General features: G+C 70.2%; 116 protein-coding genes and 1 riboswitch (2 of these 117 only partly in view). Of the genes, 49 read left to right on the top strand and 67 right to left on the bottom strand.

All coding sequences use genetic code 11. The annotated features are described in order from the left end of the window. Together B0I29_RS28995 and nadE are read right to left on the bottom strand one after the other, a co-directional pair. On the bottom strand, positions 1-891 hold the 5' portion of the coding sequence (locus B0I29_RS28995) for a TDT family transporter (protein ID WP_111652278.1). The gene continues 219 nt to the left of window position 1, outside the view; 891 of the gene's 1110 nt are visible here — the first part of the coding sequence; it begins with the start codon at positions 889-891; its stop codon lies off the left edge, out of view. 121 nt (positions 892-1012) lie between these two features. Beyond that, complete coding sequence (gene nadE / locus B0I29_RS28990; protein WP_111652277.1) at positions 1013-1837, bottom strand: ammonia-dependent NAD(+) synthetase; 825 nt, start codon at positions 1835-1837, stop codon at positions 1013-1015. Between the two features lie 66 nt (positions 1838-1903). Between nadE and B0I29_RS28985 the strand changes: the two genes are divergently transcribed. Both B0I29_RS28985 and B0I29_RS28980 read left to right on the top strand, forming a co-directional pair. Further along, positions 1904-2842, top strand: a complete 939-nt coding sequence (locus B0I29_RS28985; protein ID WP_111652276.1) for a LysR family transcriptional regulator — start codon at positions 1904-1906, stop codon at positions 2840-2842. A 45-nt stretch (positions 2843-2887) separates the two neighbouring features. After that, on the top strand, positions 2888-3547 hold the full coding sequence (locus B0I29_RS28980; RefSeq protein ID WP_111652275.1) for a DivIVA domain-containing protein: 660 nt from the start codon (positions 2888-2890) through the stop codon (positions 3545-3547). Here B0I29_RS28980 and B0I29_RS28975 read toward each other — a convergent pair. Beyond that, positions 3541-4449: an AraC family transcriptional regulator gene (locus B0I29_RS28975; protein WP_111652274.1), complete on the bottom strand. Its 909-nt coding sequence runs from the start codon at positions 4447-4449 to the stop codon at positions 3541-3543. The two genes, B0I29_RS28980 and B0I29_RS28975, sit on opposite strands and share 7 nt — an antisense overlap. A gap of 74 nt (positions 4450-4523) precedes the next feature. Here B0I29_RS28975 and B0I29_RS28970 point away from each other — a divergent pair, with 74 nt between their 5' ends. Then, positions 4524-5510, top strand: coding sequence for an NADP-dependent oxidoreductase (locus B0I29_RS28970; protein WP_111652401.1), 987 nt, complete (start codon positions 4524-4526; stop codon positions 5508-5510). A 245-nt stretch (positions 5511-5755) separates the two neighbouring features. Further along, a complete protein-coding gene (locus B0I29_RS28965) occupies positions 5756-6580 on the top strand; it encodes a glycosyltransferase family 2 protein (RefSeq protein WP_111652273.1) in 825 nt (274 codons plus the stop codon). Between the two features lie 142 nt (positions 6581-6722). On the opposite strand, the gene B0I29_RS28960 is transcribed toward B0I29_RS28965, so the two are convergent. Both B0I29_RS28960 and B0I29_RS28955 read right to left on the bottom strand, forming a co-directional pair. After that, positions 6723-8309 (bottom strand): acyl-CoA synthetase, encoded by a 1587-nt coding sequence (locus B0I29_RS28960; RefSeq protein ID WP_111652272.1) that lies wholly within the window; start codon positions 8307-8309, stop codon positions 6723-6725. Continuing rightward, positions 8309-11299 carry a type II toxin-antitoxin system Rv0910 family toxin gene (locus tag B0I29_RS28955; RefSeq protein WP_111652271.1) on the bottom strand — a complete coding sequence of 997 codons (2991 nt, stop codon included), beginning with the start codon at positions 11297-11299 and terminating at the stop codon, positions 8309-8311. The genes B0I29_RS28960 and B0I29_RS28955 overlap by 1 nt, the downstream gene beginning before the upstream one ends. A 123-nt stretch (positions 11300-11422) precedes the next feature. On the opposite strand from B0I29_RS28955, the gene B0I29_RS28950 reads away from it, so the two are divergent. The 4 genes from B0I29_RS28950 to B0I29_RS28935 are packed head-to-tail and all read left to right on the top strand — an operon-like array spanning position 11423 to position 16070. Then, positions 11423-12058, top strand: a complete 636-nt coding sequence (locus B0I29_RS28950) for a TetR/AcrR family transcriptional regulator (protein WP_111652270.1) — start codon at positions 11423-11425, stop codon at positions 12056-12058. Then, positions 12055-13200 carry an acyl-CoA dehydrogenase family protein gene (locus B0I29_RS28945; RefSeq protein ID WP_220091424.1) on the top strand — a complete coding sequence of 382 codons (1146 nt, stop codon included), beginning with the start codon at positions 12055-12057 and terminating at the stop codon, positions 13198-13200. The genes B0I29_RS28950 and B0I29_RS28945 overlap by 4 nt, the downstream gene beginning before the upstream one ends. Before the next feature lie 37 nt (positions 13201-13237). After that, a complete protein-coding gene (locus B0I29_RS28940) occupies positions 13238-14047 on the top strand; it encodes an SAM-dependent methyltransferase (RefSeq protein ID WP_111652268.1) in 810 nt (269 codons plus the stop codon). Further along, positions 14016-16070, top strand: a complete 2055-nt coding sequence (locus tag B0I29_RS28935) for a putative bifunctional diguanylate cyclase/phosphodiesterase (protein WP_111652267.1) — start codon at positions 14016-14018, stop codon at positions 16068-16070. Before B0I29_RS28940 ends, B0I29_RS28935 begins: the two co-directional genes overlap by 32 nt. Here B0I29_RS28935 and B0I29_RS28930 read toward each other — a convergent pair. The 6 genes from B0I29_RS28930 to mgrA form a co-directional block, all read right to left on the bottom strand. Next, positions 16035-16451 (bottom strand): MarR family winged helix-turn-helix transcriptional regulator, encoded by a 417-nt coding sequence (locus B0I29_RS28930; RefSeq protein WP_111652266.1) that lies wholly within the window; start codon positions 16449-16451, stop codon positions 16035-16037. The genes B0I29_RS28935 and B0I29_RS28930 overlap by 36 nt on opposite strands. A 97-nt stretch (positions 16452-16548) precedes the next feature. Next, positions 16549-17190 (bottom strand): nucleotidyl transferase AbiEii/AbiGii toxin family protein, encoded by a 642-nt coding sequence (locus B0I29_RS28925; protein WP_111652265.1) that lies wholly within the window; start codon positions 17188-17190, stop codon positions 16549-16551. Next, positions 17187-17528, bottom strand: coding sequence for a hypothetical protein (locus B0I29_RS28920; protein WP_111652264.1), 342 nt, complete (start codon positions 17526-17528; stop codon positions 17187-17189). Before B0I29_RS28920 ends, B0I29_RS28925 begins: the two co-directional genes overlap by 4 nt. A 96-nt stretch (positions 17529-17624) precedes the next feature. Continuing rightward, complete coding sequence (locus B0I29_RS28915) at positions 17625-18374, bottom strand: nucleotidyltransferase domain-containing protein (RefSeq protein WP_111652263.1); 750 nt, start codon at positions 18372-18374, stop codon at positions 17625-17627. 1128 nt (positions 18375-19502) lie between these two features. After that, positions 19503-20162 carry a nucleotidyltransferase domain-containing protein gene (locus B0I29_RS28910; protein WP_111652262.1) on the bottom strand — a complete coding sequence of 220 codons (660 nt, stop codon included), beginning with the start codon at positions 20160-20162 and terminating at the stop codon, positions 19503-19505. Beyond that, positions 20162-21157, bottom strand: coding sequence for an L-glyceraldehyde 3-phosphate reductase (gene mgrA, locus B0I29_RS28905; RefSeq protein ID WP_111652261.1), 996 nt, complete (start codon positions 21155-21157; stop codon positions 20162-20164). Before mgrA ends, B0I29_RS28910 begins: the two co-directional genes overlap by 1 nt. 60 nt (positions 21158-21217) lie before the next feature. Then, positions 21218-21310: riboswitch (glycine riboswitch) on the top strand. Positions 21311-21389: 79 nt separating this feature from the next. Here mgrA and gcvP point away from each other — a divergent pair. Further along, positions 21390-24203: an aminomethyl-transferring glycine dehydrogenase gene (gcvP, locus tag B0I29_RS28900; RefSeq protein ID WP_111652260.1), complete on the top strand. Its 2814-nt coding sequence runs from the start codon at positions 21390-21392 to the stop codon at positions 24201-24203. A 100-nt stretch (positions 24204-24303) separates the two neighbouring features. Here the strand turns inward: gcvP and B0I29_RS28895 are convergent, their stop codons facing one another. Beyond that, positions 24304-24504: a DUF5999 family protein gene (locus B0I29_RS28895; protein ID WP_111652259.1), complete on the bottom strand. Its 201-nt coding sequence runs from the start codon at positions 24502-24504 to the stop codon at positions 24304-24306. A 122-nt stretch (positions 24505-24626) separates the two neighbouring features. On the opposite strand from B0I29_RS28895, the gene B0I29_RS28890 reads away from it, so the two are divergent. The 5 genes from B0I29_RS28890 to B0I29_RS28870 all read left to right on the top strand — a co-directional run bounded on the left by B0I29_RS28890 (position 24627) and on the right by B0I29_RS28870 (position 28915). Beyond that, a complete protein-coding gene (locus tag B0I29_RS28890) occupies positions 24627-25829 on the top strand; it encodes a chorismate-binding protein (RefSeq protein WP_111652258.1) in 1203 nt (400 codons plus the stop codon). 165 nt (positions 25830-25994) lie between these two features. Beyond that, positions 25995-26567: a sigma-70 family RNA polymerase sigma factor gene (locus B0I29_RS28885; RefSeq protein WP_111652257.1), complete on the top strand. Its 573-nt coding sequence runs from the start codon at positions 25995-25997 to the stop codon at positions 26565-26567. 21 nt (positions 26568-26588) lie between these two features. Continuing rightward, on the top strand, positions 26589-27080 hold the full coding sequence (def, locus tag B0I29_RS28880) for a peptide deformylase (protein ID WP_111652256.1): 492 nt from the start codon (positions 26589-26591) through the stop codon (positions 27078-27080). After that, positions 27073-27708 (top strand): class I SAM-dependent methyltransferase, encoded by a 636-nt coding sequence (locus B0I29_RS28875; RefSeq protein ID WP_111652255.1) that lies wholly within the window; start codon positions 27073-27075, stop codon positions 27706-27708. The genes def and B0I29_RS28875 overlap by 8 nt, the downstream gene beginning before the upstream one ends. A gap of 103 nt (positions 27709-27811) precedes the next feature. After that, positions 27812-28915, top strand: a complete 1104-nt coding sequence (locus tag B0I29_RS28870) for a hypothetical protein (protein WP_146616914.1) — start codon at positions 27812-27814, stop codon at positions 28913-28915. Positions 28916-28963: 48 nt separating this feature from the next. Here the strand turns inward: B0I29_RS28870 and B0I29_RS28865 are convergent, their stop codons facing one another. Genes B0I29_RS28865 through B0I29_RS28855 form a run of 3 tightly spaced genes read right to left on the bottom strand, consistent with a single transcriptional unit; the run spans position 28964 to position 31494 of the window. After that, complete coding sequence (locus B0I29_RS28865) at positions 28964-29950, bottom strand: MerR family transcriptional regulator (protein ID WP_111652253.1); 987 nt, start codon at positions 29948-29950, stop codon at positions 28964-28966. Continuing rightward, a complete protein-coding gene (locus B0I29_RS28860; protein ID WP_111652252.1) occupies positions 29944-30582 on the bottom strand; it encodes a HEAT repeat domain-containing protein in 639 nt (212 codons plus the stop codon). Before B0I29_RS28860 ends, B0I29_RS28865 begins: the two co-directional genes overlap by 7 nt. A 48-nt stretch (positions 30583-30630) precedes the next feature. After that, the gene (locus B0I29_RS28855; protein WP_111652251.1) at positions 30631-31494 is read right to left on the bottom strand and encodes an aldo/keto reductase family oxidoreductase; all 864 of its coding nucleotides are present in this window, start codon (positions 31492-31494) and stop codon (positions 30631-30633) included. A gap of 102 nt (positions 31495-31596) precedes the next feature. Here B0I29_RS28855 and B0I29_RS28850 point away from each other — a divergent pair, with 102 nt between their 5' ends. After that, positions 31597-32418, top strand: coding sequence for a helix-turn-helix domain-containing protein (locus B0I29_RS28850; RefSeq protein ID WP_220091420.1), 822 nt, complete (start codon positions 31597-31599; stop codon positions 32416-32418). Here the strand turns inward: B0I29_RS28850 and B0I29_RS47540 are convergent. Continuing rightward, complete coding sequence (locus tag B0I29_RS47540) at positions 32404-33891, bottom strand: ATP-binding cassette domain-containing protein (RefSeq protein ID WP_111652249.1); 1488 nt, start codon at positions 33889-33891, stop codon at positions 32404-32406. The genes B0I29_RS28850 and B0I29_RS47540 overlap by 15 nt on opposite strands. Before the next feature lie 140 nt (positions 33892-34031). On the opposite strand from B0I29_RS47540, the gene B0I29_RS28840 reads away from it, so the two are divergent. The 5 genes from B0I29_RS28840 (at position 34032) to B0I29_RS28820 (ending at position 38191) form a co-directional block, all read left to right on the top strand. Beyond that, a complete protein-coding gene (locus tag B0I29_RS28840; protein ID WP_111652248.1) occupies positions 34032-34268 on the top strand; it encodes a hypothetical protein in 237 nt (78 codons plus the stop codon). Positions 34269-34290: 22 nt separating this feature from the next. Beyond that, positions 34291-36273 (top strand): hypothetical protein, encoded by a 1983-nt coding sequence (locus tag B0I29_RS28835; protein ID WP_111652247.1) that lies wholly within the window; start codon positions 34291-34293, stop codon positions 36271-36273. 67 nt (positions 36274-36340) lie between these two features. Then, entirely contained in the window at positions 36341-37507 is a 1167-nt protein-coding gene (locus B0I29_RS28830) for an NAD(P)/FAD-dependent oxidoreductase (RefSeq protein WP_111652246.1), read from the top strand. After that, positions 37497-37655, top strand: a complete 159-nt coding sequence (locus B0I29_RS28825) for a hypothetical protein (protein WP_220091419.1) — start codon at positions 37497-37499, stop codon at positions 37653-37655. Before B0I29_RS28830 ends, B0I29_RS28825 begins: the two co-directional genes overlap by 11 nt. Next, entirely contained in the window at positions 37652-38191 is a 540-nt protein-coding gene (locus B0I29_RS28820; RefSeq protein ID WP_111652245.1) for a GrpB family protein, read from the top strand. Before B0I29_RS28825 ends, B0I29_RS28820 begins: the two co-directional genes overlap by 4 nt. Positions 38192-38303: 112 nt before the next feature. Here the strand turns inward: B0I29_RS28820 and B0I29_RS28815 are convergent, their stop codons facing one another. From B0I29_RS28815 to B0I29_RS28805, 3 genes are read right to left on the bottom strand one after another with little or no spacing between them, the layout of a single operon-like run. Further along, a complete protein-coding gene (locus tag B0I29_RS28815) occupies positions 38304-39440 on the bottom strand; it encodes a type III PLP-dependent enzyme domain-containing protein (RefSeq protein ID WP_111652244.1) in 1137 nt (378 codons plus the stop codon). Continuing rightward, positions 39433-40980 (bottom strand): IucA/IucC family protein, encoded by a 1548-nt coding sequence (locus B0I29_RS47535; RefSeq protein ID WP_281270915.1) that lies wholly within the window; start codon positions 40978-40980, stop codon positions 39433-39435. The genes B0I29_RS28815 and B0I29_RS47535 overlap by 8 nt, the downstream gene beginning before the upstream one ends. 25 nt (positions 40981-41005) lie before the next feature. Then, entirely contained in the window at positions 41006-42382 is a 1377-nt protein-coding gene (locus tag B0I29_RS28805) for an IucA/IucC family protein (protein WP_111652242.1), read from the bottom strand. Between the two features lie 149 nt (positions 42383-42531). On the opposite strand from B0I29_RS28805, the gene B0I29_RS28800 reads away from it, so the two are divergent. The 3 genes from B0I29_RS28800 to B0I29_RS28790 are packed head-to-tail and all read left to right on the top strand — an operon-like array spanning position 42532 to position 45853. Then, a complete protein-coding gene (locus B0I29_RS28800) occupies positions 42532-44202 on the top strand; it encodes an FAD-binding dehydrogenase (RefSeq protein WP_111652241.1) in 1671 nt (556 codons plus the stop codon). A gap of 56 nt (positions 44203-44258) precedes the next feature. Then, a complete protein-coding gene (locus tag B0I29_RS28795) occupies positions 44259-45140 on the top strand; it encodes a hypothetical protein (protein WP_111652240.1) in 882 nt (293 codons plus the stop codon). Further along, complete coding sequence (locus B0I29_RS28790; RefSeq protein WP_111652239.1) at positions 45137-45853, top strand: hypothetical protein; 717 nt, start codon at positions 45137-45139, stop codon at positions 45851-45853. Before B0I29_RS28795 ends, B0I29_RS28790 begins: the two co-directional genes overlap by 4 nt. Before the next feature lie 179 nt (positions 45854-46032). Here B0I29_RS28790 and B0I29_RS28785 read toward each other — a convergent pair whose 3' ends face one another. The 4 genes from B0I29_RS28785 to B0I29_RS28770 form a co-directional block, all read right to left on the bottom strand. Continuing rightward, entirely contained in the window at positions 46033-46656 is a 624-nt protein-coding gene (locus tag B0I29_RS28785) for a CGNR zinc finger domain-containing protein (RefSeq protein WP_146616913.1), read from the bottom strand. Positions 46657-46728: 72 nt separating this feature from the next. Continuing rightward, entirely contained in the window at positions 46729-47697 is a 969-nt protein-coding gene (locus B0I29_RS28780; protein WP_111652237.1) for an NAD-dependent epimerase/dehydratase family protein, read from the bottom strand. Between the two features lie 81 nt (positions 47698-47778). Continuing rightward, positions 47779-48261: a heme-degrading domain-containing protein gene (locus B0I29_RS28775; RefSeq protein WP_111652236.1), complete on the bottom strand. Its 483-nt coding sequence runs from the start codon at positions 48259-48261 to the stop codon at positions 47779-47781. Beyond that, on the bottom strand, positions 48258-49022 hold the full coding sequence (locus B0I29_RS28770; protein WP_111652235.1) for a sulfite exporter TauE/SafE family protein: 765 nt from the start codon (positions 49020-49022) through the stop codon (positions 48258-48260). Before B0I29_RS28770 ends, B0I29_RS28775 begins: the two co-directional genes overlap by 4 nt. A 117-nt stretch (positions 49023-49139) precedes the next feature. On the opposite strand from B0I29_RS28770, the gene B0I29_RS28765 reads away from it, so the two are divergent. Continuing rightward, positions 49140-49916: an endonuclease/exonuclease/phosphatase family protein gene (locus tag B0I29_RS28765; protein WP_111652234.1), complete on the top strand. Its 777-nt coding sequence runs from the start codon at positions 49140-49142 to the stop codon at positions 49914-49916. Here the strand turns inward: B0I29_RS28765 and B0I29_RS28760 are convergent. After that, on the bottom strand, positions 49880-50395 hold the full coding sequence (locus B0I29_RS28760; protein ID WP_111652233.1) for a GNAT family N-acetyltransferase: 516 nt from the start codon (positions 50393-50395) through the stop codon (positions 49880-49882). The two genes, B0I29_RS28765 and B0I29_RS28760, sit on opposite strands and share 37 nt — an antisense overlap. Before the next feature lie 65 nt (positions 50396-50460). Here B0I29_RS28760 and B0I29_RS28755 point away from each other — a divergent pair, with 65 nt between their 5' ends. Together B0I29_RS28755 and B0I29_RS28750 are read left to right on the top strand one after the other, a co-directional pair. Beyond that, a complete protein-coding gene (locus B0I29_RS28755; RefSeq protein WP_111652232.1) occupies positions 50461-50895 on the top strand; it encodes a MarR family winged helix-turn-helix transcriptional regulator in 435 nt (144 codons plus the stop codon). Beyond that, entirely contained in the window at positions 50892-51311 is a 420-nt protein-coding gene (locus B0I29_RS28750) for an organic hydroperoxide resistance protein (RefSeq protein WP_111652231.1), read from the top strand. The genes B0I29_RS28755 and B0I29_RS28750 overlap by 4 nt, the downstream gene beginning before the upstream one ends. An 89-nt stretch (positions 51312-51400) precedes the next feature. Here B0I29_RS28750 and B0I29_RS28745 read toward each other — a convergent pair whose 3' ends face one another. From B0I29_RS28745 to B0I29_RS28720, 6 genes are all read right to left on the bottom strand, one after another. Beyond that, on the bottom strand, positions 51401-51814 hold the full coding sequence (locus tag B0I29_RS28745) for a protease complex subunit PrcB family protein (protein ID WP_146616912.1): 414 nt from the start codon (positions 51812-51814) through the stop codon (positions 51401-51403). Positions 51815-52447: 633 nt separating this feature from the next. Further along, positions 52448-52804 (bottom strand): GntR family transcriptional regulator, encoded by a 357-nt coding sequence (locus B0I29_RS28740; protein ID WP_111652229.1) that lies wholly within the window; start codon positions 52802-52804, stop codon positions 52448-52450. Further along, on the bottom strand, positions 52804-54177 hold the full coding sequence (locus tag B0I29_RS28735) for an MFS transporter (protein ID WP_111652228.1): 1374 nt from the start codon (positions 54175-54177) through the stop codon (positions 52804-52806). The genes B0I29_RS28740 and B0I29_RS28735 overlap by 1 nt, the downstream gene beginning before the upstream one ends. A 69-nt stretch (positions 54178-54246) precedes the next feature. Beyond that, the gene (locus tag B0I29_RS28730; protein ID WP_111652227.1) at positions 54247-54687 is read right to left on the bottom strand and encodes a hypothetical protein; all 441 of its coding nucleotides are present in this window, start codon (positions 54685-54687) and stop codon (positions 54247-54249) included. After that, positions 54684-56444, bottom strand: a complete 1761-nt coding sequence (locus B0I29_RS28725) for a dynamin family protein (protein ID WP_111652226.1) — start codon at positions 56442-56444, stop codon at positions 54684-54686. The genes B0I29_RS28730 and B0I29_RS28725 overlap by 4 nt, the downstream gene beginning before the upstream one ends. Continuing rightward, positions 56432-57853 (bottom strand): dynamin family protein, encoded by a 1422-nt coding sequence (locus tag B0I29_RS28720; RefSeq protein ID WP_221403097.1) that lies wholly within the window; start codon positions 57851-57853, stop codon positions 56432-56434. Before B0I29_RS28720 ends, B0I29_RS28725 begins: the two co-directional genes overlap by 13 nt. A 265-nt stretch (positions 57854-58118) precedes the next feature. Here B0I29_RS28720 and B0I29_RS28715 point away from each other — a divergent pair, with 265 nt between their 5' ends. Both B0I29_RS28715 and B0I29_RS28710 read left to right on the top strand, forming a co-directional pair. Beyond that, positions 58119-61307 (top strand): helix-turn-helix transcriptional regulator, encoded by a 3189-nt coding sequence (locus tag B0I29_RS28715; RefSeq protein ID WP_111652224.1) that lies wholly within the window; start codon positions 58119-58121, stop codon positions 61305-61307. Further along, entirely contained in the window at positions 61304-61840 is a 537-nt protein-coding gene (locus B0I29_RS28710) for a LuxR family transcriptional regulator (protein WP_111652223.1), read from the top strand. The genes B0I29_RS28715 and B0I29_RS28710 overlap by 4 nt, the downstream gene beginning before the upstream one ends. Position 61841: 1 nt before the next feature. On the opposite strand, the gene B0I29_RS28705 is transcribed toward B0I29_RS28710, so the two are convergent. Next, positions 61842-62063, bottom strand: coding sequence for a hypothetical protein (locus B0I29_RS28705; RefSeq protein ID WP_181558014.1), 222 nt, complete (start codon positions 62061-62063; stop codon positions 61842-61844). Positions 62064-62223: 160 nt separating this feature from the next. Here B0I29_RS28705 and B0I29_RS28700 point away from each other — a divergent pair, with 160 nt between their 5' ends. Together B0I29_RS28700 and B0I29_RS28695 are read left to right on the top strand one after the other, a co-directional pair. Continuing rightward, the gene (locus tag B0I29_RS28700; protein ID WP_111652221.1) at positions 62224-63087 is read left to right on the top strand and encodes a bifunctional helix-turn-helix transcriptional regulator/GNAT family N-acetyltransferase; all 864 of its coding nucleotides are present in this window, start codon (positions 62224-62226) and stop codon (positions 63085-63087) included. A 136-nt stretch (positions 63088-63223) separates the two neighbouring features. Then, complete coding sequence (locus tag B0I29_RS28695; protein ID WP_181558013.1) at positions 63224-64171, top strand: DUF3500 domain-containing protein; 948 nt, start codon at positions 63224-63226, stop codon at positions 64169-64171. On the opposite strand, the gene B0I29_RS28690 is transcribed toward B0I29_RS28695, so the two are convergent. The 6 genes from B0I29_RS28690 to B0I29_RS28665 all read right to left on the bottom strand — a co-directional run bounded on the left by B0I29_RS28690 (position 64156) and on the right by B0I29_RS28665 (position 68396). After that, positions 64156-64941, bottom strand: a complete 786-nt coding sequence (locus B0I29_RS28690) for a lysophospholipid acyltransferase family protein (protein ID WP_111652219.1) — start codon at positions 64939-64941, stop codon at positions 64156-64158. The two genes, B0I29_RS28695 and B0I29_RS28690, sit on opposite strands and share 16 nt — an antisense overlap. 7 nt (positions 64942-64948) lie before the next feature. Further along, complete coding sequence (locus B0I29_RS28685; RefSeq protein WP_111652218.1) at positions 64949-65200, bottom strand: hypothetical protein; 252 nt, start codon at positions 65198-65200, stop codon at positions 64949-64951. Positions 65201-65282: 82 nt separating this feature from the next. Further along, on the bottom strand, positions 65283-65945 hold the full coding sequence (locus B0I29_RS28680) for a hypothetical protein (RefSeq protein WP_111652217.1): 663 nt from the start codon (positions 65943-65945) through the stop codon (positions 65283-65285). Positions 65946-66031: 86 nt separating this feature from the next. Then, entirely contained in the window at positions 66032-66754 is a 723-nt protein-coding gene (locus B0I29_RS28675) for a VOC family protein (RefSeq protein ID WP_111652216.1), read from the bottom strand. Beyond that, on the bottom strand, positions 66751-67497 hold the full coding sequence (locus B0I29_RS28670) for a metallophosphoesterase family protein (protein ID WP_111652215.1): 747 nt from the start codon (positions 67495-67497) through the stop codon (positions 66751-66753). The genes B0I29_RS28675 and B0I29_RS28670 overlap by 4 nt, the downstream gene beginning before the upstream one ends. A gap of 152 nt (positions 67498-67649) precedes the next feature. Next, positions 67650-68396, bottom strand: coding sequence for a metallophosphoesterase (locus tag B0I29_RS28665; protein WP_281270917.1), 747 nt, complete (start codon positions 68394-68396; stop codon positions 67650-67652). 186 nt (positions 68397-68582) lie between these two features. Here B0I29_RS28665 and B0I29_RS28660 point away from each other — a divergent pair, with 186 nt between their 5' ends. Then, on the top strand, positions 68583-68852 hold the full coding sequence (locus tag B0I29_RS28660) for a hypothetical protein (RefSeq protein WP_111652214.1): 270 nt from the start codon (positions 68583-68585) through the stop codon (positions 68850-68852). Positions 68853-68886: 34 nt separating this feature from the next. On the opposite strand, the gene B0I29_RS47530 is transcribed toward B0I29_RS28660, so the two are convergent. The 3 genes from B0I29_RS47530 to B0I29_RS28645 all read right to left on the bottom strand — a co-directional run bounded on the left by B0I29_RS47530 (position 68887) and on the right by B0I29_RS28645 (position 72200). After that, entirely contained in the window at positions 68887-70668 is a 1782-nt protein-coding gene (locus B0I29_RS47530; RefSeq protein ID WP_111652213.1) for a dynamin family protein, read from the bottom strand. Continuing rightward, the gene (locus B0I29_RS28650) at positions 70661-71893 is read right to left on the bottom strand and encodes a hypothetical protein (RefSeq protein WP_111652212.1); all 1233 of its coding nucleotides are present in this window, start codon (positions 71891-71893) and stop codon (positions 70661-70663) included. The genes B0I29_RS47530 and B0I29_RS28650 overlap by 8 nt, the downstream gene beginning before the upstream one ends. 112 nt (positions 71894-72005) lie before the next feature. Next, positions 72006-72200 (bottom strand): hypothetical protein, encoded by a 195-nt coding sequence (locus tag B0I29_RS28645; RefSeq protein ID WP_111652211.1) that lies wholly within the window; start codon positions 72198-72200, stop codon positions 72006-72008. Between the two features lie 841 nt (positions 72201-73041). Here B0I29_RS28645 and B0I29_RS28640 point away from each other — a divergent pair. Continuing rightward, a complete protein-coding gene (locus B0I29_RS28640; protein ID WP_181558012.1) occupies positions 73042-73998 on the top strand; it encodes a tyrosine-type recombinase/integrase in 957 nt (318 codons plus the stop codon). 38 nt (positions 73999-74036) lie between these two features. Continuing rightward, positions 74037-74189, top strand: coding sequence for a hypothetical protein (locus B0I29_RS45950; RefSeq protein ID WP_181558011.1), 153 nt, complete (start codon positions 74037-74039; stop codon positions 74187-74189). A gap of 91 nt (positions 74190-74280) precedes the next feature. Here the strand turns inward: B0I29_RS45950 and B0I29_RS28635 are convergent, their stop codons facing one another. Continuing rightward, positions 74281-74637: a hypothetical protein gene (locus tag B0I29_RS28635; RefSeq protein ID WP_111652209.1), complete on the bottom strand. Its 357-nt coding sequence runs from the start codon at positions 74635-74637 to the stop codon at positions 74281-74283. Between the two features lie 74 nt (positions 74638-74711). Here B0I29_RS28635 and B0I29_RS28630 point away from each other — a divergent pair, with 74 nt between their 5' ends. Both B0I29_RS28630 and B0I29_RS28625 read left to right on the top strand, forming a co-directional pair. Next, positions 74712-75131, top strand: coding sequence for a hypothetical protein (locus B0I29_RS28630; protein WP_181558010.1), 420 nt, complete (start codon positions 74712-74714; stop codon positions 75129-75131). Next, the gene (locus tag B0I29_RS28625) at positions 75128-75694 is read left to right on the top strand and encodes an RBBP9/YdeN family alpha/beta hydrolase (RefSeq protein ID WP_181558009.1); all 567 of its coding nucleotides are present in this window, start codon (positions 75128-75130) and stop codon (positions 75692-75694) included. The genes B0I29_RS28630 and B0I29_RS28625 overlap by 4 nt, the downstream gene beginning before the upstream one ends. Here the strand turns inward: B0I29_RS28625 and B0I29_RS28620 are convergent. The 3 genes from B0I29_RS28620 to B0I29_RS28610 all read right to left on the bottom strand — a co-directional run bounded on the left by B0I29_RS28620 (position 75647) and on the right by B0I29_RS28610 (position 79228). Beyond that, the gene (locus B0I29_RS28620; protein ID WP_245972795.1) at positions 75647-76606 is read right to left on the bottom strand and encodes a DUF3626 domain-containing protein; all 960 of its coding nucleotides are present in this window, start codon (positions 76604-76606) and stop codon (positions 75647-75649) included. The two genes, B0I29_RS28625 and B0I29_RS28620, sit on opposite strands and share 48 nt — an antisense overlap. Further along, the gene (locus tag B0I29_RS28615; RefSeq protein ID WP_111652207.1) at positions 76603-77439 is read right to left on the bottom strand and encodes an undecaprenyl-diphosphate phosphatase; all 837 of its coding nucleotides are present in this window, start codon (positions 77437-77439) and stop codon (positions 76603-76605) included. The genes B0I29_RS28620 and B0I29_RS28615 overlap by 4 nt, the downstream gene beginning before the upstream one ends. A 175-nt stretch (positions 77440-77614) precedes the next feature. Beyond that, on the bottom strand, positions 77615-79228 hold the full coding sequence (locus B0I29_RS28610; protein ID WP_111652206.1) for an ABC-F family ATP-binding cassette domain-containing protein: 1614 nt from the start codon (positions 79226-79228) through the stop codon (positions 77615-77617). A gap of 256 nt (positions 79229-79484) precedes the next feature. Between B0I29_RS28610 and B0I29_RS45945 the strand changes: the two genes are divergently transcribed. Genes B0I29_RS45945 through B0I29_RS28595 form a run of 3 tightly spaced genes read left to right on the top strand, consistent with a single transcriptional unit; the run spans position 79485 to position 82274 of the window. Further along, entirely contained in the window at positions 79485-80639 is a 1155-nt protein-coding gene (locus B0I29_RS45945) for a hypothetical protein (RefSeq protein ID WP_181558008.1), read from the top strand. Positions 80640-80652: 13 nt separating this feature from the next. After that, a complete protein-coding gene (locus B0I29_RS28600; RefSeq protein ID WP_111652205.1) occupies positions 80653-81015 on the top strand; it encodes a PadR family transcriptional regulator in 363 nt (120 codons plus the stop codon). Then, positions 81012-82274, top strand: a complete 1263-nt coding sequence (locus tag B0I29_RS28595) for a hypothetical protein (protein WP_111652204.1) — start codon at positions 81012-81014, stop codon at positions 82272-82274. Before B0I29_RS28600 ends, B0I29_RS28595 begins: the two co-directional genes overlap by 4 nt. Positions 82275-82346: 72 nt before the next feature. On the opposite strand, the gene B0I29_RS28590 is transcribed toward B0I29_RS28595, so the two are convergent. The 5 genes from B0I29_RS28590 to B0I29_RS28570 form a co-directional block, all read right to left on the bottom strand. Next, a complete protein-coding gene (locus B0I29_RS28590) occupies positions 82347-83387 on the bottom strand; it encodes a sigma-70 family RNA polymerase sigma factor (RefSeq protein WP_260330108.1) in 1041 nt (346 codons plus the stop codon). A gap of 167 nt (positions 83388-83554) precedes the next feature. Further along, positions 83555-84166: a response regulator transcription factor gene (locus tag B0I29_RS28585; RefSeq protein WP_111652203.1), complete on the bottom strand. Its 612-nt coding sequence runs from the start codon at positions 84164-84166 to the stop codon at positions 83555-83557. 127 nt (positions 84167-84293) lie between these two features. Beyond that, positions 84294-85508: a sensor histidine kinase gene (locus B0I29_RS28580; protein WP_111652202.1), complete on the bottom strand. Its 1215-nt coding sequence runs from the start codon at positions 85506-85508 to the stop codon at positions 84294-84296. Between the two features lie 22 nt (positions 85509-85530). Then, positions 85531-86316 carry an ABC transporter permease gene (locus B0I29_RS28575; RefSeq protein ID WP_111652201.1) on the bottom strand — a complete coding sequence of 262 codons (786 nt, stop codon included), beginning with the start codon at positions 86314-86316 and terminating at the stop codon, positions 85531-85533. Beyond that, positions 86313-87230: an ABC transporter ATP-binding protein gene (locus B0I29_RS28570; protein ID WP_111652200.1), complete on the bottom strand. Its 918-nt coding sequence runs from the start codon at positions 87228-87230 to the stop codon at positions 86313-86315. Before B0I29_RS28570 ends, B0I29_RS28575 begins: the two co-directional genes overlap by 4 nt. A 59-nt stretch (positions 87231-87289) precedes the next feature. Here B0I29_RS28570 and B0I29_RS46945 point away from each other — a divergent pair, with 59 nt between their 5' ends. Then, positions 87290-87517 (top strand): CGNR zinc finger domain-containing protein, encoded by a 228-nt coding sequence (locus B0I29_RS46945; protein ID WP_245972794.1) that lies wholly within the window; start codon positions 87290-87292, stop codon positions 87515-87517. Next, positions 87514-88056 carry a 2'-5' RNA ligase family protein gene (locus B0I29_RS28560; RefSeq protein WP_221403098.1) on the top strand — a complete coding sequence of 181 codons (543 nt, stop codon included), beginning with the start codon at positions 87514-87516 and terminating at the stop codon, positions 88054-88056. The genes B0I29_RS46945 and B0I29_RS28560 overlap by 4 nt, the downstream gene beginning before the upstream one ends. Here B0I29_RS28560 and B0I29_RS28555 read toward each other — a convergent pair. Together B0I29_RS28555 and B0I29_RS28550 are read right to left on the bottom strand one after the other, a co-directional pair. Next, positions 87955-88743 (bottom strand): SGNH/GDSL hydrolase family protein, encoded by a 789-nt coding sequence (locus B0I29_RS28555; protein ID WP_181558007.1) that lies wholly within the window; start codon positions 88741-88743, stop codon positions 87955-87957. The two genes, B0I29_RS28560 and B0I29_RS28555, sit on opposite strands and share 102 nt — an antisense overlap. Positions 88744-88926: 183 nt before the next feature. Continuing rightward, positions 88927-89631, bottom strand: coding sequence for a Clp protease N-terminal domain-containing protein (locus B0I29_RS28550; RefSeq protein ID WP_111652395.1), 705 nt, complete (start codon positions 89629-89631; stop codon positions 88927-88929). Between the two features lie 79 nt (positions 89632-89710). Between B0I29_RS28550 and B0I29_RS45315 the strand changes: the two genes are divergently transcribed. Then, entirely contained in the window at positions 89711-90079 is a 369-nt protein-coding gene (locus tag B0I29_RS45315) for a VOC family protein (protein WP_146616909.1), read from the top strand. On the opposite strand, the gene B0I29_RS28540 is transcribed toward B0I29_RS45315, so the two are convergent. From B0I29_RS28540 to B0I29_RS28515, 6 genes are read right to left on the bottom strand one after another with little or no spacing between them, the layout of a single operon-like run. Then, entirely contained in the window at positions 90076-90429 is a 354-nt protein-coding gene (locus B0I29_RS28540; RefSeq protein ID WP_111652394.1) for a DUF6204 family protein, read from the bottom strand. The genes B0I29_RS45315 and B0I29_RS28540 overlap by 4 nt on opposite strands. 32 nt (positions 90430-90461) lie before the next feature. Then, positions 90462-91277 (bottom strand): sugar nucleotide-binding protein, encoded by an 816-nt coding sequence (locus B0I29_RS28535; protein WP_111652197.1) that lies wholly within the window; start codon positions 91275-91277, stop codon positions 90462-90464. A 9-nt stretch (positions 91278-91286) separates the two neighbouring features. Next, complete coding sequence (locus tag B0I29_RS28530) at positions 91287-91967, bottom strand: hypothetical protein (protein ID WP_111652196.1); 681 nt, start codon at positions 91965-91967, stop codon at positions 91287-91289. Next, positions 91964-92875 carry an ATP-binding cassette domain-containing protein gene (locus B0I29_RS28525; RefSeq protein ID WP_111652195.1) on the bottom strand — a complete coding sequence of 304 codons (912 nt, stop codon included), beginning with the start codon at positions 92873-92875 and terminating at the stop codon, positions 91964-91966. The genes B0I29_RS28530 and B0I29_RS28525 overlap by 4 nt, the downstream gene beginning before the upstream one ends. Next, the gene (locus B0I29_RS28520) at positions 92872-93252 is read right to left on the bottom strand and encodes a GntR family transcriptional regulator (protein ID WP_111652194.1); all 381 of its coding nucleotides are present in this window, start codon (positions 93250-93252) and stop codon (positions 92872-92874) included. Before B0I29_RS28520 ends, B0I29_RS28525 begins: the two co-directional genes overlap by 4 nt. A 23-nt stretch (positions 93253-93275) precedes the next feature. Continuing rightward, on the bottom strand, positions 93276-94079 hold the full coding sequence (locus tag B0I29_RS28515; RefSeq protein ID WP_111652193.1) for a dihydrodipicolinate synthase family protein: 804 nt from the start codon (positions 94077-94079) through the stop codon (positions 93276-93278). A gap of 71 nt (positions 94080-94150) precedes the next feature. On the opposite strand from B0I29_RS28515, the gene B0I29_RS28510 reads away from it, so the two are divergent. Continuing rightward, positions 94151-95203, top strand: a complete 1053-nt coding sequence (locus B0I29_RS28510) for a LysR substrate-binding domain-containing protein (RefSeq protein ID WP_111652192.1) — start codon at positions 94151-94153, stop codon at positions 95201-95203. Positions 95204-95622: 419 nt separating this feature from the next. Here the strand turns inward: B0I29_RS28510 and B0I29_RS28505 are convergent, their stop codons facing one another. The 3 genes from B0I29_RS28505 to B0I29_RS28495 form a co-directional block, all read right to left on the bottom strand. Then, entirely contained in the window at positions 95623-96618 is a 996-nt protein-coding gene (locus B0I29_RS28505) for a hypothetical protein (RefSeq protein WP_111652191.1), read from the bottom strand. 113 nt (positions 96619-96731) lie between these two features. Next, entirely contained in the window at positions 96732-97499 is a 768-nt protein-coding gene (locus tag B0I29_RS28500) for a phosphotransferase (RefSeq protein WP_111652190.1), read from the bottom strand. A gap of 153 nt (positions 97500-97652) precedes the next feature. Next, the gene (locus tag B0I29_RS28495) at positions 97653-98372 is read right to left on the bottom strand and encodes an AAA family ATPase (RefSeq protein ID WP_111652189.1); all 720 of its coding nucleotides are present in this window, start codon (positions 98370-98372) and stop codon (positions 97653-97655) included. Positions 98373-98398: 26 nt separating this feature from the next. Here B0I29_RS28495 and B0I29_RS28490 point away from each other — a divergent pair, with 26 nt between their 5' ends. Both B0I29_RS28490 and B0I29_RS45940 read left to right on the top strand, forming a co-directional pair. Next, complete coding sequence (locus tag B0I29_RS28490; RefSeq protein ID WP_111652188.1) at positions 98399-98632, top strand: hypothetical protein; 234 nt, start codon at positions 98399-98401, stop codon at positions 98630-98632. Between the two features lie 31 nt (positions 98633-98663). Then, positions 98664-98816: a hypothetical protein gene (locus B0I29_RS45940; RefSeq protein ID WP_181558006.1), complete on the top strand. Its 153-nt coding sequence runs from the start codon at positions 98664-98666 to the stop codon at positions 98814-98816. Between the two features lie 158 nt (positions 98817-98974). Here the strand turns inward: B0I29_RS45940 and B0I29_RS28485 are convergent, their stop codons facing one another. Both B0I29_RS28485 and B0I29_RS28480 read right to left on the bottom strand, forming a co-directional pair. After that, complete coding sequence (locus tag B0I29_RS28485; RefSeq protein WP_111652187.1) at positions 98975-99652, bottom strand: response regulator; 678 nt, start codon at positions 99650-99652, stop codon at positions 98975-98977. Then, positions 99649-100797, bottom strand: a complete 1149-nt coding sequence (locus B0I29_RS28480; RefSeq protein WP_111652186.1) for a sensor histidine kinase — start codon at positions 100795-100797, stop codon at positions 99649-99651. Before B0I29_RS28480 ends, B0I29_RS28485 begins: the two co-directional genes overlap by 4 nt. Positions 100798-100930: 133 nt before the next feature. On the opposite strand from B0I29_RS28480, the gene B0I29_RS28475 reads away from it, so the two are divergent. Then, positions 100931-101626 carry a hypothetical protein gene (locus B0I29_RS28475; protein WP_220091417.1) on the top strand — a complete coding sequence of 232 codons (696 nt, stop codon included), beginning with the start codon at positions 100931-100933 and terminating at the stop codon, positions 101624-101626. 30 nt (positions 101627-101656) lie between these two features. Here the strand turns inward: B0I29_RS28475 and B0I29_RS28470 are convergent, their stop codons facing one another. Next, a complete protein-coding gene (locus tag B0I29_RS28470; protein ID WP_111652393.1) occupies positions 101657-102313 on the bottom strand; it encodes a class I SAM-dependent methyltransferase in 657 nt (218 codons plus the stop codon). A gap of 159 nt (positions 102314-102472) precedes the next feature. Continuing rightward, positions 102473-103633 (bottom strand): DUF808 domain-containing protein, encoded by a 1161-nt coding sequence (locus tag B0I29_RS28465; protein WP_111652184.1) that lies wholly within the window; start codon positions 103631-103633, stop codon positions 102473-102475. A 147-nt stretch (positions 103634-103780) separates the two neighbouring features. Here B0I29_RS28465 and B0I29_RS28460 point away from each other — a divergent pair, with 147 nt between their 5' ends. Continuing rightward, complete coding sequence (locus tag B0I29_RS28460) at positions 103781-104524, top strand: maleylpyruvate isomerase family mycothiol-dependent enzyme (protein ID WP_111652183.1); 744 nt, start codon at positions 103781-103783, stop codon at positions 104522-104524. 290 nt (positions 104525-104814) lie between these two features. Here the strand turns inward: B0I29_RS28460 and B0I29_RS28455 are convergent, their stop codons facing one another. From B0I29_RS28455 to B0I29_RS28445, 3 genes are all read right to left on the bottom strand, one after another. Then, entirely contained in the window at positions 104815-105528 is a 714-nt protein-coding gene (locus B0I29_RS28455; RefSeq protein ID WP_245972793.1) for a phosphotransferase, read from the bottom strand. After that, on the bottom strand, positions 105422-105838 hold the full coding sequence (locus B0I29_RS46940) for a hypothetical protein (protein WP_245972792.1): 417 nt from the start codon (positions 105836-105838) through the stop codon (positions 105422-105424). Before B0I29_RS46940 ends, B0I29_RS28455 begins: the two co-directional genes overlap by 107 nt. A 317-nt stretch (positions 105839-106155) precedes the next feature. Then, positions 106156-106701 (bottom strand): helix-turn-helix domain-containing protein, encoded by a 546-nt coding sequence (locus tag B0I29_RS28445; RefSeq protein WP_245972791.1) that lies wholly within the window; start codon positions 106699-106701, stop codon positions 106156-106158. Between the two features lie 96 nt (positions 106702-106797). Here B0I29_RS28445 and B0I29_RS28440 point away from each other — a divergent pair, with 96 nt between their 5' ends. The 3 genes from B0I29_RS28440 to B0I29_RS28430 form a co-directional block, all read left to right on the top strand. Continuing rightward, entirely contained in the window at positions 106798-108051 is a 1254-nt protein-coding gene (locus B0I29_RS28440) for a serine aminopeptidase domain-containing protein (protein ID WP_220091416.1), read from the top strand. A 417-nt stretch (positions 108052-108468) separates the two neighbouring features. Continuing rightward, complete coding sequence (locus tag B0I29_RS28435; RefSeq protein WP_111652180.1) at positions 108469-109467, top strand: tyrosine-type recombinase/integrase; 999 nt, start codon at positions 108469-108471, stop codon at positions 109465-109467. A 210-nt stretch (positions 109468-109677) separates the two neighbouring features. Further along, positions 109678-111480, top strand: the 5' portion of a protein-coding gene (locus B0I29_RS28430; protein WP_111652179.1) for an NACHT domain-containing protein. 963 nt of this gene lie beyond the right edge of the window; only the first 1803 of its 2766 coding nucleotides appear in the window; its start codon is at positions 109678-109680; its stop codon lies off the right edge, out of view.

The following is a 111480-nucleotide window of genomic DNA, read 5'->3' as shown; positions in this document are numbered from 1 at the left end:
CGCCAGGCTCGCCCACAGGCAGGCAAAACCCCAGAGCGGCACACCCAGGACGATCCCGAGCGCTTCAAACCCCTGTTGGTACGCGTGCGGAAGCGCCGTCCCCGCGACCCCTCCGAGCAGGTTCGCGGCGGTGATGGCCTGGCCGATCGGCCCGAGGACGATCCAGAGCGTCGGCACCATCCGGGCCGGGCCGACCGCGTGCAGGGCGAGCCGCTGCCAGATCATCGTGATCGTGATGAGGGCGGCGATCAGGCTGAGGCCGAACATCGCGTAACAGCTGAGCAGCAGGGTCAGCCGCGTCTGCCCGGCCGGGGCGTGCGGGACCAGCAGCGCCCCGGTGGCCGCCGAGACCATCGGCGCCACCACCGGCATGAGCCAGCCACCGAAGGCCGCGTCCTGAGTCTTCGGGCCTGCGGCGGCGTGGCGGGTGAATCGCAGGTAGGGCACGGCCACCGCGGCGAACAGTCCGGCCGCGGTGCCGGCGAACCACAGCGTCCAGGCGATCGCGAGCGCGGCCGCCGGTCCGATGACGGCCGGGCCGAGCTGCAGCGTGCCGGCGCCGACGGTCAGCAGGGCCATCGGCGGGGCGCCGTAGAAGTGCGCCATCACCGGGTCGGCGCGGTGATCCAGAACGGTCCGCCAGCGCCGGGCGGCGGCCGTGAGCAGGACCGCCAGCAGGGCCGCGGCGAGTAGCCAGACCACGGTGGCGGCCGGTCGCAGCCAGGTCCCGCCGACCGGCAGCGACACCGCGGCGGTGGCGACGATGCCGGTACCCATGACAGCCGCGAACCAGTTGGGCGTGATCGCCGGCTTCGAGGACGGCGTTGCGGGGATGACCGCGCGGCGCGTTGCCGGCGTCGGCCGGAGCAGGGGTTCGGCGTAAGGGCTCACGACTACACGATCGCGGAGACCCGGCCCGTCCGGTAGCAGGCATGATGTTGTGGAGTCACAAGCTGAGGTTGTATCCCCGTACCAAATCCGGTTGTGACCCGAAGCGCGGCGCGAGCCGCGATCAGCGCCACCAGTCGTCGAGCGGGGTGACCGGGACGGTTCGCTTGTGGCGGGTCGCGAGGAACAGGCCCTCGACCCGCTCCGACACCGCTGCCGTGACCTCCCTGCCCTCCAGATAATCGTCGATCTCGGTGTAGGTCAGGCCGAGCGCCTCCTCGTCCGGCAGTGCCGGCCGGTCGTCCTCCAGATCGGCTGTCGGTACCTTCCGCCAGCAGCTCTCCGGCGCACCCAGCTCCCGCAGCAACGCCGCGCCCTGCCGTTTGGTCAGCCCGGTCAGCGGGGTCACGTCGACGCCGCCGTCGCCGTATTTCGTGAAGAAGCCGGTCACCGCCTCGGCCGCGTGGTCGGTGCCGACGACGAGGGCGTTGAGTTCGCCGGCGAGGGCGTACCACAGCAGCATCCGCTCGCGGGCCTTGATGTTGCCGCGGACGAAGTCGCGCAGCGAGTAGAGGTCCAGGCCTGTCGCGGCGGCGGTGGCGGAGGCGTCGGCGCCGGGTTTCACGTTGACCGCGACCGACCTGTCCGGGGTGATGAAGCCCAGTGACACCTGGGCATCGTCCTCATCGGCCTGGACGCCGTACGGCAGCCGGACCGCCACGAACGTCGCCTCGCGACCGTCCGCGCGCAGTTCCTCGCACGCGAGCTGGCACAGCTTGCCGGCCAGGGTGCTGTCCTGGCCGCCACTGATGCCCAGCACGTAACCGGTGGCCGGAGTGGACCGCAGGTAGTCCTTCAGGAAATCGACCCGGGCGCGGACCTCCGACGCGGGGTCGATGGTCGCCTTCACGCCGAGTTCGGCGATGATCTGCTCACGACGGTTAGCCACCTGACGAACTCTAGGGGATCCGCAGGTCGCCGAAGCTCGCGCTGGTGACCCGTACCCTCGGGGGTTGTGACCCTGAGCCCCCGGATGCCGGACCTCGCCGCCCTGGAGATGCTGCTCGCGGTGGCCCGGACCGGGAGTCTCAGCGCTGCCGCCCGCGAGGTCGGCCTCAGCCAGCAGGCGGTCTCGGCGCGGCTCGCCGCGCTGGAGGCGCGCACCGGCGTGCGGCTCGCCACCCGGACCCCGCGCGGCGCCGAGCTCACCCCGCAGGGCGCTGTGGTCGTCGAGTGGGCGGACCGGTTACTGCAGCTGGCGGCCGAGGTGGACGCCGGGCTGGCGGCGCTGCGCGAGGACAGCCGGAGCACGCTGCGGGTCAGCGCCAGCCTCACCGTCGCCGAGCATCTGCTGCCGGGCTGGCTCGTGGGGCTTCACGCTGATGCGGCGCGGCGTGGGCAGACGCCGATCCGGGTGGTGCTGACCGCCACGAACAGCGACCACGTCATCGAGCAGGTCTTGGAGAACACCGCTGACCTGGGTTTCATCGAGGGGCCGAAGGTGCCGCGCGGCCTGCGCAGCCGGGTGGTCGGCCACGACGAGCTGGTGCTGGTCGCGCCGCCGGGGCATCCGTGGGCCCGGCGCCGGGAGCCGGTGACCGCGTCCGAGCTGGCGGCGGCCGCCATGGTCACCCGCGAGCCGGGATCGGGAACCCGGGATTATCTCACCGCCGCGCTGCGCGAGGCGCTGGGCGGCGACGTACGCCAGGCGGCCCCCGTCCTCGAACTGTCCACCGCGGCCGCCGTCCGGGCCGCGGTGCTCGCCGGCGCGGCCCCGGCCGTCGTCAGCCGGCTGGCAGCCGGTGACGATCTCCGATCCGGGCGGCTGCGCCACGTGCCGATCACGGGACTGCGCCTGGAACGCGACCTTCGTGCCATCTGGGCCGGTCCGCGGGTCCCACCTGCCGGTGCTCTGCGGGCACTGCTGACCCACATCAGTGCTTCGAGCGCGTAGGCTGGGCTGCGCCTTGCCGAACCGATGCCCCGCCTGAGGAGCAGGATGCCACTCACCCCTGCCGACATACAGAACATGGCCTTCAAATCGCCGCCGACCGGTCGGCGCGGTTACGGCGAGGAAGAGGTCGACGCCTTCCTCGACGAGGTCGAACAAGAGCTGTCGCGCCTCATCGAGGAGAACAGCTCGTTGCGCGGCCGGGTCACCACCCGCCCCGACCGTCCCGATAGGCCTGACGAGGACCTCGCCCAGCTGCGCGGCATGCTGGCCCAGCTCGCCGCCGAGCGGGACCGGGCCGAGCAGTACGCCGGTGACCTGCAGGCGGAGCTGGAACGGGCACGTGCCTCCGGCCCCGCGGGGGGAGCCGGAGGAGGCGACGATCGGAACCTGCGCGTGCTCATGATGGCGCAGCGCACCGCCGACGATCACCTGCGCGAGGCGCGGACCGAGGCCGACGGCCTGGTCGCCGAGGCGCAGGCCCGTGCCGACCAGTTCGTCGCCGAGGCCCGTGTCTCCGCGGAGAACCTCGAGTCGGCCGCGCAGCGTGACCACGGTGCCGCGCTGTCCAACATCGTGGTCGAGCGGGCCGCGCTGGAGCAGGAGATCGGCCAGCTGGGTCAGCTGGCGTCGACATATCTGGCGGCCCTGCGTGACCACGTGGACCGCCAGCTGCGCGACGCGGACGCGCCCAGCGACTATCAGTGACGCTCGGCTGAGGGTCGTGCCCGGCGATATCGCCCGGGCGCGACCCCGAACCGCCGTTTGAAGGCGGCGGCGAAGGCGAACTCCGAGCCGTAACCGACCCGCTCGGCGATGTGCCGTAACGGCTGGTCGCCGCGGCGCAGCAGCCCGGCCGCCGTGGTCATCCGCCACCAGGTCAGATAACCCAGCGGCGGCAGCCCGAGCAACGCCGTGAACCGGCGGGCGAACGGCGCCCGTGACAGACCCGCCTCCGCGGCGAGGGCCGCCACCGTCCAGTCCCGCGCCGGGTCGCGGTGCATGGCCCGCAGCGCCGTACCGGTCACCGGGTCCCGCAGCGCCGCCGACCAGCCGGTCGGATGCTCGCCGTGGTCGCGGTGCAGCCAGGTGCGCAGGACCTGCACCAGCATCGTGTCGAGCAGGGCCGGGACCAGCGCGTCGCTGCCCAGTCCCGGCGTGCTCAGCTCGGCGGCGAGCTGCGCCACCGTGCCACCCAGACCGGGCTGCGCCGGCAGATGGATCACCTCGGGCAGGCTGCTGATCAGCGGATGGACCAGGTCCGGCTCGAGTTCGTACGCCCCACACAGCGTGATCGTCTCCTCTCCGCCGGGCGGTGGCCCGATGATCGGACCGCCCGGATCGCAGGCCGGCGTGACCGGCAGGGTGCCCGGCGCATCGGCGAGCACGTGCCCCTCGCCGTGCGGCCGGAACACCACGTCGCCGGTGGTCAGATGCAGCGGCTCGGCGTCGTCACGCAGCATCCAGCACTCACCGTGCAGCACGACGTGGAAGCCCGCCGAGCCGGGAACCGGAGCGAACGCCTGCGCCCACGGCCGGTCCCACCCCATCCGTGCGCTGCGCACCCGCCCGGTTCGCATCGACGCTAGCGCGTCGCTGAGCACGTCCATAAGAAGACTTTGGCATATGAATCAGAGACCAAAGAACATTCCCCGTCCTGCGCGGCTTGCTTACGGTGGTTGCCATGCGGGCTTGGCGATTGCAGGGGTACGGGGAATCGAGGCTGATCACCATCGATGAGATGGACCGGCCTTCACCGGGTCCCGGCGAGGTTCAGCTGCGGGTGGCGGGCACGTCGTTCAACCCGTCCGAGGTGGGGTTGCGGCGTGGCCTGCTCCGATCGGTCGTCGAGGTCGGCCTTCCTTACACGATGGGCTGGGACGTCGCGGGAACCGTCTCCGAGCTGGGGCCGGGCGTCCACGGCTGGGCCGTCGGTGACCGGGTGATCGGGCGTCTCGACGGCGGCGCCGCGGCGGACTATGCGGTGGCGCCGGCGTCCGCGCTGGTCCGGGCGCCGGCGACGATCCCGCTGGCACACGCGGCGGCATTGCCGATCGCCGGGCTGACCGCATGGCAGGCGGTGTTCGAGCACGGCCGGGTGCGTGCCAGCGCAGTTGGAACGGGCGCGGCGGGTGCCCGGCAGCGGGTCCTGGTCAACGGTGCCGGGGCGATCGGCCGGCTGGCGATCCAGCTGGCGCGGCATGCCGGGGCCGAGGTGTTCGCCGTGGCGTCGTCGCGCAGCGCCGAGGCGGCGGTGGCGGCCGGCGCTGATCTGACGCTGCCGGAGCTGCCGGAGAGTGTCGACGTGCTGCTGCATTTCGTGCCGCAGCCATTGGACCCGGCCCTGGCCGCTCTGGTCCGGCCGGGCGGAGTGGTGGTGTCGGCGACCGTTCCCAGAGCCATGGCCGGCGCCGGGATCGGGGCGAGCGCTGCGGCCGGCAGCGAGACCTGGGCGGGCGCTGCGGCCGGCAGCGAGACCTGGGCAGGCGCTGATGTCCACTTCGTGATGCGTGACGATCCCGGCCAGCTGTCCGAACTGGTGTCTCTGGTCGACGCCGGCGTGGTCACTGTCGACATCGCCGCGGTGCGGCCGCTGATCGAGCTGGGGGAGGTGCATGCCGAAGCGGAGACGGGTGACCTGCCGGCCGGCAAGACGATCCTGGTGCCGTGAGCCGGCTGCGGGCACGGTGGTCCTGGTGGCGTGAGCTGGCTGCGGGCACGACGGGTCTGGTCCCTTGAGCTGGCCGCCGGCACGACGGTCCTCTGGTCGCCGGCACTGCGGAACCGGTCCTCTGAGCTGGGTGGGCACTGTTCGTGTCCGGAGAGCGAGCTGTTAACCGGGTGGACGTTGACCGGGGAACGCGGCCCGGAGATCCTCATCACAACTTCCGGCGGGGTTGTTTCGAGGAGTGGGTCATGGCTCGGATCACCGTTGTCGTTCCCGCGTTTGACGAGCAGGGCGTGATCGGCCCCTGTCTGGACGCGTTGCACGCTCAGACCGAACCGGCTGACGAGATCATCGTCGTGGACAACAACTCGGCGGACGGCACCGTGGCGGAGGCTCGGCTGCGCGGTGTCCTCGTGCTGCACGAGGTGCGGCAGGGCGTCCAGCACGCCCGCAACACCGGTTTCGACGCCGCCACCGGCGACCTGATCGTGCGGATCGACGCCGACACCCGGCTGCCACCGGACTATCTGGCCCAGGTACGGGCGTTCTTCGCCGATCCGGCGGTGGACGCGGCGACCGGCCCGGTGCGGTACTACGACTCGGCGATGCCCGGCGTGGTGGCCCGAGGCGACGCGATGCTGCGCGGCCTGTGCAGTGTCGGCCGCAGTCGCCGGCTCGACTGGGTCTTCGGCGCCAACATGGTGATCCGCCGGACCGCGTGGCAGGCGGTGTCGCCGACCCTGTGCGTCGCCGAGCACATGCACGAGGATCTGGACCTGGGCATCCACCTGCACCGGGGCGGCCACGCCGTGCACTACGCCCGGATCCTGGTCGCGGAGACGTCCGCGCGCCGCATCCGCAGTGACTACCGCAGTTTCCGGCAGTACCTGCTGATGACCGAGCGAGGCTACGCCGACCACCTGGGCCGGGGCGGCTCGTACGCCCGGGCGTGGGTGATGGCCCGGGTACTGCTGATCGGATACCCGGTGATGAAGCGCCTCTACCGCCAGAACGACGAGTCCCGCCCGACCTGCGCGGCCCGCAAGAACCCGATGTCCAGCCAGGTCGCCTGACCGCGTCAGCCGGGTTCGTAGTGGTAGGTCCGCCCACCGGGGCCCTGCGTGAATCCGTCCGGAAACAGGTCCCGCTCGATCTTGTCGAGTTCCCCGCACACGGGTCGGGGAACTCAACAAGATCGGCTCAGCTCGGCCTGGGTCAGAGGGGGCCGTCTGGGAGGTCGCGGCGGATCAGTTTGCCTGTCGGGTTGCGGGGGAGCTCGGGCAGGAACACCACGTCGCGGGGGACCTTGTAGCGGGCCAGGGATCCGCGTACGTAGTCCTTGATGTCCTGGGCCTCCAGGACCGCGCCCTCGACCGGGACCACGAACGCCCGCAGCCGCTTGCCGAACTCCGCGTCGTCGACCCCGATCACCGCCGCTTCCAGGACGTCCTCGCGGGCGGCGAGCAGGTTCTCCACCTCCACCGGATACACGTTCTCCGCGCCGGAGATGATCATGTCGTCGTCGCGGCCGTCGATGAAGAGCAGGCCTTCGGCGTCGAAGTGGCCCTGGTCGCCGGTGGACATGAAGCCGTCGATGACCTGTTTGTGCTGGCCGTCGGTGTAGCCCTCGAACGGGATGCCGGTACGCACGAACACCCGCCCGATCGTCCCCGGCGTCGTCACCCGGACCCCGTCGGCGTCGAACAGCGCCACGTGCACGGTGACCGGCGGCTTGCCCACGGTTCCCGGTGCCCGCCGGGACTCGGCCGGCTGGGCGACCGTCGCGACGGCGACCTCGGTCGAGCCGTACACGTTGTAGATGACGTCGCCGAACTGGTCCTGGAAGCGGGCGGTCAGGTCGGGTGCGAGGGCTGAGCCGGCCACGAAGACGGACTTCAGCGACGAGGTGTCGTACTTGTTGATGATGTCGGGGCCGAGGGCGAGGATCCGGGTGAGCATGGTCGGCACGGCGACCAGCATCTCGGCGCGGTGGTCGGCGATGGCCGCGAGGATGCGTTCGGCGTCAAAGCGGCGCAGCAGGATGGCGTGGTTGGACAGCGACAGCCCGACGGTCCATGCCCCGAACCCGGTGCTGTGGAACAGCGGCGAGGCGAACACGGCCGCGCCCTGCCGGGGGAACGGGATCCGGTCCGCGATCAGCGCGCTGGCCAGCGGCGACACCTTGGTGCGGGGCGCGCCTTTCGGCAGCCCGGTGGTCCCGCTGGTCAGGATGATGAAGCCACCCGGCCGGTCCGGCAACGGCAGCGGGGTCGCCGGTCGCCCCGCCGCGAGCTCCTCAATGGTGGTCCCACCCGCGGAACCCCAGGTCAGATAGCGCGGGATCGACACCTGCGCGGTCAGGTCGGTGAATTCCTCGTCGTGCAGCAGGATCTTGACCTTTTCCCGCTCCACCACCTGGGCGAGCTGCTGCGGTGCCAGTCCGGTGTTCATCAGCGCGAGCCGCAGCGTGGCCCGGGCGGTCGCGCTGATCGCCAGCAGCAGCCCGCGGTGGTCGCGGGCCAGGACGCCGACGACGGACCGGTCCGGCAGGCCGAAGCTCTTCAGCGCGTGCGCGAGGGCGTTGGACTGCTCGTCGAGCTCCCGGTAGGTGAGCGTGCCGCGCTCGTCGGTCAGCGCCGGCGCGTCCGGGTGCTCGGACGCCGCCTTCATGATCAGAGCTGCCTGCGGGCCGAGCTTGCCGTTGTTGGAGGCCATCTTCAGCAGCCGGTTCGGGCGCGTCAGGTTGACGATGCCGATCTGGTGCATCCGCAGGACCGCGTGCAGGTGCTCGAGCGTGCTCATCAAAAGCCCTTCCATTGGGGGGTTCGGCCTTCGGCGTAGGCGCGGATTCCCTCGAGGGCGTCCGCGGAACCGATCACCTCGCCGGCTATGTCGGAGAGACGGTCGAAGGCTTCCGCGGTGTTCCAGTCGCGGTGCTCGTCGACGATGCGTTTGGAGAGCAGGACGGCGAGGGGAGCGTTGGCGGCGATCTCCTGCGCCAGTTCGATCGCGATCTCCAGGGCCTTGCCGGGTGAGGTCACCCGGTTGACGAGGCCGAGGTCGTACAGGCGCCGGGCCGGCAGGGGCGCGCCGGTCAACGCCAGTTCCAGGGCGGTGCTGCGGGGCAGCGACTGGGCCAGCCGGAGCACACCGCCGGCCGCCGCCACCAGGCCCCGCTTCACCTCGGGGATGCCGAACTGGGCGTCCTCGGCGGCGACGATCAGGTCGGCGGCGAGGGCGAGTTCGCAGCCACCGGCCAGTGCGGCGCCCTCGACCGCGGCGATCAGCGGCTTGCGCGGCGGCCGCGCGGTGATGCCGAGCAGGCCGCGTCCCTCGGTGATCGGGTACTCGCCGCGGGCGGCCGCCTTGAGATCCATCCCGGAGCAGAAGGCGGTATCACTGCCGGTCAGCACGGCGACGCGGGCGGCCGGGTCGGCCTCGAAGTCGTCGACGGCGCGTTCCAGGGCGCGGGCGGTGGTCAGGTCGATCGCGTTGCGCACCGCGGGCCGGTTGAGCCGCAGGACGGTGACCGGCCCGCGCCGCTCGACGATCAGCGGAGGCTCAGCGGGAGCAGGGAGAACATAGAGCCCGGCCGTGTCGATGACCGAAACAGACCCGGCGGAGAAATCAAGACCCCAGCCGAGCGGGTCCGAGGACAGCAACCTGTCGATCAGCGCGCGGTCGGTCACCCGCCGCACCACCCGCGACCCGTCCGGCGCGATCGCCGTGATCACCGCAGCGGACGGTGATCCGGATCGGTCATAGGGGACCGTGAAGGCCTCCAGGACGGCCGGCCCGGCATAGGACTCCAGCGCTTTGCGCGCCGGCGGACGATCCATCCGCACATCAGCATCGATGTCCGCATAGAGCTGGGCGGGCGGCCGAGCCGAGAACACGCCTACGGCGTGCTTGGTCACATACCACCCGAGCGCATTGGCCAGGCCGAACGCTTCCGGCTCAGACCGCAACAAGGGTACGAGATTAGCAATGGAATGCCCCGAGTAATTGTTACCCGGCCCCCCGGCAAAGGTGAGCCCACCGGTGACCGTCAGCTGCCGTTCCAACGACAGTCCCAGCTCCTCAGCCGCGATCTCCACAGCCGACGGGAAGCAGGCGTAGAGGTCGACATGTGAAATATCGGAATTGTCGAGCCCGGCATGGCCCAGGGCAGCCTGGCCGGCGGCACGAATAGCCGGCGACGACGCCAGCGAGGCCCGCTCGGAAACGAACCATTCATCCGTCGCGTGCGCCCCGGCGTGCGGGAAGACCCACCGATCCTGCGGAATCCCCGCTGCCACGGCGGCCGCGGCGCTGCACAGGATGACGCCGGTCGCCTGATTCACCTGCAGATGCGCGGTCAGCAATTTCGGATAGGGCGCCGCAATGGGCCGGTTCTCCTCGGTAACCGCCGCCAGCGACGCCGCATCGCGCTGCTCCGGCAGCCAGGCGAACGGATTTCCGGCCGCGACCTGCGAGAACCGCGACCACAGCGACGTGATCCGCTCCTGATGGTCAGAAACGGACAGGCCGAGCTTGCCGCGCACCGCCGACTCGATCAGCGCGTACAGGTAGATCGGCGCTACCAGGCCGGCCGTCGTCTCGGGTTCGTTGTTGGGTTCGCGATCAACCCCGACGACCCGGCTAGCCGCCGTGCCCTCCGGTTGGTCCGGCCAGCCCAGGTCGCGCCCGGCCTTCTCGGCGGCCGCGGCGGTGGCGGCAGCCTCGGCCCCGCCGACCAGGACGATCGACGCATGTCCGGAAGCGATCGTCGCGGCCGCGTCGTTGACCAGCCGCAGCCCGCCGTCGCCGCCGAACGTGCTGCTGCGCACGGTCTCGGCCGGCCGGGCTCCGACGGCCGCGGCGATCAGGGCGGCGCCGTCCGGGTACTGCCACGACACACTCGGCACGTAGGCGACCGAATCCGCCGACGACAGCAGCCCGGCGGCGCCACTGTCCTGCTCCGCCGCGTGCAGCGCACGAACGGCGAGGGAGACCGGGTCGGCGCCGAGCGGATCGGTGGACCGCTCGGACACCTGACCCACGCCGACGATCACCGGCGTCCACGCGTCGATCTCCCTGCCGGTCCGCTCGTGGCGAACCGGCGCGGGCTTGGGAAGGCGCGGCCTCGCTGCCGCGAGCGCCGCCTTTGCGGAGGCCACATCGGGTACGGGCGAGGGCCCCCGTGACCGAGAAGGATCGGAAGCCGCACCGCGCCGGCCGGCCCCGGTGCCCGTGGTGACCGCAGTGGCCAGACGTGCCAGGGACTTGGTCATCGCGTCGGCCAGGTTGCGGGCCACCATCGGGCCCAGCGGCCCGTCGGCCGATCCGCCCTCGACGCCGCCGTCGATGCGCACCAGCGTCCCGGGCCGGCCGGCCCCGAGCGACACGGCCCCGAGGGACAGGTAGAGCCCGACGACGATCCCCATCGGCCCGGTCCCGTCGAGCCAGATGGTGCTCGGTACGCGTACCCCAGAAGCCGTCCAACGCACCTCGGTGGGCATGCCCATGAGCTTGACGCGCTGCGCGAAGCGCGCGCCGTCGGCGATCGCAGCCGGCGGCTCGCCCACCCAGCCGGTGTGCATGATCAGCCAGTCCGCCATCCGCGCCGGGTCGGCGAGGACCGCGAAGACCGCCTCGGGGGAGGCGTTGATCTCAGACGAGGCGGCGTACGGGTATTTCAGCTCACGCGGCGGCGGCGTGAGGTCCGCTGCCGTGCTGGCCGGTCGTGCGCGCCGGGGCAGCGCCGACGCGGCGACCGCGCGGAGCATGGCGAGGCGCTGACGAGCGGGCATAGACGACTCCCTAACAGTCTGGCGTGACGGTAAGCGAGTGACGGCGGTCACCACAAGACCCGTCTTAACGCGCTGGAAATCCGTAGTGGACCGAACTAACAGTCAAGTCGTACGGTATTTGGCGTGACTGTGGAACAGGGCCGGCGCACTCAGGCGCAGCGCAGCGAAGCGACAAGATCGAAGATCTTGGACGCGACCGTGCAGTGCCTGGTCGAGCGCGGCTACGCCGAAACCACCACGGCCGAGGTCCTGGCCAGGGCGGACGTGCCCCGGGGCACCCTGCTGCACCACTTCCCGACGAAGGTGGACCTGCTGGTCGGCGCGGTGCAGCACGTGGCACGCCGCCGCCTCGACGGGCTGGCCACCGAGATCGCCGCGATGCCCGCGGGGGCCGGATCGCTGGACGACTTCATCGACGCGGTGTGGCGGCATTTCTCGTCGCCGATCTTCTGGGCGGCGCTCGAACTCTGGAACGCCGCCCGTACCGACGCCGCCCTGCGCGACGCGCTGGTCGCGGTCGAGAAAGAGATCTTCGGGACGCTGCGGGCGCACGCCCGCGAGCTGCTCGACGACGATCCGCGCGTCGACACGGTCGTGCACTTCACGTTCGAGGTGCTCACCGGCCTCGCCATGACCGGCATCGTCAGCGGCGACCTGGCGAGCCGCGAGATGTTGATCCGCCGCTGGAAGCGGGCCGCCGCGATCCTGCTGGGACGCCGTGACCCGGACACCCTGGTCGAAAACCCCCGAAGGAGCTGAGCATGATCGAAACCGCGGAACGCACGGCGCTCGCAGCAGCGATGAAGCAGTTCGTCAGCCGGGAGATCCTCCCGAACCTGCCCGGCTGGGAACGCGACGGGCAGATCCCGCGCGAGGTGCACCGGGAGATCGCCAAGGCCGGCCTGTTCGCCGTCGGGTTTCCGGAGGAGATCGGCGGCGACGGCGGCGACACCCTCGACATGGTGGTCGCCACCGAGGCGTTCCTCGAGGCCGGCGGCTCCTCCGGCGCGCATGCGGCGCTGTTCACCCACGGCATCGCGCTGCCGCACATCATCGCCAGCGGCGACCAGGATCTGATCGAACGGTTCGTGCGGCCCGCCCTGGCCGGTGAGCGGGTCTGCTCGCTCGGCATCACCGAGCCCGACGCCGGCTCCGACGTGGCCCATCTGCGTACCACCGCGGTCCGGGACGGCGACGACTACGTCGTCAACGGCGCGAAGATGTTCATCACCTCCGGGATCCGGGCCGACTTCGTGACGACGGCCGTGCGTACCGGCGGGCCGGGAGCGTCCGGCATCAGCCTGCTGGTGATCGAGCGGGACACGCCCGGATTCACTGTCTCCCGCAAACTCGACAAGATGGGCTGGCTCTGCTCGGACACCGCGGAGCTGTCGTTCGTCGACTGCCGGGTGCCGGCCCGCAACCTGGTCGGGGCGGAGAACGGCGGGTTCCAGCTGATCGGCCAGGTCTTCGTGCCGGAGCGGATCATCGCCGCGGTGCACGCGTACTCGGTGGCGCAGCGGTGTCTCGACCTGTCGCTGGCCTATTGCCGCGAGCGCGAGACATTCGGCAAGCCGCTCATCGCACGGCAGGTGGTGCAGCACAAACTCGTGCAGATGAGGCAGCGCATCGAGCTTTCTCGTGCGTACACCAGGGAAGTGGCCCGGCGGCATGCCGCCGGAGAGTTCGTGGCGGGTGAAGTGTGCCTGGCGAAGAACGCGGCGGTCGAGACCTGCAAATACGTGGTCGACGAGGCGGTGCAGCTGCACGGCGGAATGGGGTATATGCGGGAGAGTGAAGTGGAGCGGCATTACCGCGACACGCGCATCCTCGGCATCGGTGCGGGAGCAACTGAGGTGATGACCGACCTCGCCGCAAAGATTTTCGGGTACGGTCGTTGATCGATACCGTGTGATCTGTCGATGCGAGGGGTCCATCGTGACGGAAACGACCGACTGGGTGCCGGCCGGCATCGACGTGAATCGGCCCAGTGCCGCCCGCGTCTACGACTATTTTCTCGGCGGTGCGCACAATTTCGCCGTCGACCGGGCGCTCGCCGAACAGATCGCGTCGATGACCCCGAACATCGGTGAGACGATGCGCTCCAACCGGGTTTTCCTGCGCCGCGCCGTGCGATTCCTGGCCGGGCAGGGCGTCCGGCAGTTCCTGGACATCGGATCCGGCATCCCGACGGCCGGCAACGTGCACGAGATCGCCCTGGAGGCGGCCCCCGGCTCCACTGTCGTCTACGTCGACATCGACCCGGTCGCCGTCGAGCACAGCCGGGCCATCCTGTCCGGCGTCGGCGGCACCGGGGTGATCTGCGCCGACGTCCGCGACGCCGACCGGATCATCGCGGAGAGCGAGAAGCTCGGCCTCATCGACTTCACCGAGCCGGTGGCCGTGCTGCTCGCCGGGGTGCTGCACTTCGTGCCGGACAGCGACGACCCCGGCGCGGCGGTCGCGGCCCTGCGCGACGCCCTCGTGCCGGGCAGCTTTCTGCTCATCTCGCACGCCACCGGTGACGGCCAGCCGCCCGAGGTGATCGAGGCGCAGCGCTTGTCGTCGCGTACCGGCACCGAGATCGCGTTGCGGACCGGCGAGCAGGTCACCGCGTACTTCAGTGGTTTCGACCTGGTCGAGCCGGGTCTGGTGTTCATCCCGCAGTGGCGACCCGACGCGCAGGACCCGGTCGACGAGCATCCGGAGCGGGTCGGTGCGTACGCCGGCGTGGCGCGCAAGGGCTGACACCGCGGTGTTCGCCCGGCGCTGGCGGCAGGAGCTGACCCGGTCGGTGTTCGTGCCCATGGACTCGGCGTCGCTGGACGTGTTCCTGGAGATGCTCACGACCATGCTTGACGACGCTCCCGAGGCGGTGGGCGCGGCCCTGGTCGAGGCGCATCTGGCCGACCCGTCGGTGCTGGCGGCAACAATTCGGATATTGGACGATAAAGCGGTCGCAGCGCGGGTGTCCACCGGCTTCGCTCAGGCCCTGCGCGCCGCCACCATGGCCGAGCAGGAACGGCTCAACGCGGCGGTGCTCGCCGCCCACGCCACCGCCGAACGTGCCCTGCGCAGCAGCGAGTCACGGATGCGCGCCGTCTTCCAGAACGCTGCCGTCGGCATCGGGATCAGCACGATGGACGGGCAGATCGTCCGGGTCAACCAGGCCTTCGCCGATCTGCTCGGGTACACCGTCGAGCACATGTCCACCCTGCGGGTGCCCGATCTCGGCCACCCCAGCGACCCGCCGCACATGTGGCAGCTCTACGAGGAGCTGATCGCCGGGAAACGGGACTTCGTGCGGCTGGAGAAGGCTTATTACCGTACCGATGGCGGGGTGGTCTGGACCGACATGACGTCGTCGCTGATCCGGGACGAGGACGGCGCGCCCGAGTTCACCATCGCCATGGTCCAGGACATCACCGACCGGCTGCGCCTGCAGGACCGCCTCGAACACCAGGCGACCCACGACCCGCTCACCAGCCTGCCGAACCGGGCGATGATCGCCGAACGCCTCCAGCGGATCTTCGACCATGCCGGTCCGGACGCCAGGGTCGGCGTCTGCTTCCTCGACCTCGACGGCTTCAAACGGATCAATGACACCCTCGGGCACCAGGTCGGCGACGAATTGCTGGTCACGGTCGCGCACCGCCTTCTTGCCTGCACGTCCGGGCCGCGCCGGATCGCCGGGCGGATGAGCGGCGACGAGTTCGTGCTGCTCGTCGAGAACCCGGCCGGTCCCGCCGAGCTGACCAGCCTCGCCGAGAGTGTGCTGAAGTCGCTGTCCCGGCCCTACCAGCTCGGCCAGCACCGCACCCGGCTGTCGGCCAGCATCGGAGTGGTGGAGAGCGCTGTCGCGGAGACCAGCCCGGCCGAGCTGATGAAGGCCGCCGACCTGACGCTCTATGTCGCGAAGTCCGAGGGGCGCGGGCGGTACGTCACCTACGACGCCGACCGTGACGCCCGGCAGGCCGCCCGGTACGAACTCGCCGCCGCCATGCCCGACGCTCTCGACCGGCGGGAGTTCAGCCTCGTCTACCAGCCGCTGGTGTCGCTGGCCGACGGGCGGCTCAGCGGTGTCGAAGCGCTGGTGCGCTGGCAGCATCCGGTGCACGGTGAACTCAGCCCCGATCGGTTCATCCCGCTCGCCGAGGAGACCGGCGTCATTCTGGCGCTCGGGCGCTGGGTCCTCGAGGAGTCGTGCGCGCAGGCCGCCTGCTGGGCCCGGGATTTCCCGGACGCGCAGCTGTCGGTCAGCGTCAACATGACCGTCTCGCAGGTCCACGAGCCCACCCTGCCGGCGGACGTCGACAAGATCCTGGCGAGCAGCGGTCTGGATCCGTCGCTGCTCGTGCTCGAACTGACCGAGAGCGCCGTGATGGACAACGACTCGGCCCCGTTGCGCGCACTCGCCGATCGCGGCATCCGCCTCGCGATCGACGACTTCGGTACGGGATATTCGAACCTCGCGTACCTGCGCCGGCTGCCGGTGCACATCCTGAAGCTGGCCGGGCAGTTCGTTGACGGGCTGTCGTCGGCTTCCGTGGTCGACCAGCAGATCGTCGAGACCATCGTGCGGCTGGCCCATGCGATCGGGTTATCCGTCACCGCTGAGGCCGTGGAGACGCAGCCGCAGGCGGATCGGTTGCGTGATCTGGGCTGCGACACCGGGCAGGGCTGGCTGTTCGCCCGGCCGCAGCGGGCGCCGGAGATCACCGAGCTGCTGCGGCGCTCACGAGACGTTGCGGATCATCTGCTGCAGCACTGACAGGGCCTGCTGATAGTCGGCGTCCGGGATGCCGTGGTGGATCCGGGCGGTGATCTCGGGCAGGTGCTGGCGGAGGTGGTCGCAGGCTTCCCGGCCGGCCGTGGTGATCCAGAGGCGGCCGTGGCGATCGACCTTGATGCGCTTCTGGTCGAGCAGGAGTTCCGCTTCGGCGGCGAGGTCGTCGCTTCCGGGTCGCTGTTCGCCGAAAGCACGGCCCAGCTCGGAGATCGTCTGGCCGTCGTCGTCGGTCAGCGCGCAGAGCAGGCAGAACTGGGTGTGCGTCAGCCCCAGCTCAGCCTGCCGGGCCCGGGTGAACGCTGTTAGCGCGGCGTGCGCTTTGCCGGCCCAGTAAGCGGCCGGCTCCACCACGGGATCGTTCATGCCGCGAACGATAGAACCTGAAGTTCAGTTGAGGTCAACCAGCCGGTCGGTGTGCGGAACACTGCTCGCCGGAACGGGCCTGCGCTGAGGCGTACCCTCAGGATCTTGGCCAATCGGCCAAGCGTGAGCGAAGGTCGGAGATCGCGGTCGCATCCAGGCCATACAGGGCGAACCGCGCGTCATCCAGTCGATCCAGATAGCGACCGGCGTCCGCGATGTCCTCCGGATCCAGAGCGGGGTCGGCCGCGTGCGCGAGCCGCATGATCTGCTCCAGGGGATAGCGTTCCAGAGCCGCCGCCACATCGATGTAGTCGCGGACCTCGCGGCGGTTGACCAGGGCGGCGACCTTGGTGGCTACCAGGTCGTCGAGGTGCATCACGGGACCGACGTCCATGACCACCGGGGCGCGGTGGCGGTCGAGGCGGCAGAGGGTGAGGCGCAGCGCGCGGGAGTCGCCGGCGACGAGGAACTCCTGGATGTCGGTGTCCATGCCGGCGAACAGTTCGTCGCCCTCCTCGCGGACCACGCGGTATCCCGCAGCGGTCAGCGCCGCCGTCACCTCACCCGCGGCCGCCCGCACGCCGCCGGCCGTGTCGGTGAACAGGTCGATGTCCTCGGTGGGGCGGGCCACCAGGCCGTTGACCAGCCAGGCCACGCCGCCGCCGAGGACGAAACCGTGTTTGTCCGCAACCGCTAGAGCAATTTTCGCGATGTCGGAAAAGAAGTCGTCGACGCTCACGCGGCGACGTGAGTGCGCAGCCGGGGATGGCGCGCTTCCCAAGCGGCACGGACTCCGCGCGGCAGATTGAGCTCGGGCCACAACCGGGCCAGTGTCGGGCCGTCCAAATGATTGCGCAGCTCGTCGGCGCGAATTGCCTCGCGGAGCACGTTCTCATACATCCACAACAGCATCGTGCGCTGGCTCAGATCGAACGCCCGCTGCGGGTGCCACCAAAGGCGCAGCGGCAACTCGACAAGGCCGGAAGTCGGGCCGCGCAACTCGCTCAGAGTCCCCGCCACGACGACCGGCCTGTGCGGCCGGGCCAGGTGCATCACGGGGGTTGCGCTCGCGGACATGCCCTCAGGGTAAACCGGCACAACCCCGGAAAGGCAAGCCCCTAGGTTCCTAGGATGCTTTAGGGGGTGTGCTGTTGGTGCGTTATAACAAACGGTTTATTCGGCGAGGCGGGTCCGGACCACCAGGTCGTGCAATGCGGATACCGCCGCGGAATCCGGCTGCTCGGGCAGCGCCGATGAATCGCGCGCTTCCTCCAGCGCCGCCCTCAGCCGCGCGATGTCAGTAGCCAGCCGCGGCATTGTTTCGTGCGGAAGCGGGCCGTGTTCGGCTTCCCGCTTCAGCGCTATGAGGTCCGGCACATAGGCCAGATCCGACCCGAGCACACCCAGGTCCGTCTCCAGCTGACCGGTTTTCATCAGGTGGATGCCGGTCAGCAGGACCCGCAGCGTGTACAGCGCCGGCTTCAGCTCCCCGGTCCGCTGATAGAGCTTCTCCTGGGTGGCCGCGAAACCCAGGTAGTGATGCGCGTGGTGCCTGGTGATCAGACCATGGGCGATATCGGTCAGCTCGGCGTGCACCGGCGTGGTGATGACCACGAGCGGAGAGAGCAGCTGCTCCAGGACGTACCCGTTACGACTGTTCAGCATCCGGGCGAACTTGAGCAGATCGTGACTGACCACATCCAGCTCGACACCGTCGCGCAGACCCTCGTGCTGCACCGTCTCCGGCCCGGTGACCAGCCCGACGACCTCGGCGGCCGGCAGCAGATGGGCGGCACGCAGGTCCAGGTCGGAGTCGACCGAGGCGAAACCGTAGAGGTGCGCGCCACTCACGGTCGCGAAAATCAGGGGATAGGGCAGCGCGGCGGCGATCTCACCGGCCCACTCCGGCACGTCGATGGTCACTCTCAGTTCCAGACCTTTCGGGTACGCGTCAGCGAGGCTGATTTTTGCAAAAGGATGCCCCGGGTGACGATGGTTTCGGTCAGGGCCCGGGGCGGCAGGGGTTCTGCGCCGGACGGGGCAGGAGGCCGTAGCAGGTGGGCGGTCGTGGCGGGTGGCAGTGGCCGTGGCAGGTGGGTGGACGTGGCGGGTGGCAGTGGCGGGTGGCAGTGGCAGGTGGCCGGGGCAGACGGGTGGCCGTGGCAGGCGGCCGTGGCGGGCGGCCGTGGTGGGCGGTCGCCATGGCTGAACGCTATGCCGCACCGTCATCCCGCGACCAGCGAATAACCCGTTGTCCACGGCGGACGAGGGCCCACCGTGTGCTCTCGTCATCGCTGGGCGAGGGTTCGGGCGGCCGCCGGCTCGCTCCTAGCTGCGGCTCGCACAGATCTTGTGCGGTTCGGCCGTCCCCTCGACCGCAAACTCACAAGTTTCGGCCGGCTGCCGCCGTGGCTTGGCAATTACGTGTGGTCCGCGGCGCCTCGGTGACGCGGTGCCACCACGATGGTGGAGAGTCCTGGGTTTGTGGGATTTTGTGGGGGTCAGAGCATCCACAGGACTCCAAGATCAGGCGGCGCGGCCGGTGAAGCCTGCCGAACGATCACCCTCCGTGAGGATTCGGCGAGTGACGCCGGTCGGCTACCCAGGCGCAGCCCGCGAGGATTTTGAACGCCGCACCGCCCGGAAGAACGCCAGCCGCCAGCCGCCAGCCGCCGGTCGCCAGTCCTGGATCTTGAGCGATTTTCGACCCTGAGAGGTGGAGGATCGCTCAAGATCGCGGACGGCCACGCACCGCGCGGCATGGCACGGCACTGGGCGGAGGTCACCGCGCGGCGCGGCATGGCACGGCACTGGGCCGAGGTCACCGCGCGGCGTGGGGCGCATGGCACGGCACGGCACAGGGTGGAGGTCGCCGCGCGGCGCGGGGCGGGCGGCACGGCACTGGCCGGAGGTCACCGCGTGGGCTCGGCGCTGCATGGCACGGCGCGGCGCGGCGTGGGGCGCCATGGCGTGGGGCGGGCGGGCGGCCTGACCCTGGGCGGAGGGCGACGCGCGGCGCGGGCGGTGCGGGGCCGCGGGCGGGCGCGTGAGTCAGGAGAGGTTGGCTTCTCTGATTGTGGACAGCAGGTTGTTGATTGCGGCGCGGTTGGGGCTCTCCGGCAAGCGGGACTTCTCCGCCGCTGCCTCCAGGTCGCTCTGCAGCTCCGACGACCACGCCAGGATCGACGGCCACGGCGTATCGCCCCGCTTCACCGCCAGCAGGCGGTCCCGCAGGTGGGCCACGTCGACCAGCACCTCGCCGGTCCGCAGGACGTGTGCGCCCGCCACCAGCAGGCGGATCATGTGCATGGCCTGCTTGCCGTTGGTCTCGCCGGTGCGTTCCCGCCGCGCGTCGACCCGTTTCAGCTGGTCGCGGGCGTAACTGCCGTACGTGTCGAAGACCCGCCGGGACAGGAACGCCTGCCGCGACGCCAGCAGTGCCGAGCCGTCCGGTGACACCGACTCCACCAGCGGAGACCAGAGCACCTCCAGCACCGTCGGGTTCGCCTGCAGTGCCAGCTCGCAGAACCGCTCGATCTCCCAGTTGAACTCCTCGACCCGGGGACCGTCGAAGTGTGTCGGTGGCTTGTCCAGGCTCCAGAACGCGCGGGTGGGCGCCACGAACACGCCCCGCCGGTCGTGGTCGGAGCCCTCTACGTCCAGCCCGTAGGCCCGGGAGCCGACCACGACCGACAGTGCGATGTCGTTCATCAGAGTTCGATGACCGTGCCGTCGATGTCGTCGAGCTCCTCGGCGGTGAGCTCGGGACCGTTCAGGGCGGCGATGTTGTTCTCCAGCTGGCCGACGCTGGACGCGCCGATGATCAGGCTGGTCATCCGCGGGTCGCGCAGGGCCCAGGACAGGGCCAGCTGGGCGAGGGACTGGCCGCGCCGCTTGGCGATGTCGTTGAGGGCGTGCAGCCGCTCCATCGTCTTGTTGTCCAGCGCGCTCTCGTTCAGGAAGACGCTGGTCCGGATCCGCGAGCCGTCCGGGATACCGGTGAGGTAGCGGTCGGTCAGCAGACCCTGCTGCAGCGGGCTGAACGCGATGCAGCCGGCGCCTGCCTCCTCCAGGGTGTCCAGCAGGTGGTCGTGCTCGATCCAGCGGTTCAGGATCGAGTACGACGGCTGGTGGATCAGCAACGGCGTGCCGAGTTCACGCAGGATCCGGGCGATCTCGGCGGCCTGCTCCGACTTGTAGTTGGAAATGCCGACATAAAGCGCTTTACCCGAACGCACGATCGCGTCCAGCGCCGACGCCGTTTCGAAGAGCGGCGTCTCCGGGTCCGGGCGGTGGTGGTAGAAGATGTCGACGTAGTCCAGGCCGAGCCGGGTCAGCGACTGGTCCAGCGACGACACCAGGTACTTCCGTGATCCCCAGTCGCCGTACGGCCCGTCCCACATCGTGTAGCCGGCCTTGGTGGAGATGACCAGCTCGTCACGGTACGGCGCGAGGTCGGACGACAGCAGCCTGCCGAAGTTCGACTCCGCGCTGCCGGGCGGCGGGCCGTAGTTGTTGGCCAGGTCGAAATGGGTGACACCGAGGTCGAAGGCGCGCCGGACGATCTCACGCTGCGTGGAAAGACCACGGGTGTCGCCGAAGTTGTGCCAGAGGCCGAGCGAGATGGCGGGGAGCTTGAGGCCGCTGCGACCGGCGCGCCGGTAGGTCATCGAGTCGTAGCGGGCGGAATCAGGGGTGTACGTCACACACCACACCCTAGGACTGTGATCCAACCGGGTGTGCGCTGGTAGGTTGGTCGTGCCGGCAACACCTGTGCGGAAGAGACCGTCTTAGCGGACGGCGCCGAAGGGGCAAACCCTCCCCGGAAAACTCTCAGGCAAAAGAACCCCACGGGTAGGCAACTCTGAAGTGCCGCAGTCTGGGTATGACAGAGGGGGAGGTTGTTAGTCGACCTTTCTCACGCCTCTGGAGTCGCCCATGTCGTCACCTTTCGTCTCCCGGCACATCGGTTCGGACTCGGACGAGCACACCCACATGCTCAAGGTCGTCGGCCACAACTCGCTCGACGAGCTGATGGACGCCGCGATCCCGGAGAGCATCCGGTTCCACGGTGAGCTCGACCTGCCGGCCGGCATCTCCGAGGAAGAGGCGATCGCCGAGCTCCGTGTCATCGCGAGCCGCAACACGGTCGCCACCCCGATGATCGGCCTCGGCTACTACGGCACCCACACCCCCGCGGTGATCAAGCGGAACGTGCTGGAGAGCCCCGCCTGGTACACGGCGTACACCCCGTACCAGCCGGAGATCAGCCAGGGGCGGCTCGAGGCGCTGCTGAACTTCCAGACCATGGTCACCGACCTGACCGGGCTGACCACCGCGAACGCCAGCATGCTCGACGAGGCCACGGCGGTCGCCGAGGCGATGACACTCGCGCGCCGCGCGTCCAAGGTCAAGAGCCTGGTGTACGCCGTCGACGCGGACACGTTGCCGCAGACGCTTGCCGTTCTGCGTACCCGGGCGGAACCGCTCGGACTCCAGGTCGTCCTGGTCGACCTCGACACCGAGGAGCTGCCCGAGGAGTTCTTCGGGCTGCACCTGCAGTACCCGGGCGCGTCCGGCGCGATCCGCGACCACCAGGCCCTCGTCGAGGCCGCGCACGCCAAGGGTGCCCTGGTCACGGTCGCCGCCGACCTGCTCGCGCTGACGCTGCTGCGCGCGCCGGGCGAGGTCGGCGTGGACATCGCGGCCGGCACCACCCAGCGCTTCGGCGTACCGCTCGGTTTCGGTGGACCGCACGCCGGTTACCTCGCGGTGCGCGCCGGGCTGGAGCGGTCGCTTCCCGGCCGCCTGGTCGGTGTGTCGAAGGACGCTGACGGCGCCCCGGCCTACCGGCTGGCGCTGCAGACCCGGGAGCAGCACATCCGCCGGGAGAAGGCGACCAGCAACATCTGCACGGCGCAGGTGCTGCTCGCGGTGATGGCCGGCATGTACGCCGTCTACCACGGTCCCGCGGGCCTGCGTGCCATCGCTGAGCGTACCCATGGGCAGGCTAAGAAGATCGCAGCGGGACTCGCCGCAGCGGGCGTGGAGATCACGCAGGCCGCGTTCTTCGACACCGTGACCGCGCGGGTGCCCGGCAAGGCCGCGGCGATCGTGGCAGCGGCGGCGACCCAGAACGTCGATCTGCGGCTGGTGGACGCCGACCACGTGTCGATCTCCACCGACGAGACGACGACGAGCGCGCACGTCGCGACGGTTCTCCAGGCATTCGGTGCGACAAAGACCGAGAAATCCGGCGAAGCCGTGATTCCGGCGGCGTTGAACCGGACCACGGACTACCTGACCCACCCGGTCTTCAACACGCATCACTCCGAGACGGCGATGCTGCGTTACCTGCGCAAACTCTCCGACCGTGACTACGCCCTCGACCGTGGCATGATCCCGCTCGGCTCCTGCACGATGAAGCTGAACGCCACCACCGAGATGGAAGCGGTCACCTGGCCGGAGTTCGCCAACATCCACCCCTACGCGCCCAAGAGCCAGACCCAGGGGTACGAGGACCTGGTCGCCCAGCTGGAGGCCTGGCTCGCCGAGATCACCGGTTACGACGCGGTCAGCGTCCAGCCGAACGCCGGCAGTCAGGGTGAGCTGGCCGGGCTGCTCGCCATCCGCGGGTACCACCGCGACCGCGGCGAGAGCCACCGTGACGTCTGCCTGATCCCGTCGAGCGCGCACGGCACCAACGCGGCCAGTGCCGTGATGGCCGGCATGCGGGTCGTCGTGGTGGCCTGCGACGCGGACGGCAACGTCGACCTGACCGACCTGGACGCCAAGATCGAGAAGCACCGGGAGAACCTTTCGGCGATCATGGTGACCTACCCGTCGACGCACGGCGTCTACGAGACCAGCATCGCCGAGCTGTGCGGCAAGGTGCACGACGCCGGCGGCCAGGTCTACGTCGACGGTGCGAACCTCAACGCGCTCGTCGGGTTCGCCAAGCCGGGCAAGTTCGGCGCGGACGTGTCCCACCTGAACCTGCACAAGACGTTCTGCATCCCGCACGGCGGCGGCGGTCCCGGCGTCGGCCCGGTCGCGGTCCGCGAACACCTCGCCGCGTTCCTGCCCGGCGACCCGCTGGAGACCGGTGACCACCACGCGGTGTCGGCGGCCGCGCACGGCAGCGCCGGCATCCTGCCGATCAGCTGGGCGTACGTACGCATGATGGGCCCGGACGGGCTGGCCGCGGCGACAGCGGCGGCGGTGCTGTCCGCGAACTACGTGGCGGCGCGGCTGCGCGATCACTACCCGGTGCTGTACGCCGGCAACAACGGCCTGGTCGCGCACGAGTGCATCCTCGACCTGCGGCCGATCACCAAGGCCACCGGTGTGAGTGTCGACGACGTCGCGAAGCGGCTCATCGATTACGGGTTCCACGCGCCGACCATGTCGTTCCCGGTCGCCGGCACCCTCATGGTGGAGCCGACCGAGAGCGAGGACCTCGCCGAGCTGGACCGATTCATCGCGGCGATGATCTCGATCAAGGGTGAGATCGACCAGGTGGCCTCGGGCGTCTGGCCGAAGGACGACAACCCGCTGTCGAACGCGCCGCACACCGCGTCGGCGGTCTCCGCTGACGAGTGGGCTCACCCGTACCCGCGGTCGGTCGCCGGCTTCCCCGAAGGGGTGGACCGTACGGCGAAGTACTGGCCGCCGGTTCGCCGTATCGACGGTGCTTTCGGCGACCGTAACCTGGTCTGCTCGTGCCCGTCGCCGGAGGCGTTCGAGGACTGAGCCGACTCCCGTCGCTTGCGCAGGTCGCGGTCCTTCAGGGGATCGCGGCCTGCGCCGTCTCGGGATGGTTACGCTGAGTTGCTTTTTTAACGGTAATTTCTCAGGCTGCCAGGGCGTGCACGGCCGGGCCGCGGTGCGGCTCGATCAAGGTGCCGTCCGGAAGCAGTTCACCGGTGTCCTCGAAAACGATGACTCCGTTGCAGAGCAGGCTCCAGCCCTGCTCGCAGAAGGTGACGATGACCTTCGCGGCCTCACGGTCGGTCGCGTCGGACGTGGGACAGGGGATCAGGTGCTGGCACATCTTGCTCGATCTCCGTTTGGGGGCTGTGTGAAGGTTCACAAAGTCGGTGTCGGACGTTACCTCACTTGGAACGACGGCGGTTCAACCCGGTGACGCCGATTTCTCATGAGTTCGCGTCTTCGATGGTCCACGGGACGGGGTCTGTCGGCCACCCCGTAACGGCTCCTTTCGGGGCCCCTCCGGCGGCACCGACCGCCTGCCAGGCCCGTCACCATGCGTTACGTACCTTTCGATGGCACCGGGGTGATCCCGGTGACCCCGCCGAGCTTCTGTCCGGATTTCTGGCCGGCAACGGACTGCCGGTGCGAAACCTTGGCCGAACGGATGACAAAAAGAAGACGTTCGGCGATGGCACTATTTGCGGGGCAGCACTCTACGTGTCCGCGGATGCCGGATGCGTGATGGCTGGGGCGGAGCTCGGGCCACCCTCTCCCGTTCCCTGCGTTCCTGACGTTTATGCCGTCGTCTACGAACATTTCTCAAAAAAAGTGGAGAAATCCGTCCAGACCGGCTCCGAGTGGAAGCTCGGGGCGTGGCAGGACAGCTGGACCCGCGCCGAACACGCCCACGCCGTCGAGCAGGTCCGCGCCGCCATCGCCCGCGGCGACGTCTACCAGGTCAACGTGGTCGGCCACGCCGCCGCGCCGTACACGGGCGACCCGTCCGCGGCCCTGCGACGGGTGGCGGCCCTCGCCGGCGCCCGTTACGGCGGAGTCCTGCGCGACGAAGCCTGGGCGCTCGCCACCGCCTCCCCGGAGACCCTCGTCGAGGTCCGTGACGGCCGGGTCATCACCCGCCCGATCAAAGGCACCCGCCCGGCCACCGCACAGGGCCGCCGCGAGCTGCTCGCCTCGGCCAAGGAACGCGCCGAACACATCATGATCGTCGACCTGGAGCGCAACGACCTGGCCCGGCTGCCCGGCACCGGCCCGGTACGCGTCGACGAGCTCTTCGCCGTCCGCGAGTGGAGTGGCCTCTGGCAGGCCGAGTCCGTGGTCTCCGCGCCCCTGGACGGCGACGTCGGGCTCGCCGACCTGCTCCGCGCCGTCTGCCCCGGCGGCAGCGTCACCGGCGCCCCCAAGCTGGCCGCCCTCGCCCAGATCGCCGCCCTCGAACCGGTCGGCCGCGGCGTCAGCATGGGCGCCCTGGGCTGGATCGGTCACGACCACGTCGATCTGGGCCTGAGCATCCGCACCGTGGTCGCCGACGGCACCCGGGTGCACGCCTGGGCCGGCGGCGGCATCACTGCGGACAGTGACGCGATCGCGGAGGTCGACGAGGCCGCCGCGAAGGCCGGCCCGTTACGGTCCGCGCTCAGCTCATAGCCCGTTCATAGCCTGCTCCGAGCCGTCTCTACCGGTTCCGTGCCACTGTCGGCGTCTGCCCCCGGAACAGGGGGTCGAGCGCGTAATTTCACCTTCGCGCGTAACCGAGAAGGTCCACATTGGCACGCTCCGTGTCCATAGGTGGCGGCAGGAAGAGGCGACACCATGCTTGATCTGCTCGAGAAACCGGCCGCGGTCAGTAGGACCGTCCGGTCCGGCATCCGGATCCGGATGATCCCGCCGGCCGCGACCCGCCGCGCCGGCTTCGAGCAGTTCGCCCAGACGTCCCTGACCCGGCTGCACAGCACCGCGTACCAGCTCTGCCACGACTGGCATCTCGCCCAGGACCTGACCCAGACCACGCTCACCAAGCTCTTTCAGAGCTGGGACCGGGCCTGCGAGAGCGACAACCTTCCCGCGTACGCGCAGAAGATCCTGCTCCGGGTCTACCTCGACCACCGGCGGCGGCGCAGCTCCACCGAGGTGTTCCTGGGCGGGATGCGCGAGCCGGCCTACGAGATCAGCCCCGACCTGCGGCTCGACCTGCTCGGGGCGCTGTCCCGGCTGCCCGCCCGGGACCGGACCATCGTCGTGCTGCGCTACTTCGCCGACCACAGCGTCGAGCAGGTCTCCGCCGAGCTGGGTGTGCCGATCAACGTGGTGAAGAGCCAGACCCGCCGCTCGCTGATCAAGCTGCGACACATGCTCGGCACCGACCGGCGCGCCCTGTTCGCGTAACGGGTGACTAGTCTTTGACGCATGACAGTTCGGCCCATCCGCATCTTCGGCGACCCGGTCCTGCGCACGCCCGCCGACCCGGTCACCGACTTCGACGCCTCGCTGCGCGAGATCATCGGCGACCTGGAGGACACCGTCCGCGAGCCCGGCCGGGCCGGCGTCGCGGGCCCGCAGATCGGCGTCAGCCTGCGGATCTTCTCCTACAACGTCGGCGGCGTCGTCGGACACCTGATCAACCCGGTTCTCAGCGACCACGAGGGTGAGCAGACCGAGGAGGAGGGCTGCCTGTCGCTGCCCGGCCTCGGCTACGACACCACCCGCGCGCTGAAGGTGACCGCGACCGGTTTCGATCAGTACGGCGAACCTCTGGTGATCAGCGGCGAGGGTTTCCTGGCGCGGGCGTTGCAGCACGAGGTCGACCACCTCGACGGCCGCCTCTACGTCGACACGCTGTCCGGCGACGTCCGCCGCCAGGCGCTGCGCGAGCTGCGCCGGGTCGTCCCGCGTGCCTGACATCTCGAAGCTGGCTGCCGGATACCTGAGCGCCGGTGACCCGACCGGCTGGTTCGAGCCGCTCTACGCGCAGGCGGAGGCGGGCGGCGCCGAGGTGCCGTGGGACGTACCCGAAGCCAGCGCGCACCTGCGCGCCTTCCCGCTGCCGCCCGGCGCGGGGCGACGCGCGCTGGTCGTCGGTTGCGGTCCGGGCCGCGACGCCGAGCACATCGCGGCTCGGGGGTACGCGACCACGGCCTTCGACATCGCACCGACCGCGATCGAGCTGGCCCGCACCCGGCACCCGGACAGCCCGGTCGACTACGTGGTGGCCGACCTGCTCGATCCGCCGGCCGGGTGGCGTCAGGGGTTCGACCTGGTGCTGGAGAGCAACAACGTGCAGGCGCTGCCGCAGTCGATCCGGGCCGCCGCGATCACCTCGGCAGGTACCTTCGTGGCGCCCGGCGGCACGCTGCTGGTGCTCGCGGCGGCCGCGGTCACCGGTGGTGGCGAGGGCCCGCCGTGGCCGCTGACCCGCGACGAGATCGACGGATTCGCGGCCGGCGGGCTGCGGCAGGTCTCGGTCGAGCAGACCGAGGCACCGGGCACCCGGCTGCACTCGCGCTGGCGGGCGGTCTTCACCCGTTGATCGTGTTTGCCCTGGTCAATGCGGGTGGCCATAATCCCGAGGCGGTGGATTGATCCCGGCCACTACAGTGTGCGGGGCATTCACCACCACGGGGAGTTTCACGTTGCGCGTTTCGCGTCTTGCCGCCGGCGTTCTGGCCGGTGTCACCACCCTTACCGTTCTCGCCGGTTGTGCCGGGGAGAAGCTTCAGGCCCTCGAACCGAAGCTGGAGCTGCGTAACGCGGCCAAGCAGCTCGGCGAGGCGCAGCAGGCCGGATTCACCATCAAGATCAACGGCAGTGCGGACGACCTGGTCGCCGCCGCGAAGCTCGACGCCGCCAAGTCCGGCGAGAAGACCGACGAGGTCACCGAGGACGACGCGAAGATCCTGCGTCAGCTCTTCAACTCGTCGTTCACGATCGCCTTCGACAAGGCGGGCGAGGGCGTCGACGACGACCGCGCCCTGTTCGGCGCGACCATCGACGGCGTCGCCGGCACCGAGATCCGCATCGCCGACAAGACGATGTACGTCAAGGCGCCGATCACCGAGCTGGCCACCAAGTTCGGCGCCAGCGCCGACGAGGTCAAGACGCTCAGCGAGGAGACGGTCGGTGCGGCCGGCGGGTTCGACGCGTTCTTCGACGGCAAGTGGGTGTCACTCGACGTCGCCAAGCTGACCGAGCTCGCCGAGTCCGGCGCGGGCGTGCCGGCCAAGGACGTCGAGCAGGAGAAGGCGCTGAAGGAGTTCAGCACCTCCGCGACGAACCTGGTCGAGGGCGCCGACATCGTCCGCGACGAGAACGACGACACCCACCTGATCGTCACCTCGTCGACGGCCAAGGCGTACGCCGAGGTCAAGCGCCTCGTCACGGCGCTGGACAACGAGGCGCTCACCGACACGTTCGGCGCGGAGGCCCCGGCGGACAAGCCGATCGTCCTCGACCTGTGGATCAAGGACGGCAAGCTGACCGCCGCCGAGATCAACATGCTGCAGTTCATCGACGGTGCCACCGGCCGGGTCGCGCTGCGGCTCGAGGTGACGACCGGTGCGGCGATCACCGCTCCGGAGGGCGCCACCAAGCTGGATGTCGACCAGCTGCTCGGCGGCACCCAGCCGTACGTCTCGGTGCCGGGCGCGAAGGCCGGCGAGGGCACCGACCTCAGCGAGGAAGACCTGAAGGAGCTCGAGGAACTGCTCGGCGGCGTCACGCCGGCGGCAACCGCCTGACAGCTCTGACGCGGAACGGGCCGGCCGGGTGGCCGGCCCGTTCTCGTTTCACACCAGGGCTGCGGCGATCAGGGCCACTGTCCTGTCGGCGTCGGTGGTCAGCCGGTGCAGGACGGGCTCGGCCAAGGGTGGTGGCAGCTCGGCCAGGGCCAGGGTCAGGCGGATGCGTTCTGCCGGGGTCGCGGTGGCGCGGGCCAGCTCGGTGCTCAGCGCGCTCAGGATGGCGCCGGCGCGGGCCGGGTCGAGGGCCAGGACACCCAGGACCTCGCCGGCGTCCACGTCGTTGCGGCCGTCGACGATCATGGCGACGAGTTCCGGCACGGCCGTGGACACGCCGCGTCTGCCGAGGGACAGGGCGGCGTGGCCGCGTACCCCAGGCTCTTGATCTTTGAGAGCGTCCGCAAGGACGGCGGTGACCTGGTCGCCGGACATCTCGGCAAGGGCTTGGACCGCGCGGAGCCGCACCGCGGCGTGCTCCGAGTGAACGCCGGCTGCCACGGTGGCCAGCGCGTCACCGCCGGTTCGGGCGAGGGCCCAGCGCAGGGCGCCGGCGACGTGCGGATCCGACTCGGCCAGGACGGCGCCGGCCAGGAGTTCGGCGGGGACCTCCGCGTCGTCGGCCCGGCCCAGGACGGCCTGCTGGCGGCGGGCGGCGTCGGGGGAGTTCAGGCCGTGCAGCAGCTCGACGATCCGCAGCACGCCCTGCCAGCCGAGCGGGGCTGACGCGTCCACAGTGCGGAGGCGTTCGAGGAGCTCCTGCTCGGTTGCGATGCGCTCTTCGGTACGCCGGATGAGGTCACCGACCAGCGCGGACGGCTCGAATCCCGGATCCTGCAGCGCACGCCCGATGTCGCGCAGCGAGAGTCCGAGGGTGCGCAGGCTCTCGACGTGGAAGATCCGGCGGATGTCCTCGCCGGAGTACTCCCGATAGTTGCCGACGGTCCGGCCGGTGGGGCGCACCAGCCCGAGGGAGTCGTAGTGCCGGAGCATCCGGGTACTCACCCCCGAGCGGCGCGCCACCTCACCGATCAGCATGTGGCCTTCTGGTATTCCAGCGCCACCAGCCTGGTCGCCTCGTGGATGGCAGCGTCGAAACCGGCCTCCGGGTCATGGAGCAGGACCGACGTGGCGTGGGCGTGGGTGCTCACCGCCGGGTCCGCACTTGCCGCCGCTGTCCGCAGGGCCGGTTCGATCACGTCGCCGAGCGCGACGAGGGCCCGGCTGAGGCTCAGCCGCACGGTCCGGTCGCCGCGGCCCAGCTGCGAAGCCAGCTCGGCGGCCAGCCGCGGCCGCTCCTCCGAAGGTGCCAGGATGACCGCGGCCCGCCAGGCGCTGCGGGCCACCTCGTCGTCGGTGTCGTGCAGCAGCGACGATGTGATCGCCGGGTACACGCTGCTGTCGCCGATCTTGGACAGGGTGTGCAGGGCCTGGCTGCGTGCCTGGGCGACCGGTGAACCCAGCTCGGTCCGGAGCCGGGGCACCGTGATCTCCGGCGGCAGCCGGGTCAGCGCCCAGGTGAGCATGTCCCGGACGAAGAAGTCCGGCTCGACCGCGCACCGCGCGATAAGGGCGTCGACCAGGGTGGCGTCAGCGTGCGTGCCTGCCGCGAGGGCCGCCTTCAGCCGGATCGACGAGTCGGCGGCGCTCAAGGCCTGTGTCAGGTTCATCGGGAACCACCTCCAGCACCCAGTGAAGACCTTGTCACAGTGTGAAGGTCAAGCGACCTGATCCAACTCCTTCACGGTGGCCTCGTCGAGAACCAGCGCGGCGCCGGCGATGTTCTCCCGCAGGTGTGCCACCTTCGAGGTGCCCGGGATCAGCAGGATGTTCGGCGAGCGCTGGAGCAGCCACGCCAGGGCCACACCCATCGGCGTCGCTCCGAGCCGGTCCGCGACCTCGGTCAGTGTGCTCGACTGCAGTGGGCTGAAACCGCCGAGCGGGAAGTAGGGCACATACGCGATGCCGTCGGCGGCCAGGTCGTCGATCAGCTTGTCGTCGCCCCGGTTCGCCAGGTTGTAGAAGTTCTGTACGCAGACCACCGGCGCGATCGCCCGTGCCTCGGCGATCTGCTCGGCGTTGACCGTGCTGAGCCCGAGGTGCCGGATCAGGCCCTGCTCGCGCAGTTCGGCCAGGGCGCCGAACGGCTCGGCGATCGAACCCGGCTCCGCGTTCTGCAAGCCACCGACGCGCAGGTTGACCACGTCGAGCGCGTCCAGGCCGAGCCGGTCCAGGTTCTCGTGCACCTGCTGCTTCAGCTCCGCCGGCGCCAGCGCCTGCGGCCAGCCGCCTTGCGCATCGCGACGCGCGCCGACCTTGGTGACCAGATGAAGATCACTGGGGTACGGGAACAGCGCCTCCTTGATGATCTCGTTGGTGACGAACGGGCCATAGAAGTCCGAGGTGTCGATGTGGTTGATGCCGGCCGCGACGGCCGTGCGCAGCACGTCGACCGCGCCGGGCCGGTCGGCCGGCGGGCCGAACACGTGCGGGCCGGCCAGTTGCATGGCGCCGTATCCGAACCGGGTCAGGTCGAGGTCACCGACACGGTAGGTGCCGCCGGGAAGCTGGTTTTCGCTCATGCCCCGACTCTGCCGCGCCGCGCCGGGTCCAGGCAGAGGTGCGCTCTTCCTAGGAGTGGCAGGACCAGGATGGGCGCGGCCGCACGCCCTAGGCTGGCGGTCATGAACGCGCTCGGGGAGTACCTGCGGGCCCGCCGGGCACTGGTGGATCCCGCCGACGTCGGCCTGCCGCCGGGCGGGGTGCGCCGCACACCAGGCCTGCGCCGCGAGGAGGTCGCCACCCTCGCCGGCATCAGCGCCGACTACTACCTGCGTCTCGAACAGGGCCGCGATCGTAATCCGTCGGCGCAGGTCCTCGAGGCGATCGCCCGGGTGCTGCGCCTGGACAGTGCCGCCACCCACTACCTGCTGGGCCTGACCGGCGCTGTTGCCCGGCCCCGGCCGTCGCGGCCGTCACGCCGGGACGCGGTGCCGGCCGGCATCCGCCAGCTGATCGACGTGGTCGGCCTGCCGGCGTTCGTGGAGAACCGCCGCTATGACGTGCTCGCCGCGAACCGGCTTGCCACCGCCCTGTCCCCGGCGATCCGGGCCGGCGAGAACCGGCTGCGTTCGACATTCCTCGACGACGCCGAACGCGACCTGTACCCGGATTGGGACACCGCGATCGTCGGCATGGTCGCCGCGTTCCGCTCGTCGGTCGCCGCCGACCCCGACGACCCGGCGCTGGCCCGCCTGGTCGGGGAGCTGTCGCTGGGCAGCGAGGAGTTCCGCCGGCTGTGGGCCCGCCACGACGTGAAGTTGCCGGCCGGTGGCGAGGCGCGGATGCGGCACCCGCTGGTCGGCCCGCTGACGCTGCGCCGGGAGAAACTCACGGTAGGCGACAGCGGCGGGCAGCTGCTGGTGATGTACCACGCCGAACCGGGATCCGAGAGTGCCCGCTCGCTGGCTCTGCTCGGATCCCTGGCGGCGTCAGCCGAGCTCTAGGCGCGGCCATCCGACGGTGTCGCGCAGCAGTTGGCGGTCGTGGGTGGCCAGGACTACGGCGGCGCGGGTCGTCTGGAGGGCTTCGGTCAGCTCGTCGACCAGGGTGATGGACAGGTGGTTGGTCGGTTCGTCCAGCAGCAGGATGTCCGGCAGGCTCGTGAGCAGCACCGCCAGGTCCAGTCGTCGTTGCTGACCGGTGGACAGGGTGGCGATCGGGCGGTCCCAGTCGGATTCGGTGAGCAGGCCCAGGTCAGCGGGGAAGTCGCCGTGCAGGTCACGGGCCGTCTTGCCGGCAGGTGGAGGCGGGGACTCCTGGGCCAGCAGGGTGCCGCCGCCTCGGGCGGCCAGCAGGCGCAGCAGGGTGGACTTGCCGGCGCCGTTCGGCCCGGTCACCACCAGGCGGGATCCGGGGGTCAGGCTGATCGATCCCGGGTGGTCGAGGCGGCCGGGGACGTGCAGGTCTGTGGTCGCGAAGTGGAAGGCTTTGGGCGTACCCATGGGGAAGTTGAATTGCGGTGGGGGTGAGGGGGCGGCGAGGGTGACCGCCGCGAGGTCTTCGCGGCGGCGATGGACGGCCTGGACCAGGGCGGGTGCGCGGGTGGCGCGCTGGTGTCTGCCGGTGCCCTTGTCGGGGCGCCATCCGGTGGAGAGGCGGCTGCGGGCGGTGTCCAGGTCGCGGGAGAGTCGCTGGTGTTCGGCCTGCTGGCGGTCGTACTCGTCGGACCAGCGGCGGCGTTCGGCGGTGCGGCCGGTGAGGTATCCCGGGTAGCCGCCGCCGTAGACGCGGGGTTTGCCGTCGCGGCTCGGATCGAGGTCGACGATGCTCGTGGCGACGTCGGTGAGCAGGGCACGGTCGTGGCTGACCAGGACGATGCCGCCGGGGTGGTCATTCAGTCTGGCGGTCAGGAATTCCAGGCCGGAGGCGTCCAGGTGGTTGGTCGGTTCGTCCAGGAGCAGGAAGTCGTGGCCGGCGCCCAGCAGGCAGGCCAGGCGGATGCGGTACCGCTGGCCGACCGAGAGTTCGGTGAGCGGCCGGGTGCGGTCGGTGATCGCGTTCAGGGCCTGCAGGGCGATCCGGAGGCGGCGGTCGGCGTTCCAGGCGTCGAGGATGTCGGCGGCGTCGATCGCCTCGGGGGAGCCGGTCTGTTCGACGGCGTGCAGTACCGCGTGGACCACGGCCAGTTCCTGGTCGATCAGGTCGCCGACCGTGCCGAGCGGTGGGATCTCCTGGTCGGCGGTACCGATCGTGCCGGTCAGGCGGATCTCGCCGGAGTCGGCGGGCAGCCGTGCCGCCAGGATCCGCAGGAGGGTGGATTTGCCGCGGCCGTTCTCACCCACGACGCCGATGCGGCTGCCGGGGGAGACGGTGAGGTCGAGGTCGCGCAGGACGGGGTGGCCGCCTCGGGTGACGTGGATGCCGGTCGCGGTCAGTTGGGCTCGGGCGCGCGCGGGCAGGGTGATGGTGACGGACATGCGGATGCACTCCAGCTGGGTGACGGGAAATGGTCGGGGTGTAGGACCAGATCCCGGATCAGAGGAAGAGCAGCTGTTGCGTCACAGGATCGACGGTAGCAGAGGCCTCTTTCCTAGAATCCTAGGACGCATTAGAGGGTGTGACCCCGCGTAGGCTCGGGCAGCGCGGGGAATCTACGTCAGCGGGTGACCGATCCTGCCGGCTGCACGCGCGGTGGTTCAGCGCCGAGGACGGCAGCAACAGCCTCGGTGGCGGCCTCGACTTCGACACCGTCATGGGCTGGTGCGAACGTCTCGCCGCCGGCCACGACGTGACCCTGCCCACCGGCACATCAGTGCTGGTCGGCCGCCGGTTCCTCGGGGCCGCGAAAAGTTGATCAGCTCCGTTATCCTCGCGCGGTGCTCCTCTCCCTGATCGGCAACACCGCGGCCGGATATCGAACGGCTTTGACCTCCTCGCGGCAGTTGCTGACCGTGCTCCTGCCGATCCTGGCCGCCGCGCTGCTGACGCTCACGGTGCTCGACGTGCTCGTCGGCCGGTTCAGCAGCGCCGCCGGCACGATCATCGTGAACGGGATGCTGCAGCTCCCGGAGGCCGGCTGGTGGCGGCGCGTCGTGATCGCGGCCTTCTGGCTGGTCGCTCTCTCTGCCGCGACACTTGTCGCGATCGGCGACGAGCGGGGGTACGCGGTACGCCCGCACCGTGCGATCCTGGCCGCCCTGCGACACTTCCCGGTCGTCGCGGCCGGATTCGTGGCGATCGTGGGCATCACCGGGCTCGGGCTGTGGATGGTGTCCGGCATCGGGAGCGGCTACGTCACCCTCGCCCTGGTCATCGCGGTGCTGCTGGCCGGCGCCCTGACCGCGGGACGGCTGCTGATCGGGCTCGCCGCGCACCAGCTCGGCGGCTCGGACTGGGCGCTGACCCGGGGCCGGGTGGTGCCGACGGCCGGCGCGTTCCTGCTCGGCGGCATCGTGATCCCGTTGCTGGCGTCGAGCCTCTTCGACGGGCTGGTGGGCCGCACCTGGGCGGCGTGGATCACCGGGGTTGTCGCGTCGCTGCTGGTGGTGGCGGTGCAGGCGGGCACCCTCGCGTACGTCTACCTGCTGCAACGTCCCGCTTCGCTCACGCCTTCGCTTTCGCCTGGCGCTTCGGTGGATCTGGCGGCGGTGGACGCGCGGCTGGGCGATTACTCGGATCCGGATCCGGGTTCGCCGAGTCGGCTGCTGACCTGGGCGGGTGTGGCGGCCGTGGTGCTGGCCGTTCTCGCCCCCGGCGGCGTTGCCCTGGCGAACCCGTTCGACGCGCCGGTCCTGCGGACGCACGATCGTTCGACCAGCGGTCCGGTCGCGGTGGCCTGGCCGGCCGGCAAGCACCCGGTGATCGCCACGATGTCCGGTGCCTGGTTCTGCGAGACCGACCTGTGCGACCGCTTCATCGACCAGAACGGTGGCCCGTCGATGTGGAGCGGGCGGGGCGCGGCCGGGATCAGCGCCGACGGGAACACCGTCCTGAAGGCCTCGCTCAGCGGCGGCGAGGAGAACGGCGGGCCGTTCATCCACTACGCGCGCTGCACCCGGTCCGGCTGCCCGGAAGCCTATGTCCCGGTGCGCAGGTCGGCGCGGGAGAAGTTCGAGTGGGCGCAGCTCGGCGCGGCCGTCGCCCCTGATCAGGCGCTCTGGTTCGTGCTCGCGGCCGCGCAGGACAAGACCTTCCGGATCAGCTTCATCCGCTGCCCGGAGATCGGATGCAAAACCCCGCAACGGTACGACGGAGGCACGATCGAGCGGCTCACGGCGTACGAGGATGCCACTGACGACTCGCAGATCCGGCTGACCGTCGGTGCGGACGGGCGGCCGCTGGCGACTGTGCGTACCGGGTCGGAGGCGTCGCAGGTGACCTGTGAGCCGGTGACCTGCGCGAAGCCGCGCAGCGTGCAGATCTGGGTCGGGGATCCCGGCTCGGTGTGGGCGGCGCCGGCGTCGCTGGGTGGGCTGGCGCTCTCCTGGGAGCAGGGCATGCTGCGGGTCGGCGAGAACATCCTGGACGCGGTCGGCGGGCCGCAGGCCCCGGAGACCGGTGCGGTGGCGGCCCGGGACGGGGTCTACTACGCGACGGCGGTGGAGAAGACCACGAAGCCGGGGTTCCACGTGACGATCGGTGGGTCGTCCAGCGACTCCGGGGTCGAGGGGGAGTCGTCGGAGTCCTCGACGGCGGACTACTGGCAGCAGGTGCTGTGGCGCTGCGGCGAGTGGCATTGCACGCGGCAGCCGCTGGACACGTTCGGGTTCGCCTACAGCGAGCATGAGGTGATGGCGGTGTCCGACGACGGCCGGGTCCTCATCGTGCGCCAGGATCGGATGCTGCTCCTGACCCGGTGACCTGGGTCACTCGGTGTTACGACCGCGGGACGCCCGGTGTCATATGGGCAAACCCTGAGGAGGCACCGTGAGCGACACAACCCGGGTCATCGTGATCGGCGGCGGGTACGCCGGTGTGATGGCCGCGAACCGGCTGACCCAGCGCGACGACGTGGCGGTGACCCTGATCAATGCTCGGTCGTCGTTCGTGGAGCGGATCCGGCTGCATCAGCTGGCCGCCGGGACCCATGCGGCGGCGGTGGACTACCGGACCGTCCTGGCCGAGCGGGTGGAACTGGTGGTCGACGCGGCCACCGGCATCGACACCGGCCGGCGCAGCGTGGCCCTTGCCGGCGGTGGGGTACGCGACTACGACTACCTGATCTACGCGGTGGGCAGCCGCAGTGCCGGGGGGCCTGAGCACGCGTACCCGATCGCCACCTGGGACGACGCGCAGCGGCTGCGCCACGCCCTCGAGGCGGCGCCGGGCGATGCGCCGGTGACCGTCGTGGGCGGCGGCGCCACCGGGCTGGAGACGGCTGCTGAGCTGGCCGAAGCCGGACGGTCGGTCACTCTGGTGTGTTCGGGGGTCGTCAACCCGTACCTTCATGAAAGGGGTCGCCGTGAGGTGACCGCGCAGCTTGCCGCGCTCGGGGTGCGGGTGGTGCAGGGCGTTGCGGTGACCGCGGTGGGGCCGGCGGCGGTGCGGCTCGCCGACGGGCGTTCGCTGGAGAGCGCGGTGACGGTCTGGACGGCCGGTTTCTCGGTGCCGGACCTGGCGGCGCGCAGCGGGTTGAGTGTCGACGGCCTGGGCCGGCTGCGCACGGACGAGACGCTGACGAGCATCGACGATGATCGGGTGGTGGCGGCCGGGGATTGCGCGGCGCCGTCGGATCGGCCGTTCCGGATGAGTTGCCAGGCGGCCGGGCCGCTCGGGATGCACGCGGCGGCGACCGTTCTGCGCCGGATCGCCGGCGATGCGCCGGAGCCGCTGGCGATCGGGTTCGTCGGGCAGTGCCTGAGTGTGGGGCGGCGGGCCGGGCTGGTGCAGTTCGCGCATCGCGACGACCGGGCCCGGAGGTTCGTCGTGGGCGGGCGGATGGGTGCGCGGATCAAGGAGTTCGTCTGCTGGGGGACGGTCAAGCAGTTGTCGATGGAGGCGCGGAAGCCGGGTGCAATGCGGATTCCGGGGTGGACGACGGACGGTTCGCGGCGCTCGTCGATAGCTCTGGGACGATCGGCGGGTGACTCTTGACGCGCAGCGCGACCACATCCTGACCGGCCGATCGGGGAGTGTGGTGACGCGTTCGCTGCCCGCCGACGTGATCGCGGTGGGGTCGCCGGCGCGGGTGCTGCGCCCGATCACCGCGGCGGACAAGACCGGTTTCGGCGGCCTCGCATGATCGTCGTCGTGGTGGATCACGACCCGGGGTGGGCGGCGCGCTTCGCTGAGGTGGGCGCGTCGCTGCGGGAGGCGCTCGGTGATGTGGCCGTGCGGATCGACCACATCGGGTCGACGTCGGTGCCGGGGATGGCCGCCAAGCCGATCGTGGATATTCAGGTGTCGGTGGCGAGCCTCGAACCGGTCTCGGTCTTCCGGGATCCGCTGGTGGGGTGCGGGTGGGTGTATCGGGCGGAGAACGCCGAGCGGACGAAGCGGTATTTCCGGGAAGGTCCGGGCCGGCCCCGCACGCATCTTCATGTGCGGCAGGCGGGGAGTTTCTCCGAGCAGTTCGCCCTGTTGTTCCGTGACTTCCTGAGGGTGGATGAGCGGACGGCGCGGGAATATGCGCTGCTCAAGCGGGAGTTGGCAGAGCGGTATCGCGAGGATCGGCATGGGTACACGGATGCCAAGGCGTCGTTCGTCTGGGAAGTGATCCGGCGGGCTGACGGGTGGGCGCAGCGGGTCGGCTGGCAGCCGGGTGGTAGCGACGCATGAGTCGGAATCGTTCCGACCTAGAATCCTAGGATGCCTTAAGGGTAGTGCGGCAAGCCGCACCTCAAGACAAGGCAGAAGGACGGCTTCGCCGACTAATCCAGGAAAGCCCAGGTCAGAGGATTACGAACTCTGGTGGGTCGTGGCGTAGGAAGTCGTGGTGGGAGATGTCCCAGCCGTAGGCGCCGGTTCGGGGGAAGACCAGGAGGTCGCCTGCTCGCAGGGACGACACATGCTGGCCCCGGGTGAGGACGTCTCTGGGGGTGCACAGTTCGCCTACGGCGTCGATCTCCACGTTGCTCACGGACGGCCGTGCGTAGGGGCGGTCCCACGTGGATACCGGGAAAACGACAAACGGGTGGCTGTAACCCCAGGCTGCCGGCAGCCGGAAGTGGTGGGTGCCGCCTCGCAGCACGGCGAACGTCCGGCCGTGGGTGGTCTTCAGGTCGAGGACCTCGGCGGCGTACCAGCCGGCGTCGGCGGTGAGCCAGCGGCCGGGTTCCAGGATCAGTTCTACGCCTGGGGGGACGGACACACCCGACAACGCCGATATGTCCATCGACGCCGAGGAGGTGTAGTCGACGCCCAGGCCGCCTCCTGCGTTCACCACTCGCAGCGGGATCCCGTACGCACGGGCCGTGGTGAGAGACCAGGTGATCGCTTCGGTGAGGAAGGCGGCGTGGGCGACGCCGTCGAGGTTGTTGGAGACGGCGTGCAGGTGGAAGCCGATGACGTTCAGGCCCGGGGGCACAGAAGACAGGACTGCGCCCAGCTGGCTCGAGTCGATGCCGAACGGGGTGGGTGTGCCGGTCATGCTGTGGCTTCCCCGCAGCGAGGAGCCGGCCCGGTTCACCCGGACGCAGATGTCGGCGGAGAGGCCCAGGCCGGCCATGCGGCGCATTTCGAAGGCGCTCTCCACGTTGATCAGAGCGCCTGCTTCGACCGCGGCGGCCAACTCGGCGTCGGTTTTGCCGGGGCCGCCGAAGACGATGCGTCCGGCGCCGGCCGTGACCGCCAGGGACAGTTCGCCGCCGGACGCTACTTCCAGGCCGTCAGCTTCTTGCGCGAGGGTGGCGATCACTGACGGGTGGCCGTTGGCTTTTACGGCGTACAGGAATGTGGCTCTTGGGGGGAGCGCTGAGCGCAGCGTGCGCGCGCGGGTGACCAAGGTCTGGGTGTCGTAGAGGTACGCGCAGGCCGGTGCCGTCAGGCGGCGCAGCGCCGCGGTGACGTGAGCGGGGAGCTCAGCCATGCAGGGGGTTGCTGACCGGGATGTAGATGTCGCCGCCGGCGGTGAGGCGCATCCGGACGAGGGCTTTGTGGGGGATGGTCGGGGCGATGTAGAAGGCATGGTCGGGGTGGCCGGCGATGGCGTCGTCGATGACGGTGCGGACGAGGCGCCAGGCGTGGTTTTCGGGCAGGCCGTGGGATTGCTGGAGGCGGATGACGAGTTCGCCGAGGTGGGCCTGCAGGGCGGTGTATCCGAGTTTGGAGCGCAGCGTGTCGTCGTCGTCGGTGCCGATGACGGAGCCGGGCCAGAGGTCGAGGTGGTGGCCGGTTTCGGCGAGGCGGCGGGGGTGCAGGCGCAGGCCGGCGAAGTCGCGCAGGGCCAGGCGGTGCGGGCGGCCGCCCACGAATGTCGGCAGGCAGTTCTGCAGGTGGGCTTCGAGCGCTACGCCTCGGGTGGCGAGGCGTAGCAAGGGTGGCAGGAGCAGCCGGGTGTACGCGGTGAGCCAGGCGGCTGGGGTGAGGCCGGAGGCGGTGACGAGGCCGGCGATGACGGTGGTTCCGGTGGCGGGGTCGTGGGCGGGGAGGGCGCCGCCGGGGACGGCGTGTTCGCCCGGTTCCAGGATGCCGCCCAGGCCGGCGCGGGTGATGGCGCCGAGGTCGCGGCCGCTGCCGGTGGGTACGGCGGCGCCGCCGGTTTCGGCCATCAGGATGAGGCGGTGGCCGTCGGGGTCGTCGGCGATGAGGCGGTGCAGCAGGTCGGAGAGGGCGGGGCCGTTGCGGGTGGAGGCGACGCTGATGCTGCGGCGGGTGGAGGTGACCTGGATGTCGAGGGAGACCTTGACGTATACCGATTTTTCCGGAATGTAGAGCGTGCGCAGCGCCGCGGTGGGCACGGCCGGCAGTTCTCCGTCGACGATGCGCAGGATCTTGGCGTCGAAGAGGTCGCGATAGCGGTCGCGGACCAGGTCGAACTGCCAGGCGTGCACGGGCTGGGTGCGGTATCCGGCGGGTCCTGCCGGGAGGCCGAGCAGCGCTCCGAGGTCGTCGCCGAGGTGGTGGTCGTCGCGGACCGCGACGAACTTGATCGCGGTGTGGCCGGCTTCGACGTCGTGGGCCAGGACGTCGCCGGTGTCCCAGCCGAGGCGGGTGCGGCCGCAGGGGTGCAGGTTGTGGCCGGCGACGGCGAGGCGTTCGAGCCGGATGGCGTCGAGGTCGGGGTTTTCTTCGCTCTTTGTCGCCTTAAATCTGGACAGAGCCACCGCCAGGTTGATCACCGCGTTGCGGATCTCCCCGGCGAACGGCCCGTTGTCGATCCCGGCCAGCAGGTCCACCGGATCGCTGACCCCGGCCACCGGATATTCCACCCGGTTGAAGGCGTGCTGGGTTCCACCGACGACGGCAGGGGTGAGGCCTTCGCGCACGAGCGCGGCCCGCAGCCGGCGTCCGACGATGTCCGCGGCGTGCGGCAGGCTGCGGGTGAATCCGTCCACGAGCTCGGGTGCGTGGACAGCGAGTGCGGCCTCGGTGTGCGAGGCCGCGGCGGCGAGTCGTCCGGTACTCACACTGCGGATGATCATTGGTTGCCTCTCACGCCGCCATCGGGTTGTGCTGGTGGGTCCAGATGTCTTGGAGCGGGTCGTCGGCGAGTCGCATGGCGGTGGTCGCTTTGACCGGTAGGGGTTCGCTGAGCAGGGCTTCGGTGTCGGCCGACGGGTCGGCGCGCATGGCCGTGGCAAGGGTTTGCCAGAGGGTGGCGGGGTCGGCGTCGAGGCCGTCGATGATCTGGGTGGCGACGGTGCCGAGGGCGGCCGCGGCGAGTTTGGTGCGCAGTGCGGTCTCGTCGCCGGTGGGCAGGTCGCCGATGAGCTCGGGGGTGTCGAGGCCGGCGGCGCGGAGCCGGCCGGCGTGCACGCGGACGCCGCCGAGGTCGCGGTAGAGAACCCGTTGTGGTTCATCTCCGCGAAGGACCAGGATCGTGTTCTGTCCGTGCGCTTCCAGCGCGACGCCGCGTTCCAGCACGCGCGCCAGCGGCGCGAACAGCACTCTGCCCAGTTTCTCCACCCATGGGTACGGGTCACCGGCCCGTTTCCAGGTGGCCAGGACGCCCAGGGGGACGGCTGTCTCACCGGGTGCCAGTTTCGGGGCTTCGCGGATGAGGTGGGCGGCGCGGCGGTCGGGTCCGTCGTCGGTGATGACGGCGCCGGCGGCGGTCTCGGCGAGGATGTCGATGGGCAGGTCGGCGGTGATCGTCTGCAGGAGTGTGGAGAGGATCGGGCCGTTGTGGACGGCGGCCGGGGAGACGGTACGCACGGCGGAGGTCATCTGGACGTCGACAGCGGTCTTGATGTGCGGGCCGCCGCTGATCGGTGCGACGGTGCGCAGCGACATCAGGGGGCGTACCGGGCGGGTGACGCCGGCGCTCTGCAGCCACGGGTACTGGGCCATCAGGCGGGCGGCTTGCCACGGGTGGGCGTACAGGATGGGCTGGCCGCCGCCGTACCAGCGTTCGGCGGGGACGCGCAGCCGGCGCAGCCGGATGACGGTGCGGTGTTCGGGGGCGTAGGCGAGGACGTCGGCGACGGTCATGCCGGCGCGGGTGCGGCAGCAGGGGTGCAGGGGGTGTCCGTCGACGAGGCTCTGTTCGATTTCGCCGAGGGTGCCGTTTTTGTTCATCTCGCCGGGGCGCGCGTTGGCGCGGGCCAGGGCGAGGTTGGCGACGCTGTTGTCGATTTCTGTCGTCAGGCGGCTGCCGGGCCAGCGTGTTTCGACCAGTTCGACCGGGTCGGTGGTGTTGGTGTGGCCGGCGGCCGGCGGCAGTGGCTCGCGGTCGATCGCCTTCCGCAGGCGTTCCAGGATCGCCGCTCTCGCGCCGGGCAGGGCGGCGTCGTAGGCCGCCACCAGGTCGGGGCGCAGCGCGGTGAGTTCGGCGCGGGTCTGCGCGGTTCCGGCGGTCGGTGGTGGCACTCCTTCATTGTCCGGATCGGGGTCAGTGTTGTCGTTGTGGGGCTTCGCGGGGCGAGGGAGGACACACTCGCTGTTTTCCCTGAGGCGCCAAATCCGATAACTTCTCGTATTTGAGAGTGGCGTGAGTCACCGGTGAGGGGAAACAGGTCGTGGACGCTGATGTGATCGTCGTGGGTGCCGGACTGGCCGGGCTGGCCGCCGCACACGAGCTCACCGCCGCCGGCAAGAAGGTGGCGCTGCTCGACCAGGAGAACGCGGCGAATCTCGGCGGGCAGGCCTGGTGGTCGTTCGGCGGCCTGTTCTTCGTCGGCAGCCCCGAGCAGAAACGCGCCCGGATCAACGACAGCATCGAACTGGCGTGGTCGGACTGGCAGGCGTCGGCCGGGTTCGACCGGGTCGCCGATGAGGACTCCCAGGCGGTGAAGTGGGCGCGCGCGTACGTCGAGTTCGCCGCCGGTGAGAAACGGTCGTGGCTGTCGTCGCTGGGGCTGAGCTGGCTGCCGTTCGCCGGCTGGGCCGAGCGCGGCGATCTGCGGGCGGACGGGCACGGCAACTCGGTGCCCCGGTTCCACATCACCTGGGGTACGGGCACCGGGGTGGTCGCACCGTTCGTGGCGTCTGCTCATCGTGCTTCCTCGGCCGGGCTGCTGAGTTTTCACCACCGGCACCGCGTCGACGAGCTGATCGTCGAGGGCGGCGCGGTCGTCGGGGTGCGCGGCGCGCTGCTGGCCCCGGACGACGCGGCCCGCGGTGTGTCGTCGAACCGGGACGTCACCGGGGACTTCGAGCTGCGCGCCCAGGCGGTGATCGTCACGACCGGCGGGATCGGCGCCAACCACGATCTGGTACGCCAGTACTGGCCGGCCCGGCTCGGCACCGCCCCGTCGAAAATGATCACCGGGGTTCCCGCGTATGTCGACGGCCGGATGCTCGGCATCGCCGAGGAGGCCGGGGCGCGGCTGGTCAACCGGGACCGGATGTGGCACTACACCGAGGGCGTGCAGAACTGGAACCCGGTCTGGCCCAGCCACGGCATCCGGATCCTGTCCGCGCCGTCGCCGATGTGGTTCGACGCGCTCGGCCGGCGGCTGCCTGCCCCGTATTTCCCCAGCTACGACACTCTCGGGACTTTGAAATATCTGCGGACCACCCCGGAGATCGCCGGCTACGACCACTCGTGGTTCATCCTGTCGCAGCGGATCATCGAGAAGGAGTTCGCGTTGTCGGGCTCCGAGCAGAACCCGGACCTGACCGCCTCGGACCGTAAGGCGTTCATCAAGGAACGGCTGTTCGGCAAGGGCGCCCCGGCCCCGGTGGAGGCGTTCAAGCAGCACGGCGACGACTTCGTCGTCGCCGGCAACCTGGAGGAACTGGTCGCCGGGATGAACAAGCTGACCGACGAACCGCTGCTGGACGCGGCCACCGTGCGGGCGCAGATCGTGGCCCGGGACGGCCAGGTCGCGAACAAGGTCAGCAAGGACGCCCAGATCCAGGGCATCCACAACTCGCGGCGGTACATCGGCGACAAGATCGGGCGTACCGCGACCCCGCACCGCATCCTCGACCCGGCGGCGGGCCCGCTGATCGGCGTGAAGCTGCACATCCTGACCCGCAAAACTTTGGGTGGCATCCAGACGGACCTGGACTCGCGCGCCCTGGACCTGTCCGGCGCGCCGCTGCCGGGCCTGTATGCGGCAGGTGAGGTCGCCGGGTTCGGCGGCGGCGGTGTGCACGGGTACAACGCCCTGGAGGGCACGTTCCTGGGCGGCTGCCTGTTCTCCGGCCGCAACGCGGGCCGGCACGCCGCCCGCAGCCTCTGATCGACGCACCCGGCCGCCGCCCAGGCACCAGAATCAGGTGCAGGGGCGCGGTCGCGGTGTGGTTGCTCTTCCTGCTCCCGGCACCCTTGCTGGGGTACGCCTTATCGCACCGCTGGGAGGAGCGCGAAGACCTCGGCGACGTGCTGGCGTGGCCGATCGGCGCGTTGCCGCTGCTCGTGACGATGATCGCGGCCCGGACCGGGTCGTGGTGGCGGGCGCTGGCCGCCGGGGCGGGATGTGCGGCGCTGTCGGTGGCGACATGGGTGTGGGCGGTCCCGGTGCCCCGCGCGCCGGTGTGGCAGCCGTGGATGCTCGCGGTGGTGGCCGGCTGCCTGCTGGGTGCTATGGCCGGGCACCGCCGGCGACATGTCCGGCGCATTCCCCGGGGGCTGGTGGTGGTCGCAGGTGTGCTGCTCGCCTTCGTCGGCGGCCTGCTCGCCCCGGTGACCGTGCTGCTGGCCGCCGAAGCCGCGACCAGCAGCCCCGGTTACGGCGGCGACTGGTTCGACGCCGGCGTGGCGCATTCCTTCACCGAGACCGTCCCGGGTGAGCGTGCCCTGTTCGCCGTCGGCTTCCCGCCGGACCGGGTGGACTGCACGGTCACCGGCGCCGGCGCAACCCGGGCCGTGCACGCGCTGCCGATCCGGCCGGGTAGCTACGGTGACGGCGACTTCGCATCGTTCGACTGGATCGGCACGTTCGACGTGCCGGCGGCCGGGGACTACACGCTGCTGTGCCACACCCCGGCCGAGGGCACCCGATGGGCGGAGACGTTCACCCTCGGCGTGCCGCCGCGGATCGGCGGCCTGGCCGGGTCGGCTGTCCACTGGCCGGTAGCGGTGATCGGACTGCTCGGCGCCTGCCCCGGCCTGCTGGTGCTCGCCGGGCGGCCCTATCCGCTGCGGCCGCGCCGGCGTGGGATAGAACGTCAGGTGTGACACCCTTCTTCGACGCCCGCGCTCTGCTGGACCGGCCCGCGTTCTGGGCGGTGCATCTGGGCCTGTCTCTCGGTGATGAGCTCGACGACGCGCTGGCGGCGCTGTTCGGCGCCGGCCTCGGGCTGATCCGGGGCACCTACCTGCGGCTGACCGACACGGCCGGCTGGCCGGTGTTCGATGCCGGCGGCGGGCTGTCGGTCGTCTACCGCAACGAAGAGGTCGACTATCTCCTGTCCACGGGCGGCGGCGGGACCATCACGCTCGGGGTCGCCGAGGGCGTACCGGACGGCCCGGGCCTGTCGTGGCCCGAGCTGCAGGCCGTGGCCACACAGCAGCCGGACGAGCTGACCCGGGCCAGGACGTTGCTCCTGCTCGCTCCGCTGCTCGGTGACAGCTCACTGCTGATCACCGAGCAGGCTCACCTGCCCGGGCACAGTTCCTCGGCGGAGCCGGCCGGGCTCTCTGACCGGCCCGGGCCGGTGGGGCTGACTTCACGGGCCGTGCTGGCTCGGGCGCTGCGCTGTGTTGGGGTGGCCGGCGATGTCACGACGGTCGCCGGGCGTTTGGTCGCCGCCCAGCCGGCCCGGTGGCGCGACGAGGCCGGGGTCCGGGTCTGCGACCACGCCGGCAGCACCCGAAATCCACACAGTGCGAGAGCGCTGACCAGCGACGATCTGCGCACCGTATCCACGCTGCTGTCCCCACCCGCCTGACAGCCCTTGCCCGGTGCCAGCTGTAGTGCCGACGTCACGGAGCGGGTGGCCGCTCCCGGGCCGGCTCGTGCTTGAGGTCGTGTGGAAGCGGTTTCGCGCGACCGTAAGCACGAGCCGATCGGAATCGGCTTGTCCTTGTGGTCGTGTGAGAGCGCTTTTGGCGACCGCTGGACGACGCACTACGGTACCGGGTTGGTGGTGCGGCGGCGGGTGGTTTGGCGGCGGATTTTGGCGGTGGTGCCGCAGTCGTCCATGCTGCACCAGCGGCGGCTGTTGTTCTTGCTGGTGTCTACGAACAGGCCCTGGCAGCCGTCGGTGGACGCGCACACCTTTATCCGATCCAGCGGGCCGGTGGTCAGCAGCTTGGCGGCGGAGACCGCGGCGGGCCACCAGGCTCGGTGCAGGTGGTCGGCGGGCAGGTTCCAGACGAAGGTGTCGCCGCGGTGTTCGAGGCGGGCGGTGGCGAGCGCGGCCGCGTACCCCTGCTGGATGAGGGCGAGGTCCGCCGGAGCCGGCGGCGTGCCGGTGTGGCGGCCCGCGAAGATGCGGAAGATCGCTTCGCGCAGGGTGAGGGCGGCGGTGTAGCTCGCCTGCGCGGCCTGCGGCCGCGCGGCGGCGAGGGTGAGCAGGTGGCGGGTCGCGGGTTCGTCGAGCAGGCCGGCGTACGCGGACCAGCGCACCAGATCGGCGTAATCGAACAGGTGTTCCTCGTGGGGTGTGGTGCCACGGGCGTCGACGGTGTTGGCGAAATCCAGGCTTGTGTTGCCGCCGTAGAGCGCGGGGAACCCCATTACTGCTTCCACCAAACTGTGTTTAGGGGGTAGCAGGTGCGGTTTGCTACCGGTAAAAGGAGTTTAGCCCGCATCAGGTTGGGGTCAGAGGAGTTTCTGTTCCAGGGCGGGGTCCAGGCCCACCACCGGGCGGTCGGCGCGTTGCGGGGCCTCGCCCGGTAGCGACGACAGCCAGGTCCAGGTGTCGGTGACGGTGTCCTGGATCGGGCGGCAGCGCAGGCCGGCCGCTCGGGCGCGAGACGTGTCGCCCTGGTGCAGGAACGCGTGCAGGTTGCCCGGTGGTAGCCAGATCGGCAGCTGGGTCCACGGTGCGATGCCGGCGTCCAGGATGGTCTGCGGGTCGGTCCAGCGCAGGTCGGCGTGGCCGCCGGTGACCGCGTTGGCGGTGTCGAGGAGTTCGCCCATGGTGGTGTGGCCGGGTTCGCTGACGACGTCGTAGGGGCCGGTCAGGCCGGCGGCGGCCGCGCCGAGGACGAAGATCGCCAGGTCGCGGGCGTCGACGTACTGCAGCGGGAGGTCGCGGGGGCCGGGTGCCAGGGTGGGGCCGCCGCGTTCGAGGCGGCGCAGCCACCACGGGAGGCGGCCGATGTCTTCGTGCGGGCCGAGGATCAGGCCGGCGCGGGCCAGCAGCAGCGGCCCGCCGAAGCGTTCGGCGGCAATCTCGCCACGGAGTTTGTCGCCCGCGTAGCCGGGGTCGTCGAGGGCGCAGAGCGGGGCGTCCTCGGCGATGGGCGCCGGCTCGGTCTCGTCGAAGTGGTAGACCGAGCGGCTGGAGATGTAGGTGTAGTGGGCGGCATGCCCCGCCAGGACTTCGGCTGCTGCGGCCACCACTTCGGCGTCTGCGGACCACGTGTCGACCACCGCGTCCCAGGAGCCGCCGGTCAGTGCTGACAGGCCCTCCGGAGTGGTGCGATCGCCGGTCAGCAGGTGGGCGCCCGCCACCGGGTCACGCAGGCCTCGGTTGAAGACTGTCACGTCGTGGCCGTGGGCGATCGCCTCGGTGGCGACCGCCCGTCCTACGAAACCGCTGCCGCCCAGGATGAGAATCCGCATGCGCCGAGCCTGCCCGAACAGGCTCGGTTATCGCGACAACATCTGCCGACGGCAGATTCAGCGGGCGGCGCCATCAATCGATCACTGCGGCGGAGTCAGCAGCAGGGACTCGATGGCCTCGACGACCAACGCGTGGTCGTCGGCCTGCGGTAGCCCCGAAACGGTCACTACGCCGATGATGCCAGCGCCGGTTACGCGTACCGGGAAAGCGCCGCCGTGAGCGGCGAAAAGCGCAGGATCGACGCCGAGATCGACCCCCAGGGTCTGGCCTTTGGCGGCCAGGCGGCGGCCTACCAGGAAGCTGGACGCGCCGAAGCGGTAGACGACGCGGACCTTGCGCTCGATCCAGGCGTCGTTGTCGGCGGTGGCGCCGGGCAGGCCCGCGTGGAACAGCTGCTGCTGGCCGTGGCGGATGTCGACGGCGACCGCCAGGTTGCGTTCGGTGGCGAGGTTGACCAGCAGGCAGCCCAGCGCCCACGCGTCGCCTGCGTCGAAGCGGGGGAAGACGAGGCGCTGTTCCTGCTCCTCGATCTGGGCGATCAGGGTGGTGAGGTCGTCGGTCATGCCATGAGTCTGTACTGGTCCCAGCCGAGCTTGACGATCAGGGCCAGCACCACGGTCAGCAGAATGATCCTGACGAAGCCTGCGCCGCGGCGCAGCGCCATCCGCGCGCCGAGCACCGCGCCGGCGATGTTCGCGACGGCCATCCCGGCGCCGAGCAGCCAGGCCACATGCCCGTTGTACGCGAAAACGACAAGCGCGCCGAGGTTCGTGGCCGTGTTGACGATCTTCGCCATCGCGGAGCCGTGCACGAAGTCGGCGCCGATCAGCGTGGTGAACGCGAGCACCAGGAACGTGCCGGTGCCGGGCCCGATCAGCCCGTCGTAGGCGGCGATGCCCCCACCGGCGACCGCGACCGCGAGCCCTCGCCGGATCCGGGTGCGTTTGGTGGCGTCCTCGTGCAAGCCCATCTGCGGGCGCACCGTCACGAACACGGCAACAGCCACGAGCACGATCAACACCACCGGACGGTACGCGCTCGCGGGGATCGCCCCGGCCAGGGCGGCGCCGCAGCCGGCGCAGATCAGGGCGAGTGCGGCCGCCGGGCCGGCCACCACCCAGTCGATCTTCGTCTGGCGGGCGTAGGTGACCGCGGCGGTGCTGGTGCCGCAGATCGCGGCGAGCTTGTTCGTGCCCAGCGCGGTCGCCAGGGGCAGTTGCGGGGCGGCGACGAGCAGGGCGGGCAGCAGCAGGAGCCCGCCACCGCCGACGACCGCGTCGACCCAGCCGGCCGCGGCGGCGGCGATCAGCAGCGTGACGATCACTTGCGGCGGGCCCGCTGCAGCCAGATGCCGAGCCACGCACCGACCACGAAGATCATCGCGCTGCAACAGAGCGCCTTGGTGAACATCCGCTTCCCCCGGTTGGTTAGGGTCGACCCCGTGCGTCTGGCCACCTTCAACCTGTTGCACGGCAGATCTTTGTCCGACGGCACCGTACACGCCGACCGGATCAGCGCTGCCGTCGCCGACCTGGACGCCGACGTGCTGGGCCTGCAGGAGGTGGACCGGGCGCAGCCGCGCAGCGGCAGCCTCGACCTGACCGCCCTGGCCGCGTCGGCGATGGGCGCGACGCATCACCGGTTCGCCGCGGCGGTGGTCGGCACGCCCGGGCAGACCTGGGAGCCGTGGCATTCCGGCGCGGACATCGCGCACCCGCAGTACGGGATTGCGCTGGTCAGCCGCTATCCGGTGTCGCGGTGGCAGATCACCGGGTTGCCGGCGGCGCCGATGCGCTCACCGGTGTACGTGCCCGGCGGCGGGTTGCTGCTGCTGCGTGACGAGCCGCGGGTGCTGCTCGCGGCCGTCGTGGAGACGCCGGACGGGCCGGTGACGGTCGCCACGACGCACCTGTCGTTCGTACCGGGGTGGAATGTGCGGCAGCTGCGCGCGGCAGTGCGCGCGTTACGCGCCCTGCCCGCGCCGCGGGTGCTGCTCGGTGACCTGAACATGCCGGCCGGGCCGGCCCGGGCGTTCACCGGCTGGAAGCCCCTGGCCCGGGCGGCGACGTTCCCCAGCCCGTCACCGCAGACCCAGCTCGATCACGTCCTGGTCGATCCGCGGGGTGCGGCGGCGCTGGGCCGGGTCGTGCAGGTCCGGACGCCGGCCGGGCCGGTCAGTGATCACCGGCCGCTGGTGGTCCGCTTCGACCGCAGGTAGACGTCCTCCAGGCCGTCCTCCGGGTCCCACTGCTCGCCGATCTTGAAGAAGCCGAAGCCGGCGATGGTGGCCTTCGAGCCGGCGTTGTCCGGGCGGATGCTGGCGCGTACCCCGCTGACCCTCTCGTCGGCGTCGACCCGGGCCAGCAGCTCGGTGAGCATCGCGCGGGCGTGGCCGCGGCGCCGGTACGCGGGGTCGACCGAATAGGCGACCTCGACCACACCGTCCTCGTCCGGTGGGCCGTGGAAACCGCCGTGCCCGACGACGATCTCGCCGTCCGTTTCCTGCGCGACGGCCGCGCGGGCGATCCACTCGGCGTTCTCCGGGTTCTTCTCGATGTCGGCGAGACGGATCTCCCAGAGCCAGCGTTCGTCGGCCAGGTACTGGCTCAGCCGGAACCCGGCCTCGGCACTCGCGGCGTCGAGATCCCCGGCGATGAGCGCCTGCAGGGCGGCGGGGGAGAGCTTCACAAAGCGCATTCCGGCATGTTATCCACGACACGGTTCGGTTGTGCACAACTGAATTGGGCACTACTGTTCCGACCATGAAAGCGAGCACGGCCCTGGACGACATGATCTGCTTCCAGCTCTACGCGGCCAGCCGCGGCATGACCGCGCTCTACCGGCCGCTGCTCGAACCGCACCACCTGACCTACCCGCAATACCTGGTGCTGCGCGTGCTCTGGCACGACGGCCCGACCACCGTGCGCGACCTCGGCCACGTCCTGGCCCTGGACAGCGGCACGTTGTCGCCGCTGCTCAAACGCCTTGCCACGCTCGGCTTCGTCGAGCGGACCCGGTCCGCCGACGACGAACGCGTCGTGATCGTGCACACCACCGACGACGGCGCCGCCCTGGAGACCCAGATCGGCGACCTCACCCAGCAGCTCGTCTGCGGCACCGGGCTCGACCTCGACGAGCTCACCCAGCTGCACGCGCTGCTCCACAAGGCACGAACCCCTCGAAAGGACCTCGCATGAGCGCCATCTACACCGCCTCGGCCACCGCCTCCGGCGACGGACGTAACGGTCACGTCCGCTCCAGCGACGGCGTTCTCGACTTCGACCTCGCCATCCCCAAGGAGATGGGCGGCCCCGGCGGCGCCCTGACCAACCCCGAGCAGCTGTTCGCCGCCGGTTACGCGGCCTGTTTCCACAGCGCGCTCAAGCGGGTCGCCAGCACCCAGAAGATCACCCTGGTGGACACCGCGATCACCGTGGACGTCGGCATCGGCCAGCTGCCCACCGGCGGCTTCGGCCTGAACGTGGTCATCGAGGCCGAGCTGCCCGGCCTGGACGAGACCACCGCGCGTGGGGTCCTGGACGCGGCTCACCAGCTGTGCCCGTACTCCAACGCCACCCGTGGCAACGTCGAGGTCGTGCTCAACCTCGCCTGAGCCTTTGCCGGGTCGTGTCCTTTGTGCTTGAGGACGCGGCCCGGCTTTTTTACTGTGTGAGCCCGGCTTTTTACTGTGTGAGCCGGCTTTTACTGTGTGACCACGGACAGCCGGAGCACCACGGCGCCGGTGGCCACATCCTGCGACCGGATCGCCACCAGGTGTGCCGGGGCGACCTCCATGTCGAATCCCCCGTCCGGCGCCGTCTCGGTCGCCTCGACGAGCAGGGTGTCGGTGTCGACCAGGACGCGGTCGATGCCCACGGCGCATCCGGTGGTCGGGCGGCGGCCGATCGCCACCAGCACAACGGCCTCGGTGCTCAGGTCGACGGCCGGCTCCGGGATCAGCAGCGGTTCACCGGCGGCGGTGCAGTGGCCGCTGGTCAGGATCCGCCAATACGCGGTGAAGGTAGCGGCGTCCCGGATCAGGAACACGCCCTGCGGGCCGTCGTCGATCTGCCCGGAGGAGCCGCGGAACAGCGTCCGGAACTGGAGTGCCGACATCGCGGCAGCGTAACGCGTCCCGGCTTCACCCACTGGCCCGTCATTCGCTGCTCGGCGGCTATTTCGTGGGTTGCTTCGTCGCGACAGTGACGGGGGTGGACTCTGCGCGGGGGCTTGCGGGCCGCCGGCCGGCCTGACTCGCCGAATCCTCACGGAGGGTGATCCTTCGGCAAGGGGCGCGGCCCGATCTTGGAGTTCGGTGGGTGCTCTGACCCCCATAGGACTCCACAAACCCGGAACTCTCCACCATCGTGGTGGCAGCGCGTCACCACAGCGCCCGCGGACTACCCGCAAACGCCAGGCCGCGACGGCAGCCGGCCGAAACTCGTGAGTTTGTGGTGGACGGGACGGCCGAACCACACAAGATCCGTCTGAACAACGCCTCGGAGCGCCCCGGCCGGCCGGCGGTTGCCCCCGCGCGGCCAGGAGATGCGGGCGGTCTCGGCTTAACGCCGCGGTCGCCACCCTGGACAGCCGGGGACCGTGGCGTTAAGCCGAGACCGCGGCACACGGTGGGGCGGTGAGGGAGCGGTTGGCGCGAGAGGCGCGCTGCGGCCGGGACGTGGGCAGGCGGGTCGCGGGGGACTCTTGAGAGCGCGATTGGTGCGGTTGGCCGGGCCCGGTTACGCGTACCTACTGATTTAAAGCGGCCTGGACCAGCGCTAAGGCCTGGTCGGACGGGATGCCGAGCGCGCGGGTCTGTGCGGCGTAAGCCGCGGCGGCTTGTTGCGCCAAGCGGGAGGTGCCCGCGGCGCGGGAGGTGAGCACCGTGCCGGCGCGGCCCCGGGTCTCGACCAGGCCGGCGTGCTCGAGTTCGCGGTAGGCGCGGGCGACGGTGTTCGCGGCCAGGCCCAGATCGGTGGCGAGCTGGCGGACCGGCGGCAGTTTCGTGCCGGCCGCGAGCTCCCCGGCCGCCGCCAGAGCGGCGATGCTCAGGCGCACCTGCTCGTACGGCGGGACCGGGGAGTCCTGGTCGATGGTGATGTTCATCAGAGCAGTCTGGGGGGTGTGTTGCCGACTGCGGTGATGGCCCGCCGCAGCGGGACGAACGCGAGGAGCACGCCGCCGACCACGAAGAAGATCATCAGGGAGATGATGCCGGCGCGGTAGCTGTTGGTCAGCTGGAAGATCAGGCCGAAGAACAGCGGGCCGAGCCAGCTGGTGCCCTTGTCGGAAATCTCGTAGAAGCCGTAGTACTCGCCTTCGCGGCCTTCCGGGATGAGCTGGGAGAACAGGCTGCGCGACAGCGCCTGGCTGCCGCCCATGACCAGACCGATGCCGGCGCCGAGCAGCATGAACGGCAGCGGTTCGCCCTCCGGCAGCCAATAGGCGGCGGTGACCACGACCAGCCACAGCGCCAGGCTCAGCAGGATCGTCTTCCGCGCGCCGATCTTGGTGGCGAGGGCGCCGAGCAGCAGCGCGCCGCCGAACGCCAGGAACTGCACGATCAGGATCGTGATGATCAGCGTGGACTGGTCGAGCTTGAGTTCCTCGGTGCCGAACTGGCTGGCCAGGGCGATCACGGTCTGGATGCCGTCGTTGTAGATCAGATACGCGCCGAGGAAGAACAACGTCAGCGGGTAGGCGCGCATCGCCTTGATCGTGTGACCGAGCTGCTTGAACCCGTCGGTCAGGACGTTGCCACGCTTCTCGCCGGTCGCTTGCGCTCCCGGGTGCTCCTTCAACCAGAGCAAGGGTACGAGGGTGAAGGCCGCCCACCACACACCGGCGGACACGATCGACCAGCGGGCCAGGTCCAGAGTGCGCTGCGGGTTGCCGTCCTCGGACAGCATCGTCACCGCGACCAGGTTCAGCATCAGCAGCACACCGCCGCCGAGGTAGCCGATCGCCCAGCCCCGGCTGGAGATCTTGTCGCGTTCATCCGGGCCGGCCAGCTGCGGCAGGAACGAGTTGTAGACCACGATCGCAGCGCCGAACGAGATGTTCGCGATCAGGAACAGCAGGCCGCCGAGCAGGTAACGGTCCCCGGTGACGAACCCGATGCCGATCGTCGCGGCGGCACCGGTGAACGCGGCGCCGGCCAGCAGCGGCTTCTTGCGCGGGGCGCGGTCGGCGATCGCACCCATCACCGGCAGCACGAACACGGTGAGAAGAACGGACAGGCTCACCAGGTACGCGTAGTAGGAGCCGGCGGCCACCGGGATGCCGAACGGGCGGACCGTGCCGTCGCAGTCGTCGGCGTCGATCGCGCAGCCGGCCGCGAGTTCGGTGACCGTGGTCAGGAACGGCCCCAGGAACACGGTGATGACCGTGGTGGAGAACGCCGAGTTCGCCCAGTCGTAGAAGTACCAGCCGGTACGTTCGCGCCTACCCGCTGCGGCGATGGTCGGTGTATCGGTCACGTGCGCTCCCCGGCGTTGATTTGTGCGCGCACATGATGTCACCTACCGGGCGTCATGGGGAGATGTGGATCACTGTTCATCCGGAGTCCACCAGCGGGCCAGGGCGGCCGTTGCCGGGTCATCGCTGTCGGCCAGGGCGGTCCAGTCGGCGGGGCCGCTGGTGTGGGCGTACGCGGCGAGTTCGTCCGGGGTGACCGGGTCCTCCTGGGCGGTGAAGCCGGTGGTGTCGGGGCTGCCCAGGGTGGTGGTGTCGATCCAGGGGAAGCCGTCGACGGGTTCGGGCAGGTCGCCGATGTCGAGGGTGGGCGGGAAGAGGTCTTCTGCCAGGGTGACGACCGGCTCGTCGATTTCGGGAATGTCCGGAATCTCCGGCGGGGTGTGCTCTTCTTCGAAGTGGTGGTGGTCCTCTGCCTCGAAGGCTTGATGATCAATTTCGTGGTGCAGGTCGTCCGGCACGTCGGGGACGTCGTGGTGATCGTCGAAGTCGAAATCGCCCCAGTGGTCGGTCATCGCATGCTCTCCCGGTCTTCGTCGATCGGCGTAGGTGTCAAAGCCCGGGCCCGCAGCAGCGCCTCGTCGGCCTGCCGCAGCCGGGCGGCGGCCGCATCGCGTTCCCGCTGCGCCGCCGCTCGTCGTTTCGCGCGTCCGGCGGCGTCCTCGGCGGCCGCCGCGTCGATCTCGGCGATCTGCGCGTCGATCTCGCGCAGCCGCCGCTCGATGGTGTCGTCGAGGGCCACCGACAGCGAGTACTGCAGGTCGGTGAACCGCTGGCTGATCTCGTCGGTCAGCGCCGCCCGCGCCTCGGCGAGCACGTCACGCAGCCAGGTCTGTGCCTGCCGGCGGTCGTTGTGGACCTTTCGGCGGTACAGCACATAGCCGCCGGCGGCCAGGCCCAAACCGATCCCGGCGAACGGCAGCAGCAGCCCGCCCGCGCCGCCGAGCGCCGCGATCCCGAGTGCCGCACCGCGGCCGGCGACCAGGGCGATACCGCCGGCGGACAACGCGATCAGCACGTTGTCGCTGGTCCCGCCGCGCGGCGGAACGGTCGACACGGCGTGCCGCAGGCTGATCGTGGCCCGGTCGGTGTCGACCAGGATCTGCTCGGCGATCTGCCGGGAGGTGTCCTCCAGGCGTTCGGAGACGTCCGCGGCGATCGCCTGCAGCCGGGTGTCGACCTCCTCGGGCAGAGCGTCGGTGCCGGCTTTGTCGATGCGTTCGGACAGCTCGTGCTGGATCTCACCGATGCGGGTACGCAGATGCCCGACCGTGCCGACCCGGGCCCGCTGGATCTCGGTGGCCAGCCGCAACGTGGCCTGCCGCGACTCGGTGCGTTTACGGGCGGCCAGGGCGTTACGGTCGGCGCGGGCCGCCGCCTGCCCGGCCGCATCCGTGGTGGCCGCGCGCAGCCGGGCCTCGGCGTTGTCCTGCATCCGGGCCAGGTCGCCGCGGGCGGCGCGCAGCACGTTGGACAGCCGCAGCTGATGGCCACGCCCGGCCAGCTCGATCAGGGCGAGCTGCAGGCCTTCGATCCGGGACTCGGTTTTCAGCTGTTCCTCGCCGCTTGCCAGGGCCAGCTCGGCCAGCCGTGACGACACCGGGAACCACGGGGCGGTGGCGAACCGCGGCGCGTGGGCCTGCAGCAGCTCCCGGTTGTCGGCGGCGATGGTCCGCCACTGCCCGAACGCGTCGATCTTGGTGAGGGCGAAGACGACGGCGTCGACCCGTTCGGTCGCGGCGGCCAGGAAGTCGAGTTCGGGTTTCGACAGCGGCGCGGACGCGTCGGCGACGAACAGCAGGGCGGTGGCGCGGCGTACCGCGGCCAGGGCGATCGTGGCGTGCGCCGGGTCCAGCCCGCCGGCGCCGGGGGTGTCGAGCAGGCTCAGATAACGCAGCAGCGGCGCCGGATGGGTGACCTCGATGCGGCGGGCCCGTTGCCGGCCGGTGGCCCACTCGGACAGGTCGGTGATCGCGATCTCCGCGCCGTCCGGGAGCCAGGCCGTCGCCCGATAGTCGTCGCCCGGCACGAAGTCGATGTACGCCGCCGTGGCCACGGCCGCGTCCACCGGGGACAGGCCGGGGACGCCGAGCAGGGCGTTGATCAGGGAGCTCTTGCCGCGTTTGGTTTCGCCGACGACGACCACGCTGGGGCGTACCAGATGGGCGCGGCGCAGCTCGGCCAGGTCGGCGGCGGCGTCCGGGTCGGCGGTGCGCAGGTAGGCGAGGGTGTCGCGCACGGCGGTGTCGAGGACGACGGTCAGATCTTGCATGTCTTCACCTCGTTGGCTACCAGATGAAAACCACGGGAGGCGACGTGAGCCAGTCGCGCCTGGGCCGGTCCGGCGCCGTCGACCGCGTAGGCACGCCAGCGGCCGGCCGCCGCGATCGCCGCTGTCTGCAACTCGCTCGCGTCCGCGTCCGGCAGGCCGAGAATCACCCGGGGATCGTCGGAGGTGGCCAGCCTGATCAGCTCCTGTTCCCAGGGCTGCGGCAGCGGCACGGTGCCGGTGGCGGCGCGCTGGGCGGCATCGAGCAGCCGCAGCCGGTGATAGGCCGGGTCACGCAGCGCGGACTCCAGGGCGTCGCGCACCGTCGCCCGGTCGCGGGGGTCGGCGGTGAACCCGGCGAGGTGGTGCAGCCGGGTCAGCGCCCAGCCGGCTTTGATCGCGTCGCAGCGCCACCGGAACGTCCGGTCGACGGTGTCGCGCAGCCGGGCGAACCCGGACGCCGCGTACAGCCGCCGGACCAGCTCACCGGTGCCCAGGCGCGGGTCGGCGGCGAGCTGGGCGCAGGCGAAGCCGATCCCGTACAGATCCAGGCGGGTCAGCAGCCGCTCGCGCGCACTCGCGCTGATCGGCGCCGGCCGGCTGCGGAACAGGTCGGCGGAGGCGAGCAGCAGCGTCAGCGACGCGGCCGGGAGCGCGGCCAGCTGGGCGAGCGCGTCACGGTCCGCGGCCGTCAACCGGCCGGCCTCGGCGGTCTCGGCCAGCAGGGCGGCCACCGGCACGACATCGCCGACGGTACGCGCGAGAAGCCCCGCCTGCTGTACGGCCAGGGGTCCGGCGACCGGCCACGGGTCCCCGGCGCCGCCGACGAGGGTGTCGGCCTTGCCGAGCACCCCGATCGCGTTGATCGGGCTGGTCGCCAGGCGGGCCGACGCGGTGTGGAACGACTCCAGGGCGGCGCGGTCGTCGGCGCGTACCGCCTGGGTGAAGACGTAGACGACGGCTTCAGCGGCGGTCACCTCACCGGCCGAGTCGGGGTCGATGCCGACGGCCTGCTCGGCGCGTTCGCTGCTGGCCACATCGGTGGACGCGAGGCCCGGGGTGTCGACGACGGTGAGATCGCGCAGCCGGTCGGAGGTGAGCGTCACATCGACGTACGCGATCCGGGCGGCCGGCACCCCGAGGCGGGCCGGGACCATGCCGTCCTCGTCGAGCGGCAGGCTGCGCCGGTCACCGTCACGGGTGACGACATCGATGCGGTCGGCGGGCCCGTAACGGAACCGGGTGACCACGCGCGTGCACTCACCCGCCGCTGTAGGGGCCACTCGACGACCGATCAGGGCGTTGACTAGTGTCGACTTTCCGGCTTTCAGGCGACCGGCAATGGCCACCCGTAACGGATCGTTAAGACGGTTTCCGATCTGTCGTACCTGGCCACCAGCATCGGAGGACATTTTCGTGACGATCTCGTGACAGAGAGTCGCGACGCCGGTGGTGAGAGGTCCGGTCACCACGACTCGTCAGCCGGCCGCACCGTCGGCGACAATGGCAGGACCGGGGCTGTCACCGTCACGAAAGGCCTTTCATCGCAGCACCGGCAGGACCGACCGCCTGCCTGCATGACAGCCTACGGACCCCGGTGGCGGACCCGGGATCCCGAGTTCGTGCCAGTGACGGTGGTGTTGATGATGGGATCGACGGCGTAAAGGGGGAGCGCAGGTGACGGACGAGCCAGAGGTGGCCGCCCGTACCGTTCTGCGCCAGGGGCCGGCGCTGGTCGTACTCACCGGGCCGCCCGGCTCCGGCCGCAGCACCCTGCTTCGCAAGATCGCCTCCAGCGTGCCCGGCCCCGCCCACGTCGGCGGCGGCCTCGCCATGCTCGCCGAAGTCCCCGCCCTCGCCCTGTCCCGCGCGGTCCGTGCCCGGCTGCCCGGCGACGACGTGCACCTGCTCGCCGAAGCGGTGCGATCCCGGGTCCGCGGCGGCCTGCTCGTCATCGACGACCTGCAGCACGCCGACCCGGCGACCCTGGCCGCGCTGCCGCTGCTGGCCCGCAGCATCCGGGTGCTGGTGGCGCTGCGTACCCCGCACCGGCTCGCTGCTTCGTCGTCCGCGGCGTTGCGCGAGGCCGCGACGGCCTGGATCTCCGTGCCGCCACTCGATGCGGCGGCGGCCGGCGCACTGGCCCGCTCCACCGCCGCCGGGCTGGACGAGCCGGCGCTCGCCGCGGTCCTCGCCCGGGCCGGCGGCAACCCCTTGGCGATCATCGCGCTGGCCCGGCAGGCTGCCGCCGGTCGCGCTCCCGTCGGCGAGGACATCGACCAGGTTGCGTACGCCATCGCGACCGCCCTCGCCGACCTGCCCCGCGCCGCCCGGACCGCCCTGGCCGCGCTGGGGCTGCTCGGCCGCCCGGCCCGCGCCGAACTGCTCGGCACCGGCGCCGCGGATCTGCTCGCCGCCGGCCTGGTCACCGCCGAGCCCGGCGGGTCACTGCTGCCGGTGTCGGCGTACGTCGCCGAGACCGCGGCCGGCCTGCTCGACGACGCCGCCCGGATCGAGCTGCACGCCCGGCTCGCCGAACTGACCCCACCGGCCGAAGCGGCCCGGCACCTCGCGGCCGCCGGTGACTTCGCCGGGGCCTACCGCCGCGCCCTGTCCGCGGCCGACCGCGCCGCCGGTGGCGAACGCGCGGCCCTGCTGCTGTTCGCCAGCGGTCTGGATGTGCCGGTGGACCCCCGGGTCCGGATCGCCGCCGCCGACGCCGCGCTTGCCGCCGGCCGGCCCCTGGACGCCGCCGCCGTGCTGGAGCCGCTGGCGCTGGTACCACCGTCGGCGACGACCCTGGCCCTGGAGGCCGCCGTGTTGCGCGGCGAGGCGCTGCTGCAGGCCGGCGACCCGGTGGCGGCCGCTGACGTGGTGCGCCCGGTACCGGACACGGCAGCCGTGCCGGTGGTGGCCGCCCGCGACCGGGTGCTGCTGCTGGCCGGGCTGGCACTGGAACCGATGGCGGCGCTCGAACTCGCCGACAAGATCGCCATCCGCCACCCGAAACCCCTGGCCGGCATCGCGGCGGCACTGGCGGCGGTACAGGCGACTCACCGGTTGACGGGCTGGGAGAGGGCGCTGTCCGAGGCCGCTTTCGGCGTCCCGGAGGCCGCTTCTGGCTCTGGTTCTGCGCAGGCCGGTGTCTCGCAGGTCGCTTTCGGCGTCCCTGGGGCCGGTGGCCCAGAGGCTGTTGTCCCGAAGGCCGCTTCTGGCTCTGCGAAGGCGGGTGTCTCGCGGGCCGCTTCTGGCGCTCCGGAGGCGGCAGGGGCCGTGGTGGACGGCCAGCGTGGGCGGCACCGCAGTGCGGAGCCCCGCGTGGTGCCCGCCGTTCCCACCGCTCCCACCGCTCCCGCCGGGGATCCGCTGATTACCCGGTGGAGCGCCTGGCTGCTCGTCGAACACCTCGCCGCCGACGGCCGGCTGTTGGAGTCGGCACAAGCTGCTACCAGGGCTGCTGAGACGGCGGGGGAGGCGCTTGCCTATGGCTGGCAGACCCGCTTCCTCGCGGCGGCCGACTGGGCGTTGGCTCTGCACGGCCACCACCTGGGGTTGACCCCCGCCGGAGCGGCCGCGGCCGCGGCACCGGCCCGTCCGGTGTCCGGGCAGCCGGATTTCGGGGCGCTCGTGCCCGCAGGCCCACCGGCCCACGAAGGCATACCGCCCCATGACGCGGTGCCGCCGGACGGCTCCGGGTCGCTGGACGGCTCCGGGTCGCTCGATGGGTCCGGGCCGCTTGATGGGTCCGGGCCGGAGCCCGCCGCTCCCGCGGCATCCGCCGAATCGGGGTCGCCGCTGGCCGAGGAGGTCTCGTTGCCGGGACAGGCCGTTCCCGGCTCTGGACCGGCGCACGCCTCGGCTGCGGGCGCTGCCGCTGACCCCGCCGCTGACCCCGCCGCTGGCTCTGCCGCCGGCTCTGGGCGGGCAGGTCTGGGCTCGGCGCGGCCGGAGGATCTGGTCTCCGTGCCGGCCGCTGCTGGCTCCTCTCCGGGGCTGTCGGGGGCGCTGCCGGACGAGCGCCTGGACTGGGACGGTGCTGAAGGCGTGCTGCGGCGGGCCGCGAACCTCACCGACCGGGCCGTTCCTGATGAAGCTCTCGGTTATGCCATCGCCGCCACCGCTCTCATCGAAGCCGACACCGGACTGCTCGCCGCCGCCCGGGGACGCCTCGGCCGGGCGGCACCGCACCCGGCCGCTGACTGGGTGGCCCGGGAGGCGGCCTGGCTGGACGGGCAACCGGACCGCACGGATCCGCCGGCCGGCACCGTCCCGGCCGGGCTGCTCGCCGGGTTGCACGCCATCACCGGGCAGTGGGCGGCGCATGACCTGGGCGTACCCGGGTCGGCGCAGATTCCGGTCGGCCTGCCCGGGGCCGCCCGGCGCACCCTCACCGCCTGGGTTCTCGGCAGCGGGTTCGCCGCCGCGGCCGACGGGTGGCGGCCGGTCGCGTTACGTGAGCAGATCCGGTGCCTGATCGCCGCCGGGCTGACCGAGACCGACCGGGACCGGGCGGTCACCGCACTGCTGGAAGCCGAACAGCTCGCCGACCGGGCCGGGCTGACCGTGCTCGCCGGCCGGGCCCGCCGCGGCCTGCGCCGCCACCAGATCCACCGCGACACCCGCAGCCCCCGCTCGCACGGCCGGCTCACCCAGCGCGAGATCGACGTGCTCCAGCTCGTCGCCGCCGGTGAACCGACCCGCCGCATCGCCGGGCAGCTGGGCATCTCCGCCGAGACCGTCGACACCCACATCCGCGCGAGCATGCGCAAACTCGGCGCCCGCACCCGCACCGAGGCCGCCGCCGTCGCCTTCACCGCGCCGGACGCACGGCCCGAACCCTTCGAGACCAGCGAGGATGGCCGGTGACCCCACAGACCGACGCTCCACGCCACGTAGTCGCGACCTCGGCCGAGGCCGACACGGTCCTACGCCGCTTGGCCCGTGAGGGATGGACGGTGCGCTCCGGTTTCGCCCTGCCCGACCCGTCGTGGGATGTCGGCAACGCCCGCCTGGTCCTGCACGGCCGCATCGGCGACGACGACCTCGAATCGGCGCGGCTGGCGGTGCTGGCGTCGGCCCGCGGCGCCGGTGTCGTCGCGATCTGCGACGCCGAGTCCTCCGCCGGGCGTGCCCTGGTCGACGACCTGACCCGGCTCGGCCCGGTCAACCAGAGCGCCGACAGCAGCGGCGACGTGATCGCCACCCTGATCCCCGAACAACGCGCCCTGCTGGACCGGCTCGCCTCCGGCGACACGATCGCCGCCGCGGCGGCCGCCGAGTTCCTCTCGCTGCGCACCGCCAACCGGCGCATCGCCGAGGCCCGCCAGCTCTTCGGTGTCCGGACCACCCGTGAGGCGGTCCTCGCGTATCTGCGGCAACGCCAGCGCCAGCCGGAGTAGGTCAGCGCCTCACGCGGCCGAACAGGAAATACGCCACCGGGATCACCCCGGCTGAGTTGACCAGGGTGGCGGTGGCCCACACCCATTTCGGGCCGCGGACCTGCTCGGCCGGTCGGCGCTTGAGGTCGACCGCCATCGCCGTTTTCAGCGCGGTCTCCACCAGGCCGACCACGACGATCGTGCGCCGCTGGGACGCGCTCAGATCGCTCCAACGCCTCGCCATCACTGCACCCCATATCGTCGAGGGCCGTCAGGGACAAGGTACCCGCCATCACCGTCATGCCCACGACGCTAAACCCGGCCCCAGGGGACGACTCAAGGCCGGACTCGCGGAAAAACACATCTCTGACCGGAGTCAGAGAACCGGCGTTAGCATCACCGGTATGGAGGCCGACCAGATCGAACGGGTCCGTGACTTCAACCGCTACTACACCGGCCGGCTCGGCCTGCTCACCGACAACTACCTCGGCCAGGACCGCCCGCTCGGCCAGGCCCGGCTGCTGTTCGAGATCGGCGACGGCTGCGACCTGCGGGACCTGCGCGCCCGCCTCGCTCTGGACTCCGGATATCTGAGCCGGCTGCTGCGCGGCCTGGAGGACCAGGGCCTGGTCACCGTCGACGTGCACCCCGGCGACGGCCGGGTCCGGGTGGCCCGGCTCACCGACGCGGGACACCGGGAACGTGCCGAGCTCGACGACCGCTCCCGGGACCGCATCGCCGGGCTGCTGCACGGCCTCACCCGCGACCAGCGCGACCAGCTGATCGCCGCGCAGAACCAGGTACGCCGGCTGCTGCGGCTGGCCACGGTCGGCATCGAGCACGTCCCGGCCGCCGCCGAACCCGCCCGTGACTGCCTGCGCCGGTACGCGGCCGAACTCGACGACCGATTCCCGGAAGGCTACGACGCGGCCAATCTGACCCCGCCCGCCGAGATGACCGGTGAGCAGCTGCTCGCGTACGAGGACGGCCGACCGGTCGGCTGCGGGCTCTGGACCCACCTGGAGACCGACGTCGCCGAGATCCGCCACCTGTGGATCGCCCCGGAAGCCCGCGGGCTCGGCCTGGGCCGGCTGCTGCTGCAGCACCTGGAGGACGGCGCGTCCACCGACGGCGTCACCACGGTACGGCTCGGCACCCACACCGCCCTGACCGAGGCGATCAGCCTGTACCGGCGCAGCGGCTACCACGAGATCGCGAACTACAGCGAGTCGCCGTACAACCAGCTCGCCTTCGAAAAAGCCCTCTGAACAGCCCTTTGAAAAGCCCCTCTGAGAACGAGGAAAAGCCCTCTGACAGGCACGGAACAGCGCTGCCCGGCACCACGGTCCGACCTTTGTGCGTACCGTAATGGGGTTTTGTTCCTTAATTGTCCCGGAGGTCTGGATGCGCAGAAGCCTGACCCTCACTCTGCTGGCGGCGGTAGCCGCCGCGGGGTGCAGCTCCACCGATGAGGCCGCGTCCACTCCCGAGGAGCCGGTGTCCAGCAGCGCCGCCGCGGTGACGACGATCAAGGCGCTCGACAACGCCGGCACCGGGCCGGGCGGCGCCAACAGTGCCGTGGTCGCCACCGCCGTCATCGACATGCTCGCGATGCTCGGCGCCGGCCAGCGCGCCGAGGTCGTCCACGACATCACCGACGACCGGGGACGACAGACCTGGTCCGACCACGCGGCCGCGCAGGTGCCGCGGGAGGGGATCGCGTACGACGAGCTCAGCGGTGTGCAACGCGCCGCCGTCATGGTGGTGCTCGACGCGGCGCTCAGCGACGACGGGTACGGCCAGGTCACCGCCACGATGCCGGCCGACGCGCACCTGGCGGTGTACGGGACACCGTCGGCCACCGAACCGTTCGTCATCCAGCTCGGCGGCAGCCACCTGGCGCGCAACCTCACCTACCACGGCGACCAGGTCAGCATGACGCCCAGCCTGACCGGCACCGACAGCATCGGGGCGAAAGCGGCCCAGCAGGTCTACAACGCGCTCAGCGACCAGGAGAAGATCGCCGCGCAGCTGTCCAGCGGCGTCTCCGACGACCTGGTGAAAGGGCCCGGCCAGGACGACACCGACTACCCGGCCGCCGAAGGGCTGCTGGTCTCCGAGCTCAGCGACGCCGTCCAGTCGAAGGTCACCGCCCTGATCGCCGCACACACCGGCGACCTCGACAAAGCGGCTGGCGACAAGCTGCTCGCCGCATACCGCAGCGAGTATGCAGAGACCCGGGTGGCGTGGACCGACTCCTACCTGCGTGTCGACGGCCCCCGCGTGTGGATCGAAGTCCTCGGCGACGTCAGCATCTTCCGCGACAAGGCCAACGATTACGGCAGCAGCTGACGCGGCCTGACCCGGGACATGTCATGCGGCCGGCTGTGGTCGATCACCTTCGGCATCCCCATCTCGTCGGCCCGCAGCGGCGCCAGGGTCTCGTCGATCGCCGTCATGATCAGCCGGGTGGCCCGCATGGCCCGGGCACCCCCGGTCTCCGGTCCGGTCCCGCTTTCCGCGGACAGATCTATCGGTACGCCGAACCGGACCCGCACCACCGGACGGCGCAGCATCGCCGTGACCACGGCCCGGCCCAGCCGTTTCGGAGCTTCGTACGGGATGGCGGCGTGCGTACCCCACTGCGCGACCGGCAGCACCGGCGCGTTCGCCGCCGCCGCCATCCGTGCCACCCCGGTCTTGCCCCGCTCCGGCCACATCATCGGATCCAGACCGATGCGGCCCTCCGGGTAGACCAGCACCATCGCGTTCTCACCGAGGGCCTTCGCCGCGTCGGTCAGCGCGTCCGCCGCGCGCGTGGTGTTGCGGTCGACCCGGATGTGCCCGCACCGCCGCATGATCGCACCGACCAGCGGGGCCCGGAACACGCCACCGGTCGCCATGAACCGCGGCGTGATCCCGACCCGATGGCAGGCGGCGGCGAGCACCGCCGGGTCGAACGGGCTGACGTGGTTGGCCGCCAGGATCACCGGACCGCGACGCAGCTGCTCCGGCACGTCGCCGGAGACTTCGAGCCGGCACAGCGGCGCCACGACATAGGGGGAGATGGCGAGCAGGAACCGCCAGATGCGCGGCGCCTGCCAGGAGTCGGTCGCGTCCATGAGGCGGTCATGATGCCATGCCTGTGCCCGCTCGCGCGTCGGCGCTCGCCGGGTCGCCTGTCTCGGTGTCGAACAGCGCCTCTATCGTCACCGCGACCACCGACGCCTCCCGGGCCTCCACGGTCGAGCGGCCCGCCCCGTGCACCAGCGTCGCCCGGTAGCGCCCGCTCGCGTGCGAGACCCGCCAGCCCGGCAACACGGCCCGCAGCACCTCACACGCCAGCCTCGGCTCCACCGGCCACGACCGCCTCCGCGACACGACTGCCACCCTCCTGAGTCCCTCTGCTCTTTTCATCGAGCGACCCGGGCATCAAGAGACGGCCGTCAACGAGCTTTTATCCTCACTGGGACAGCTCGGCCAGCCGGGCCTCCACCTCCGCCAGCTCGGCCCGCAACCGCTCCGCCTGGGCCTGCGCCTCGCTGCGCTCCGCCGTCATGATGTGCTCGACGGCCTCCTGAACCCCCGGCATGTCGATCAGCGACACCATCTTCAGCGCCTCCGCCGGGCGGATCACATAGGGACGGGCCAGCACCTTCGCCCCCTGGGCGGCGGCCACGGTCCACTCGCCGTCCCCGTACGCCAAGGTGACCGTGAGCGAAGGGCCTGGCTTGCTCTTCGCGGGTTTCGCCGCCGCCTTACGCGGAGCCGGAGCGGTCACCTCAGTTACCTCCTTGACCGGTGTGCGTGGAGCGGGCACCGGCTTGTCGATCAGGAACTCCGGGCCGGACAACGGCGGCTCCTCCACCGCGGGCGGCGGTGCCACCTTTTTCACCGGCACCGCACCCCGCGGCGCGATCTGCAGATCACCGGGGGAGAAGGGCAGCTCATCACGGCCGAACTTCACCACCACGAACTCGTCGGACGACCGATCGTTCAACGCCACCACCTGACCGAGCTGCCCGGCTATCTGCCCGGCCGACTCGGTGAACTGCACCTTGGGCTTACGCCCCGCCGCCAGCGCGGCCTCGATGCCTGTCAGATCTTCCGCGCTCAGCGCCGCCATCCCCAACCACCTTCGTACGCCTGTATGAGAAGCGGTCCCTTTCTACCAGCAGCCACCGACAACTTCCGGCAACCACACCGGGAAGATCATCTAAATGGGGACCGAGCCGTTATGCAGTACTCCCGGCCCGCCGGATCCCGCAACGTCGTCCAGTCCCGCGGAACCCGCCGCACCACCGCCGCGCCCAGCGCCACATGACGCGCCGCCTCCGCGCCCACATCGTCACACGCCAGATCCACATGCACCCCGGCCTCGCCACCGCCGGTCCGCTGCACCAGAAGCTGCAACGGCATCCGCGCCGGCGGCAATAAGAAGGTGAACTCGGGAAGGCTCGACGCCCGCCGCTCCCACCCCGTCACCTGCGACCAGAACACCAGCTCCCGGGCATAGAACGCCGCCGGTACATCCAGACACAACTGATCCACGATGCTCGACTGCGGACCGTCCCAGCGCCGCGGCAGCGTCAGCTCACGCTCGTACTCCCACGCCACCAGGCAGAACACGATTCCCGAGGGGGAGCGCATGACCACCAGGTCATCCTGCGTGCCGACCACCACGGCACCCAGCTCCGCCACCTCCCTCGACGACCGGAAAGGATCATCGACGTGGAGATCCAGATGCGCCCGCGCCGGCTCCTCACCCACCACCTGCAACCGCAGATAGGCGTCACCCTTCTCCGGCACCACCGTCACGAAATGCCCCCGCCGCGGCGACAACCCCGACCCCGTCACCGCCAGCCAGAACCGCTCCGCCACCGGCGCCGACTCCGCCGGCGTGTCCAGGAAACCCGTCACCCACCGCACGATCACGCCGGCACCCGCCCGGTCCGCAACGCGAACGCCACATCAGCACGCCCGAACCCCTCGGCGAGCGCCGCCGCCCGCTCCCAGTCGTACGCCACCTGCCGGAACTCGACCTCCCACACCCCGGAGGCGTCATCCACGACCGCGTACCGGGCATGCGGCGAACCCGCCTCCATCCGATGATCGAACGGCTCGTCGTCCTCATACGCCGGCCACCCCACACTGCCCGGATTCACGATCAACGGGCCACCGGGCAACCGCACCGAACCCGCCAGATGCGTATGCCCGCACAACAGCAGCTGATAAGCGGACACGTCACCCAGACGCTGCGCCACCTCCTGCTCGGTGGCATCACGCGCACCCGAGCCCGGATCCACGCTGTGCAGCAGATACTGCAGGTCATCGGTCGGCGTCCCGTGAAAAGCCAGCACACCCGGCACCGGCGACAACGTCGTCGGCAACGACGCCATCCACTCCCGATGCCGCTCGGTGATCAACTCGCCGGTCACCCGGTCCGCCATCCCCATCTTCTCCACCGAGAACGTCAGCACCTGCCGCTCATGGTTACCCGCCACCGTCGCCAGACCGGCCTCGATCAGCCGATCCGCCGTCTGCGCCGCCAGCACATAACCCGACAGCAGATCACCACAGTTGACCGTCAGATCGACACCATCGGCCTCGATCGCGGCCAGCACCGCGTCCAGCGCCGGCAGATTGCCATGGACATCCGAGAGAACCGCGATACGCATCCGATCATTCTCATTAATCCGTGGCCCCGCGACTACCCGCCGTCTAAAGTCGCGCCCCAGGAGCACCGGCGGCCTGCGCCCCTTTCTACCGCAAACTCGGCTCCACCCCACCGGCGAACTCAGCGACGGCGAAACCGTCGCCGCCCGCCTCCTCAGCTGATCACCTCGGCACCGGGCAACACCAGCGGCGCCCACTCAGGCGCACCCGCGAGCCCATGCTTCGGATCCACCCCCACGAACCGCCCACCCGGCACCTGAGTCTCGGTATGCCGCGCCTGCCAATCCACCGTCGACCGCCACCGGATCCGCTCCTCGCACAACCAGGTCCGACGATCAAAACTCACAATGGTCGAATGCCCGTGAACCTGAGAGAAGGGCAACCGCTCAAGCCCGCCCAGCCACGACGGATAGATCTGCCCCGCCTCCGCCCACAGCGGCCCCTCATAACTGAACAACAACGGCTCCGGACGCGTGTTCAGCAACGCCGCCGCCGTCCCCGCCGTCACCGGCGCACCCAGGTCCCGCCACGCATCCCGCGACAAGCCGGCATGCGTGATCAGCAGCTCCTCACCGTCAGCGGTGCGCACCGCCACCGCCACCCGCATCCACTCCCGCAACCACCACGACCGCAACAAACCAGCCTCGGCCTCACCCAGCGGCTCAGGCCAGAAAGACTCCCCACCCACATAGGGCGCCTCATGATTCCCGATCAGCTGAACCCACCGGCGCCGATCACCCTCAAGCCGCTCCCGGACAAACGCCAGCACCCCCGCGCTGTCCGGTCCCCGATCAACAAGATCACCCACCTGGACCACCACCGTCCCAGGCTCCGCCACCAGCGGCCCGACAACCCGCTTGAGCTGCTCAGAACACCCACCCACATCCCCGACGACAACCACCGTCACGAGCCCCACCTCCCCGGCTCCCGACCATAGCCACCCCTGACGAAACCCCGTTGCTCGCCGCCGGCTGGGCGGTTGCCCAGCAACACTTGGGTACGCGTAACCGACCATCACCCGCGAGCCAGCAAAAATGGACCATGTGGAGGAAGACGGCACTCCCCATCAGCCACGAAAGTGGATCTTATGAGTGACGCTTACGACTCCACCTCCCTGGACTGGCAAGGCGAGGTGCACCACACCGAAACCCACACCATCGACGACGGCACCAGCACCGAACGCGACACCTACGGCGGCAGCGCCACCATCGACTACCCCGACTCATGGGCGTCCGGCGACGACGACAGCTCAGTGTCGGTCAGCGGCGACGTGTTCCAGGAGGACCGCACCAGCATCAGCGACGGCACCTCCACCGAGACGTCGACCTGGGGCACCGAAGGCTCCGTGGACTACTGAAGCTCCGTGGACTACTGAGCCGGCGGCGAAACCGCTAGCCGGCCTCACCAAGACGGGCCAGCCACCCACTGATCTCGGAACGGGCCTGGCCGATGGACTCCGCCCGCCCCCGCAAGCCATCGGGCAGCTGCCCGGCAGCATCGCGCAGCAACGCCGTGACACCGTCCGCCGTCTCCTGCGCCGTCTGCTGCCGCACCGCCACCCAGCGGGCGTACAGATCACCGGTCTCCTGCGCGTCAAGCCCGCTGTTGACGGCACCACGCAGCGTCCGCAGCAACCGCAACGTCTCACCACGGTTCCCGCCCGTAGCGACATGAACCAGCGGCACGCTGATCCAGGTCGTCGGAAGCAACGCCAGCAGCGGACCCCACAAACCTTGATCAAACAGCTGGACCCAGCCGTCACCGAGGTTCTCGAACCGATACTTCCCGGCATCCGCCGACACCGGCGACACCGGAACCGCCGACACACCGGCACCCGAAACCGGGAAAACGGCATCGTAATGCGCCACCGCGCCCTGCTGAACCGGCGACAACACCGCCGCGTACGCCGCGAAAGAAGCCGCCACCGCCTCCTCGACAGCATCCTTCGCCGCGGTCAGCGCCGCATTGATCTCCTGATCGATCTCCCGGGCCCGCTGCTTCGGCAACGTGTCCCGGCGCGACACCAACGACTCCCGGTCATCCACCACACCACGAACACGCTGAGCCTGCGCCTGGACCACCGCCGCCACCGGCTTCCACGCCGCCGCCCGGCTCGACTCCTCCGCCGCCCGCAACGCCGACGACAGCCCGTCCGTCGCCGCCCCGAACGCGCGACGATGCAACGCCTCACGCTGCTCCACCGCCAACCGGCCGGCCCGCAGATCAGCGAACAACGCCGCCCGCTCACCCAAGGCGGCATCCAGCTCCCGGAGCAACGCCGCAGCAGCCCCCGCCGCCGCGACCCGCCCATTGCGCCGGGCATGCTCACTCACATGACCCACCAGCGCCTGCCACGCTACCCGCTGGTCCGCCGCCCGCGTATCGCCGCCCGGCGCCAGCGACAGCAGATGCAGCACGAACACCGCCGGATCCTCACCGTCGAGGGGGAGTAGCTGCCGCATCGCCTGCCCGCGGCGCTCCACCTCCACCGCCACCTTGTCCGGCTGCACCCACGCCGGATTCGTCTCGTTCACCACCACCGTCGCCAGCCGCATCCCGGTATGACCGGCCCGAGCCTCCTGCAGCACCTGCGCCGCCGTCGACATCCCCGCCCTGCCCGGGATCACCAGCACCAGCGTGCAACCCGACCCCGTCAGATACCGGCGCGTCGCCTCGGCAACAACGGGGGAGACACCCAGCGCCCCGGGCAGATCAACCAGATGCACGCCGTCCCGCAACAACGGATGATCGATCAGGACCTCACCACGCAGCACCCCGAGCCGGTTGTCCTCGTTGTGCTCCTGCAACAGGTACCGATCGAACTCCTCCCGACCGGCCACCCCATCGATCACCTCGCCGTCAGCACCGTCCGGCCCCGCGAGAACCACCCGGTACCACGGCGCACGATGCCTGCCGTACCGGACATGCAACGGCGCCACCGTGCCCGGCAGATACCGCGACACCGGACTGACGTCCACCCCCAGCAGAGCGTTCACCAACGTCGACTTACCGGCCGCCTCACCACCGGCAATCAACAGATGACTGCGCTCGAACGCCGTCCGGGCCGCGGCGACAGCCGCCACCAGCCCCGGCGCCGACCCGCGCACCTCCACCATCCACCCGGAAACCAGGCCGAGCAGCTCCTCCAGATCCACCACCTCCGGCTCAGGCATCACGCAACGCCTCCAGACCCGTGATGTCCGAACCGAACCGCGCATCCTCATCGGCAGCACGCAGGACAGCCAGCACCGCCGCGAACTCCGCACCGTACTCAGAGCCCGCCTCGGCCAGCGCCACCACGATCCGCTCCCGATCCGAATACGGCAGATCCAGCACCGCATGATCCGGATCCACCAGAACGTCCAGCGACCGCCGTACCGCAGCGATCGCCGCCGCCGGATCCCCACGCCGAGCCAGCCGGGCCGCGGTCTGCAGAAGATGGAAGGCCGGATCAGCGACCTGATCCAGCGCGACACCCGAATCCAGCGGCAACTCCCGCGGAGCGGCCGGACCCAGCAGCGCCGCCGCGTCATCGAACCGAGCCCGATACCGCAACCGATTACCCAGGTAATACGCGTCGACGGCAGCCGTCACCACCGCGGCCACCGCCCGCGCCGCCACATCCACGTTCACCCGGGCCCGATCCGCATCAGACTCCGGCACCTCCAGCTGATGACTCGCCGGCAGACCGGCGTTCATCTCGGTGACCACCTCACGCGTCCAGAACCGCGGCGCGGCCAGCCGATGCCGGTAGACATTGCGAATCATCTCGGCCGCGTCATCCGCCCCCGGCCGCAGATGACAGCCACCCAAACCGATATCCAGCTTGTCGTGGAAAAACGTCGTCTGCACGATCAGCGTCGGAATCCCGTACAGGTCGTTCCAGTACAGACCCGCATGCGGCCACGACAACGTCCGCATCGCATCATGCAGAATCACCAGACCGTCACTGACCAGCTGACGGCGCAACGCGTCGATGATCGCGTGCCGCAACCCGTTCCACTGCGGCTCCGCAGTGCCATGCGCCCGCGGCAACAACACCACCAGCGGCAGGGCCGACAGATCCGACGAGATCAGCTGCAGGCTCTCCCGCAGATGCCCAGGACCTTCCTCGACTGGATACGTATCCAGCCCCACCCGGGCCTTCATCGCCGCCAGCTCGTTGTTACGCCGCAGCCGGCTCTCCAGCTCCGCCACCTCATGACGCCGCGCCGCCCGCACCGCGTCCAGCGCCAAGTCCCGCTCGAACCTGCGGTCCGCCTCACCGGAGGCGAACGCACGCTGCTCCGCACGGGCCACCGCGGCAGCCTTCAACTGCCGGTGAGTGTTGAAAAGCGATGCCGCCGCCTGCGCTGCCGAACCCACCTGGAACATGTCGACCACGCGGGTCTCCTTCACGGCTCATCCAGCGACACGCCAGACGTTAGAAGATCACCGGAACGCGGCACATCCGCCTCAGCGGCGACGCGTCCGATCCGATCTCCCGATGCCGTTCGTACACAATGCTCCGTCAGATCGCCGTCACCCGATGGGTACGGCGTTTGCGCTGGCGGCCGTGGATCTTCTCCCAGGCCGCGTCGGCCGCACGCGTCCACACCGTGAACCGCGCCTCGTCCTCCTCGGTCCAGACCGGAGCCGGCACGCCCAACTGTTCCGCGATCCTGTTGAGCGCCTGCTGCCTGAGAGCGATTCCGTCGTCTGTCACATACTCACCGTAATCATCGGAGAGGGTCGTCGGCAGCCCTCGAACGGGGCATTACAGGTGTGCAGGTGCCATATGTCACCCGGTTTCACCCTCCCAGGTCGTCACTCACCGTGACCGACCGGTCGGGCGAGGGTCACGGCAGGGGAGAGGTCGCCGGCGTTTGACGCTTTGGCCGCATGTCGCGTGCCGGCTGCCGGAGGCGAGCCCAGCTGGCGAGGGGATGGGTCGCCCACTTGAGACGGCGGCACACCCATGCGCACGATCGTGGCTGTGACGGTTCTCGCCGAGCCCCGGTGCTGGTCGAAACTGTCGATTCAGGCGTCAGCGCGGCAAAGCCTGTTCTGCCGGTCCGGCACCCCTCCCCGTACCTATAATTCCTGGGTCGATAATGTATATTATGTCAACTTGGCTCCAGGAGGGCCCTCCTGAGAAGGGTTCGGAACGGCTGTTTTCCGCGCTCCGCGCCGATTCTCGCCCCACCTCCTCGACAGCTCGGCCGGAGACGATTCGCGGGCTCAAGACAAGGCGGATGGCCGGCCCGGCGGCACGGAAACAGCGCGAACACCGTCGGCCGCAGCGGAATCTCGGCTGAACCGGATCGGTCACGTGCCCCCGGCATGATCCGCCGAGGCGCCCCCGCCCGGGGCTCCTGCCGATGGGGCTCAGAAGCGCCTCCCTACCCCGCCTGAGCGGGGCTCTTTGAGCACTCCAAGGGCGGCGCTGGGTGGCTCGATGCCGGGCTGCAGAGGCGTCGGAAACGGGTGATAACACCGCACATCATTCATCTCGTGTCGCGATCAACAGTTGGCCTACCAGCGCAAACGGTGATAAATGATGCATAATGGTCCTTATGCATGACACTGGAATCGGTACGCATGTTGACGAATTCCTGGCGGCGCGGGCCACCCGGAAACCTTCGGTGCACACGCTTTCGGCGTACCGTCGTGATCTGGGTCTGGTGTTGCAGCTGGCCGAGCCCGCGCCGCTCACGGTGAGTGACCTCTCCCCTCGCGTCCTTCGTTCGGCGTTCGCGCGTTTCGCGGCGGACCGCGCCCCCGCTTCCGTTTCCCGGGCCTGGTCGTCGTGGAATGCGTTCTTCACGTTCCTGGTGACTGAGGGTGTGGTGGCCGGTAATCCGATGTCGGCGGTGGACAAGCCTCGGCAGGTGGCCCTCTCCCCCAAACCGCTGCGGGGTGAGGACACGCCGGAGATGTTGTTACGCACGGTGAGTACGGCGGATGAGCGGCAGCGGGATCCGTGGCCGGAGCGCGACGTCCTGGTGCTGGCGCTGGCCTTGTGTGCGGGTTTGCGGTTGTCGGAGATGCTGGCGTTGCGTGTCGGTTCGGTGTCGGGGCGTGACGGTGAGCGCCGGGTCGAGGTGTCGGGTAAGGGTGGGCGGCCGCGGTCGGTGCCGATCGATTCCGGTCTGGACGCTGCGGTGGGGCGTTATCTGGATTCGCGGCGGGTGCGGTTCGGGCGGACGGCGGCGACCGCCGCGCTGCTGGTGGATCGGCGTGGTGAGGTGTTGCAGCGCGGGGGTCTGCAGTATCTGGTGCAGTCGTGTTATCGGCGTGCGGGTATCGGGGATCGGGTGCCGCGTGGGGCGCAGTTGCATGCGTTGCGGCACACGTTCGCGACGCGGCTGGCGGAGGACGGGGCGAACGCGTCGGAGATCATGCGGTTGATGGGGCATGCGTCGTTGGCGACGTCGCAGAGCTATATCGAGGTCACGGCGGACCAGCAGCGGGCGGCGGTGCGTGCCAATCGGACGAATCGTGTGCTGCGGGAGCTGGCCTGACCTGTTCGGCGGGCGGAAATCAGGCGAGAATGCGGGGCATGGACGAACCTGAGGAGCGTTTGCTGGGTCTGGGTCGTCGGTCCCTGTTTGTGGCGGGTGCGGTCGCGGGGTTGTTGACGCTGACCGGGTGTCCGGGTGGTGGGGACGGCGATGATGATGACGATGACGACGATGGTGGGGACGACGACTGACAAGAGTCGGGTCTGGATCTAGGTTTCCCACGGCGCCACGGTTCGCGCGGCAGGCTTTGTCGCATGCGGATCGTGGCGTTTTGGTGTCCTGTCAGCTGCCGAACGCCGCGTTCATCGCCAGGAAGATCAAGGGCGCGGCCAGGGCCGCGGAGAAGGTTCCGGCCAGGAACGCCGACGGTACGATCCGGGCCATCCCGATGGTGATCAGCCAGGAGACGAGCATGTAGCCGAGCCAGAGTGGCGCGCCGGCGATCAGGCCGATGGTCAGCATCGACTCGGAGGTGAGGCACCAGGACTGTTCGGCGCAGTCACGTCCGCCGGTGAGGATCTCGGACTCGACGATCAGGACGACGGCGGTGACCACGATGCACCAGGCGAGCGCGACCAGCACGGCCCCGTCGGTGCGGATCTTGGCGCGCTCCCATGGTTCGTGTGTCTCGTCCCCCATGCTGATCATTCTGTCATTGACGTGCCTCGTTGTACGGGTCCGGAACTGTCGGGGGGTCCGTCTAGGTTGGCGTCATGGTTGCGGATCTGAGTGAACGTCCCAGCGCCCGGTGGCGCCGCAGTGTCGAGCAGCAGCGGGTGCGGGTGGCGGCGGGTGAGCTCGCGGCCGACAAGGCGTATGCCGCGCAGCTGTGGCCGGCTGGTTTCATCGCGGCGATCGACGCGGTGCTGGCGGTCTATGAGCAGGAGGTCGCCGGGTGGGGCGGCTCCCCCACCAGCGGCTCCCCCACCGATGAGCAGGTGTGGGCGGCGGTGGAGCGGGCTGTGGTGGGGCTCAACGACGCTGACGACGGGCACATCGAGACCGGCGAGCGTGAGGACCTGGCGGAATATCTGGACAGGGTGCTCACCGGTGCGGGCGTCGACGTCGAGGCGCTGACGGCCGGGCGCGGTCTGGAGCGTGGTGAGCTGACCGACCAGTGGCGGGACTGGTGAGCGTGCGGCGGCTGCTGGTGCCGGGGCGCGGGGTGGCGTTGCCGGAGCACTGGTCGTGGCAGTGGGCGCGGGAACGGGCCGGCTTTCAGTGGGCGCCCGAGCCGCCGGGGCCGCCGTTCGAGCCGGAGGATCGGGTCGCGGATCTGCAGGCGGTGCTGTCGGCCGGTGACGGGCCGGCGGTGCTGGTGGCGCACAGTGCGGGTTGCGCGACGGTGGGGTTCTGGGCGCGGCGGCATACCGGGCCGGTGCGGGCGGCGTTGCTGGTCACGCCGCCGTGGGTTGAGGATTGGATGCCGCGGGAGCGGTTGCCGTTCCGGTCGGTGGTGGTGGCGAGTCGTGATGATCCGCATGCCACGTTCGCGCAGGCGGCGGCACTTGCGGCCGGCTGGGGTGCCGAGGTGTGGGACGCCGGCCCGGTCGGGCATCTGGATTCCAAGACCGGGTTCGGGCCGTGGCCGGCCGGTGAGCGGCTGGTGGAGGCGTTGGTGCGGGGTGCAGGGCTGCCCGCCGGGGCGTCAGCGCCCGGTGTGTGGCCGGCCGAGCAGGACCAGGAGGTGCCATAAGTATTTGATCAGCTGGGGGTCGTCGCCGGCGCGGGCTGCGCGGCCGATCACCTCGGCGTCAAGGACGGGACTGCCGAATCGTGCGGCGATGTCGCGGGCCAGCGGTGGGACGGCCGGGCCGCGCAGGTCGGCGGGGAATGCGTCGGCCGGTAGTGCGAAGCCGGTGTGCCAGTGCAGTGGGATGCCCAGGGTTCGCAGGTCGGCTTCGGTGGGCGTACCGATGAAGGAAGGGTCGGCGACGACGGCGGTGACGTGGTCGCGCAGGGTGAGTCCGCCGTGCAGTTGGGCTTCGACGTAGTCGTCGAGGGTGCGTCCCGGGTGGTGTTTCGCGGTGGCGAGGCCGGCCTGCCAGGACTGCGGGGAGTGTGCGGTGACGCCGAGGGCGGCGCCGGTGGTGGCGACCTGGTCGAGCAGGGCCTGCCGGATCGCGCCGAAGCGGTCGGCGGTGCCGACAGCGGTGGGTTGCAGGTGGCTGTCGCCGTGGCAGAACGTCGCCCGGTCCGCCACGCTGGGCCGCAGCACGAGGTGGCAGCTGCCGAAGCGGGGTGCGGCGCCGTCGGGGTGCCCGGCGAGGTTGAGGGCGCCGTAGATCGGGCGGCCGGTGACGCCGGTGTAGGCGCCGGCGAACATGTGGTGCTCCCACCGGTCGCGGTCTCCCCCGGGGTACGCGAGAAGGGCGCCGCTGGAGATCCGGGTTTCGAACTGGCTGCGGTAGACGCCCTCGGCGGCGAGATGTGCGGAGACCGGGCGGCCGTCGGCGAGCAGCCGGTCGGGGTGGAAGTTCACGGTGATCGGAGCCTGCGGGGCGGTGCCGGGCAGCCCGGCGGCGCGGACGTGGGCCAAAGCCCGGACGGCGGCCAGAGACAGCAATGACCGGGCATCGGCCCGGTCATCACTGTTCGGCGTGCTCACTTCGCGGTGATCGTGCCCGTCACCAGCAGCAGCAACAGCAGGGAGCCGAGTGCCAGCCGGTAGAAGATGAAGATGCTGTAGGAGTGCTTGGAGATGAACTTCAGCAGCCAGGTCACCGAGAGGTACGCGACGACGAAGCTGACCACGGTGGCGACGATCGTGTTCGTCCAGCCGACGCCGCTGGAGATCCGGTCGGCTTCGCTGACGCCCTGCAGGATCGAGGCGCCGGTCAGCGCGGGGATCGACAGGAAGAACGACAGTTTCGTGACGGTCACCCGGTCGAGGTCACGCAGCAGGCCGGCGGACATCGTCGCGCCGGAGCGGGAGATGCCCGGGATCAGCGCCATGCACTGCACGACGCCGATGATCAGCGTGTCTTTCCAGGTCACGTCTTTCTCGTTGCGGACCTGGGTGGCGGCGTGGTCGGCGAACGCCATCACACCGCTCCACAGGATCAGCGCGCCGGCGACGAACCAGAGACTGCGCAGTGTCGTCTCGATCGCGTCCTTGAACAGCAGCGCGGCGATCACGATCGGGATCGAGCCCAGCAGGACCGCCCATCCGAAGCGGAAGTCCTGGTGGTCGCGCTGTTCCTTGCTGAACAAGCCGCGGAAGAACGCCGGGACCACCCGGGCGATGTCCTTGCGCAGGAACAGGATGGTCGCGAGCACCGCACCGGACTGGATGATCACGGTGAAGGCGGTGATGTCCGGGTCGTCGATCGTGTGCCCGAACAGTTTCTCCAGGATCGTCAAATGACCCGTGCTGGACACCGGAAGGAACTCGGTGACGCCCTCGACCGCGCCGAGGATCACCGCTTCCACGATGCTCATATCCGAACTCAAGGTTTCCCGCTTTCCCGTAGCCAGCTTGAGAGCATAGGGGTGCCGATCACGCGGGGTTCCTCCGGGCACGGGCCGCCGGTCCGCGGGTCGGCATGTCCCCTGGCGTCAGCGCGGCCCGGTGGCGGAGAGCACCGCTGCGGGACCGGGACCATGCCGTATTTTCTCAGCTCTCGATCACATGTCCGTCCGCGACATGCCAGTGCCGGGTGTGGCCCACGGCATCGGCGAAGTACCGGTCGTGGCTGGCGAACAGCAGCGTGCCCTTGTACCGGCGCAGTGCTTCCTCGACGACGTCGAGGGCTTCGAAGTCGAGGAAGTTGGTCGGCTCGTCGAGCAGCAGGATCCGGGCCGGGCTGTTGACCACCACGGCCAGCAGCAGCCGCCGCAGCTCACCGGCGGACAGGTCACGGACCGGTGCGGTCCACTGCTCGGCCTCGAACTGGTGGCCGGTCAGCAGCCGTTCGGCGTCGTCGACGTAGACCGGCACCCGGTCGCGGAAGAAGTCGAGCACGCTGCGGCCGGTGCGCAGCCCTTCGTCGGTCTGTGGCAGCACCGCGACGTCGTCGTGCTGCTGGCGCAGGGCGTGCAGCAGGGTGGTCTTGCCGGCTCCGTTACGCCCGGTGATCAGGATCCGGTCGCCGCGGGTCACGTCCAGGTCGACGTGGTCGAGCAGGACCCGCTCGTCGTAGGCCACGGTGACGTCGCGGGCCTTGAGCACGATCTCGCGGTCGTTGGTGTCGTCGCCGGGGAACGCCAGGGTCAGTGGTGGCCGGGTGCGGGGCTGGGCGATCCATTTCACCGACGCCATCTGCCGGCGCAGCCGTCGCTCGCGCACTTTCGCCTTACGGGCCACGAGCCGGGCCACCCGGCGCAGGTGCGGGGCCTCGGCGCTGGACCGCGGTGCGGCTTCCACGCCTCGTGCGTACCCCATGGTCTTCGCGATGTCGGCTTCCCAGCGCAGCCGGTCTTTCTCCTGCGCCTCGAAGTCGAGCAGCAGTTTCTCCCAGCGGCGCTGTTTCTCCGCGCGGAAGGCGGTGTAGCCGCAGCCGGGATAGTCCTGCGGCTGCTCCTCGATGCCGTCGAGCTCGATGATGCGGGTGGCGAACTCGTCGAGGAACGCCCGGTCGTGACTGACCGCGATCACCCCGCCGGTGAAGTCACGCAGCCACTGCCGCAGCCACCGCGCGCCCTCGGCGTCGAGGTGGTTGGTCGGCTCGTCGAGCAGCAGCAGACTCGGTGTGCCGAGCAGCGCCCTGGCCAGCAGCAATCGTGCCTGCTCGCCACCGCTGACCGCGGCCACCGGCAGGTCGTCGGGCAGATGCTCGATGTCGAGGCGCTGGCGGATCTCGGTGAGCCGTGCCTCGGCGGTCCACCCCTCCAATGCCGTCCAGCGTTCCTGCACGGTCCCGAACTCGTCGAGCACGTCCTCGCCGGCTGCCAGGCGCGCTTCCAGCGCGCGCAGCGCCACGGTCACTGCCGCGAGCTCACCGAGACCCTCGCTCAGGAACGCGGCCACGCTCCCGTCCTGCCCGGGCATCCGCTGGGGTACGTAAGACAGCCGCGCGCCCGGAGCCACCGTGACCGCACCGGCGGTGGGTGCGAGCTCGCCCGCCAGCACGCGCAGCAGCGTGGTCTTGCCGGCGCCGTTGGGCCCGACGACACCGATCCGGTCGCCTTCGCGCAGGACCAGGTCGAGCCCTGCGAAGAGCAGGTCACCGTCGTGGGCCTGGCCGAGGCCGACAGCTTTGAGATGTGCTTTGGGGTGAGTGCTGGACACGGTTGCCTCCGGGAGTGTGCGACACCGACATGGGCTCGCCCGGGTGTGGTCACGGGCGTTCAGCGAAGCCGGGTCGCTCTCACATCGCCGGGGTGTGCTCCTTGTCCGAGGCGTCAGGTCCGGGTCAACCCTGCCCCACCGCTGTCCTTGTCGCAACCGCATTCGCCGGCTCCTCTCCGGTTGGCTGCCGTTTTCGTGGCCGGCTCCGACAATAGCTCGGTTGCCGATATATGACGAGGGGCGTACTGTCACCGGCATGGACCGCATCGACGACTGGCCGCCACCCGCTCCCGAGCTGGAGCGTGCCTACCGCCGGTTGCTGCTGGCCTATCCGGGCTCCTACCGGCGACGCCACGGCACGGAGATTCTCACGCTGCTGCTCGAGATGGCCGAGCCCGGCCGGCGCAGACCGCCGGCCGCCGACGCCTGGCATCTGATCGGCAGCGGGATCCGTCAGCGGTTCCGGCTGCCCGCCGCGCGTCCCCTCGCGTGGGTCGTGGCGCTGCTGGCGGCCCTGATCGGCGGCGGGTTCGGGGCCGCCGCCGGTTCCTGGGCCGCCCAGCAGAGCCTCACCGCGCTTCCGGACCGGGCCGGGTGGCAGCAGCTCGCCCAGCTGGTCGCACCCGGCGGCAGCGAGTACTTCACCGGCCTTCACGACGACTCCACCTACTTCGCACCCAGCTATGTCAGCGGCATCCCGGTCACCGTCTGGGATGGCGAACGGGCCCGCCACGAGCTGGCCGCCGCCGGCTGGGCGGTGGAGACGGCCCAGCCGGTCACCGGCCTGGTCGGCTTCACCGATCCGATCACCGGGGCGGACAGCAGGGTGCGCGTCACGGCGTACCGTTTCTCCGCCGAGCGTGGCGGCCTGGTCCTGCGCACTCAGGGCTGGGCGTACAACCGGCGTGGCTCCGTCAACCTGATGCTGTGGCAGCAGGACAACGGCACCCTGCTGCCGCTGTCGCTCGCCGGCGCCGTGACCGGCATGATCGCCGGCTGGTTGCTGACGGCGTCCGGTTTCCGCAGGCTGCGCAGGCCTCGGGCACCGCGGCCCTCACTGGCCGAACGCGTCATCATCGCCGCTGCTCTAGATCGCCCGCTGACCCAGACCACACCCGGGCACCGGGCGCCGCAACTCCCGCTGGTCGCCGGCACCTTGACGTGCCTCACCGTCGCCGCGTTCGCGCTGCCGGTGAGCGCCCTCTACGGCAACCTCACCGGCGTCCTGATCCGCGACGACGACCCGGTCACCCTGGTCACCGTGCACAGCGCGCTGTCCATCGGCGCACGGTGGCCGTTCGGTCCGCCCTGGCTCAACGCGGCCCTGACCGCGACCGGGCTGGCACTGACCCTGATCACCTTCCTCACCCTGCGGCACCGGCCCGAGCCCGTCCCCGCCACCACCATCTGAAAGGAGGCACGCCATGCAAGAACCCACCTTCCTGATCCTCACCGCGCTCGCGGCGCAGCCGCTGCATGGGTACGGCATCGTCCAGTCCGTGATCGACCTCTCCGCCGGCGAGGTCAAGCTGCGCCCCGGCACCCTCTACGGCGCCCTCGACCGACTCGCCGACCAGGGACTCATCGACGTCGACCGGGAGGAAGCCGTCGAGGGCCGCCTGCGCCGCTACTACCGGCTCAGCGACGACGGCGCCGCCATCCTTGCCACCGAGGTCGACCGCCTGCGCAAACGGGCCGAGACCGCCGCGACCCAGCTACGGCAGCGCCCAGGTGTGGTGCCCGGCCTGTCCCGCCTCGCCGGCCTGCACTCAGGTCTCAACGGATGACCGCCGGGGACTGGACCGGCGCCGGCAACGACTGGGCGCGGGTCGACGCAGCATGGCCACACACCGACGGCCAGCGCGTGTCAGCCCGCACCCAGTCAACTCACGCCCAGTCCACTCGCGCCCATTCAACTCGCAACGAGTCAACTCGCAGCGACTCGCCAGCCGGCGGCTCAGACGGCGAAGGCCCGGCAGACGACGGCTGGCCGCAAGCGGATCCGGGGCTGGAGCGCGCCTACAAGCGGCTGCTGCGCACCTATCCACCCGGCTACCGGCAGCGGCACGAGCCGGAGATCATGACCACGCTGCTGGAGATGGCCGAGCCGGGTCAGCAGCGGCCGTCCCGGGCGGAGAGCTGGCATCTGATCGCCAGCGGGATCCGCCAGCGTTTCCGCCTACCGGCCGGATGGCCGCTCGCCTGGGTCGCGGCAGTGCTGGTGGCCCTGATCGGCGGCGGGTTCGGGGCCGCCGCGGGTTCCTGGACCGCCGAGCAGACCTTCGCCGACATCCCCGGCCAGGCGACGGTCGGCGCCCTGCACGAGCAAGTCCTCGGGCGGCCCGGCGACGACACCAGTGTGCAGCCCGACAGCGGGTCGCCCTGGTGGGGCCGCATGGTCATGGTCAACACGTCGGTGCTGGGCTTCGACGGCTGGGACGCCGAGCAGGCCCGGCAGCGCCTCGCGGCCGACGGCTGGCGACTCGGCCCGACCACCCACCCGGCCGGCAGCGCGACCACCACCGACGAGCAGGGCAACGACGTCGAGATGGAGCTCAGGAGGACGGAGTTCCGTGCCGAACGAGACGGCGTGGTGCTGGAGGTCGACAGCCATCAAACCGAGCAGTCGGGGATGGTCGGCACCAGGCTGTGGTCCGCGGGCAACGCGACCCTGCTGCCGTTCACGGTGATCGGCATGCTGGCCGGCCTAACCGTGGGTTGGCTGTTCGCCGCCGCCGGTGTTCAGTGGCTACGGCATGCCGCACCGGCACGGGCGGGTCTGGGCGCGGCACTGGCCGCCGTCACCGTGGTGGTGCTGACTCTGCCGGCGGTCGCGTTCTACGGCAACGTGATGCGAGCGTTCCGCTACGCCGGCGGCGACGACGCGGTCTTCACCGTGCACAGCGCGGTGAACCCGGGAGCGTATTGGCCGTTCGGCCCCGAGTGGCTCAACCTGGCGCTGGCCGTGGCAGGCCTCGGGCTGGCCGCGGCGGTGCTGATCCTGACCTGGGCGGCGCGGTCAGGTGCTCGCGGCGGAGCCCGGTAGACCCAGACAGGCTGAACCCGGCCGGTCTCGTCACACCAGCCTCGTCAGGCCGGCCTCGTCACGCCGGCATTGTCACGCGGCTGCTGGCATCGGGGCGGCGAGGTCGGAGACGCGCAGGCCCTGGACGTCGGTGACGCCGAGGCGCGTGGTCATGGTGCTGCGGGCGGCGATCTGGGCGGCGTACGCGGCGCGGCGGCGGGCGACACAGCCGTCCTTCGCGTCCGGGACGCGCATCTGCTCCATGTGGGTGATCAGGCCGTCGCGCAGCAGCGCCAGGGCCTCGGTGCGCAGCTGCGACACCCGGGATTCGGTCACGCCGAGTTCGGCGGCGACCTCGGAGAGGGGACGTTCCTGCAGGAAGGAGGCTTCCACGACGTACCGCAGCCGCTCCGGCAGCACGGTGACCGCGTCGTGCAGGTACCCGAGACGCTCGCGGTGCAGCAGCAGCTCCTCCGGGTTCATCGCCGAGTCGGTGACCAGGTCCTCGGCGGTGCCGGTGGCGAAACCCTGCAGCGACAGCACGGCGGCGCGCTGTACGTCGTCGTCGACGCTGCTGAGCTCGTTGACCGCGACGCCGAGCAGTTCGGCCAGTTCCTCGGCGGTGGGGGTACGGCCGAGCTGGCGGGTCAGCTCCTCACGGGCCACGTCGGCGCGGCGGGCGCGGGCCCGGACCGAGCGGCTCGCCCAGTCCATGCTGCGCAGCTCGTCGAGCAGGGCACCGCGGACACGGACAGCGGCGAACCGGCCGAACGGGATGCCACGCTCCGGGTCGTACGACTGCGCGGCCGTCACCAGCGCGGCGTAACCGGCCGACGCGAGGTCGTCACGGTGCACGTGCGGCGGCACCTTGAACAGCATCTCGCGGACCATGTGCCCGACCAGCGCCATGTTGTCCCGGATCAGCTCCTCCTGCTCCCGGGTGACAGGCTCCCGGTTAACAGCCTCGCGGGTGACAGCCTCGCGGTTAGCAGACTCTCGACGAGCCGGTTCACGGCCCGCGGACTCTTGGGCCGTCGACTCGCCGGTGACTGCTTCGGGGGTAGCAGTCTCGTGAGCAACGGGTTCGCGGGAAGCAGCTTCGCGGGTGGCGGAAGTTTGAACGGTCGCGGTCATTTCGGTTCCCCCCTGTGTCGGCGCCGTGACGGCTCGCCGGCTGACAGAAGGAACTTTTCGCCGCTTCGGGTGCAGGAAGTGGCCACTCTTGGTTGCTGCTCGGTTGCACTCCGCGATTTTCCTCAAGTGCAGGTTTGAACCTCATAGCAGCTGCACAGCCCGGCTGGCTACGGAATCAACCAGCCCGTGTCGACCGCGAGACGCACCGCCTCGGCCCGCGTACGCGCACCGGTCTTACCGATCGCCGACGACAGGTGATTGCGCACCGTCCCCTCGGAAAGCCGCAGCTCACGAGCGATGTCGGCGACCGTTCCGCCGTCCCGGGCCGCCCGCAGCACGTCCGTCTCGCGTTCGGTCAGCGGCGAGTCGCCGTGCGCCAGCGACTGCGCGGCCAGCGCCGGGTCGACCACCCGCAGGCCCTGGTGCACCCGCCGGACCGCGTCGGCCAGCTGCCGCGCCGGAGTGTCCTTCACGATGAACCCGCCCGCGCCGGCCGCCATCGCCTGTTTCAGGTACCCGGCCCGGCCGAACGTGGTCACCATCAACACCCGGCACGACGGCACCGACTGTTGCAGGACCCGGGCCGCGCTGATCCCGTCGAGGCCCGGCATCTGTACGTCGAGCAGCGCCACGTCGGCCTCGTGCTCCTTCGCGGCGGCGACCACCTCGTCACCCCGGCCGACCTCGGCCACCACCTTCAGGTCGGGTTCCAGGTCGAGCAGGGCGGCCATCGCACCACGGACCAGCGCCTGGTCGTCAGCGAGCAACAAACGGATCATGCGACAGCTCCCAGCACGGGCTCGATCTCGGTCAACATCGGGTCCAACCCTGGGGTGCAGCCGCCAACATCGTGCCGGGCCGGAGGGGCAGCCGCCTCGACCTCAACCCCGGCAGCCGGGCGATCGGTCACGATGGGGCCTCCATCAGCACCCGGAAACCCGACGCGTTCTCCCGGTCGCCGGCGGTGAAGCGCGCGCCCAGCTCTTCAGCGCGCCGCCGCAGACCAGCGAGCCCCTGCCCGCCGCCCTGCTCGCCAGCCCCAACAGGACCACCGAAACCGCTTCCGTCGTCGACTATCTCCACCTGGTGGGGAGTCAGCCGCACCGACGCGTGCCGGGCGCCGCTGTGGCGCACGATGTTGGTGACCGCTTCACGGATCGTCCAGGCGAACAGCTCCCGATTCCGCGTCGGCACGTCGTCGGCGGCGCCGGGCAGGTCCGCCTCGACGTTCGCCGCGGCCAGCGCCTGGCGGGCGGCCGCGATCTCGCCCGGCAGGGAGATGCCGCGCATACCCAGGGCGGTGGCGCGGACGTCGGCCAGGGCGTCGCGGGCGAGGGATTCCAGGTCACGGAGTTCGGCGCGGGCCCGGTCCAGGTCGACGTCGAGCAGGCGCTGGGCCAGCTCGGCTTTCACGGTGACCACGGTCAGCGAGTGGCCGAGGATGTCGTGCAGCTCGGCGGCGATCCGGGCGCGTTCGTCGGCGACGGCGAGGGCGGCGATCTCGTGGTGGGCTTCCTGCAGGCGCCGCTGCCGGTCCAGGGCGAGCCGGATCCCGCCGGTGGCGATGGCGGCCAGGACGATCGCGAGACTGTAACCGTGACCTGCGGTCTTCCAGCTGGGCAGGGTGCGCAGCAGCACCTCGGCCAGGACCACCAGCGTGACGGCGACGCTGATGCCCTGCCGGCGGGGCAGGCCCATCATCGCGGTCGCGGCGATGTAGACCAGGCAGGTCAGCGCGTGCGGTCCGGCTCCGGGGATCTGCAGCGCGCCGAGCCCGGTCATCAGGGCCAGCGCGACCCAGATGACCAGACGCTCGCGACGGTCGGCACCCCCGGCGAAGGCAGCCTCGTCACCCGGGGTGAACCAGCCAGCGAACGGATTCCACCAGGCCCGGCGCCCGGGCGAAACAGCCGGGGAAGAATGCGTCAGCCCCTGGAAATGCCGTACCCGGGCCAGGACCAGCACGTACACCACGGCGAACCCCGCCAGGGCGGTCAGGCCGACGCTGCGCTGCCAGCCCGGCGGGGTGCGTACCAGAGCGTTGAGGTTCTCGCCCAGGTAGAACAGCCAGATGGCGGCGAACGCCCAGCCGTATCGAGGGGCGGGGCGTTCGTCAACCATGTCCGACACGGTACCGAGCAGCTCAGACGCGGGCGGTGTCGCGGCGGAAGCGCCACATCGCGCCGGCCGAGAACAATGCCGTCCAGAAGACCACGTTCAGTACGGCGACCCAGAGGTTCCCGTCCTGGACCAGCGGGTACCGGGCGATCTCACCGACGCCGTACACCGGGGTGAACGTGGCGATCGTGGCGAACGTGGACCCGAGTTCGTCGACCGGCACGAACAGGCCGCCGGCGAACGACAACACCGCCAGAACCGGGCCGAGGATCTGCATCACGTTCTCACTGGGCAGCAGGTATCCCATGAACAGCCCGAACGCGGCGAAGACCAGCGAGCACACCCAGGCCAGCAGGCCGCAGCCGATCCACGCGTGCACGGGCAGTTCCGCGCCGGCGAGGGAGCCGACCAGGAACGCGACGGCCACCGAGACCGCGCCGATGATCATGGCGATCACCAGCTTGACGGCCACGTACGCAAGAGGTTTTAAAGGGGTGAGCCGCAGCTGGCGGCTCCACCCGGCAGCGCGCTCGATGGAGACCATCGCGCCGCCGCTCGTGGTGGCGAGCATCGCGCCGTAGACGGCCATGCTGATCAGGATGTACCCGGTGACGTTGCCGTCGCCGACCCGCTGGGTGCGGTACTCGGCGCTGCTGCCGAAGAGCAGGAAGAACGCCGCCGGCATGATCAGCGTGAAGATCACCGTGCGTTTGTTGCGCAGCATCCGGCGTAGCTCGAGCGCGATCATGCCGAGGCTGAAGCCACCGAACCGCGGCAGCGAACGCACGGGAGAAACAGGAGAAACGCTCATGCCGCATCCGCCGTCAACGTCAGGAACGCCTCTTCCAGGTTCCGGGAGGTGATCTCCAGGTCCCGGGCGGGCGTCGTGGTGAGCAGGTGCCGGGCGATCGCGTCGGTGTCACGCCCGTGCAGATAGACGGTGTCGCCGCGAACCTCGGCCGACTCCACACCCGAGATAGCCGACAGATCCGGCAACGAAGCACCCGGCAGCGTCGCCCGCACGGTCCGGCCCGACGCCAGCGCCTTCACCTCCGACGCCGTTCCGTCGGCCACGATCTGACCGCGGCGCACGAAGACCACCCGGTCCGCGTACGCATCGGCCTCTTCCAGATAGTGGGTGGCGAACACCACGGTCCGGCCCCGGCGCGCATCGTCACGGATCGCATTCCAGAAATCGTGGCGCCCGCCGACGTCCATCCCGGTGGTCGGCTCGTCGAGGATCAGCAGCTCCGGATCGGGCAGCAGCGCCATCGCGAACCGCAGCCGCTGCTGCTGCCCACCGGAACACTTGCCGACCAGCCGCGAGCCAATGTCCGCGATCCCGGCGCGTTCGAGCACTTCAGTGACGGCGGAACGCGGTTTGCCGAACAGGACGGCGGTCAGGCGTACCGTCTCCTCGACCGTGTAGTCCTTGAGCAGCCCGCCGGTCTGCATGACGGCCGAGACCAGGCCGAGCGCGACGGCGTCCTGTGGCGTGTGGTCGTAAACCCGGACCGTCCCCGCGTCGGGCCGGGAGAGACCTAGCAGCATGTCGATCGTGGTGGTCTTGCCGGCGCCGTTCGGGCCGAGCAGGGCCACCACCTCGCCGGGCCGGATGCGCAGGTCGAGCCCGGCGACGGCGGTGACCGTACCGAAGCGTTTGACCACGCCCGAAAGCTCCACGGCGGCCGCGGCCGCCGTGGAGGGCACAGTAGTGAGTGTCATGAATAGAAGATTGCTACCGCGAGCGTGGCCGTCCCTGCGCTATGCGTCACCCGCGGGCCATGACATCTGTCATGAGCGGGGGATCGTTCCGATTCGACGCCGGGGCCGTCTGCCTGGACTTCGCCCACACCGGCGGCGAGTGCTCCGGCGACACCTGCCCACTGGTCTTCGTCGATTCGTCACGGCCCGGCGCCCGGCGCTGGTGCGCGATGGAACGCTGCGGCAACCGCCACAAACTGCGGGCCCTGCGCGCGCGCCGTAACGAGTTGCCGACGAAACGTCCATGACCGACACTGCGGCGGTGGAACCGACGCAGAGCGCCTTGATCGTGCCGATTCCGGAAGCCGAGCCGGCGGTCGCCGGGTTGAGGGAACGCCTCGACACCGCCGCCTCCCGGGGCATCCCCGCCCACATCACCGTGCTGTACCCGTTCCTGCCGCCATCGCAGCTCACCCCGCAGGTCCTGGCCGCGGTACGCCTCATCGTGGCCGGTGTGCCCCGGTTCTTCATGAGCCTCGACCGGGTGGCCTGGTTCCACGACCGGGTGGTGTGGCTGGCCCCGGACCCGGCCGAGCCGTTCCGGGAACTCACCAACCGCATCGCCACCCGGTTCCCGCAGGCCCAGCCGTACGGCGGTGAGTTCGCCGAGGTTGTACCGCACCTCACGATCGGCCACGACCACCCGCGACCGGAACTCGACGCGGCCGCCGCGGTGGTCGAGGCGTCACTGCCGATCCGGGCGCGGGTCACCTCGGTCCGCCTGATCGCGGGAAACCCGCAGCCCGGCGACACATGGCACACGCTGACCGACTTCCCGCTCGGTTAACGAGCCCCGGCCGGCGGGTTTGCGCTGCCACCACCGGCAGACTCGCACCGAACCGTGGTGGTGACACAGGTAGACCAGGTCGGCGCTGTCCGGGTCGGCCTCGTCCGGCCACGCCGGGCCGAGTTCGGTACGCATCGCCTCGTACCAGCTGTGCGCCATCCGGGCGTACCCATGGGCGTTGGGGTGGTGCCGGTCGTAGATCGACAGTCCGCTGACCGGGGCCTGGTCCACCAGCCGCACCCGCGGCCCCTTGCCCGCCACCACGGCGGGGATCAGGGCGTTGTACGCGTGATTCGCCGCCATCTCGGACAGCACATTGGTGCCGACCACCGTGGACACGAAGATCCGGGTACGCGGAGCCGTCGCCAGGATCAGGTCGACCAGCGCCGACAGTTTCCGCGCCACCTCGGCCGGATCGTCGCCGCGGGTGATGTTGTTCGTGCCGGCGTGCAGCAGCACCACGTCCGGCGCGTAGGTGTCCAGCCAGTCGCCCACCCGCTCGGACAGCTGCTCGATGGTCCAGCCGCCGTGCCCCTCATGATCGGGGTCGCCGCCGATGCCGCCGCGCTGCGAGCCGACGAAGTCGAACGCCGTACCGGCGCGCTCCAGCCGGCGCTGCAGCACGAGCCGGTATCCCTCGCGGCCGGGCGCGCCGGCGCCCGCGGTGATCGAGTCGCCCAGCGGCATGATCCGAATCGAAGCTGGCGCCGCCGATGCCGGAGCGCCGAACTGGGCACCGGAAACCACGACAACAGCGGCTAACAGACCACGCAGCATCGCGGATCCCACCGTCCCTCAACAACCCCGGAAGGCGATCTTCCGCCGGTGAGGAGGTAACGCCGCTGCGGCCCACAAGGGCACGCACGACTTTTAGGCGACCGGGCGGGCGGACTCCTGCGGGCCTGTGAGCACGGTGTTCTCCACCGCGGCCTTCTGGACGCCGGCGCGGCCGAGCACGCCGCCCGCCGGCTCCTCCTCCAGCAGAGCCAGCAGGATGTGGCCGGTGCCGACCCGCTCGTGCTGCAGCCGCAGCGCCTCCCGGAAGGTCAGCTCCAGGGCCTTCTTGGCGCGGGCGTCGAACGGCACCAGCACCGGTTCCGGCGCGTCGCCGGCCGGCGCGGGAAGATCCGCGATCGCGGCGTCCCGGATCACCTCCACGTCAATGCTCTGCGCGGTGAGCGCGTGCATGGCGAGGGTGTCCGGCTGCTCGATCAGGGCGAGCAGCAGATGGCTGGGCGCGATCTCGTGATTCTTGTGGATCTTGGCCTGGCTCATCGAGCCGACCACGGCGGCGCGGGCTGCGTCGGAATAGCGGTGGAATCCCTGTGAGGGGTCGGGTTTGCCGACGAAGCGTTTCTGCGCGGCCTGCTTGGAGACGCCGAGGCCGGCGCCGATCTCGGTCCACGAGGCGCCGGAGTGCCGGGCCTGGTCGACGAAGTGGCCGATCAGGTGGTCGGCGAGCTCACCGAGATGGTCGGCGAGCAGCACGGCTTCGGTGAGCCGGTCGATCGGTGAGTCGGGGCGGCTCTGGTTGATCGCCAGAATGAGGTCGTCAAGTCGTACCGGAGAGGTCATGCCGTCAACCATAGGTTGACGCACTCCAAGACGTCAACCTGCGGTTGACGACTGCGAAAAACCCCATAGAGTACGGGATATGACCACGAGTCCCGTTCGTCACCTCACCTTCGACGCCCGTGATCCTCTCGCCATCGCTGATTTCTGGTCGCGGTTGACGGGCTTTCCCGTCGATGCCGAATCCGACGACGAGGAAGCACTCGTCGAATGCGTGCCGGGGCTGCTGTTCATCGCGGTGCCCGAGGCGAAGACGGCCAAGAACCGCCTCCACCTCGACCTGCAGCCACCGACCGGCACCCGCGACGAATACGTCGACAAGGCCGTCGCGCTGGGCGCCACCATCGCCGCTGACCACCGCAAACCCGACGGCACCGGCTGGGTGACGCTGCGCGACCCGGAGGGCAACGAGTTCTGCGTCGAGCGCAGCGCCGCCGAACGGGCCGGTTAGCCCTGCAGGCGGCGCCCGCGCGGGCCGAGCGGCACCTCGGACAGGTCGACGGTCTGCGAGGTGATGCGTTTGAAGCCGTACCCTCGCGCGGTCATCCAGTCGGCGGCCTTGGCCTCCGCGCGCGCCGTGACCTTCGGGATCTCCTTCTCGTCGTCGACCTCTTCGGCGAAGCGGAAGGTGAAGAACGGCCGCGCCGCCAGGTCGTAGGTGAGATGGCCGTCCTCGGTGTAGGTCACCGCGAGGATGTCGGCGTGCTCCGGCCCGGCCGCGAGCAGCGCGGCTTTCTGGTCGGCGGAGAGGTTGTCGAAGGATCCGCGAACGGTGACGCGGACCGTGCGTTTACTGGTCACGCCGGCCAGTATCACCAATCACCGGCCGCGTTTCATCCGATAAATTCGGTCGCGCCGCGCAGCCGGGTCGTCAGCACCGCCGCGGCCCGGTCGGTCACCAGGCGTACGTCGGTGGGGCGTTGCAGGCCCAGCTCGGCGACGGTCGCAGCCGGGATCGCGGAGGCGTCCAGGCCGTCGCGGCGGGCCACCAGCACGCCGAGGTCGTACCGGCTGATCGGGTCGGCGCCGGCCACGTTGAGCACGCCCGCGTAATCGCCGGCGGCCAGTTCCAGCAGCGCGTCGGCCAGGTCGTCGACGTGCACCGGCTTGCGGATCTCGTCGGTGAACAGGGCGCCCGTGATCCGGCCGGCCACCAGGTCGTGGGTGAGTTTCTCGTGGTACCCGTTGCCGTCACCGAGGATCAGCGACGTGCGGACCACCGCCGCCGACGGCACCGCGGCCCGCACCGCCGTCTCGGCTGCCGCCTTCGCCGCCCCGTAGGCGTAGACCGGGTCCGGGAGCGCGTCCTCGGTGTAGGACACCGCACGACCGGAGAAGATGGCGTCGCTGGAGACGTGGATCAGGCGTACCCCTGCCTCTGCGGCCGCGACCGCGACGTGGGCCGCGCCGTCCGCATTGGCGGGCCAATCGTTGCGGTCGCGGCCCGCGGCCGCGTGAATCACCGCGTCCGGACGCAGCTCGCGCACCACGCGGCGCACGTCGCCCCGGTCGCGGATGTCGAGCCGCAGCGTGGCGGTCGCGGTGGGCGCGGACAGATAGGTGCCGGTCGCATCCCAGCCGGCGGCCGCCGCGCGAACCACCACGCGACGGCCGAGCGAACCGGTTCCCCCAGTGATCAAAAGGCGCATCGGGGAACCCTATGCGACCCGCGTTTTCAGCGGCATGTCCCGCGCGCTGACCCACAGCAGCGCGTAGGCGGCGGCTACCGCGGTCAGGGTGACCGGCAGCAGCGGCAGGTCGGTACGGGCGAACGGCAGGCTGAAGAACCCGTTGATCCCCCCGGTGAACAGCACCAGCACGGCGGCCGGCAGCAGGGCCAGCCCGCCGACGGCTTCCCACCGGTAGAACGCGACCCCGATGAACACGCCGATCATCAGCCAGGTCATCAGCATGCCCCAATGCGTCGCAAAGATCATCGGGTAGTCGCTCGCGGACGCGTAGGAGCGCTGTTCCTGGACCTTCTGCTGCCAGTCCAGAGACCGGTAGACGAGAGTCTCGATCGCGAACGCACCGGTGATCAGCGCGGCGATCAGCATCGTAGTGATCACCTGGAACACCGGGTGCTGCGCCAGGAACTCGCGGCGGGTCCGGCCGTGCACCAGCGTCGTGGCGACGAGGTTCACCGCGGTCGCGCCGTAACCCAGCGCGACCCACGGCAGTGCCTGCCCGATCGCGTCGACGCCGCTGAGCCGAATCTCGGTGAACTGGGCGACCACGGCGACGACGACACCGATGAACAGGTAGACGCCGAACATGATGAACAGCAGGAAAATCGTGTGGCTGCCCAGCAGGTAACGAAGGATCGGCCAGCGGCTCATGCGTCTGCTCCCGTCAGGTTCGGCGCGTTCGTCGCGTTCTCCGCGCTGGTCAGGTGGATGAACAGGTCCTGAACGCCGACCGGGCCCAGCTCCAGGCCGCGCCCGCGGGCCCGGCGCCGCTGATCGTCGTCGAGAGTGCCGTAGACCATCGCCTGCACGGTCGGGCCGAGCCGCTGACGGCCCAGCACGGTCAGGCCGGCGACAAAGTCCTCGACCACCTCGGCCGGACCGGTCACCGACACGCCCCGGGTACGCAGCTCGTCGAGCTCCTCGTGCAGCAGCACCCGGCCCCGATCGATGATCAGCACGTCTTCGAAGAGCGGGCTCTGCTCCTCGATCAGGTGGGTGGAGATGACGAACGTGCGCGGGTTGGCCAGGTAATCGCGCAGCAGTTCGTCGAGGAACAGCTGCCGGGTCGGCGCGTCCATGCCCAGGTGCGCTTCGTCGAACATGGTCAGCGGAGCCCGCGACGCCAGCCCGACGACCACGCCGAACGCCGAGCGCTGCCCGCGCGACAGAGCGTTGAGTGCCTTCTTGCGGGGCAGGGCGAAGCGGTCCAGCAGCTCGTTCGCGTAGGTGTCGTCCCAGCTCGGGCGCAGGTATTTCGCCATCTCCAGGATGTCGCCGATGTTGTCGGTCGGGTCGCCGACCCAGCCGTCCTCGCGGATCAGGCAGATCTTGGTGGTGGCCGTGACGTTCTCGAAGACCGGCTGGCCGCCGACCAGCACCGTGCCGGCGGACGGTTTGCGGAACCCGGCGAGCGCGCTGAGCAGTGTGCTCTTGCCGGCGCCGTTGCGCCCGAGCAGCCCGTAGATCTTGCCGCCGGGCAGGTCGAGGTCGAGACCGTGCAGCGCTTCGGTGTCGCCGTAGCGTATCCGCAGGTCGGTGGTCTGAATCGAGAGCGTCATCGGCCTTCCCCCAGGTCATCGTTCTCGAACAGTTGCTGGATGTGGGTCACCACGTCGGCGGCCGGGATGCCCAGGGTGCGGGCCTGCGCGACCAGCGGCTCGAGCACGTCGGTGAAGAAGCGCTCGCGTTTCTCGTCGCGCAGCCGGGTCGGGGCGTCGGCGCTGACGAACATGCCGACGCCGCGTCGCTTGTAGATCACGCCCTCGTCGACGAGGTGCTGGAACGCCTTCGCGGCGGTGGCCGGATTGATCCGGTAGTGCGCCGCGTACTGGTTTGTTGACATCACCTGCTCCTCAGCGACGAGGACGCCCCTGAGCACGTCCGCCTTGATCTGCTCAGCGATCTGCCGGTAGATCGGGCTGTGGTCGTCGAACACGGGACCCGCCCTTCGTTGGTTCATTACTCTAGTAACGAACCATAGAGGCTTGGTGCGGCCGCGGGCAAGAGCGGTGGGCGTACCCCTGGGGTCGGAATGCGACCCGCAGCGTGCAACGCTGCCTTGACCACAATGGGGTTGGGCTGCGAAAACAGCACTTTCGACAGGCGCGCGAGCCGGCGTGCCAAGGTGGGTTCGCGGTGGGCCGCCAGATCCACGAAGGCCGCTGTTTCGATGTGTGCCGAGGCGGCGATGGCACCGGCCGCGCCCATCGCGAGCATCGGCGCGAGGAAGATGTCGTCGCCGCAGAACACGTCGAAATCGTCCGGCGGATCAGCGAGAAGATCGACAAGGTCGGCGTCGACGGCACCGGTCGCATACTTGATCCCGATCACGCCGTCGATCGCCGCGAGCCGCCGGATCGCGTCCGCGCTCAGCGCCTGCCCGGTGCGCTGCGGCACGTGATAAACGATCATCGGCACCGGGCTGCTCGCGGCCAGGGTCCTGAAGTGCTCGACGACGCCGTCCTCGCCCGGCCTGATGAACGGCGGCACCAGCGTCAGCGCCGCCCGCGCCTTGCCGTTCAACGACCGCAATTGATCAGGCGTGTCCGCGCCGGCGATGAGATCACCTTCGCTGTGGTCACTGAGCAGATCCAGGACATTGCGTCGCTCAGCTGCGCTGAGCGACGCCGCCTCCGCTGTCGTTCCGAGCGCAACCAGCCCGGCGCCGGCCAGGAGCGTCTCTTGCGCCACCTGCGTGAGTACGCGGTACGCGATCTCGTTGTCAGCGTCGAAGGGCGTGATCAGGGGGACGTGAATGGTCATGTTCTTGACTCTGGCCGGTGTAGTGCGTAAGCAAAAGTTCGGCTTGGTGGTGGTGACCGTAAGCTGAGCTAATGCTTGATGTGCGCAGGCTGCGGCTTCTCCACGATTTTGATCGACTGGGGACGATCGCTGCGGTGGCGGTCGTGCACTCCTACACGCCGTCGGCGGTGTCGCAGCAGCTGGCGGCGCTGGAGCGGGAGGCGGGGGTGGCGCTGCTCGAACGCAGTGGCCGGCGGGTGGTGCTGACCGGGGCCGGTGAGGTGCTGGTGCGGCACGCGGCGGCAGTTTTGTCGTCGCTGGAGGCGGCTACGGCGGCGCTGGCCGCTGTGCGCGAAGGACCGGCCGGGCCGCTGCGAATCGGGGCGTTCCCGAGCGTGGTCCGCACGATCCTGCCGGCGGTGCTGGTGGCGCTGGGCAGGTCGCATCCGCGGCTGGAGCTGATGGTGACCGAATTAGATCCGGCGGGGGTACCGGCGGCGCTGCGCGATCGGCGGCTGGATGCGGGTCTGGTTCACGAGTATGTGCCGTCGCCCGGGGTGGGTGGTGCTCCTGGGCCTGCATCCGTTCGCGAGGCCGTTGGGGTTGCTCGCGGGGCTGGCTCGCACGGGGTGGCTGGAGTTGCTTGCGGGGCCGGCTCGGGAGGGGTGGCTGATGACCTTGAGTCGGTGGCGTTGCTGGACGAGGCCGTGCACCTGGCTGTTCCGGCCGGAGTGGACGCTCGTCATCTGGACGACCTGCGTGACCGTGACTGGATCATGGCGTCGCCGGGGACGTTGTGCCACGAGGCGACGATGCGGGTGTGCCAGGGCGCTGGATTCACCCCGCGTGTCCGGCACCAGGCCGACGACTTCGATGCCGTGCTGGCGCTGGTAGCGGCCGGTCAGGGAGTATCGCTGGTCCCGGCCCTGGCGACCGGCTCGCTGGCGACCGGTTTGGCGGCGAGTGGCTTGCTAGCTACTGGCTCGTTGCCGGGCGGCGTGCGGTTGATCGCCGCACCGACCCGCCGCAGGACTCGGATCGCGTTCCGCCGAGGCACCGCCGCGAACCCGGCGATCGCCGAGCTGGTGTCGGCCCTGAGAACGGCGGTCAACCAGCTCCCACCACAGCCGGCGCCTTCGCAGTAACGGCGTCGCAGCGTTCGCGGGGTCAAGCTCCTGATGACGCCGGGTTCACACCTATACCGAGCTCGCACCCACACCGAGTTCGTGTCTACGTGGAGTTCGGCCGCGCCGTGCCCTGTTTGCGCGCGAACCCGATATGCCCAGAAAGATCCTGTTTTGCGGCTTGCGGCTTGCGGCTTGCGGCTTGCGGCTTGCGGCTTGCGGCTCCAGTTTGTGGTGTCGCGTGTCGCGTGTCGATTTTGGGTGCGATCCGCACCGCAAGTCGACACGCACGGCCGATCCGTTTCCAGTGTGTCGATTTTGGGCGCGGATCGCACCCTAAGTCGACACGCTGGGTCGCTGCCCGCTGTGTGTTGAGTTCGGGTGGGACGGATTCGGGGCGGCGCCTGTAGTGGCGTCGCCCCGAAGTGAGTTCGCGGTCTTTAGAACGGTGGGCGACCCGGCTGGTCGTCGGGGCGCTGGCCCTGGCCGCCGGGACGGGCTTCGTTGGCGGAGATCACCGGGCGGTCCGGGCCAGCGGGCGCGTTCGGGGCGTTCGGGGCCTCGGCCGGGATGATCGGCCACGCCGGGTTGCCGGGTTCGCCCGGGCGTGGGCGAAGGTTCACCGACGGGTTCGGCACGATCGGGCGGTCGGGCTTCGGAACCGGCTTGGTCCAGACCGGCTTCGGCCGTACCACGGGCGGCGGCGCGGGCTTTGTCGACAACGGCTCCGGGCCGACGTCGACCGGCGACGGCGGACGCTTGATGAGCCGGTCCGGCTTGTCAGCCGCCGGTTTCACGCCGGCGGGCTTATCGGCCTTCACGACCACAGGCTTGCCGGCGGGCGGCTTGTCAGCCTGCGGTTTCATGCCGGCGGGCTTGTTGACCTTCACCCCTGCGGGCTTGTCGGCCTTCACGACTACCGGCTTGCCGGCGGGCGGTTTCACGATCACGGGCTTGTCCGGCACCGACTTGATGACCACCGGCTGCGGAAGGACGGGCCGGTCGGGACGCACCTCCGCCGACACGACACCGGGCCCACCCGGCTTCGCATCCGGCCCATCCGGACGGATCGGTTTCACCATCGGCGGCGGGAGATCTGGGCGGGCCGGTTTCACCATCGGGCCGGGCAGGAGCGGGGGCGGCAGGTCAATGGCCGGGCCGCCTGCCGGAGTGGCGATCGCGTCATGGCCGGCCCGGTGGACCAGCAGCTGCCACATGCCCTGGTACGGGCCGTCGGCCAGCCGGTCGCAGTCGAACTCATGCCAGCGTTTCTGAGTCTTGCCAGTGTCGCCCACCCAGTCGCAGTCGGCCTGTTTCGCTAAGTAGGCCACCAGGTCGACGTCGAACGGCGCCACCGCGTGGGCGGGGCCGACCCCCAGCGAAAGGCCCGACACCACTCCCGTGGCCGCCAGAACCAGAGCTTTCACCTTGGCCATATCTCACTCTTCCGTCCGCCGGAGTCAGAACGCGGATCAGCACATCACGGAAGGTTCGGACGTTTTGCCGTTCCGGCGTTCTGGCGGCGCCATTCAGCCCGGATGGGACAATCTCAGAACCGCAGCTCGGACAGCTCCCGTGCGGCCAGCTCCAGCGTCGCGTCGACGCCGTTACAAACCATTCTTTGGTACGACGAATCGCCTGCCTCAGCCGTGTCCCGCACCGTCTGCGCCCAGGCATGCACCCGGGTCGTGACGATGCCGGCGAATGCGGTGGACGTGCCGCTCCACCCGTACCCATGAAGGAACGCCCGCAGCCGGCGCGGCCGCTCGGAGAAGGCGGTGAAGCCTTCGGCCGCGACCACGTGGCGCGCGTGCAGCGGCACCCAGCTGAACGCGACACCCGCGAGGTCCTGCTCGCGGGTCAGCGGCGCGGCGAGGTCCCAGTCGAAGAAGCCGGTGAGGCGGCCGTGCTGCCAGGCCGCGTTGTACGGTGCGGCGTCGTTGTGGCCAATGATCAGTCCCGGTCGCCAGGTGCCGCCTTCGCGCCAGGTCGCTCCGGCCGGCGGCACGAAATCCGCGACGGCCGCGTGGTAGTCGCGCAACCACTGCGCCACCTGTGTCAACGCCTCGTCGCTGTGCACCCAGGCCGGCCACGGCCGCACTGCGCCGACCGTCTCGCCGGGCAGGAAGCTCAGCTTCTCCCGCCCGTGACTGTCGATGCCGAGCGGCCGGGGTGCACGATCGAAACCGGACTGCTCCAGGTGGTGCAGCAGGGCGTGCACGGCCGGGGTCCAGTGGCCTGGGGTGCGCCGGACCGTCGCGCCGACCCGGATCGCGCCGTGGTCCTGTCCGCCGGTGAGGTTCTGGGAGTCTGTCATCCGCCCCAGTTTCGCCGAAGCCGGATAGTTTCGGCTGCCCCGATTCGGTGTGCTTCGCGCGTACCCCAGTGGCGGTGAGCTCGACCCGGCAGGGAGAGCGACGCGGACCGCTCGCCTCTCGCGGGCTTTGGTGTGCGATTTCGGTCTGGGTGGTCAGTCGTTGAGCAGGTAGCGCAGCATTCGGCCGGGGTCGGCGAGGAACGTGCGGGTCAGCGCTACCGCCTCGGCCTGGTCGTAGCTGACCTCGGTGATCGCGCCGTCCGTGCCGATCTCGAAGATCGCGGAGTCCGGGCAGGCCAGCAGGATCGGCGAGTGTGTGGCGATGACGAATTGGCTGCCCAGCGCGGTCAGTTCGGCGATGCGCAGCAGCAGTGCCAGGCAGCCGTTGACTGACAGTGCCGCCTCGGGTTCGTCGAGCAGGTAGAGGCCACCCGGCCCGAACCGGTGGGTGGCCAGGTCGAGGAACGATTCGCCGTGTGAGCGCTCGTGCAGGGACGTCCCGCCGTAGGAACCGGTCGCGCCGAGCTGATCGATTTCGGTCGCAACGTTGTAGAAGGACTCGGCCCGCAGGAAGAATCCGGTGCGCGGTTTGCGTCCGGGAACGCGCGACAGCGTCAGATGACCGCCGAGAGTCGACTCGGTGGCGCGGGTCGCGAAGTTGAACGCGGTCGTGCCGCCTTCGGGATTGAAGCCGGCGGCCACCGCGATCGCTTCGATCAGGGTGGACTTGCCGCTGCCGTTGTCGCCGGCCAGCAGCGTGACCGGGGTCGGCAGGCGCAGGCCACCGCGGGTGTGCAGGGCCCGAACCACCGGCAGGTCGAACGGGTAGCCGGACGCGGGCAGGTCGTCGAGACGGACCGCCTTGATGAACACGCCCCGTATTACATCGTGTCGCTACAGTGCCGGACCATGCGGGGATCAATGAGGAGGCCCGGCAGGTTCTGATTGTCCGCGAGCAGCTGCGGCACCGGGCGATGGGCCGGCTCGGCGCGCTGTGGGGCGCGGTGCAGAACGTGGGCATCGGCTTCGGGTATCGGCCGGTGCGGGCCCTGATGTGGATCGTGGCGGTGGTCGCCGCCAGCACCGGATGGTTCGCCTGGTCGGGGACCGCTGCGGGCGATAAAGGCGGATGAGGCGCCGACATGGGATCCCTTTCTTTACACGGTGGATGTGCTGGTGCCGCTGGTCGGTTTCGGTCATGACACGGCGTGGGATCCGGTCGGGGCGGACAAGGCAGTGACGCTGGCGGTGATGACGGCGGGATGGGTGCTGGTGGCGACCGTGGTAGCGGGGCCGGGGCGTGCGTTACGGCGGTGAAGCTTTCCGGCGTGACCTGCCGGTTTGCGGGCCACTACCCCATGTCGTGCCGCTGCCCCCTCATGGCGCTGCCCCCTCATGGCGCTGCCCCCTCATGGCGCTGCCCAATGTTGTGGTGCTGCCCCTCCTTGTGACGCCATGCGATTTCGGGGCGCCGTTCAGTTTCGGGTTGATTCGTTGTGGGGTCCGGCTCTGACGAGGCCGGTCTCATAGGCGACGACGACGAGTTGGGCTCGGTCGCGGGCGTTGAGTTTGGTGAGCAGCCGGCCGATGTGGGATTTGACGGTGGCAAGGCTGAGCGTGAGGTGCCCGGCGATGTCGGTGTTGGACAGGCCGCGGGCGATCAGGGCGAGAATTTCGCGTTCCCGCTCCGTCACCCCGGTCAGCGTGCGGTGGAACACCCGCGACGGATGCGGCTGTGCGCCGAACGCCGCGATGAGACGGCGCGTCACGCTCGGGGCGAGCAGCGCGTCACCGGCGGCGACCACCCGCAGGGCGTTCAACAGGCCGGCGGCGGTGGTGTCCTTGAGCAGGAAGCCGCTGGCGCCGGCCCGCAACGCGCCGTAGACGTACTCGTCCAGGTCGAACGTCGTGAGGATCAGCACCCGGATCGCGCTGGTCTCGGCGCAGATCTTCTCGGTGGCCTCGATCCCGGTCATGTCGGGCATCCGGATGTCCATGAGCACCACGTCGGGCTGATGTGCCAGCGCAAGGCTGACCGTGTCGCGGCCGGTGCCGGCTTCGCCGACCACGGTGAAGCCGGGTGTGCTGTCGAGGAGCACGCGGAAGCTGTCGCGCAGCAGTGTCTGGTCTTCGGCGATGAGCACCCGGATCATGCCGGTCCGCCCTGCTGGTAGGGGATCCGCGCGTTCACGTGGAAGCCACCGTCCGGTGGTGCGGCACCGGTCTGCGGCGTGCCCGTTGGCACGGTGCCGGTTCGCAGGGTGCCGCCGTAGGCGTTGATCCGTTCTCGCATGCCACGTAATCCGTAGCCCTCTCCCCCGGGTATGCCGTTATCAGCGGCCGCCAGCGAGGCCGGCGCGGCGCGGGTGCCGGCGGTCGCCGCGCTGCTTTGCCCGGTGCCGTTGTCGCTGATCCGCACGGTGACCGCGTCCGCGCCGGCCTCGACGTCCACCGTGCAGCGAGTCGCCGCCGCGTGCCTGATCACGTTGGTCAGCGCCTCCTGGACCATGCGGTAGACGACGAGCCGGACCCCGGGCGGCGGGTCCGCTGTGCCGGCGAGCGTCATCGCCACCGCGATCCCGGCCTGCTGGGTGCTCCGCGCGAGGGCCCGCAGGTCCTCGTCGGACCCCGACGGCACGGCCGGGTCCTCGTCGGCACGCAGCAGCCCCACCGCCCGGCGCATCTCCACCAGAGCCTCCCGGCCGGCGGTCTCGATGACCTCCAGAGCGGCGAGACTCTCCTCGGGCCGGACCGCGGCGAGGTGGCGGGCGATGCTGGCCTTCATAGCGATCATGCTGAGACTGTGTGCCACGGTGTCGTGCATGTCGCGGGCGATGCGCAGCCGTTCCTCGGTCACAGCGAGTGCGGTGCGTTGTTCCGCTCGTTGCCGCCGTTGGCGCACCGACCAGCCCACCAGCCACGGGACGGTCACCGCCGGAACGGCGACCAGCGGCGCCTGCGGCAACTGCACCATCAGCACCGCGCCGCCGGCCAGGCCGGCGACCAGCGCCGGAACGTCTCCTTTGACTCCGCCTGAAAATTGGGTCAGCGCGACGGCGGCACACAGCGCCGGCGCGGCGTAGGGCTCGATCACCCCGGTCAGCAGAACTGCCACTGCCGCGGCGGCCGTCACCACGGCGGCAGGCCGCGTCCACCGGCTGCGGACCGCGACCGGCGCGGCCACCGCACCGATCAGCAGCCACTGCCACCAGGAGGTGCGCCCGGTCTCCTGCGCGGCGAAGCCGGCCACCGCCAGCACGGCGATTGCCTCCACGACCTGCACCCGGGTTCGGACCATGCGGCCAGATTATCGAGCGCCGCCGGGCCGGTCATCGGACCTGAGTCGGACATTCCCAGGGCTTAGGGAATGCCCTGGGGATGACGACCGTGGACGGATGTGCCGCCCGGCCGAGCCGGGCAGAGTCTCCGCCATGACCTTCACGTTCCCCGGGCCGTGGCTGGGCGGAGTGTCGCTCGTCGTCGGGCCCGTCCTGATGCTGGCGGGCACGCTGCTGCGCCTCGGCACACCGTTCTTCTTCCCGCACCAGCTCGCCGCTTACGAGAGGGATCCCGCACTGGTCGGTGTCGCGTACGCACTGGTGCTGGCCGGGCTCATCGCGCTGTGGCCGGGTGTTGCCGCGGTCGCCGCCCAGGTGGGCGCGGTCCGGCCGGGCTGGGCGATGTGGGGTGGCAGCCTGGTGATGCTCGGCCTGTTCGCCCGGGTCTTCCATCACGGTGTCGACACGTTCGCGTTCGCCCTGGTCGACAGTGCCGGCGTCGCGGCCGCGGCCCAGGCTGTCGGGTCCTATTACCAATACCGCGAGTGGGTCGTCGCCAGCCTCAGCGCCTCCGTCATGCTCGGCTGGGTCGTCCTGGCGGTCGGCTGTTATCTGTCCGGCGTGCTGCGACCGCTGCCCGCGGTCGCGCTGGCGCTGATGTCCGCCCTGATGATCGGGGTCCTCAAGGGCAGCACGTGGGCCTCCGCGGTGCAGGTCACCGGGCTTGTCGTGGCCTTCGTGCCGCTCGGGATCCGGTTGCTGCGCGGCGCCGGGCGGCCGGCGTGGCGTTCGGTCACGCTGATCGTGCTGTTCGCCGCCGGTTCGATCGTTCTCGGCCAGGCGGGGTGATCGGCAATGCGTGATCGGCAACCGGACACGCTAGATCGGGTCGCGTGTCGCCCGCAGCACCCTGTCGTGGGTGTGCGGCGTCGCGTCGGGCGCACGGCGGCGTTTCTCGTCGACCAGCACCGTCCAGCCGTCGCCGAGCTGTTCGGCCAGAGCCGCGGGCTCGACATAGTCGGCGGGGTCGAAGCCGGGGATGTGCCCGGCCGGCAGATCGGACAGATCATGGCCGGTCACCAGCAGCGTGCCACCGGGTGCCACCGCGTCGATCAAGTTGCGGGCGTGCCGGCGAGGTATCGGCACGAAGTGCACTGTCACCAGGTCGAATGCCTCGGCGTGCGGTGGCGTGACGGTCCAGTCGGCGTGCACCCAGGTCACCCGGGAGTCCCGGCGGGCGGCGCGGTCGATGGCCGTCCGAGCGATGTCGACTCCGGTCACCTGCCAGCCTTGGCCGGCCAGCCACACCGCGTCGGCACCCTCGCCGCAGCCGACGTCCAGAGCACGGCCCGGTGTCAGGCCGCTGATCTCGGTGACCAGCACCGGGTTGGGGTTGCCGCTGAAGATCTGCTCACGGCTGTCATACATCTCGTCCCAGAACCGGGCGTCCGTCACATCGGCTGGCAGGCCGTGCCGCCGGTCGCCGAGCACCAGGTCACTGACGCGGGCTTCGGTCGCGGCGTCGAATGCGGTCATCGTCATTACCTCCGCGGCCACGATGACCGCAGTCACGGCTTGGTGGCAACGTTTGTTGCTGGAATGGCAAAGGCGGCCGGTGGGCGTACCGAAATGAGACGGCCAGAAGCGAAACGGCCCGGACCGTCAGGCCCGGGCCGTGCTGTCACTGCTTTGTTCTTACTGCTGTTTCGGCTGCGGTGCGTCGGCGGCCGGGTCGGGCTCGGCCGGCGGTTCGGTTGCTGTCACCGTGCTCGCAGCGTTGTCCCGCGCGGGCTGCGTGGCCGCAATGGATCCGGCCGGCTGCGGATCGCTGCCGGGAGCAGCCGGCTCAGCGGGCGTGTGCCCAGCCTTCGCAGACTCAGCCTTCGCAGACTCAGCCTTCGTGGACTCCGGCTTCGCAGACTCCACGGGCTTGTCGGCGGACTTGCGGTGCAGGGTCACGCTCAGCACCGCCACGATGATCGCGCCGACGATCAGGCCGATGATGGCGCTGGCGATCGTGTTGACCGTCCAGCCGATCACGCCGCCGAGAGCGCCGGTCGCGTCATGCGCTGCTTCCTCCATGTGGTGCACGAACTCATACAGCGGGTGGAACCCGAGCTCGTCGGTGCCGACCAGCAGGATGTGGCCGCCGACCCACAGCATCGCGGCGGTGCCGACCACGGTCAGGAAGGTCAGCACTTTCGGCATCGCCTTGACCAGGCCACGGCCGAAGCTCGCGGCGCCCTTGCTGTCGAGCTGCGACAGGCGCAGGCCGACGTCGTCCATCTTCACGATCAGGCCGACCACGCCGTACACCAGAACCGTCATCACGATCGCGACGACGCACAGGATCAGCAGCCGGGAGATGAACGACTCGTCGGCGACCTCGTTCAGCGAGATCACCATGATCTCGGCCGACAGGATCAGGTCGGTGCGGATCGCTCCGGAGACCAGGGTCTTCTCGTCCTGCGGTTTCTCGTCCTCGCCGTGCGCGTCATGGTGAGCGACCTTCGCCCACACTTTCTCGGCGCCTTCATAACAGAGGTACGCGCCACCGATCATCAGCAGCGGCGTCAGCAGCCAGTCCACGAACTCACTGAGCAGCAGGATCACCGGCAGGATGATCAGGAACTTGTTGCGCAGCGACCCCAGAGCGATCCGCCGTACGATCGGCAGCTCGCGTTCCGCGGCCAAGCCACGCACGTACTGAGGGGTGACGGCGGCGTCGTCGATGACCACACCGGCGGCTTTGGCGCCGGCTTTGGCGGCAGCTGCCCCGACATCGTCGATCGACGCGGCCGCCGCACGCGCCAGTACCGCCACGTCGTCCAGCAGGGCTGCGAGTCCAGCGCTCAAGAAGAGTCCTTCCAGGGTCGGGCTTGTCCATACCTATTCTCGCCGAGGGCGCCAGTGCCCGCATGACCACCCTCGCCAAACAAGATCAGACCGGTCGTTAAATCACTTTCCGATCCAGGACGGCGGTGATAAACAACCTCAGTGAATATGACCTATTCCGATCTGCTTCAGTTGATCGACGACCGATCGACTGCCTTCCGCGCCGCAATCGTCGCCGCACCCAGCCTCGACGCGCCGGTGCCGACCTGCCCCGGGTGGACGCTGCTCGATCTGGTGCGGCACATCGGCGTGGGCCGCCAGTTCTGGGCAGCGATCGTCACCGCAGGTCCCGCCGACGCGCCGCCGGTCAAACCCGCGCCGATCGACTCGCTGGACCGCGATGAGCTGCTCACCTGGGTCGCCGCATCCACGCAGCAGCTGCTGGACGCGCTCCGCGAGGCCGGCCCGGACCAGGGCTGCTGGACGTGGTGGGGTGTTTCGCAGTCGCCGCAGACCGCCGGGGCCGTCGCCCGGCATCAGCTGCAGGAGCTGGCGGTGCACACGTACGACGCCCAGCTCACCGCCGGCGCCGCGCAGCCGCTGCCGGAGCAGGTGGCACTCGACGGCGTCGACGAGTTCCTGACCACCTGCGTCGCGACACCGTTCGCGTGGCCGCACGAGCCCGTGGTGATCGGCTACCACGCGGCGGAGGGCCGGTCGTGGCGGGTGGCGCTCTCCGGTGACGGCGCTCAGATCTCCGGTCCCGATGACTCAGAACCCGGTGTCTCCGCGTCGGGCACCGCCAGCGACCTCGTGCTGTTCTTCTACGGCCGGCTGCAGACGGAGCAGATGAAGGTCGACGGCGACCCGGTCCACTTCGACCGGCTCATCGCCTGGGAGCCGGGGGCGTAGGTCCATCCGCTCGGTGAGCAGGCCGGGCCGCGACTGAACGCGGTGGCACCGCGGGGCGCTCGGGTGGGGTTCACCGAGCTCGTCCCGCGGTGGCATATCCATCACCGGGCTCGTCCTGCAGTGGTGGATCCCCGGTGGCGAAGGGGCCACCGCCGCCCGGTTCGGCGGGCCATTCGCACCTGTCGCGGCGAACCCCGTGGCAGCGCCTGTAGCGGGGAACACCGTGGCAGGGCTTGTTGCGGCAAACACCGTGACAGCGCTTGGCGCGGCGAGCTCCGTCAGGGATCCGCTTAAAGAAGGCTGTCCACGGCTCGAACCTCCGCGAGCCGCTTCGCTGAATACGCGTCGTCCCAGCACACCGCGGCCTCCCACGCGGCCGACGCCTGCGCGGCGATGTCATAGGCCTCGTCGTCGAAGCCGGCGGCGTTACCGGGCAGCACCAGGTCGAGATCGGCGACATCGACGTGCGACTCGTCCCAGTCGATCAACGCGACCCGGTTCGCCGTCATCCGGACGTTGCCCGGGTTCAGATCACCGTGCACCACGCAGGTCTCGCGGCCGGCGAGCCGCGCCCACGCGGCCCGGCACCGCGCGACACCTTCGGCGGGCATCGCGCCGAGGTCGATCCTCGTGCCGGTCGTGGCGTGCAGCAGATCCGTCGAGGACCGCCAGCCGGGCCGCTGCGGCCAGCCCCGCGTCAGCCGATGCAGCTCGCGCAGCGTGCCGGCCACCCGGCCCCAGTCGGCCGGCGTCTCGGGAGGCCCGCCCTCCAGGTAGGTCATCACCACCAGGCCGTCGGCGAACAGCCGCCCGCCGGCCGTGGGGATCGGCACCGGTACGGCCAGACCTTCCCGGTCGAGGTATCGCAACAGTCTGGTTTCCCACGCCAGATCAGCGTCACTTCGGACACCGAGACGGCCGACCGCGAGCCGCCCGGCGACGCGTACCCGCCACACGTCGTTGGCGGCACCACCGGAGAGCGGCTCGATCCGGGTGGCATCCACACCCCACTGCCTGAGTGCTTCCCATCCCACGGCCGCACCCTACCTGCCCGCATACATGGCCCAGGACTTCCGAAGCTACGGAGAGCCGCAAGGTAGGGGATCTTGATCGTGTGTCGCGATGGAGTCGCCGACCGCAGACCTCGCGGCGTGAGCGTTGCCCCGCGGTCCTGTTGTCTAGCTTTTGGCCCGGGTGCGGCGGCGCGCGGGCGCGAATTTCGTCGTCGGCGACCTTGTCGTCGAGCAGGGCGTACAGCTGGTTGGTCGCGGTGGAGGCGTGCCCGAGCCGGCGTCTGACGGCTTCGATGGACACTCCGGCGTTGATCAGTTCGGTGGCGTGGGAGTGGCGTAGCTGGTGGATGTCGACGCCGGCGGTGCTGGGCGGCGTCGTAGGACAACGGGCTGCCGCTGCCGTTGATGGAGGCGCGGAACAGCGGCCCGTTCTGGTAGCCGGTGCGCTGCAGGTAGAGCTTGAGTAGGGCGACGTAGCCGCGGTCGTTGAGCAGCACGGTGCGGACGGTGCCGCCCTTGCCGTGGATGCGCACGTGTTCGTCGTCGGTGCGGAGGCCGCAGACCTCGCCGGCCCTGGCGCCGCAGACGTAGTTGGACACACCAATGTGCGTTGCTGTGTTACCGCGACTCGTCATCCGCGTCATCGCCGGGGGCGTCTTCACTGGGAAAGAGGACCGGGCTGAGCAGGTAGCGGGTGCGGTCTGGCGTTGCGGGGTTCGCCAGTCGGGGTGCGATCACGTTCTTCAGTTCTTCGAGCAGTGTTTTGAGTTCGTCGTCGTTGAGCCAGATGGCGTGCTGGCGATAGCCGACAGGGTCTCTTGACGGGTCGGTCTTGTCCCGGTCCAGGTAGGCGCCGAACTCGGCGATCATGGTGGCCATGGCGGTGGCGAACGCCTGCCGATGGTCGTCCTTCGACAGGGATCGAGCGGCGTCCGGGTCGATCCCGGCTCGATGTTCATGAAGCCGGTAACGCCGCTCCACGGCGCCGCGGACCCGTCTTTCCTCCGCGACCTGCAGCACTCCGCCGCTGGCCAGTGCCTCGACATGCCGGTAGACCATGGCCTTGGACACGTCGGGCAAGAGCAGGCACAGCTGGGCGGTGGTCAGTGTGCGGCCGCCACGCAATGCGTGCACGATCCGAAGCCGGGCCGGGTGTCCCAGCAACTCCAAAGTCCCCATTCCCGTACGATCTCATATCCTGCTAACGTTCTCGTAATACGAGAACAATGGGAGTGGATGATGGCGACTGAGTCGGCGGCCGTGGCGCTGGCGATCATCGATATGGCCCGGGCGGAACGCTTCACGGAGATCGAGGCTCTCTTCGCCCCGCCGTTGCGGGCGGCTGTCTCTGCCGACACATTGCGAACCGCCTGGGCGGCTGAACGTGCCCGCATCGGTTCCACTTGGGACATCGGGGCGCCGAGCTGCGAACCAACAAGTTCGGGTCTGGTCCGTGTCGAGGTGGCGGTGACCGGCGAGCGCGACGGGCACACGGTGATCGTGACCGTTGACCGGGCGGGCATACTGCACGGCCTGCGGCTGGCTCCGGCCGCCACCTCGGCGTGGCAGCCGCCCCGATACGCCAGACAGGGCAAGTTCGACGAACACGATGTCATCGTCGGGTCAGGTCCGCTTGCCGTACGAGGTACCGTCTCGATGCCGCACCGGCGCACCCTTGTTGCGGGTGTCGTCCTTCTCGGCGGCGGGGGGCCGTTCGACCGCGACCAGAGCATCGGGCCGAACAAGCCGCTGAAGGATCTGGCCTGGGGACTGGCCAGCCGCGGCGTCGCGGTGCTGCGGATGGACAAGGTGACCCACACGCATCCCGACCTTGCCTCAGCGTCCGGGTTCACCATGGTCGAGGAGTATCTTCCAGCAGCGCTCGCTGCCCTCGATCTCCTGCGGCGGCACCCCGGCGTCGCCTCCGAACGCGTCTATCTGCTGGGTCATAGCGCCGGCGGCAGAGCAGCGCCTCGGGTCGCCGCAGCGGACGGATCGGTCGCAGGGTTGATCATCCTTGCCGGCGACGCGGCACCATTACCCCAGGCTGTTGTCCGCGCGGTACGTCATCTCGCCGCCGAGCAGCCCGGCCCTGACAGCCAGGCAGCCATCGAGGCGATCAGTCGCCAAGCCGCTCTCGCCGACAGCCCGGACTTGTCACCGGCGGTACCGGCCGCGGACCTGCCTTTCGGCTGGCCGGCCTCCTACTGGCTGGATCTCCGCGATTACGACCAGGTGGCCACCGCAGCATCGCTGAACCTACCGATGCTCATCCTGCAGGGCGGCCGGGACTACCAAGTCACCGTCGCCGACGATCTCGCACGCTGGCGAGGCGCCCTCGCGAGTCGCTCGTCCGTTACTTTCCGCGTTTACCAGAGCAATGATCACTTCTTCTTCCACAGCCGAGGTCGCAGGCCCGATCAACACGTGGATCGCGCGGTCATCGCTGATATCGCCGCATGGGTCCAGCCTCACCCACTCCGCAAGATCATCACCGGTCTGGGTTCTCGCTGATTGGCACGCGTCAGGCGCGATCGCCCGTCTACCGACCGTGGTCAGAGCCTGCTCGAGACCGAGGCGGGTGTCCATGTTCAAGTCGAAGCGGCCGTACAGGTTGACATGCGTCCAGAACAGCGGAGTCAGCGCCCGCTGGTCGAGATCCACGACGCATGCGTCGACCAACCACCCGTCATTCATCCGCGAACTCGGATGATCGCCTACTTTGCGGCTGGCCTTAGCTTCGGGAGTACCGGGGCCTGCATACGGGCTGGAGGAAGGACGGCCGCTATTTCCCGGGATTATTGGATTGCAATTAACAGTAATCCAATAATCCCAATACCGTCTTCCATGACCACGATCCCCCGCTGCCAGGGCGTAAAATAATGACCGTTATCCTTCACATAGGATTTCGGGCAACGACGGGGGCGATCCATGAAGGACCCAGACAACGAGCTCGTCGTGGTGGCGGAAGCCGACTGGACACCGGCGATCCCGAGCACTGGACCGAACCGGCTCGCCGAGCTGACCACCATGTGGCTGAGCCGGCAACGATCCGTCCACACCCGTACCGCGTACCGTCGTGATCTGTGGCAGTGGGGTGACTGGTGCGCGGCCACCGGCCGCAATCCGCTGACCGCCCGGGCCGCCGACCTCGACGCGTGGATCGTCGAGCAACGCGCGACCGGCGCCCGCGGCAAACCCGCCGCCGAGTCCACCATCGCCCGGCGGCTGTCCGCAGTGGCGTCCTGGTACGACTACCTGATCGTCAACACCGGAGCCGACCCGGAACCGTTGATCACGCACAACCCGACGCAGGCCGCCGCCCGCCCGCGCATCGACCCGGACGACAGCAGTACCGTCGGCCTGGCCCGCTCGGAGGCCGACCGGCTGCTCACGCAGGCCCGCGCCGACTCGCTGACCAGCCACGCCCTGATCCTGCTGCTGCTCGTCGCCGGGCTGCGCGTCGGTTCGGCGATCGACGCCCAGATCGAGGATCTCGGCACCGATCGCGGCCACCGGGTGCTCAACCTGACCGTCAAGGGCGGGCGCCGCCGCCGGGTCCCGCTGCCGCCGGCGCTGTCCCACACCATCGACGAGATGCTGGCCGAGCGCGGGTCACCGGAGCAGGGGCCGCTGTTCGTCACCCCGTCCGGGCTGGGGATCTACGAGCTGTACGTGCACCGGCTCATCCGCCGTCTCGCCCGCCGCGCCGGGCTGGCCGCCGCCGGCGCGTTGAGCCCGCACTCGCTGCGGCACACCGCGATCACCGAGATCCTCGACGCCACCGGCGGTGATCTGCGCCGGGCCCAGGACTTCGCCGGTCACGCCGACCCGCGGACCACCCGCCGCTACGACCGCCGCCGCGACCAGCTCGACAACCACGGCGCCTACCTGCTCGCCGGCCGCTTCGGCGACACCGAGCCAGGCTGACCACCAGCCCAGCTGATCAGCAGCCCAGCTGATCAGCAGCCCAGCTGATCAGCAGCCCAGCTGATCAGCAGCCCGGCTGATCACCAACCCGGACGGTTCTGTCAGAACGATTCTCCTGGGATTTCGTCGCCGCTGATCCGAAGCCGGAACCCGTCGCAGCTGAGCTTGGCAGGTCCCGGATACCCTGAGCGCCGGACGGGAGGCACCACGATGGACTACCTCACGCCGCTGCTGAAGGCGGCCACCCGCGCACTGCCATTCATCGGCAAGATGGCGCTGGAGCACCATCAGCGGCAGAAGATCGCCGCCAACGCCTCGACCGCCGTGCGTAACTGGGACCAGACCCAGGAGTTGGTCGCGACACTCGCACCGGGCGACGCCGCGAAACTGGAACAGTTCTTCGCCTCACCCCAGTTCGAAGGCCTCATGCAGCAGGCGATGGTCTGCGCGGTCACCCGGCACGACGAGCAGCTGCGGACCGCGATCCGCGCCGAGCTGCGGGAGTCCCTGCGCCACACCCAGGCGTTCACCGACGACACCCTGTTCGAGGCGACCGACACGATCGAGGCCCTGCTGCACGGCAGCGTCCACGCTGTGCGGTCCGCGGGCGGTAAGACCGTCGACCGTGACGCGACCTCAGCGGCCCTCGCCACCCGGATGGCCACGGCCGCCGCCCGCAACACCGAACTGCTGCGCCGCGTCGAGACCCTGACGCGGTTCGACGAGTTCACCGCGAAACTGCGTACCTCCGTCGTCGCCGTGCACGGCCGCCTTCGCCTGACCACCCTGGTGCGCACCCCGCCCGTCGACTACGCCGGCCTCTACGTTCCACCAAAGATCACCCCACAGACCAAACACCAGCTTGGGTACGGAGAAACCGCCGACTTCAGCAGCCTGCTCACTCACCGCACCGGCCTGGTGATCCTCGGCGACCCCGGGGCCGGCAAATCCACCCTGGCCGGCAAACTCGCCTACGATCTCGCCACCGACGCGGTCGACGGCTGGACCGGGCAGGTCCCGATCGTCCTGGTGGTCCGGGACCACACCAGCAGCCTGCGCACCGACCATCAGACGCTGCTGCACTACCTCGAAGCCGCCTGCCGTAAGCCCTACAACCAGGCCCCGCCGACCGACGCGCTCGAATACCTGCTGCTCAACGGCTTGGCAACGGTCATCATCGACGGCGTCGACGAGCTGGGTGACAGCCATTTCCGGGTGACGTTCGCCAAGATGGTCGACGCTTTCGCCAGCCAGTACCCGACCGCCCGGATCGTGGTGACCTCCCGGGTGGTCGGCTACGACGAGGCACCGGTCAGTGAGGACATGTTCACCGCGTACCGGGTCGTCCCGTTCGACGAGGACCAGGTCACCCGGTACGCCACCTCGTGGTTCGCCCTCGAAGCCGACGCCGCGCAGCCGGACCGCGACCTCGCGGCCAGCTTCCTGCAGGAGAGCCAGGACTCCGACGACCTGCGCAGCAACCCGCTGATGCTGTCACTGCTGTGCGCGCTCTACTCCTCCGAGGGATACATCCCGCGCAACCGGCCCGCTGTCTACGAACGCTGCGCCGAACTGCTCTTCGACACCTGGGACCGGTCGCGGGGCATCGCCGTGCCGCACACCTTCCGCGCGCAGGTCCGCCCGGCCGTGCAGCAGCTCGCCTGGCGAATGTTCACCGACCCGCAGGCCCGCCAGGCGGTCCCCCGCTCCGAGGTCGAGAAGTTCCTGGCCGACGAGGTCCTGGCGAAACGCTACGCCGACACCGACGAGGCGACCCAGGCCGCCCACGAGTTCCTCACCTTCTGCGCCGGACGGGCCTGGGTGCTCACCGACCTGGGCTCGGACCGCATCGAGCCGCACTACGGCTTCGTGCACCGCACATTCCTGGAATACTTCGCCGCCGCCCAGCTGGTCAAACTCAAACCCCAGCCCGAGGCGGTCTGGGAACGCTTGTCACCGCACATCGCCGACGCGAGCTGGACAGTCGTCGCGCAGATCGCGCTGCAGATCCTC

The organism is Actinoplanes lutulentus (assembly GCF_003259845.1).
Classification (GTDB): domain Bacteria; phylum Actinomycetota; class Actinomycetes; order Mycobacteriales; family Micromonosporaceae; genus Actinoplanes; species Actinoplanes lutulentus.
Note: the sequence above shows the minus strand (reverse complement) of the source record. Positions and strands in the feature narration are given on the sequence as shown.

Bases quoted from the DNA above. Each gene is read 5' to 3' on its own strand.
- B0I29_RS45315 (WP_146616909.1), top strand. From the start codon at position 89,711: ATGACCACGAGTCCCGTTCGTCACCTCACCTTCGACGCCCGTGATCCT.
- B0I29_RS28580 (WP_111652202.1), bottom strand. From the start codon at position 85,508: ATGGTTGACGAACGCCCCGCCCCTCGATACGGCTGGGCGTTCGCCGCC.
- B0I29_RS28600 (WP_111652205.1), top strand. From the start codon at position 80,653: ATGCAAGAACCCACCTTCCTGATCCTCACCGCGCTCGCGGCGCAGCCG.
- B0I29_RS28680 (WP_111652217.1), bottom strand. From the start codon at position 65,945: ATGGCGGCGCTGAGCGCGGAAGATCTGACAGGCATCGAGGCCGCGCTG.
- B0I29_RS28930 (WP_111652266.1), bottom strand. From the start codon at position 16,451: ATGAACGATCCCGTGGTGGAGCCGGCCGCTTACTGGGCCGGCAAAGCG.
- B0I29_RS28860 (WP_111652252.1), bottom strand. From the start codon at position 30,582: ATGAACCTGACACAGGCCTTGAGCGCCGCCGACTCGTCGATCCGGCTG.
- B0I29_RS28850 (WP_220091420.1), top strand. From the start codon at position 31,597: ATGAACGCGCTCGGGGAGTACCTGCGGGCCCGCCGGGCACTGGTGGAT.
- B0I29_RS28615 (WP_111652207.1), bottom strand. From the start codon at position 77,439: ATGAGCATCGTGGAAGCGGTGATCCTCGGCGCGGTCGAGGGCGTCACC.
- B0I29_RS28635 (WP_111652209.1), bottom strand. From the start codon at position 74,637: ATGGGGGACGAGACACACGAACCATGGGAGCGCGCCAAGATCCGCACC.
- B0I29_RS28670 (WP_111652215.1), bottom strand. From the start codon at position 67,497: ATGCGTATCGCGGTTCTCTCGGATGTCCATGGCAATCTGCCGGCGCTG.
- B0I29_RS47540 (WP_111652249.1), bottom strand. From the start codon at position 33,891: ATGTCCGTCACCATCACCCTGCCCGCGCGCGCCCGAGCCCAACTGACC.
- def (WP_111652256.1), top strand. From the start codon at position 26,589: ATGACAGTTCGGCCCATCCGCATCTTCGGCGACCCGGTCCTGCGCACG.
- B0I29_RS28480 (WP_111652186.1), bottom strand. From the start codon at position 100,797: ATGGTCCGAACCCGGGTGCAGGTCGTGGAGGCAATCGCCGTGCTGGCG.
- B0I29_RS28965 (WP_111652273.1), top strand. From the start codon at position 5,756: ATGGCTCGGATCACCGTTGTCGTTCCCGCGTTTGACGAGCAGGGCGTG.
- B0I29_RS28960 (WP_111652272.1), bottom strand. From the start codon at position 8,309: ATGAGCACGCTCGAGCACCTGCACGCGGTCCTGCGGATGCACCAGATC.
- B0I29_RS28865 (WP_111652253.1), bottom strand. From the start codon at position 29,950: ATGCTGATCGGTGAGGTGGCGCGCCGCTCGGGGGTGAGTACCCGGATG.
- B0I29_RS28730 (WP_111652227.1), bottom strand. From the start codon at position 54,687: ATGACCGACCACTGGGGCGATTTCGACTTCGACGATCACCACGACGTC.
- B0I29_RS28820 (WP_111652245.1), top strand. From the start codon at position 37,652: ATGATCGTCGTCGTGGTGGATCACGACCCGGGGTGGGCGGCGCGCTTC.
- B0I29_RS28595 (WP_111652204.1), top strand. From the start codon at position 81,012: ATGACCGCCGGGGACTGGACCGGCGCCGGCAACGACTGGGCGCGGGTC.
- B0I29_RS28855 (WP_111652251.1), bottom strand. From the start codon at position 31,494: ATGAGCGAAAACCAGCTTCCCGGCGGCACCTACCGTGTCGGTGACCTC.
- B0I29_RS28760 (WP_111652233.1), bottom strand. From the start codon at position 50,395: ATGCGCTTTGTGAAGCTCTCCCCCGCCGCCCTGCAGGCGCTCATCGCC.
- B0I29_RS28750 (WP_111652231.1), top strand. From the start codon at position 50,892: ATGAGCGCCATCTACACCGCCTCGGCCACCGCCTCCGGCGACGGACGT.
- B0I29_RS28885 (WP_111652257.1), top strand. From the start codon at position 25,995: ATGCTTGATCTGCTCGAGAAACCGGCCGCGGTCAGTAGGACCGTCCGG.
- B0I29_RS28555 (WP_181558007.1), bottom strand. From the start codon at position 88,743: ATGCCGCTGGGCGACTCGATCACCGCGGGCGCCGGCGCGCCCGGCCGC.
- B0I29_RS28740 (WP_111652229.1), bottom strand. From the start codon at position 52,804: ATGAACATCACCATCGACCAGGACTCCCCGGTCCCGCCGTACGAGCAG.
- B0I29_RS28470 (WP_111652393.1), bottom strand. From the start codon at position 102,313: ATGACCGCATTCGACGCCGCGACCGAAGCCCGCGTCAGTGACCTGGTG.
- B0I29_RS28630 (WP_181558010.1), top strand. From the start codon at position 74,712: ATGGTTGCGGATCTGAGTGAACGTCCCAGCGCCCGGTGGCGCCGCAGT.
- B0I29_RS28530 (WP_111652196.1), bottom strand. From the start codon at position 91,967: ATGAGCCGCTGGCCGATCCTTCGTTACCTGCTGGGCAGCCACACGATT.
- B0I29_RS28955 (WP_111652271.1), bottom strand. From the start codon at position 11,299: ATGCCCGCTCGTCAGCGCCTCGCCATGCTCCGCGCGGTCGCCGCGTCG.
- B0I29_RS28505 (WP_111652191.1), bottom strand. From the start codon at position 96,618: ATGGCCAAGGTGAAAGCTCTGGTTCTGGCGGCCACGGGAGTGGTGTCG.
- B0I29_RS28570 (WP_111652200.1), bottom strand. From the start codon at position 87,230: ATGACACTCACTACTGTGCCCTCCACGGCGGCCGCGGCCGCCGTGGAG.
- B0I29_RS28525 (WP_111652195.1), bottom strand. From the start codon at position 92,875: ATGACGCTCTCGATTCAGACCACCGACCTGCGGATACGCTACGGCGAC.
- B0I29_RS28815 (WP_111652244.1), bottom strand. From the start codon at position 39,440: ATGGCTGAGCTCCCCGCTCACGTCACCGCGGCGCTGCGCCGCCTGACG.
- B0I29_RS28775 (WP_111652236.1), bottom strand. From the start codon at position 48,261: ATGACCGACGACCTCACCACCCTGATCGCCCAGATCGAGGAGCAGGAA.
- B0I29_RS46945 (WP_245972794.1), top strand. From the start codon at position 87,290: ATGACATCTGTCATGAGCGGGGGATCGTTCCGATTCGACGCCGGGGCC.
- B0I29_RS28660 (WP_111652214.1), top strand. From the start codon at position 68,583: ATGAGTGACGCTTACGACTCCACCTCCCTGGACTGGCAAGGCGAGGTG.
- B0I29_RS28510 (WP_111652192.1), top strand. From the start codon at position 94,151: ATGCTTGATGTGCGCAGGCTGCGGCTTCTCCACGATTTTGATCGACTG.
- gcvP (WP_111652260.1), top strand. From the start codon at position 21,390: ATGTCGTCACCTTTCGTCTCCCGGCACATCGGTTCGGACTCGGACGAG.
- B0I29_RS28725 (WP_111652226.1), bottom strand. From the start codon at position 56,444: ATGCAAGATCTGACCGTCGTCCTCGACACCGCCGTGCGCGACACCCTC.
- B0I29_RS28585 (WP_111652203.1), bottom strand. From the start codon at position 84,166: ATGATCCGTTTGTTGCTCGCTGACGACCAGGCGCTGGTCCGTGGTGCG.
- B0I29_RS28720 (WP_221403097.1), bottom strand. From the start codon at position 57,853: ATGTCCTCCGATGCTGGTGGCCAGGTACGACAGATCGGAAACCGTCTT.
- B0I29_RS28975 (WP_111652274.1), bottom strand. From the start codon at position 4,449: ATGGACGTGCTCAGCGACGCGCTAGCGTCGATGCGAACCGGGCGGGTG.
- B0I29_RS28920 (WP_111652264.1), bottom strand. From the start codon at position 17,528: ATGTCCGCGAGCGCAACCCCCGTGATGCACCTGGCCCGGCCGCACAGG.
- B0I29_RS28435 (WP_111652180.1), top strand. From the start codon at position 108,469: ATGAAGGACCCAGACAACGAGCTCGTCGTGGTGGCGGAAGCCGACTGG.
- B0I29_RS28910 (WP_111652262.1), bottom strand. From the start codon at position 20,162: ATGAACGACATCGCACTGTCGGTCGTGGTCGGCTCCCGGGCCTACGGG.
- B0I29_RS28515 (WP_111652193.1), bottom strand. From the start codon at position 94,079: ATGACCATTCACGTCCCCCTGATCACGCCCTTCGACGCTGACAACGAG.
- B0I29_RS28690 (WP_111652219.1), bottom strand. From the start codon at position 64,941: ATGGACGCGACCGACTCCTGGCAGGCGCCGCGCATCTGGCGGTTCCTG.
- B0I29_RS28550 (WP_111652395.1), bottom strand. From the start codon at position 89,631: ATGACCTCTCCGGTACGACTTGACGACCTCATTCTGGCGATCAACCAG.
- B0I29_RS28695 (WP_181558013.1), top strand. From the start codon at position 63,224: ATGCGCAGAAGCCTGACCCTCACTCTGCTGGCGGCGGTAGCCGCCGCG.
- B0I29_RS28575 (WP_111652201.1), bottom strand. From the start codon at position 86,316: ATGAGCGTTTCTCCTGTTTCTCCCGTGCGTTCGCTGCCGCGGTTCGGT.
- B0I29_RS28460 (WP_111652183.1), top strand. From the start codon at position 103,781: ATGACCTATTCCGATCTGCTTCAGTTGATCGACGACCGATCGACTGCC.
- B0I29_RS28485 (WP_111652187.1), bottom strand. From the start codon at position 99,652: ATGATCCGGGTGCTCATCGCCGAAGACCAGACACTGCTGCGCGACAGC.
- B0I29_RS47530 (WP_111652213.1), bottom strand. From the start codon at position 70,668: ATGCCTGAGCCGGAGGTGGTGGATCTGGAGGAGCTGCTCGGCCTGGTT.
- B0I29_RS28500 (WP_111652190.1), bottom strand. From the start codon at position 97,499: ATGACAGACTCCCAGAACCTCACCGGCGGACAGGACCACGGCGCGATC.
- B0I29_RS28535 (WP_111652197.1), bottom strand. From the start codon at position 91,277: ATGCGCCTTTTGATCACTGGGGGAACCGGTTCGCTCGGCCGTCGCGTG.
- B0I29_RS45950 (WP_181558011.1), top strand. From the start codon at position 74,037: ATGGACGAACCTGAGGAGCGTTTGCTGGGTCTGGGTCGTCGGTCCCTG.
- B0I29_RS45945 (WP_181558008.1), top strand. From the start codon at position 79,485: ATGGACCGCATCGACGACTGGCCGCCACCCGCTCCCGAGCTGGAGCGT.
- B0I29_RS28560 (WP_221403098.1), top strand. From the start codon at position 87,514: ATGACCGACACTGCGGCGGTGGAACCGACGCAGAGCGCCTTGATCGTG.
- B0I29_RS28700 (WP_111652221.1), top strand. From the start codon at position 62,224: ATGGAGGCCGACCAGATCGAACGGGTCCGTGACTTCAACCGCTACTAC.
- B0I29_RS28475 (WP_220091417.1), top strand. From the start codon at position 100,931: ATGACCTTCACGTTCCCCGGGCCGTGGCTGGGCGGAGTGTCGCTCGTC.
- B0I29_RS28890 (WP_111652258.1), top strand. From the start codon at position 24,627: ATGGTCCACGGGACGGGGTCTGTCGGCCACCCCGTAACGGCTCCTTTC.
- B0I29_RS28640 (WP_181558012.1), top strand. From the start codon at position 73,042: ATGGTCCTTATGCATGACACTGGAATCGGTACGCATGTTGACGAATTC.
- B0I29_RS28745 (WP_146616912.1), bottom strand. From the start codon at position 51,814: ATGTCGGCACTCCAGTTCCGGACGCTGTTCCGCGGCTCCTCCGGGCAG.
- B0I29_RS28780 (WP_111652237.1), bottom strand. From the start codon at position 47,697: ATGCGGATTCTCATCCTGGGCGGCAGCGGTTTCGTAGGACGGGCGGTC.
- B0I29_RS28970 (WP_111652401.1), top strand. From the start codon at position 4,524: ATGCGGGCTTGGCGATTGCAGGGGTACGGGGAATCGAGGCTGATCACC.
- B0I29_RS28590 (WP_260330108.1), bottom strand. From the start codon at position 83,387: ATGACCGCGACCGTTCAAACTTCCGCCACCCGCGAAGCTGCTTCCCGC.
- B0I29_RS28980 (WP_111652275.1), top strand. From the start codon at position 2,888: ATGCCACTCACCCCTGCCGACATACAGAACATGGCCTTCAAATCGCCG.
- B0I29_RS28705 (WP_181558014.1), bottom strand. From the start codon at position 62,063: ATGGCGAGGCGTTGGAGCGATCTGAGCGCGTCCCAGCGGCGCACGATC.
- B0I29_RS28755 (WP_111652232.1), top strand. From the start codon at position 50,461: ATGAAAGCGAGCACGGCCCTGGACGACATGATCTGCTTCCAGCTCTAC.
- B0I29_RS28895 (WP_111652259.1), bottom strand. From the start codon at position 24,504: ATGTGCCAGCACCTGATCCCCTGTCCCACGTCCGACGCGACCGACCGT.